The organism is Clostridium estertheticum (genome assembly GCF_011065935.2).
GTDB lineage: Bacteria > Bacillota > Clostridia > Clostridiales > Clostridiaceae > Clostridium_AD > Clostridium_AD estertheticum_A.
In genome coordinates, this window is sequence record NZ_JAAMNH020000001.1 from 1,010,071 (window position 1) to 1,125,413 (window position 115,343).

General features: G+C 31.7%; 101 protein-coding genes, 6 pseudogenes and 1 other annotated feature (1 of these 108 running past the window's edge). Of the genes and pseudogenes, 68 read left to right on the forward strand and 39 right to left on the reverse strand.

Annotated elements, in window-relative coordinates; genetic code table 11:
• The 5 genes from G9F72_RS04635 to G9F72_RS04655 all read left to right on the forward strand — a co-directional run.
• Positions 1–967 carry the end of an ABC transporter permease gene (locus G9F72_RS04635; protein WP_164959368.1) on the forward strand. 1,649 nt of this gene lie to the left of the window's left edge, so 967 of the gene's 2,616 nt are visible here — the last part of the coding sequence; its start codon lies beyond the left edge, outside the window; it ends in the stop codon at positions 965–967.
• A gap of 291 nt (positions 968–1,258) precedes the next feature.
• A complete protein-coding gene (locus G9F72_RS04640; RefSeq protein WP_164959369.1) occupies positions 1,259–3,631 on the forward strand; it encodes an ABC transporter permease in 2,373 nt (790 codons plus the stop codon).
• Positions 3,632–3,645: 14 nt separating this feature from the next.
• The gene (locus G9F72_RS04645) at positions 3,646–4,407 is read left to right on the forward strand and encodes an ABC transporter ATP-binding protein (RefSeq protein WP_164959370.1); all 762 of its coding nucleotides are present in this window, start codon (positions 3,646–3,648) and stop codon (positions 4,405–4,407) included.
• A gap of 1 nt (position 4,408) precedes the next feature.
• Positions 4,409–5,089 (forward strand): response regulator transcription factor, encoded by a 681-nt coding sequence (locus G9F72_RS04650; RefSeq protein ID WP_164959371.1) that lies wholly within the window; start codon positions 4,409–4,411, stop codon positions 5,087–5,089.
• The gene (locus G9F72_RS04655) at positions 5,076–6,347 is read left to right on the forward strand and encodes a sensor histidine kinase (RefSeq protein WP_164959372.1); all 1,272 of its coding nucleotides are present in this window, start codon (positions 5,076–5,078) and stop codon (positions 6,345–6,347) included. Before G9F72_RS04650 ends, G9F72_RS04655 begins: the two co-directional genes overlap by 14 nt.
• Here the strand turns inward: G9F72_RS04655 and G9F72_RS04660 are convergent.
• Both G9F72_RS04660 and G9F72_RS04665 read right to left on the reverse strand, forming a co-directional pair.
• On the reverse strand, positions 6,328–6,903 hold the full coding sequence (locus G9F72_RS04660) for a hypothetical protein (protein WP_164959373.1): 576 nt from the start codon (positions 6,901–6,903) through the stop codon (positions 6,328–6,330). The genes G9F72_RS04655 and G9F72_RS04660 overlap by 20 nt on opposite strands.
• Before the next feature lie 127 nt (positions 6,904–7,030).
• Positions 7,031–8,196, reverse strand: a protein-coding gene (locus G9F72_RS04665) for an IS3 family transposase (RefSeq protein WP_224676264.1) whose coding sequence is annotated in 2 segments (ribosomal slippage) — positions 7,031–7,938 and positions 7,938–8,196 — 1,167 coding nt in all. Because the reading frame shifts where the segments join, the coding sequence is not laid out codon by codon here.
• 402 nt (positions 8,197–8,598) lie between these two features.
• Between G9F72_RS04665 and G9F72_RS04670 the strand changes: the two genes are divergently transcribed.
• The 11 genes and pseudogenes from G9F72_RS04670 to G9F72_RS27515 all read left to right on the forward strand — a co-directional run bounded on the left by G9F72_RS04670 (position 8,599) and on the right by G9F72_RS27515 (position 22,707).
• Positions 8,599–9,306, forward strand: coding sequence for a DNA alkylation repair protein (locus G9F72_RS04670; RefSeq protein WP_164960221.1), 708 nt, complete (start codon positions 8,599–8,601; stop codon positions 9,304–9,306).
• 358 nt (positions 9,307–9,664) lie between these two features.
• Positions 9,665–11,902, forward strand: coding sequence for an ATP-binding cassette domain-containing protein (locus tag G9F72_RS04675; protein ID WP_224675959.1), 2,238 nt, complete (start codon positions 9,665–9,667; stop codon positions 11,900–11,902).
• 15 nt (positions 11,903–11,917) lie between these two features.
• Positions 11,918–12,112, forward strand: a pseudogene (locus G9F72_RS04680) (family 1 glycosylhydrolase); the annotation flags it as partial.
• 85 nt (positions 12,113–12,197) lie between these two features.
• On the forward strand, positions 12,198–14,735 hold the full coding sequence (locus G9F72_RS04685) for a GH39 family glycosyl hydrolase (RefSeq protein WP_164960134.1): 2,538 nt from the start codon (positions 12,198–12,200) through the stop codon (positions 14,733–14,735).
• A 319-nt stretch (positions 14,736–15,054) separates the two neighbouring features.
• On the forward strand, positions 15,055–16,818 hold the full coding sequence (locus G9F72_RS04690) for a glycoside hydrolase family 3 protein (RefSeq protein WP_164960135.1): 1,764 nt from the start codon (positions 15,055–15,057) through the stop codon (positions 16,816–16,818).
• Positions 16,809–17,468: a beta-phosphoglucomutase gene (gene pgmB / locus G9F72_RS04695; RefSeq protein ID WP_164960136.1), complete on the forward strand. Its 660-nt coding sequence runs from the start codon at positions 16,809–16,811 to the stop codon at positions 17,466–17,468. Before G9F72_RS04690 ends, pgmB begins: the two co-directional genes overlap by 10 nt.
• 46 nt (positions 17,469–17,514) lie before the next feature.
• Positions 17,515–19,740, forward strand: coding sequence for a glycoside hydrolase family 3 protein (locus G9F72_RS04700; protein ID WP_164960137.1), 2,226 nt, complete (start codon positions 17,515–17,517; stop codon positions 19,738–19,740).
• A 31-nt stretch (positions 19,741–19,771) separates the two neighbouring features.
• Positions 19,772–20,875 carry an alpha/beta hydrolase gene (locus tag G9F72_RS04705; protein WP_164960138.1) on the forward strand — a complete coding sequence of 368 codons (1,104 nt, stop codon included), beginning with the start codon at positions 19,772–19,774 and terminating at the stop codon, positions 20,873–20,875.
• Positions 20,876–20,898: 23 nt separating this feature from the next.
• Positions 20,899–21,714, forward strand: a complete 816-nt coding sequence (locus tag G9F72_RS04710; protein ID WP_164960139.1) for a phosphatase PAP2 family protein — start codon at positions 20,899–20,901, stop codon at positions 21,712–21,714.
• 103 nt (positions 21,715–21,817) lie between these two features.
• On the forward strand, positions 21,818–22,387 hold the full coding sequence (locus G9F72_RS04715; RefSeq protein WP_164960140.1) for a flavodoxin family protein: 570 nt from the start codon (positions 21,818–21,820) through the stop codon (positions 22,385–22,387).
• Positions 22,388–22,473: 86 nt separating this feature from the next.
• Positions 22,474–22,707 carry a LysR family transcriptional regulator gene (locus G9F72_RS27515; protein WP_164960141.1) on the forward strand — a complete coding sequence of 78 codons (234 nt, stop codon included), beginning with the start codon at positions 22,474–22,476 and terminating at the stop codon, positions 22,705–22,707.
• A gap of 372 nt (positions 22,708–23,079) precedes the next feature.
• Here G9F72_RS27515 and G9F72_RS04725 read toward each other — a convergent pair whose 3' ends face one another.
• The 3 genes from G9F72_RS04725 to G9F72_RS04735 all read right to left on the reverse strand — a co-directional run bounded on the left by G9F72_RS04725 (position 23,080) and on the right by G9F72_RS04735 (position 24,120).
• Positions 23,080–23,475, reverse strand: a complete 396-nt coding sequence (locus G9F72_RS04725; protein WP_164960142.1) for an HI0074 family nucleotidyltransferase substrate-binding subunit — start codon at positions 23,473–23,475, stop codon at positions 23,080–23,082.
• Complete coding sequence (locus G9F72_RS04730; protein ID WP_224675960.1) at positions 23,462–23,701, reverse strand: nucleotidyltransferase domain-containing protein; 240 nt, start codon at positions 23,699–23,701, stop codon at positions 23,462–23,464. The genes G9F72_RS04725 and G9F72_RS04730 overlap by 14 nt, the downstream gene beginning before the upstream one ends.
• 206 nt (positions 23,702–23,907) lie before the next feature.
• Complete coding sequence (locus G9F72_RS04735) at positions 23,908–24,120, reverse strand: hypothetical protein (RefSeq protein WP_224675961.1); 213 nt, start codon at positions 24,118–24,120, stop codon at positions 23,908–23,910.
• Positions 24,121–24,310: 190 nt separating this feature from the next.
• Here G9F72_RS04735 and G9F72_RS04740 point away from each other — a divergent pair, with 190 nt between their 5' ends.
• Together G9F72_RS04740 and G9F72_RS04745 are read left to right on the forward strand one after the other, a co-directional pair.
• Entirely contained in the window at positions 24,311–24,517 is a 207-nt protein-coding gene (locus G9F72_RS04740) for a hypothetical protein (protein WP_224675962.1), read from the forward strand.
• Between the two features lie 345 nt (positions 24,518–24,862).
• Entirely contained in the window at positions 24,863–26,272 is a 1,410-nt protein-coding gene (locus G9F72_RS04745) for a L,D-transpeptidase family protein (RefSeq protein WP_224675963.1), read from the forward strand.
• Between the two features lie 221 nt (positions 26,273–26,493).
• On the opposite strand, the gene G9F72_RS04750 is transcribed toward G9F72_RS04745, so the two are convergent.
• Complete coding sequence (locus tag G9F72_RS04750; protein ID WP_164960213.1) at positions 26,494–27,198, reverse strand: YjjG family noncanonical pyrimidine nucleotidase; 705 nt, start codon at positions 27,196–27,198, stop codon at positions 26,494–26,496.
• A 245-nt stretch (positions 27,199–27,443) separates the two neighbouring features.
• Between G9F72_RS04750 and G9F72_RS04755 the strand changes: the two genes are divergently transcribed.
• Both G9F72_RS04755 and G9F72_RS04760 read left to right on the forward strand, forming a co-directional pair.
• A complete protein-coding gene (locus G9F72_RS04755; protein ID WP_164960212.1) occupies positions 27,444–28,133 on the forward strand; it encodes a Crp/Fnr family transcriptional regulator in 690 nt (229 codons plus the stop codon).
• Between the two features lie 586 nt (positions 28,134–28,719).
• On the forward strand, positions 28,720–30,957 hold the full coding sequence (locus G9F72_RS04760) for an ATP-binding cassette domain-containing protein (protein ID WP_224675964.1): 2,238 nt from the start codon (positions 28,720–28,722) through the stop codon (positions 30,955–30,957).
• 179 nt (positions 30,958–31,136) lie between these two features.
• Here G9F72_RS04760 and G9F72_RS04765 read toward each other — a convergent pair whose 3' ends face one another.
• Together G9F72_RS04765 and G9F72_RS04770 are read right to left on the reverse strand one after the other, a co-directional pair.
• Positions 31,137–32,936: an ATP-binding cassette domain-containing protein gene (locus G9F72_RS04765; protein WP_164960149.1), complete on the reverse strand. Its 1,800-nt coding sequence runs from the start codon at positions 32,934–32,936 to the stop codon at positions 31,137–31,139.
• Position 32,937: 1 nt separating this feature from the next.
• Positions 32,938–34,884, reverse strand: coding sequence for an ABC transporter ATP-binding protein (locus G9F72_RS04770; protein ID WP_164960150.1), 1,947 nt, complete (start codon positions 34,882–34,884; stop codon positions 32,938–32,940).
• A gap of 385 nt (positions 34,885–35,269) precedes the next feature.
• Here G9F72_RS04770 and G9F72_RS04775 point away from each other — a divergent pair, with 385 nt between their 5' ends.
• The 8 genes from G9F72_RS04775 (at position 35,270) to G9F72_RS04805 (ending at position 42,163) form a co-directional block, all read left to right on the forward strand.
• Entirely contained in the window at positions 35,270–35,950 is a 681-nt protein-coding gene (locus G9F72_RS04775) for a response regulator transcription factor (RefSeq protein ID WP_164960151.1), read from the forward strand.
• Positions 35,950–37,083 carry a sensor histidine kinase gene (locus G9F72_RS04780; RefSeq protein WP_164960152.1) on the forward strand — a complete coding sequence of 378 codons (1,134 nt, stop codon included), beginning with the start codon at positions 35,950–35,952 and terminating at the stop codon, positions 37,081–37,083. Before G9F72_RS04775 ends, G9F72_RS04780 begins: the two co-directional genes overlap by 1 nt.
• 96 nt (positions 37,084–37,179) lie before the next feature.
• Positions 37,180–37,800 (forward strand): hypothetical protein, encoded by a 621-nt coding sequence (locus tag G9F72_RS04785; protein WP_164960153.1) that lies wholly within the window; start codon positions 37,180–37,182, stop codon positions 37,798–37,800.
• Positions 37,790–37,924 carry a CD1871A family CXXC motif-containing protein gene (locus tag G9F72_RS26905; protein WP_263486734.1) on the forward strand — a complete coding sequence of 45 codons (135 nt, stop codon included), beginning with the start codon at positions 37,790–37,792 and terminating at the stop codon, positions 37,922–37,924. The genes G9F72_RS04785 and G9F72_RS26905 overlap by 11 nt, the downstream gene beginning before the upstream one ends.
• Entirely contained in the window at positions 37,917–38,789 is an 873-nt protein-coding gene (locus G9F72_RS04790; protein WP_164960154.1) for a 4Fe-4S binding protein, read from the forward strand. Before G9F72_RS26905 ends, G9F72_RS04790 begins: the two co-directional genes overlap by 8 nt.
• The gene (locus tag G9F72_RS04795; protein WP_224675965.1) at positions 38,767–39,303 is read left to right on the forward strand and encodes a TlpA family protein disulfide reductase; all 537 of its coding nucleotides are present in this window, start codon (positions 38,767–38,769) and stop codon (positions 39,301–39,303) included. Before G9F72_RS04790 ends, G9F72_RS04795 begins: the two co-directional genes overlap by 23 nt.
• 898 nt (positions 39,304–40,201) lie before the next feature.
• Positions 40,202–40,408, forward strand: coding sequence for a hypothetical protein (locus tag G9F72_RS04800; RefSeq protein WP_224675962.1), 207 nt, complete (start codon positions 40,202–40,204; stop codon positions 40,406–40,408).
• 345 nt (positions 40,409–40,753) lie between these two features.
• Positions 40,754–42,163, forward strand: a complete 1,410-nt coding sequence (locus G9F72_RS04805; protein ID WP_224675963.1) for a L,D-transpeptidase family protein — start codon at positions 40,754–40,756, stop codon at positions 42,161–42,163.
• A gap of 280 nt (positions 42,164–42,443) precedes the next feature.
• Here the strand turns inward: G9F72_RS04805 and G9F72_RS04810 are convergent, their stop codons facing one another.
• From G9F72_RS04810 to G9F72_RS04825, 4 genes are all read right to left on the reverse strand, one after another.
• Entirely contained in the window at positions 42,444–42,746 is a 303-nt protein-coding gene (locus G9F72_RS04810; protein ID WP_224675966.1) for a DMT family transporter, read from the reverse strand.
• A gap of 216 nt (positions 42,747–42,962) precedes the next feature.
• Positions 42,963–43,235: a hypothetical protein gene (locus tag G9F72_RS04815; RefSeq protein WP_164959787.1), complete on the reverse strand. Its 273-nt coding sequence runs from the start codon at positions 43,233–43,235 to the stop codon at positions 42,963–42,965.
• Positions 43,236–43,510: 275 nt separating this feature from the next.
• A complete protein-coding gene (locus G9F72_RS04820) occupies positions 43,511–43,771 on the reverse strand; it encodes a hypothetical protein (RefSeq protein ID WP_164959788.1) in 261 nt (86 codons plus the stop codon).
• Between the two features lie 396 nt (positions 43,772–44,167).
• Positions 44,168–44,623, reverse strand: coding sequence for a spermidine/putrescine ABC transporter ATP-binding protein (locus tag G9F72_RS04825; protein WP_164959789.1), 456 nt, complete (start codon positions 44,621–44,623; stop codon positions 44,168–44,170).
• Between the two features lie 382 nt (positions 44,624–45,005).
• Between G9F72_RS04825 and G9F72_RS04830 the strand changes: the two genes are divergently transcribed.
• Complete coding sequence (locus G9F72_RS04830; RefSeq protein ID WP_164959790.1) at positions 45,006–46,130, forward strand: radical SAM protein; 1,125 nt, start codon at positions 45,006–45,008, stop codon at positions 46,128–46,130.
• Positions 46,131–46,242: 112 nt separating this feature from the next.
• Entirely contained in the window at positions 46,243–46,845 is a 603-nt protein-coding gene (locus G9F72_RS04835) for a class I SAM-dependent methyltransferase (protein ID WP_164959791.1), read from the forward strand.
• Positions 46,846–47,341: 496 nt separating this feature from the next.
• On the opposite strand, the gene G9F72_RS04840 is transcribed toward G9F72_RS04835, so the two are convergent.
• Positions 47,342–47,803: a phage tail protein gene (locus G9F72_RS04840; protein WP_164959792.1), complete on the reverse strand. Its 462-nt coding sequence runs from the start codon at positions 47,801–47,803 to the stop codon at positions 47,342–47,344.
• Positions 47,804–47,825: 22 nt separating this feature from the next.
• Positions 47,826–48,305 (reverse strand): GyrI-like domain-containing protein, encoded by a 480-nt coding sequence (locus G9F72_RS04845; RefSeq protein WP_164959793.1) that lies wholly within the window; start codon positions 48,303–48,305, stop codon positions 47,826–47,828.
• Between the two features lie 110 nt (positions 48,306–48,415).
• On the opposite strand from G9F72_RS04845, the gene G9F72_RS04850 reads away from it, so the two are divergent.
• The 4 genes and pseudogenes from G9F72_RS04850 (at position 48,416) to G9F72_RS04865 (ending at position 50,890) form a co-directional block, all read left to right on the forward strand.
• Positions 48,416–49,378, forward strand: coding sequence for a helix-turn-helix transcriptional regulator (locus tag G9F72_RS04850; RefSeq protein ID WP_164959794.1), 963 nt, complete (start codon positions 48,416–48,418; stop codon positions 49,376–49,378).
• Positions 49,379–49,577: 199 nt separating this feature from the next.
• Entirely contained in the window at positions 49,578–49,775 is a 198-nt protein-coding gene (locus G9F72_RS04855) for a hypothetical protein (protein ID WP_164959795.1), read from the forward strand.
• A pseudogene (locus G9F72_RS04860) lies at positions 49,744–49,929 on the forward strand (ATPase); the annotation flags it as partial. The gene G9F72_RS04855 and the pseudogene G9F72_RS04860, both read left to right, overlap by 32 nt.
• 64 nt (positions 49,930–49,993) lie before the next feature.
• Positions 49,994–50,890 carry a formate/nitrite transporter family protein gene (locus tag G9F72_RS04865; RefSeq protein ID WP_164959796.1) on the forward strand — a complete coding sequence of 299 codons (897 nt, stop codon included), beginning with the start codon at positions 49,994–49,996 and terminating at the stop codon, positions 50,888–50,890.
• A 64-nt stretch (positions 50,891–50,954) separates the two neighbouring features.
• Here G9F72_RS04865 and G9F72_RS04870 read toward each other — a convergent pair whose 3' ends face one another.
• A complete protein-coding gene (locus tag G9F72_RS04870) occupies positions 50,955–51,257 on the reverse strand; it encodes a hypothetical protein (RefSeq protein WP_164959797.1) in 303 nt (100 codons plus the stop codon).
• Between the two features lie 228 nt (positions 51,258–51,485).
• Complete coding sequence (locus G9F72_RS04875) at positions 51,486–51,743, reverse strand: hypothetical protein (protein ID WP_164959798.1); 258 nt, start codon at positions 51,741–51,743, stop codon at positions 51,486–51,488.
• 645 nt (positions 51,744–52,388) lie between these two features.
• Here G9F72_RS04875 and G9F72_RS04880 point away from each other — a divergent pair.
• Together G9F72_RS04880 and G9F72_RS04885 are read left to right on the forward strand one after the other, a co-directional pair.
• Positions 52,389–53,342, forward strand: a pseudogene (locus G9F72_RS04880) (IS1595 family transposase); the annotation flags it as partial.
• 219 nt (positions 53,343–53,561) lie between these two features.
• On the forward strand, positions 53,562–53,900 hold the full coding sequence (locus G9F72_RS04885) for a hypothetical protein (RefSeq protein ID WP_164959799.1): 339 nt from the start codon (positions 53,562–53,564) through the stop codon (positions 53,898–53,900).
• 192 nt (positions 53,901–54,092) lie between these two features.
• Here G9F72_RS04885 and G9F72_RS04890 read toward each other — a convergent pair whose 3' ends face one another.
• Complete coding sequence (locus G9F72_RS04890) at positions 54,093–55,562, reverse strand: methyl-accepting chemotaxis protein (RefSeq protein ID WP_164959800.1); 1,470 nt, start codon at positions 55,560–55,562, stop codon at positions 54,093–54,095.
• A 279-nt stretch (positions 55,563–55,841) separates the two neighbouring features.
• On the opposite strand from G9F72_RS04890, the gene G9F72_RS04895 reads away from it, so the two are divergent.
• Positions 55,842–56,381 (forward strand): DUF6155 family protein, encoded by a 540-nt coding sequence (locus G9F72_RS04895; protein WP_202054901.1) that lies wholly within the window; start codon positions 55,842–55,844, stop codon positions 56,379–56,381.
• Between the two features lie 1,043 nt (positions 56,382–57,424).
• On the opposite strand, the gene G9F72_RS04900 is transcribed toward G9F72_RS04895, so the two are convergent.
• The 6 genes from G9F72_RS04900 to G9F72_RS04925 form a co-directional block, all read right to left on the reverse strand.
• Positions 57,425–58,189 carry an ABC transporter permease gene (locus G9F72_RS04900; RefSeq protein WP_164959801.1) on the reverse strand — a complete coding sequence of 255 codons (765 nt, stop codon included), beginning with the start codon at positions 58,187–58,189 and terminating at the stop codon, positions 57,425–57,427.
• Positions 58,190–58,951: an ABC transporter ATP-binding protein gene (locus G9F72_RS04905; RefSeq protein ID WP_164959802.1), complete on the reverse strand. Its 762-nt coding sequence runs from the start codon at positions 58,949–58,951 to the stop codon at positions 58,190–58,192.
• A 116-nt stretch (positions 58,952–59,067) separates the two neighbouring features.
• Positions 59,068–59,256, reverse strand: a complete 189-nt coding sequence (locus tag G9F72_RS04910; protein WP_074042399.1) for a cysteine-rich KTR domain-containing protein — start codon at positions 59,254–59,256, stop codon at positions 59,068–59,070.
• Between the two features lie 144 nt (positions 59,257–59,400).
• Positions 59,401–59,751, reverse strand: a complete 351-nt coding sequence (locus G9F72_RS04915; protein WP_164959803.1) for a DUF1048 domain-containing protein — start codon at positions 59,749–59,751, stop codon at positions 59,401–59,403.
• Between the two features lie 9 nt (positions 59,752–59,760).
• Positions 59,761–60,108: a DUF1048 domain-containing protein gene (locus G9F72_RS04920; protein WP_164959804.1), complete on the reverse strand. Its 348-nt coding sequence runs from the start codon at positions 60,106–60,108 to the stop codon at positions 59,761–59,763.
• Positions 60,105–60,431 (reverse strand): PadR family transcriptional regulator, encoded by a 327-nt coding sequence (locus G9F72_RS04925; protein WP_164959805.1) that lies wholly within the window; start codon positions 60,429–60,431, stop codon positions 60,105–60,107. Before G9F72_RS04925 ends, G9F72_RS04920 begins: the two co-directional genes overlap by 4 nt.
• A 719-nt stretch (positions 60,432–61,150) precedes the next feature.
• Between G9F72_RS04925 and G9F72_RS04930 the strand changes: the two genes are divergently transcribed.
• Entirely contained in the window at positions 61,151–61,342 is a 192-nt protein-coding gene (locus G9F72_RS04930; protein WP_164959806.1) for a hypothetical protein, read from the forward strand.
• Positions 61,343–61,721: 379 nt separating this feature from the next.
• On the forward strand, positions 61,722–61,883 hold the full coding sequence (locus G9F72_RS04935) for a hypothetical protein (protein WP_164959807.1): 162 nt from the start codon (positions 61,722–61,724) through the stop codon (positions 61,881–61,883).
• 642 nt (positions 61,884–62,525) lie between these two features.
• Here the strand turns inward: G9F72_RS04935 and G9F72_RS04940 are convergent.
• A complete protein-coding gene (locus tag G9F72_RS04940) occupies positions 62,526–63,800 on the reverse strand; it encodes a M28 family peptidase (RefSeq protein ID WP_164959808.1) in 1,275 nt (424 codons plus the stop codon).
• A 274-nt stretch (positions 63,801–64,074) separates the two neighbouring features.
• Here G9F72_RS04940 and G9F72_RS04945 point away from each other — a divergent pair, with 274 nt between their 5' ends.
• The 11 genes from G9F72_RS04945 (at position 64,075) to G9F72_RS04995 (ending at position 83,522) form a co-directional block, all read left to right on the forward strand.
• Positions 64,075–65,625: a transposase gene (locus tag G9F72_RS04945; protein ID WP_164959809.1), complete on the forward strand. Its 1,551-nt coding sequence runs from the start codon at positions 64,075–64,077 to the stop codon at positions 65,623–65,625.
• 363 nt (positions 65,626–65,988) lie between these two features.
• Positions 65,989–67,026, forward strand: a complete 1,038-nt coding sequence (locus G9F72_RS27340; protein WP_164959810.1) for a 3D domain-containing protein — start codon at positions 65,989–65,991, stop codon at positions 67,024–67,026.
• 1,294 nt (positions 67,027–68,320) lie between these two features.
• Positions 68,321–69,307, forward strand: coding sequence for a glycoside hydrolase family 130 protein (locus G9F72_RS04955; RefSeq protein ID WP_164959811.1), 987 nt, complete (start codon positions 68,321–68,323; stop codon positions 69,305–69,307).
• A gap of 103 nt (positions 69,308–69,410) precedes the next feature.
• Positions 69,411–70,445, forward strand: coding sequence for a LacI family DNA-binding transcriptional regulator (locus tag G9F72_RS04960; protein WP_164959812.1), 1,035 nt, complete (start codon positions 69,411–69,413; stop codon positions 70,443–70,445).
• Between the two features lie 251 nt (positions 70,446–70,696).
• A complete protein-coding gene (locus G9F72_RS04965; RefSeq protein ID WP_164959813.1) occupies positions 70,697–71,677 on the forward strand; it encodes an ABC transporter permease in 981 nt (326 codons plus the stop codon).
• A gap of 12 nt (positions 71,678–71,689) precedes the next feature.
• Complete coding sequence (locus tag G9F72_RS04970; protein ID WP_164959814.1) at positions 71,690–72,622, forward strand: carbohydrate ABC transporter permease; 933 nt, start codon at positions 71,690–71,692, stop codon at positions 72,620–72,622.
• A gap of 77 nt (positions 72,623–72,699) precedes the next feature.
• Complete coding sequence (locus tag G9F72_RS04975; protein ID WP_164959815.1) at positions 72,700–74,151, forward strand: ABC transporter substrate-binding protein; 1,452 nt, start codon at positions 72,700–72,702, stop codon at positions 74,149–74,151.
• A gap of 287 nt (positions 74,152–74,438) precedes the next feature.
• Positions 74,439–78,209 carry an endo-beta-N-acetylglucosaminidase gene (locus tag G9F72_RS04980; RefSeq protein WP_164959816.1) on the forward strand — a complete coding sequence of 1,257 codons (3,771 nt, stop codon included), beginning with the start codon at positions 74,439–74,441 and terminating at the stop codon, positions 78,207–78,209.
• Positions 78,205–78,354, forward strand: coding sequence for a PxKF domain-containing protein (locus G9F72_RS27520; RefSeq protein ID WP_187356116.1), 150 nt, complete (start codon positions 78,205–78,207; stop codon positions 78,352–78,354). Before G9F72_RS04980 ends, G9F72_RS27520 begins: the two co-directional genes overlap by 5 nt.
• Positions 78,355–78,426: 72 nt before the next feature.
• The gene (locus G9F72_RS04990) at positions 78,427–80,826 is read left to right on the forward strand and encodes a hypothetical protein (RefSeq protein WP_164959817.1); all 2,400 of its coding nucleotides are present in this window, start codon (positions 78,427–78,429) and stop codon (positions 80,824–80,826) included.
• Between the two features lie 77 nt (positions 80,827–80,903).
• Positions 80,904–83,522 carry a glycoside hydrolase family 3 C-terminal domain-containing protein gene (locus G9F72_RS04995; RefSeq protein ID WP_164959818.1) on the forward strand — a complete coding sequence of 873 codons (2,619 nt, stop codon included), beginning with the start codon at positions 80,904–80,906 and terminating at the stop codon, positions 83,520–83,522.
• A 404-nt stretch (positions 83,523–83,926) separates the two neighbouring features.
• Here the strand turns inward: G9F72_RS04995 and G9F72_RS05000 are convergent.
• From G9F72_RS05000 to G9F72_RS05015, 4 genes and pseudogenes are all read right to left on the reverse strand, one after another.
• A pseudogene (locus G9F72_RS05000) lies at positions 83,927–84,214 on the reverse strand (VanZ family protein); the annotation flags it as partial.
• Positions 84,215–84,390: 176 nt separating this feature from the next.
• Positions 84,391–85,497 carry a sensor histidine kinase gene (locus tag G9F72_RS05005; protein ID WP_164959819.1) on the reverse strand — a complete coding sequence of 369 codons (1,107 nt, stop codon included), beginning with the start codon at positions 85,495–85,497 and terminating at the stop codon, positions 84,391–84,393.
• Positions 85,475–86,185, reverse strand: coding sequence for a response regulator transcription factor (locus tag G9F72_RS05010; RefSeq protein ID WP_164959820.1), 711 nt, complete (start codon positions 86,183–86,185; stop codon positions 85,475–85,477). Before G9F72_RS05010 ends, G9F72_RS05005 begins: the two co-directional genes overlap by 23 nt.
• A gap of 151 nt (positions 86,186–86,336) precedes the next feature.
• Positions 86,337–87,044 carry a D-alanyl-D-alanine carboxypeptidase family protein gene (locus G9F72_RS05015; protein ID WP_224675967.1) on the reverse strand — a complete coding sequence of 236 codons (708 nt, stop codon included), beginning with the start codon at positions 87,042–87,044 and terminating at the stop codon, positions 86,337–86,339.
• Between the two features lie 259 nt (positions 87,045–87,303).
• On the opposite strand from G9F72_RS05015, the gene G9F72_RS05020 reads away from it, so the two are divergent.
• The 6 genes from G9F72_RS05020 to G9F72_RS05045 all read left to right on the forward strand — a co-directional run bounded on the left by G9F72_RS05020 (position 87,304) and on the right by G9F72_RS05045 (position 96,826).
• Positions 87,304–87,444: a hypothetical protein gene (locus G9F72_RS05020; protein ID WP_224675968.1), complete on the forward strand. Its 141-nt coding sequence runs from the start codon at positions 87,304–87,306 to the stop codon at positions 87,442–87,444.
• A gap of 686 nt (positions 87,445–88,130) precedes the next feature.
• Positions 88,131–89,864: a methyl-accepting chemotaxis protein gene (locus tag G9F72_RS05025; RefSeq protein ID WP_164959821.1), complete on the forward strand. Its 1,734-nt coding sequence runs from the start codon at positions 88,131–88,133 to the stop codon at positions 89,862–89,864.
• A gap of 616 nt (positions 89,865–90,480) precedes the next feature.
• Positions 90,481–92,553 carry a leucine-rich repeat domain-containing protein gene (locus G9F72_RS05030; protein ID WP_164959822.1) on the forward strand — a complete coding sequence of 691 codons (2,073 nt, stop codon included), beginning with the start codon at positions 90,481–90,483 and terminating at the stop codon, positions 92,551–92,553.
• Positions 92,554–93,622: 1,069 nt separating this feature from the next.
• Positions 93,623–94,504 (forward strand): DUF1002 domain-containing protein, encoded by an 882-nt coding sequence (locus G9F72_RS05035; protein WP_224675969.1) that lies wholly within the window; start codon positions 93,623–93,625, stop codon positions 94,502–94,504.
• Positions 94,505–94,793: 289 nt separating this feature from the next.
• Positions 94,794–95,366: a hypothetical protein gene (locus G9F72_RS05040; protein ID WP_164959955.1), complete on the forward strand. Its 573-nt coding sequence runs from the start codon at positions 94,794–94,796 to the stop codon at positions 95,364–95,366.
• Between the two features lie 581 nt (positions 95,367–95,947).
• Positions 95,948–96,826, forward strand: a complete 879-nt coding sequence (locus G9F72_RS05045; protein WP_164959956.1) for an SPL family radical SAM protein — start codon at positions 95,948–95,950, stop codon at positions 96,824–96,826.
• A gap of 242 nt (positions 96,827–97,068) precedes the next feature.
• Here the strand turns inward: G9F72_RS05045 and G9F72_RS05050 are convergent, their stop codons facing one another.
• Genes G9F72_RS05050 through G9F72_RS05060 form a run of 3 tightly spaced genes read right to left on the reverse strand, consistent with a single transcriptional unit; the run spans position 97,069 to position 99,285 of the window.
• The gene (locus G9F72_RS05050; protein WP_164959957.1) at positions 97,069–98,550 is read right to left on the reverse strand and encodes a DUF4153 domain-containing protein; all 1,482 of its coding nucleotides are present in this window, start codon (positions 98,548–98,550) and stop codon (positions 97,069–97,071) included.
• A gap of 14 nt (positions 98,551–98,564) precedes the next feature.
• The gene (locus tag G9F72_RS05055) at positions 98,565–98,771 is read right to left on the reverse strand and encodes a helix-turn-helix domain-containing protein (protein WP_164959958.1); all 207 of its coding nucleotides are present in this window, start codon (positions 98,769–98,771) and stop codon (positions 98,565–98,567) included.
• 19 nt (positions 98,772–98,790) lie between these two features.
• Positions 98,791–99,285: a DUF2975 domain-containing protein gene (locus G9F72_RS05060; RefSeq protein WP_164959959.1), complete on the reverse strand. Its 495-nt coding sequence runs from the start codon at positions 99,283–99,285 to the stop codon at positions 98,791–98,793.
• Between the two features lie 200 nt (positions 99,286–99,485).
• Here G9F72_RS05060 and G9F72_RS05065 point away from each other — a divergent pair, with 200 nt between their 5' ends.
• The 3 genes from G9F72_RS05065 to G9F72_RS05075 all read left to right on the forward strand — a co-directional run bounded on the left by G9F72_RS05065 (position 99,486) and on the right by G9F72_RS05075 (position 100,719).
• Positions 99,486–99,689, forward strand: coding sequence for a hypothetical protein (locus G9F72_RS05065; protein ID WP_224675970.1), 204 nt, complete (start codon positions 99,486–99,488; stop codon positions 99,687–99,689).
• Between the two features lie 268 nt (positions 99,690–99,957).
• Positions 99,958–100,155 (forward strand): hypothetical protein, encoded by a 198-nt coding sequence (locus tag G9F72_RS05070; RefSeq protein ID WP_224675971.1) that lies wholly within the window; start codon positions 99,958–99,960, stop codon positions 100,153–100,155.
• A gap of 222 nt (positions 100,156–100,377) precedes the next feature.
• The gene (locus G9F72_RS05075) at positions 100,378–100,719 is read left to right on the forward strand and encodes a hypothetical protein (RefSeq protein ID WP_164959960.1); all 342 of its coding nucleotides are present in this window, start codon (positions 100,378–100,380) and stop codon (positions 100,717–100,719) included.
• Positions 100,720–101,001: 282 nt separating this feature from the next.
• Here the strand turns inward: G9F72_RS05075 and G9F72_RS05080 are convergent.
• Together G9F72_RS05080 and G9F72_RS05085 are read right to left on the reverse strand one after the other, a co-directional pair.
• Positions 101,002–101,232, reverse strand: a pseudogene (locus G9F72_RS05080) (nucleotide modification associated domain-containing protein); the annotation flags it as partial.
• Between the two features lie 324 nt (positions 101,233–101,556).
• Positions 101,557–102,153, reverse strand: coding sequence for a cysteine hydrolase family protein (locus G9F72_RS05085; RefSeq protein ID WP_164959961.1), 597 nt, complete (start codon positions 102,151–102,153; stop codon positions 101,557–101,559).
• A gap of 828 nt (positions 102,154–102,981) precedes the next feature.
• Here G9F72_RS05085 and G9F72_RS05090 point away from each other — a divergent pair.
• Both G9F72_RS05090 and G9F72_RS05095 read left to right on the forward strand, forming a co-directional pair.
• Entirely contained in the window at positions 102,982–103,263 is a 282-nt protein-coding gene (locus G9F72_RS05090) for a metal-sensing transcriptional repressor (RefSeq protein WP_164959962.1), read from the forward strand.
• A 19-nt stretch (positions 103,264–103,282) separates the two neighbouring features.
• Positions 103,283–104,335, forward strand: a complete 1,053-nt coding sequence (locus G9F72_RS05095) for a DMT family transporter (protein ID WP_164959963.1) — start codon at positions 103,283–103,285, stop codon at positions 104,333–104,335.
• 229 nt (positions 104,336–104,564) lie between these two features.
• On the opposite strand, the gene G9F72_RS05100 is transcribed toward G9F72_RS05095, so the two are convergent.
• Positions 104,565–105,539, reverse strand: a complete 975-nt coding sequence (locus G9F72_RS05100; protein ID WP_164959964.1) for a DUF1259 domain-containing protein — start codon at positions 105,537–105,539, stop codon at positions 104,565–104,567.
• A 158-nt stretch (positions 105,540–105,697) separates the two neighbouring features.
• Between G9F72_RS05100 and G9F72_RS05105 the strand changes: the two are divergent.
• Positions 105,698–106,111: pseudogene (locus tag G9F72_RS05105) on the forward strand (B12-binding domain-containing radical SAM protein); the annotation flags it as partial.
• Between the two features lie 188 nt (positions 106,112–106,299).
• Positions 106,300–107,205 carry a sensor histidine kinase gene (locus tag G9F72_RS05110; protein ID WP_164959965.1) on the forward strand — a complete coding sequence of 302 codons (906 nt, stop codon included), beginning with the start codon at positions 106,300–106,302 and terminating at the stop codon, positions 107,203–107,205.
• A gap of 823 nt (positions 107,206–108,028) precedes the next feature.
• On the opposite strand, the gene G9F72_RS05115 is transcribed toward G9F72_RS05110, so the two are convergent.
• Complete coding sequence (locus tag G9F72_RS05115) at positions 108,029–108,289, reverse strand: hypothetical protein (protein ID WP_224675972.1); 261 nt, start codon at positions 108,287–108,289, stop codon at positions 108,029–108,031.
• A gap of 13 nt (positions 108,290–108,302) precedes the next feature.
• A complete protein-coding gene (locus G9F72_RS05120) occupies positions 108,303–108,527 on the reverse strand; it encodes a hypothetical protein (protein ID WP_224675973.1) in 225 nt (74 codons plus the stop codon).
• 217 nt (positions 108,528–108,744) lie between these two features.
• Here G9F72_RS05120 and G9F72_RS05125 point away from each other — a divergent pair, with 217 nt between their 5' ends.
• From G9F72_RS05125 to G9F72_RS05140, 4 genes are all read left to right on the forward strand, one after another.
• Positions 108,745–109,593, forward strand: a complete 849-nt coding sequence (locus tag G9F72_RS05125; protein ID WP_164959987.1) for a sialate O-acetylesterase — start codon at positions 108,745–108,747, stop codon at positions 109,591–109,593.
• A 62-nt stretch (positions 109,594–109,655) separates the two neighbouring features.
• Entirely contained in the window at positions 109,656–110,156 is a 501-nt protein-coding gene (locus G9F72_RS05130; protein ID WP_164959967.1) for a PadR family transcriptional regulator, read from the forward strand.
• A 77-nt stretch (positions 110,157–110,233) separates the two neighbouring features.
• On the forward strand, positions 110,234–110,425 hold the full coding sequence (locus tag G9F72_RS05135) for a hypothetical protein (protein ID WP_164959968.1): 192 nt from the start codon (positions 110,234–110,236) through the stop codon (positions 110,423–110,425).
• Between the two features lie 62 nt (positions 110,426–110,487).
• Positions 110,488–110,742, forward strand: a complete 255-nt coding sequence (locus tag G9F72_RS05140) for a lysozyme inhibitor LprI family protein (RefSeq protein WP_164959969.1) — start codon at positions 110,488–110,490, stop codon at positions 110,740–110,742.
• 237 nt (positions 110,743–110,979) lie between these two features.
• Here the strand turns inward: G9F72_RS05140 and G9F72_RS05145 are convergent, their stop codons facing one another.
• Both G9F72_RS05145 and G9F72_RS05150 read right to left on the reverse strand, forming a co-directional pair.
• On the reverse strand, positions 110,980–111,798 hold the full coding sequence (locus G9F72_RS05145; RefSeq protein WP_164959970.1) for a GyrI-like domain-containing protein: 819 nt from the start codon (positions 111,796–111,798) through the stop codon (positions 110,980–110,982).
• A 136-nt stretch (positions 111,799–111,934) separates the two neighbouring features.
• The gene (locus tag G9F72_RS05150; RefSeq protein WP_224675974.1) at positions 111,935–112,408 is read right to left on the reverse strand and encodes a 4Fe-4S dicluster domain-containing protein; all 474 of its coding nucleotides are present in this window, start codon (positions 112,406–112,408) and stop codon (positions 111,935–111,937) included.
• Between the two features lie 297 nt (positions 112,409–112,705).
• Between G9F72_RS05150 and G9F72_RS05155 the strand changes: the two genes are divergently transcribed.
• Entirely contained in the window at positions 112,706–113,977 is a 1,272-nt protein-coding gene (locus G9F72_RS05155) for a RidA family protein (RefSeq protein ID WP_164959972.1), read from the forward strand.
• Positions 113,978–114,118: 141 nt separating this feature from the next.
• Here G9F72_RS05155 and G9F72_RS05160 read toward each other — a convergent pair whose 3' ends face one another.
• The gene (locus G9F72_RS05160) at positions 114,119–114,400 is read right to left on the reverse strand and encodes a transposase (RefSeq protein ID WP_164959988.1); all 282 of its coding nucleotides are present in this window, start codon (positions 114,398–114,400) and stop codon (positions 114,119–114,121) included.
• Positions 114,401–114,894: 494 nt separating this feature from the next.
• Positions 114,895–115,142 (forward strand) — a binding site (T-box leader).
• Positions 115,143–115,343 lie beyond the last annotated feature (201 nt).

The following is a 115,343-nucleotide window of genomic DNA, read 5'->3' on the forward strand; positions in this document are numbered from 1 at the left end:
AAAGGGTGAAGATGAGAGTATAATGAAAAATGGAGAATATCCATATTATGTTAGTGTAAATGCCCTGAATGATGAAGCTTTAAAGTCTTATGCAAAAGAAGTTGGGGGGGATTTTGACTCATTAAAAGATGAAATAAAACCTTCAGCAATTGTTATTGATACAACTAAATACAAGGATATGCAATCAAAAAAATATGTTGAGACAAAAGCAGTAAAAATAAGTAGAGGACAGAAACTAGATTTAATGTATCAAAATTGGGAATCAGAGAATGATGTACCTCTAGTTCCGGTAGAAATAACTTTAGTTACAGATAAATTGCCTGTTGGTATTTTATCAGAGGGAAAAAAACCAAGTTTTAATATAGTAGTATCTAAGGAAGTATTCGATAAAATAGTAAGTGACAACAAAAAGACGATCAAAGATTTAAGTACAAGTTTATTTATAAAAAGCAATGACCCTATGGCACTTCAGGTAGGCATTGAAACAATTAGAAACGCTGGTGAAGTAATTATAGGTTCTGTTCAAAATCTATTTATGAACAGACAAAAAGATAATCAGACAATTGTATTGATGTCAGTTTTTGCCTATGGATTTATAGCTCTAATTACAGCTATTTGTGTTGCAAACATACTTAATACAATATCCACCAGTGTTGCCCTTAGAAAAAGGGAGTTTGCAATGTTAAAGTCTATTGGAATGACACCAAAAAGCTTTAATAAAATGATAAATTATGAAAGTATATTCTATGGCATTAAAGCACTGTTATACGGTCTCCCAATAAGTATTACCATAATGTATTTGATTCACCGAACTCTTATGGAAAAATTCAGCTTTAAATTTACTCTTCCATGGATAAGTATTTTATTAGCTGTAGCTGCTGTATTTATAATAGTAGGTGTGTCAATGCTTTACTCCAGTGCAAAGGTGAAGAAAGGAAATATTATAGATGCATTGAAGAATGAATAACATCAATAGAAACTAAAAAGATAGAATGTTATTGTATCATAAGTAAATGAGATAAAAATTTAATCATAATAAATAACATTATAAAATAAAAATACACTTACAGAGCATAAATGTAAGTGTATTTCAATTTTATATATAGTAAAAAGTTTATACTAAATTCAATAAACTTTTAATGATAGAGATGATAAAGATAATCTATATTATAAATATTATTTTATTTAAGGATTATTTAATAATTGATAATTTATAATAAACTCATGGACAGTTAACAATTTATGGGAGGTAAGATTTATGTTTTTTAGAATATTGAAAAAAGATTTAAAGCGAAAGAAATCAATGAATATTATTCTTTTAATATTCATCATATTAGCAACAACATTTTTAGCAAGTAGTGTAAATAACTTAATTGCAGTATCAGAGTCTGTTGATTATTTTATGGAGAAGGCTAAAACACCGGACTACATTATTTCAGCTTATGATAGGGGAGAAAATAAAGAGTTTGATAATTGGATTAATACTTCTAAGCGTATAAAGTCCTATGACATTGATAGAAGTACAATGCTTTCTAAAGATAATATTAAAATAAAAGAAGATAAAAAGCTTCGAGATTTTCAACCTTTTGGGCAAACTTTACTTCAAGCTCAACCAAAGAAGTATGGAAAATTACTTGATGATAATGGAGAAGAAGTTATTTTAAAATCAGGGGAAATTGCTTTTTCACTACCTGATAAAAATAAAAATAATTTAGAAGTTGGAGAAAAAGTGATTATTACCATAGGAGATATTAAAAAAGAATTTTCAATAAAGCTGTTTACTAAGGATGCTATTTTTGGATCAAGCATGAATGAAATGAAAAGGCTTCTTATAAGTGATGAGGATTATGAGATTTTCAAATCATGTAAAGAAGCCGGTGTTATAAATAATTATTATATAATGTCAGATGATACAACTGCACTCGAAAAAGAATTTAAAAGGATAAATTGTAATACAATAATTAATCTTGATAAGTCATTTATTAACAGCAGTTTTATTCTCGATATGCTACCATTTGCAATTTTAATTATAGTAAGCCTTTGCCTTATCTTAATTGCATTTTTAATTTTAAGATTTACAATAATTTTTACTCTACAAGATGATTTTAAAGAGATAGGAGTTATGAAGGCCATTGGTCTTAAAGAGTTTGATATCAAAAAGGTTTATTTAATAAAATATCTTGCAATAACAATGATCGGTGTAGTAATTGGTTTTGTAGTAAGCTTTCCATTTGGTAATACATTATTAAAGCAATCCTCAGGAAATATTTTAATAAAATCTTCCACTGGAAATATCTTTGTTAATATAGCATGTTCTATTTTAGTAGTTTTAATAGTTCTTTTATTCTGCTACACATGTACAAGAAAGTTAAATAAGTTTTCAGCAATAGATGCAATTAGAAATGGAAGTACAGGTGAGAGGTTTAAAGGTAAATCAAGATTGAAACTTAAGAATTATAAAAATATTAGAGTGCCAATTTTTATTGCTTTAAATGATATTTCATGTAATCTTAAGAGGTTTGTAGTTTTGATTTTAACTTTCTGCATTGGAACAATTTTAATTATTATTCCTTTAAACACAATAAATACATTAAAAGATGCAAATATTATTAAGACATTTGGCATTGATTATAGTGATGTATTAATTGAAACTGATAAAATGGACAAATATACAAAGGGAGCTAGCAAAAAAGAATATTTAAAAGATATGGAAAAACTTACAGAATCATTTAGAAATAGTGGAGTAGATATAAAAATTTATGGAGAAGTAATGTATAGACTTAAATTTTATGCTGGCGATAAGGATAATATTCTTCCATTAATGGCATTCCAATCTCAAGAAAGTGATACTAATAATTACAATGTTTTAAAAGGTAAGATGCCTGAATTAAAAAATGAAGTAGCAATAACTGAAACTGTAGCAAAAAAATTAAATGTTTCTATTGGGGATACAATTTATGCACAAATAGGTAACGAGAAAAAGGAATTAATAGTAACTGGTTTATATGAAAGTATGACTAATATGGGTCAATCAGCAAGATTAAGTCCTAAAATGGATATGGATTTTAAATATTTAGCAATGACATTCCCTTTTCAAGGTAATTTTCAGGGAAAGGAAGAGCCGCAAGTATTAATAGATAAATTAAGGGATAAGTATCCAAGCTATTCATTTAAAAGTTCACAAGAATATGTTTCAAGATATATAGGAAGCAGCTTAGATCAACTTGATACTATGAAGAATTTAATTGTAGTAATAGTAGTATGTATTAATGCTTTAATTACAATTTTAATGATAAAAACTTTCATTAGCAAAGAAAAAGGAGAAATAGCAATGCTAAAAAGCATTGGCTTTAGAAATAGCTCAATTAGATTTTGGCAATCAGCTAGAATAAATATAGTTCTTGTAGTTGCAATTATTTTAGGAATTATATTATCTAACTTCCTTGGACCTATAACAGCAGGTCAAGTATTTGCAGTAATGGGTGTTCATAACATTGTATTTAAGGTAGAAGTATTAGAAGTAAATATGGTTTATCCGATTATACTACTTGTAGTAACTACAGCTATTGCTTACTTAAGTGCTGGTGCTGTTAAAAAGGTAGATTTAAAAGAAATTAATAATATGGAATAAGGTGGCGATTTGAGATGAATTCATTAAAAGTTATAGATTTATGTAAAACTTATATTATAAATAAAATACAAAATAATGTTTTAAGAAATGTAAACTTTCAAATTAATGAGGGTGAAATGGTTGCTATTATGGGACCTAGTGGTTCAGGTAAATCAACTCTTCTTTATGTAGCTAGCGGAATGGATAATTTAACTGCAGGAAAGGTAGATTACTTTGGAAAGGAAATTAGTACTCTTACTGCAAATGAAATGAGTGATTTAAGACTTGATGAAATGGGATTTATTTTTCAACAAATGCATATGTTAAAAAATCTTTCAATATATGATAATATTATACTACCAGCATATCAGTCAAAAAAAGGTAAAGATAAAAAAGAAATCAATAACAGAGCAAGAGAGTTAATGCATAAGCTTGGAATAAGTGAAATAGCAGAAAATGATACAAATGAAGTTTCGGGGGGGGAACTTCAAAGAGCGTGTATTTGTAGAAGCTTAATTAACTTTCCAAAGATGATTTTTGCTGATGAGCCTACAGGTGCTTTAAATCAACAAAATTCTAAGGAAGTTATGAAGGAACTTAATAAAATTAATCAGGAAGGAACAACTATTATGCTTGTTACCCATGATATAAAGGTCGCAGCTAAGTGTGATATAATAATGTATATTGAAGATGGAGCAATAAAAGGTGAAATTAATTTAGGAAAATTTACTCTGGAAAATAATTTTAAGGATAGAGAAAGGATGGTCAATAATTGGCTAATGGAGATGGGATGGTAGTATGGTAGACTTGCTTCTAGTTGAAGATAATTTAGAACTTGCGGATTTAATTTGTACTTTTTTAAAAAAGGATGGCTTTAGCATTATAAATGCGGATAGTGGAGAGAAAGCATTAGAATTTCTTGAAAAGGATGTTGCTAAGATTGTGCTTTTAGATATAATGCTTTCTGGTATAGATGGTTTTACAGTGTGCTCTAGCATCAGAAAAAATCATAATACACCAATTATAATAATGAGTGCAAAGGTTGATAAAGAGGACAAGATTAATGGTTTTACACTTGGTGCAGATGATTATATTGAAAAGCCAGTAGACGTTGATATTTTAAGTGCAAAGGTTTCAGCATTAATGAAAAGAAACTATGAGCTTAAAGCAAAACGCACGATTATAAATTCAGGTGCTATTTCAATTAATAAAGCAGCAAATGAAGTGTATCTTGATGGAAAACTGTTAAACATGACCTCAAAGGAGTTTGAATTATTACTTTTACTTGTAGAAAATCCCAGTAAAACCTTAAGAAAAGATTATATATTTAATAAAATTTGGGGAGCGGAAAGTTTTAGTGAAGATCAAACACTAACTGTTCATGTAAAGATGCTTAGGGATAAGATTGAAGATAATCCTAAAAAGCCAAAAAGGATTGTAACTCTGTGGGGAGTAGGCTATAAATATGAAGAAATTTGATAAAATAATTGCTATTGTAATTGGTGTTTATTTAGTAAGTTTACTTGGAACACTTGTCTTAATTCAAGGAATAAATAGCAAGTCAAGTAGTGAATATAAAGTAGAAATAAACAAAATATATTTGGGCTTAGTAGAGGGTGTATCCTTTACTGAGCCTGATTTAACTTCTTATAAATTTATGAAATCAGTGTCATTTTTACCTGAGCTTGCACAGACAAGCAAAGATGATATTGATAGATTTTATAAAAGTGCGAATGGAGTAGAATACGAAGTTAAACCTTGGTATGATGGAGATAAGTTATTAGGTTATTTAAGATTTAATTATGTAGTTTGGAATTCAGCTAATAGTATTTTATTAAAAGTAGAATTTATATTATTTATCTTTGGCGCAATAATAATTTCAGTTCTATTGTATGTTAGGAATTCAATTCTTAAGCCTTTTAATATTCTAAGTGAAATGCCTTACGAATTATCAAAAGGTAACCTTAAGGAAGAGCTTAAAGAAAATAAAAATAGATATTTTGGTAAGTTTGTTTGGGGAATTAATGTACTTAGAGAAAATTTAGATCATCATAAAATAAAAGAGTTTAAGCTTGAAAAGGAAAAGAAACTTTTACTACTTTCAATTTCACATGATATAAAAACACCGCTAAACACAATAAAGCTTTATGCGAAGGCTATAGAAGAAGGGGTTTATGATACTAATGAAAGAAAGGTATTAGCAGCAAAGCAAATACAAGAAAAATCATTAGAAATAGAAAACTTCGTAAAAGAAATAATAAAAACCTCAAGTGAAGATGTTCTTGAATTTGAAGTTAAAAATAGTGAATTTTATTTAAAGGAATTAATAGATAAAGTAATTGTAACCTATAAAGAAAAATGTATTTTGAAAATGATAGATTTTATTGTTGAAGACTACAGTAATAAATTAGTTAAGGGCGATTTAGATAGAGCATTTGAAGTTATAGGAAATATCATAGAAAATGCCTTTAAGTACGGTGATGAGAAGGAAATAAAAATATCTTTTTATGAAGAAGATTATTGCCAGCTTATTAAAATATTCAATAGTGGAGAAATAATAAGTCAAAACGAATTCAATCATATTTTTGATAGCTTCTATAGGGCTAGCAATGCAACAGATAAACAAGGAAATGGTTTAGGGCTTTACATCTGCAAATATATAATGGGAAAGATGGATGGAGAAATTTTTGCAGAGTGTGAAAAGGAAGGCATGAGCTTTACATTAGTATTAAGATAGACAAGCTACGGTATAAACGGAACCCGAATTCATGTCCCGGTATCCCATTATTAACATAAGTTTTGCCTTCTAATGGTTTGAATCCAGATATCTCCATGTCTGTTACAGCAGGATATGCACCATGATAATTGGGAAATGTAAAGTTAAGAGTATAACTATTTCCATAAAAAGTAGCTTTCATTCCATCTCCTGTAAAAACTGCTGTATTTGTAAGGAAAATAGCCTTTTTATTTTCTTTTTTCCCATCTACCACATTTACTTCGTAAACAGTAAAATCAAAAGAAGTATTAGTTACATTAGAAATTACGATTTCACAATAATTTTTTAAGATATTATCTCCGAAACAGTCATCATCAAAATAAGTGCCGTCATACAATTTAACTTTACTATTTACTATAGTTACCTTTTGAGAGACATTTTTTTTATCTTTTACTACGTGTTCATTTGGACTTATTTTAGTAGACTGTATAGATTTATTCGTTTTTTTATTACTATTACAACCAACCAAAATGAAAATTAAACTTAAACATAATATCAAAACTAAATTCTTTTTCATAATCAAATCCCTTTCCCTTTGATTTTAAAATTAGTAATTATAATAATATTATGACCCTTCCCCAATAAACTAGACACTCTAAACTCGTATTATCTCTTGTTTTCGTACAATAACTTAATATTTGGTTTTAAGCTACTTTAGCTTTTCGAGTAGCTTTATTATAATAGTCTTCAGGTGTCACATATCCATTTGAGGCATGGATTCGCTGCCGATTATAAAACACTTCAACATATTCAAATACGGCTGCACGGGCTTCTTCACGAGTCCTAAAGTGTGTACCATAGAGCCATTCACATTTTAATTTGCCCCAGAAAGATTCCATTGGTGCATTATCCCAACAGTTACCTTTTCGGGACATACTACATGTAAAACCATACTTTTTAATCAAATTTTGGTAGTCGTAAGAACAGTACTGTGAACCTCTATCCGAGTGTAAAATGACGTTTGAAGGCTTACCAGCACGTAGATATGCCGAATTCAATGCGTCAATAACTAATTCCTTTGTCATTCGTTCACTCATGGACAATCCAACAATTTTTTGTCCACATAAATCCAAGATTCCAGCGATATAAAGCCATCCTTCATCTGTCCACAGGTAGGTGATATCACTTACCATTTTTTCATTAGGTTTGTCCACAGAAAAGTCACGGTTGAGGATATTTTCTGCAACTGGAAGCTTATGGTTAGAATTTGTAGTGGCTATAAATTTCTTTGAAACCTTTGATTTTATGCCATTTTCACTCATGATATGTTCCACTCTTTTATGATTAATAGGACATTTACTTTTGGTGTTTAATATTCGTGTAATTTTTGTTGAACCGTAAACTTTATTGCTCTTTCCATGGATATCACTAATTTCCTTTAATAGAAGATTATTTGCTTTTGATCTCATGCTTTCTGGACGTTTCTCCCATGCATAGTAGCTGCTCCTAGAAACGGATAGGACCATGCATAGCTTCGCTAGATGGTAGTTCATGCGATTAGCCTTGATAAATAGAAATCTCTTTATTTGAGGTTTCTCGCGAAGTAGGCTGCCGCTTTTTTTAATATATCATTCTCCTCTTTGAGGTCCCTATTTTCTTTTTCAAGCTTATGAAATTTTTCATCTTCTGGGCTTAAGTGTCCACTACCTATAAATGGAGCCTTAGGAGATTTTCTATACTTATTTACCCAGCCCTGCATTGTGGTTGGCTTAACCCCTAAATCAGCAGCTACTTTTGACATCGACTCTCCTGTTTTTTCTAATCTCTTTACTGCTTCCATTTTAAATTCAGCACTATAACTTTTATTCATCAAAAATCATCCACCCTTCATTTTTAGTATAGCACGAGTTCCTCGTGTCTAACAAAGGGGGTATGGGTCATTATATCAAAATTATCTATTTTATCTATAGATTATTTGTAAAAGCTTTTTTTTATTTTTAATCCATCCGAATCAGCAAACTCATATAAAAAATTCTAATAGTTGCAATGTTTTACGGTTTCCTATTTTTATTTGGATTGTAGCTTTTGTGCCATTCCTTTACTGAAAGATTATGTTGCTCCATAATACCCCTCCTGATCCATTACAAACCTGTCAAATAATTAGTTCCTATATATTAGCTAACTCAAAAGTATTATAATAGTCATTAATAAGCGATGCCGTTGACATTATCAATTTATGAATTTTACTATAAATTTTAAGGAGATGTTACAAATGGAACTAAACGAAATTATGGATGAACTGAAGTCCCTTGGTAAAGAACGTATGAAAAAAATTTACATGAGCAATGGTGCGAAAGAGCCTGTTTTTGGCGTAACCATAAACGATATGAAGCCGATTTTCAAGAAAATAAAATACAACCAGTCTTTGGCAGAGCAGCTTTATGCAACAGGAAATTATGATGCCATGTATTTAGCCGGTATGATAGCTGAACCAAAGAAAATGGTCGAAGAAGATTTTAACAGATGGATAGATGGCGCTTATTTTTATATGATTTCGGACTTCATTGTAGCAGTAACCCTTGCCGAAACAGATATTGCCTTTTCCGTTGCCGACCGCTGGATTGATAGCGGAAAAGAATTAGAAGTGGCGGCTGGCTGGAGTTGCTACGATTGGCTACTAGGCACTCGTAAAGACAGTGAATTTGACAAGGATAAACTTTTGGCAATGCTTAATAGGGTGCGTGACACGATACACAACCAGCCAAACCGCGCTAAATATGCCATGAACAATTTTATTATGTCTGTTGGCATTTCGTATTTGCCGCTTCATGAAGAAGCAAAGAAAATTGCGGAGGAGGTAGGAAAGGTAGATGTCTTTATGGGCAAAAAACTCTGTCAGACGAATGTTGCAATAGAATATATTCAAAATAGAGTTGATAAAGGAAAACTAGGATTTAAACGTAAACATGTAAGATGTTAGGGTTAAAGAAGCTTTCAGACAATTGGCTTCAGTTAAATATTAAGTTGATTGATGGAAATGTAATAAAAGTTGCATGCAAGAATATAGAAACTATTGAAAATGGGATTGAGTGAGTAAGTTAGAGCGATACCTATAAAATAGGTTAAGTTATTACCTAAAACTTATCGAATTTTTTAAAGGATAATTAATAGCTGTGTTTATTATTATTATTAATATATTATACTAGTGTTATAAGGTTTATTCAATAAGGAGGCAGCAGCTCGACCCAAAAATGTTGCCAGGGTATAAGCAGTAAATAGTTCATTCGTAGGAAATTTTAGCAATATTATAGTTGAATGTATTTGAACAGGAGGAAAATATGGGATATGAATATATTGAAATTATAGGGGCAAGGGAAAATAACCTGAAAAATATCAATTTAAATGTACCAAAAGGGCAGATAACAATTTTTACCGGGGTATCGGGTTCTGGTAAATCATCCATCGTTTTTGATACGATTGCGCAGGAAGCTGGAAGGCAGTTAAATGAAACCTTCAGTAAATTCGTTCAAGTGTATATGCCAAAATATAGACATCCTGATGTTGATGCTATTAAAAACTTATCATTGGCGATTATTGTGCAGCAAAAGAGAATTGGCGGAAATTCCCGTTCAACATTGGGTACAATTACAGATATTGATCCATTAATACGATTATTATTTTCACGCATCGGGCAGCCTCATATAGGTCCTTCCAGTTATTTTTCTTTTAATGATCCAAATGGAATGTGTAAGACGTGCGAAGGCATTGGAAAGATAGTTACATTGGATCTTGACAAGGCTTTGGATAAAGAAAAATCATTAAACGAGGGTGCAATATTACTTCCAGGTTTTAAAGTAGGAAATTGGATTTGGAAATCGTATGCAGCAACAGGCTTTTTTGATTGTGATAAAAAAATTAAGGATTATACAAAAGAGGAATACGACAAGCTAGTATATTGCAAAGAAGAAAAAATAAAATCCCTATTAATGGAGGACATTAATACTACCTATTTAGGACTAGTTGAGCGATTTATCAGGTCAAACATTAAAACTGAATTTGAGAAATCAGAGGCATCCAAAAAGAAAGTTGCGCCTTTTACAACGGAAGGACAATGCGATGATTGTTGTGGAAAAAGATATAATGAAACGGTATTATCATCAAAGATAATGGGTTATACAATCGCAGATTTTACTTCAATGCAAATAGATTCACTTTTAGAACTGATACAAAAGATTGAGGACAAAAAAGTAAAACCTATAATTGACAACTTGTCAGAGCGATTGAGTGATTTGATTCAGATTGGGCTGGATTATGTAAGTTTGAACAGAGAAACATCCACTTTATCGGGTGGTGAGTCACAACGTGTTAAAATGGTTAAGCACCTTACCGGCAGCCTGATCAATGTTATGTATATATTTGATGAACCAAGCATAGGCTTACATGCTAGAGATGTCCATAGGTTGAATGAATTATTAGTCAAGTTAAGGGATAAAGACAATACAGTGATTGTAGTTGAGCATGACCCAGACGTTATAAAGATAGCAGATCATATTGTAGATGTTGGTCCCAAGGCAGGTATTAACGGTGGAAGGGTTATGTTTGAAGGCTCATACAATGAACTTTTGAGTTCAAATACATTAACGGGTCAATACATCGGAAGAAGCTTGCAGATTAAGAGTAAGCCAAGAATTAGTACTGATTTTTATGAAACAAAAAAGAGTAACCTACACAATTTGAAAAACGTTAGTCTAAGGATACCTAAAGGGATATTCTCGGTTGTATCAGGTGTTGCAGGCTCTGGCAAATCAACACTGGTTAACGGTGTCTTTGCGAATGAATATAAAGATGCGATTATTGTTGATCAGTCAGCAGTAAGCGCTAACCTACGTTCTAATCCAGCCACTTTCACAGGAATTATGGATGTGATTCGTAAATTATTTGCTGATGAAAACAAAGTTAGTGCGGGATTGTTTAGTTATAATTCGGAAGGTGCTTGTGAGACATGTAAAGGACGCGGTTATATCGAAACAGATCTTTCATTTATGAATTCAGTGGAAACTATTTGTGAAGAATGTGGTGGCAAAAGGTTTAAGAGAGAGGTTTTAGACTACAAGTGTAATAAAAAGTCCATAGTTGAGGTTCTTGACATGACAATAGCAGAAGCCGTAGAATTCTTTACGCAAAAAGAAATCATCAATAAGTTGAAGCATATCGCAGATGTTGGTCTTCACTATATGACATTGGGTCAGCCATTGGATACGCTGTCAGGTGGCGAATCTCAACGCTTAAAGCTTGCTAGAGAGTTGAGTAAAAAGGGTAATATTTATATAATGGATGAGCCTACAACGGGTCTCCATATGTCTGATATTACGAGTATTTTGAAAATCATTGACCGCCTAGTGGATAAGGGTAACACGGTTATTGTTGTTGAGCACAACCTTGATGTCATCCGGAACGCCGATTGGGTTGTTGATATGGGTGTTGAGGGAGGCAGTCGTGGTGGACAAATTATTTTTGAAGGGACACCAGCTGATTTGAAGAACTGTAAAGAATCCATAACTGCAAGGTACTTGTAAATGGAAATAATATATGGAGTAGACCTTATGGGATACACTCCTTGGGGATGCATTGATTTAATTAGTGCAGGTACAGGCGAAATGAAAAAACGTTATGGAGTTATTTATGTTGATAAAGATAATGATGGGAATGGAACACTTGCACGTAGCAAAAAAAAATCTTTCAACTGGTATAAACAAGTTATTAAAACAAATGGTGAAGGGTTATAATAAAACAAAAGGGGAGCATTATACTCCTCTTTTTAGAATCTAAGAAATTAGAGAGAATTACTTAGAGGAAATGGGAGGGGTATTAATGGAATATATGTATGAACATATAGATCATAAATTAAATATACCAATTAAAATATTTACGCATTTCTTAGAACAATTTCCTTATCATTGGCATGAAGAAATGGAAATGTTATTTGTGCTAAAAGGAACAGTTGAACTTTTTATTGATAAAGAAGTTAATATTTTAGAAGAGGGAGATATTTTTTTAATAAATAGAAATGAAATTCACTATGTAAAATCAACAAACCCTCTTGTAAAATCACAGATGTTGGTGTTGCAGTTTGATACTGAATACATAAATAAATATTATGCAAATTTAAGTAAACTAAAATTTAAATTAGATTCTAGACAAAATAACAAAAAAAATGAAAAGTTTTATAATAGAATTAGGTCCATCCTTGCAACTATGATGAATGTTGTTATTAATAAAGAAGAACCTTATGAGCTTTTAATTAATAGGCATTTACTAGATATTATAATTATTCTAATTAATAAATTTTCAATTAATGAAAAAGATGAATCTAAGGAGTTAAATGTAAGCGAAAATAGATTGATTGATATTATTAAATATATAAATAATAATTATAGAGACAGTGACTTTTCAATTGCCAAGATAGCTAGTGAATTTTATTTAAACCCTCAATATATATCAAGATATTTCAAAGAAAATATGGGGATTACTATAAAAACATTTCTATACAATTTAAGACTAAACAAATCCTTAAACGATTTAAAACTTAGTAAGGATCGAGTTATAGATATAGCTCATAGACATGGATTTCCTGACGAAAAATCATACTACAGAGTTTTTAAAAATATAATAGGAATTACCCCAACTAAATATAGAGAAGTTAATGGTATAGAGGAAAATAACGCAAATGTATTAAATTATTTTAATATTAATAGTAGAGAAACATTGTCTAAACTTTTTGAATATCTAATGGTAGATAATTCAGTTGTTGAAGATAGGAAAATAGAAGAGACTATTAAATTAATTAAAACAGAAGATGTTATAGGGGAACTAAATCATAGCTTTAACAAATTAATAACTTTTGGACATGCAGCCTATGGGTTAAGAAATGATTTAAAAGCACAGCTTAAAAAATTTCAAAGGGATATTGGTTTTGAATACGTAAGGTTTCATGGAATATTTTCAGATGAAATGATGTTATATAATGAAAATTCAAAAGGTGAGGTATATTATAACTTTAATCATATAGATAGTTTATTAGATAGTTTAATTGAAGAGGGCCTAAAACCATTTATAGAAATTGGATTTATGCCAAAGGAACTTGCAAATAGCAAAAATAAAATTTTCTTTTGGGACTGCTATGCAAGTGGTCCAAACAATATGGAAAAGTGGATAGATATGGTTGAAAGTTTTACAAAACATATTATTAATAGGTATGGAATTAGTAATGTTAAAGAGTGGTATTTTGAGTTTTGGAATGAGCCAAATTTAGAAAAAGTATTTTGGGATGTTAGTAGAGAAGAGTTTTTTAACTTTTTTAGACTAACCTATGAAGCTATTAAGGCTATTAATACGGATATTAAGGTTGGAGGTTTTGGAAATTTAAAGTTTGGTGAATTTAATAGTTGGATAAATGAATTTAAAACTTATTCAGAGAAACATAAATGCTTTTTAGATTTTTTCTCTTTTCATGTTTATCAATTAGAATGTAAATATATAGATGATATTGAAATCGATATGATTAATGAAGGTATAAAATATACAGAATCAGAAGATAGTGAAGTGAAGGGGAATATGAAATTAAAAGATATTCTTAATATTGGTAATGAAAATTATATGTCAGAGACTATAAGAGAAATGGTGGAAATTGGTGGTGAATTGCCTGGAAAATGTGACGAATATTGGATTACAGAATGGAATTCCACTATGGATTGCAGGGAGCTTGTGCATGATACCTGTTTTATGGCAGCTTTTATTGTGAAAACCTGTGTTGAAAGTAGTAATTTAGTTAAAGGTATGGGATTTTGGACATTTACAGATTTGTTTGAAGAGTTTAAATTAAAGCAAAACCTATTTCATGGTGGTTTTGGACTTGTAACATATAATGGATTAAAAAAGCCTAGCTATCATGCTTTTGAATTTCTAAATAAATTAGGTAATGAAATTGTATATAAGGATAATGGATTAATAGTTACAAAAAAAGATGAAGATTATCAATTATTATTTTATAACTACTGTCATTATAATGATTTATATAGTTCGTTAGATTATTCTCAAATATCAAATTTAAATAGATATGATGTTTTTAAAAATTCTGTAGAAAGAGAACATAGCTTAGATATTAAAATAAATAAAGGGAAATATCAAGTAGAAAAATTAAGTGTAAATAGAAAAGAAGGTTCATCTTTTGATGCTTGGGTTAAAATGGGTGCACCAGAAACCTTATCAGAGCGTGGATATAAATATTTAGAAAAAGCCGCGGAATGTGGATATAAAACTTGGATAGAAGAAGTAGATAAAGACATTAATATTAATACAAAACTTATGCCACATGAAATTCAACTATTTAATATTAAAAAAATATATTAAATTAATATATTTAGGTTAATCTTAATACGTGCGTCTATTTGATAGATGTTCGATTTTTTCTGTTAATTATATTGTGATTTATTACGTGATTTTGTATACGATTTCATGCATTTGCACATCAAAACGGAATCCGTTGATTATAATATGTTCCTTTGTCTTTTGGAAAGAAAATGTAAAGGAATACAAGAGGTCAGGAATTGGAAGTTATTAAGCTAAAAGTGGGAGGTTTAAGCTCCCTTATAAATATATAATTTAATTATAAGAAGTCAGAATTTAAGATTTGTAATTATAAAAAATATATTTATAAGGAGATATAAAAATGAGTGTTGACTTAACTAAGAAACCATTTAATCTAAATAAAGAGCAAATAAAATGGGTAAATGATACTAAAAATAAAATGACAATTGAAGAGAAAATAGGGCAGTTACTTTTCACTATGGCTGCAGATGATAAAAGCAAAACACTTGAAGTGATAAACGAGATACAACCAGGTGGAGTTATGCTAAGACCAATGAAAGCAAAGCAAGTAATAAAAGCACATAATAAGTTACAAGAGAATGCGAAAATCCCAATGTTTTTAGCGGCAAACCTTGAGGCAGGTCCTAATGGGCTAGCTGAAGAAGGAACAGAGATAGGTAATGAGATGTTAGTTGCTGCAACTAATAACCCTGAAAATGCTTTTAATCTTGGAGAGGCTTGTATAAAAGAGGCTAAAGCACTTGGTGGAAATATGGCATTTGCACCACTTATAGATATTAATTTTAACTTTGAAAATCCAATAGCTAATACAAGATGTTTTGGAGACAATATAGAGTTAGTATCAAAAATGGGTCAGGCTTATACAAATGGAGTTCAAAAACATGGTGGAGCAGTAACTCTTAAACATTTCCCTGGAGATGGAGTTGATGGACGTGACCAACATGTTATTAAAACTATAAATAGTTTAAGTTACCCAGATTGGAAAGCTTCTTTTGGACGTGTATATAAGGAAAATATAGATAATGGAGCAACAGGAGTAATGGTAGGTCATATTGCTTTCCCAGCATACTATGATGAAAAAAACATTGAAGGTGAAGATAGATTAACTCCAGGAAGTTTATCTAAAAATCTACTAAATGGATTATTAAGAGAAGAGCTTGGATTTAATGGACTTATTATGACAGACTCAACATTAATGACTGGATTTGGAGCTCATGGAAAAAGAGAAGATTTAGTACCAATGTGTATAGCAAGTGGAAATGACATGTTGTTATTTACAAAATCACCTTTAGAAGATTATAAATTTATGTTAAATGGTTATAAAAAAGGAATTATTACAGATGAAAGATTAGATGATGCGTTGTCACGTATCTTAGGACTTAAGGCTCATCAAAAGTTAAATACAAGTAATAATTTAGTACCAGATAGTGTTCAAAATATAGGAACAGCAGAGCACAAAAAATGGGCAAAAGATATAGCAGACCAAGGAATAACATTAGTTCAAAATAATGAAGGATTATTACCTCTTAATAAAAATAAGATAAAGAAAATTGGTATTATTCCATTAGGTTGTGATGATGATATTTTTGAAATGTTAAAAACTTCAAAATCACTTCCTTTAGTTGTTAGGTTAGCTCTTAAGCTTAAAAAACCAAGTCTTAAAAAGTATGAGAAATTTATAAATAGTATGACTAAAGAAGGATTTACATTTGAAGTAATAGATCATTCAGACATTTTACAAGGAATGAAACAAATAATGCAAACTATGGAAGACTTTAAAAAGCAATATGACTTAATTATATACTTTATTAATAAACAACCTAAATCAAATCAAACAAATTTAAGAGTTGAATATAAATCAATTGGTGGTTTTGATTCACCTTGGTTTGTAAAAGAGATACCAACTATGATGATATCTGTTGGTAATCCATATCATCAATATGATTTAGAAAATGTTGAAACTGTAATTAATGCATATACTTCTACAGAGGAAGTAATCGAGTCGTTAGTTGAGAAACTAGTTGGGAAAAGCGCGTTTAAGGGGAAAAGCCCAGTTAAACTTGAGTTTAATCCTTTTGTAGGAGACATATCAAAATGGATATAAGAGCAGTATTATTTGATTTAGATGGAGTAATAGCAGATACAGCAAAGTTTCACTTTTTAGCTTGGAAGGCAGTGGCAGAAGAACTTGGAATTATAATTGATGAAGAGTTTAATGAACAGCTTAAAGGTGTGGATAGGGTTTTATCATTTGATAGGATCCTAGCACATGGAAGTATTACAACATTAAAAGAAGAAAAAGAGTATTATAGAACAAAAAAAAATAATATGTATAGGGAACTTTTAGAAAGTCTAACTACAGATGATGTTATGCCAGGTATTAATGATTTCTTTAATGAATTAATTGATAACAATATTAAAATAGCAATAGCATCTATTTCTCAAAATGCACCACTTATTTTAGAAAAGTTAAACTTAATAGATAAAGTAGATTGTATAGCAGACCCAAAATCAGTGAAACTTTCAAAGCCAGCTCCAGATATATTTTTAAAAGCAGCAGAGCTTGCAGGGGTAGAGACTAAATATTGTGTTGGTATTGAAGATGCAAAAGCTGGCATAGAATCAATTAATAATGCAGAGATATTTTCAGTTGGAGTAGGGAAATTAAAGGGGGCAAACCTTTTACTAGGGTCAACTAGTGAACTAAATTTAGAAAGAATAAAGGAAAGCTTTTATAGATATTATTCAAAATAAAAAAGAAAAATGAATAAATATTAAGTGAATAGGAGGACCGTATGTTATGAAAAAATACACATTTGAAGAAAAAGAAAATTATATATATGTTAAAAATAATGGCGGAAAAGATATTGCATACTCAGAGGAATCTGGAATATCAATACTAGAAGTAGATGGATTTGCATTTAAAGATTTAAATAAAAATGGAGTTTTAGATCCATATAAAGATTGGCGTTTACCAATGGAAGAAAGAATAGCTGATTTATTAAACAAAATGAGTGTAGAACAAATTGCAGGGTTAATGTTATATAGTCAACATCAAGCAGTATCAACTGAAGATAGTATATTTGCAAAAATGTTTGGTGGAACTTATGATGGAAAAACTCTAGAAGAAAGTGGCATGGATATAAGTGATTTAACAGATCAGCAAAAGAAATTTTTAGAAGAAGATCATTTACGACACATTCTTTTAACAGTAGTAAATGATGCAAAAACAGCAGCAAAATGGAACAACAATGTGCAAAGTTTAGTAGAAGGATTAGAACTTGGAATACCTGTAAATAACAGCTCAGACCCAAGACACACACCAAGTGCAAACACAGAATTTAATGCAGGGGCTGGTGGAGATATTTCTAAATGGCCAGAACCATTAGGTTTAGCTGCAACTTTTGATGCTGAGATTGCAAGGCGTTTTGGTCAAGTTGCATCTAAAGAATACAGAGCCTTAGGAATTACAACAGCTCTTTCACCACAAGTTGATATTGCAACAGAACCTAGATGGATGCGCTTTAATGGAACATTTGGAGAAGATTCAACATTATCCACACATATGGCAGAAGCTTATTGTGATGGGTTCCAAACAACAGAGGAAAGTAAAGGGTGGGGAAATGAAAGTGTAAATGCAATGGTAAAACATTGGCCAGGTGGAGGTAGTGGAGAGGCAGGACGTGATGCACATTATGGCTTTGGTAAATATGCTGTTTATCCTGGAAACAATTTTGATGAACATTTAAAACCATTTACAGAAGGTGCATTTAAATTAAAAAATGGAACAAAAGAAGCATCAGCAGTAATGCCTTATTATACAATTTCTCATAATCAAGACCACAAATATAATGAAAATGTAGGAAACTCATATAACAAGTTTATTATTACAGATTTACTACGTAATAAATATAATTATGATGGTGTTGTATGTACAGATTGGATGATTACTAAAGATGCACCTGCTATAGATTCATTTTTAAGTGGTAAGTGCTGGGGAGTAGAAACCATGGGGGAAGCAGACCGTCATTATAAAATATTAATGGCAGGTGTTGATCAGTTTGGCGGAAACAATGAAATAAAACCAATTTTAGATGCTTATAATATGGGAGTTAAAGAGCATGGTGAAGAATTTATGCGTAATAGATTTGAAACATCTGCAAAAAGATTACTTAGAAATATTTTTAAAACAGGATTATTTGAAAACCCATATGTAGATCCAAAAGAGTCAGAGAAAATAGTAGGAAATGAAGAATTTATGGGAGAAGGTTACAATGCACAACTTAAATCAATAGTTATGCTTAAGAATAAAAACAATATACTGCCAATAAGTGAAAAGAAAAAAGTTTATATTCCAAAACGTAGATTAAAGGAAGGTCTGGATTGGTTTGGGAATATAATACCAGCGAGTGAAGTTTTCCCAGTAGAAAAGAATATTGTTGAAAAATATTATACAGTAGTTGAAAAACCAGAAGAAGCAGACTTTGCTATTGTGTTTATTGAGTCACCAGATAGTGTTGGATATAAAAAAGAAGAGGGATATATACCAGTAACTCTTCAATATAGACCATACACAGCAGAGTATGCAAGGGAAAAAAGTATTGCAAACGATGATGGAGAAAGTAGAAGTTATAAAAATAAATCAAACACAGCTACTAATGAAAAGGATTTAGATATTATATTAGAAACAAAAGAGGCAATGGAAGATAAGCCAGTTATTGTATCTATGAATTGTAAAAATCCTACAGTAGTAAGTGAATTTGAAAATAAAGTTGAATCAATTCTAATAAACTTTAATGTACAGACACAAGCAGTTTTAGATCTAATAAGTGGGAGACAAGGGCCAAGTGGGTTACTTCCATTTCAAATGCCAAAAGATATGAAAACAGTAGAAGAGCAAAAGGAAGATGTTGCTCACGATATGGAATGTTATGTTGATGAAGAAGGGCATATATATGATTTTGCTTATGGAATGAATTATGAAGGAATAATTGAAGATGAACGTGTAAATAAATATAAAAAATAATATAAATATAAAAAATGAGGAGTGGATAGTTATGGAAAGAAAGTATTCAAAAGAATTATTAAATAAGCTTGTAGAGCGCCAAGAAACAATTATGATAAAAGGTGTAGAGGTACTAGTTAAAAACTTGCCAGATAGTGATGAAAAAGGTGCTATGGATCCACGTCTGTATAAAGATATGAAAAATCAGCTTTTAATAATGAAATATATGCCAAAATTTTTAATGAAGATGGATATGTCAGTAAAAGGAGTTGCAAAACTTAGAAAAATGTTTAATGGGATAAAAAGTATTCCTATAGTTAAAAAGAAAATTGAAATAGAACATAGAAATGTAAAAGGGGAAGATGGAAATCAAATTCCTATAAGAATTTATAAATCAGAAACAATGAGAAAAAATGCCCAAGTTTTATATTTCATTCATGGTGGAGGATTCTTTGGAGGATCTCCTGATGTTGTAGAAGAGTTCGTTAAGCTAATAGTAGAAAATACAGATATTCTTGCAGTGTCAGTTGACTATAGACTTGCACCAGAGAACCCATATCCAGCAGGACACAAAGATTGTTACACTACTTTAAAATGGATTTATAATAATGTAGAAAATTTAGGTGGAGATAAAAATAATATTTTCGTTGCAGGAGATAGTGCAGGAGGTAACTTAACACAATATTGCACAACTAGAGATATGGAAGATAAATTAGGAATGGTAAAGGGACAACTTTTACTTTATCCAACAGTAAATATGGCTGGAATTGAAGATGAATATTTCAAATGGAGTATTGATGACTTTGAAATGGCACCTAAACATAGATCAGGTATTAAAATGATGTTAGATGTGTTCAGTTCACTGGTAGGACTTGGAGAAATATTAGGAACTACAGAGATAGATAATGATTATTTAAGTCCATATAAAAGAAATCCTAAAGGATTACCACCAACATTTATTACAGTAGGAGAGCATGATTTCCTTAAAATAGAAAGTTTAGCATATGCAGCGAAATTAGCAAATGCAGGTGTAGAAACAAAAACAGTTCTATATAAAGGTTTTGGACATGCCTATGCAGACAATGTAGGAGTATATCCACAAAGTGAAGATTGTGCCATTGAAATAGGTAAATTTATTTTAGAAATATCTAAATAAAAGGAAAAGAGAGATGAAGTAATATGCCAAATTTACAAAAAAAAGGATTTGGAATAATTGCACTACTTATGATAGTATTTACATTTACAGATTTGCAAATATCAAAGGTCATTTATAATCCAGATAGTGTATATGGATTAATATTTGAGGCTATTGGAGAATTTCCAGCAGGTATAATTGCTACTTTTTGCACCGTTAGCTTAATTGTAACTAGAAAAAAAGAAAAATCAATAAAATATAATTTAGGAACAATAGGATATGGCCTAATGTTAATTTTATTTTCATTAATGGCTACAATGTTACCAATTAAATATTTAAATGGACCTACATTTTTAGCTCCAATATTAGCAGTTATATATATAGTAATTTCTTATTTTCTAGCTAAAAAAATTAGTGTTACAAATAAAGTGGAGTTACGACAAGCTGCAATTGTAGGAGTATTAACATTCTTCTTTGTAGTAATTACATTTAATTTAGTTAAAATGGGATGGGGAAGAGAACGTTATAGACATATGGTTGCAGAAGGTTCTTTTGATGGGTTTTCACTATGGTTTATAAGACAAGGGTTTACTACAAATAATGAATTTATGTCATTCCCTTCAGGACATAGTACTAATGGAGCTATTATGATTTGGCTAACATTAATTCCAACCTTTATACCGAGATTAAAAAGTAAGCAAGTATTGATTAATAGCTGTGTTATAGTGTGGATAATTTTAGTTGCAGCTAGCCGAGTTGTTGTTGGAGCTCATTTTGCATCAGATGTAACCATGGGTGTAACAATTACTTTAATAATATTTAGCCTTTTAAAAAAGAAATATGTTAAGCGGATTTGCTAAAGAATATATGGTTTCTCAGTGGTGGCTTGTGGTAAAATGTAGATATAAAAAGAGAATAAGAACTTAAAGATTATGTCGTTATTTAAAAAAAGGGGGAATAAATTTGAAAACGGCTATTATTTTTCATAGTGTGTGTGGAAATACTTATTTGGTAGCAAAGGCTTTTTATGAAAGCTTTTTAAAAAAAGGTAAGGAAGTAGAGATTTACCGCGTATGGGATGAGAATCTAGAGGAATTATCAGAGCAATTTTCAGTAGCGAAGGAATATTTAGAAGAAATAATGAATATACCCATTGCAAAATGGGGGAATATATTAGATAAAGAACAAATTATTTTAGGATGTCCTACTTATTATGGGAATGTTTCTGCAGAAATGAAAGCGTATATGGATGCTGCATCAGAATTTTGGGCAGATGGAAAACTAATAGGTAAAAGATTAACCGTATTTACATCTGCAGGGAGCCCGGAAGGTGGAGGACATTTGTGTCTACAAGCCTTGAATACTTTTGGACAGCATATGGGCATGATTTTGCAATCAATTCCACCTAACCTAGTACCTAATGAAAATATTCCTGCATATGGAATGATTCATTATTCAGGAGCGTTAGGAGATCAAAGACCTGGTGAAAAACTATTATGTGCAGTAGATAAGTATGTAGAAAAATATTTGTAACGACCTATGGGAAGGGAAAATTTTTACCAAGGAGTAAAAATTATTAATACAGATAGTACCATAAACTTCAAGTTTATGGTACGGATATGAATTTTATAAGTGTAGAAGCTTTTTTAAGTATCGTCGAGACTAAAAGCCTATCAAAAGCCGCCGAAAAACTTTATTTATCTCAATCCACTATCAGCCACCGTCTTAAAATCCTTGAACAAGAACTTAATACGGAGCTTGTTCTACGTAATCGGGGACAAAGGGTTATAACTCTTACCCCTTCTTCCCTTTACAATAAACTTATACGAAGTGATAGCCCAATGATTAGATAACCCATAGATATCCTAAACCGAGTAGGGTGAAATCTTTGGAAATATTTGAATAACATTTTGATAACTTCAAAAAAAGCGATACATTTAATTCGCTAATTAAATAATAGAATTAAAAGCCGACTAAGGTTAATTTCTACCTAAGCCGGCTCATGAAAAGATTGTAAGTTATAAAAATTTACACCTCTGTAGTATTGGGGAAGAAAGCAGGCCAGAACCTGCTACCTTAGTGGGTAAGAAAGTGACCCACTTGCTAAATCCACCATTTTTTTACTTGCTTGATCTTAAATAAGCATTTTTATTATTTGGTAGATTATTGAATTATAAGGTTGATGGCTATGGGGGTCTTACGGGCGAAGCAAATACCACATCTACCTACATTAATAATTCTAAGTTTTTAATTAGTTCTCCAATCGCGTCAACATATTTAATAGCTATTCTCTCTGCAATTTCATTAGCTAACTTTTCATTATATATATGTGATGTAGAAATTTTATCTTCTAATAAACTAATCCATACTGATTCATCTGATATAATATTGTTTACATATGCCTTTTTAAATATTGTACGTGGAAATGAGTTTTCAAGGGTTACTCCTGCGTAATTCATAAACTCTTTGAGTGTTTTATGAGTCAGCTCATATGTAAATTCAAACCTTTGAATCAAGCTATCTCTTATTATTTCATTTTTACCGTCATATAAATCACTAACTTCTTTAAGTCTATCGTATGCCTTTTTCAAATTCATATACTTAAAATCAAGGTTTCTCATAAATAATTACCTCTTCTTTTTCAAATTGTTCTATAAAAAACTTATCTTCAATATTATTCATATGTGAAAAATCAAACTCTAATAAAGTACTAACCTTCTCCTCAATTTCATCTTTGAATTCTGCAATTGAATTATTAGAATATACGCCTAAATCAATATCACTTTTTAACGAGTTATCACCACGTGCTCGTGAACCGAAGAGTATAATTTTGTCAATATATAACAAATAATATATATTATTTGTTATACCATTTTTTCTACAAATTCTAACATAGCTTATATTATTAATTATAGCAAAAAATCATTGAATTTTAGACACCATTCGTAAATTTAAAAATGTTTTTACTATCGTAAAAGAACCACTTTTCTCTAATTATATCATAATTATAAAAGTTTAATACAATTAAAATCCCGCTAACCTCAACTTTCCTCTCAATAACTATTACCACTCATCATCATAGCCTTAGGTAAGTTTATGGGGAATTTATTAATTGCAATTAGTAAACAATAAATTCCAGTTATTGTAACGTCCCCGAGGTCGTAGTAAAAACTTGAAGTTTTTACTTTACTTGCTTTAATTTCACTAGATGAATTAATATTCATAATTAATGTACAAGCAATTGTTGCAAAGCTTTCATTTTTCATTTATTATTTTATTTAGTAATGATAATAGTTATTATCATTACTAAATAAAATGTAGAGAGAGGTAATTAAAATGGCATTTGTAAAGATGAGTGAATTAGCCTTTACGGAATTTAAAAAATTTCTTCAAGAAAACTATGTAACTTCGGATGAAATAAGAATTAATTTAACAGGTAATGGCTGAAGTGGCCCTGTGTTTAATCTTGTTCTGGATGAACAAAAAGAAGACGACAATGTTGAGAAATTTGGAGATATTAAATTAGTGGTAAAAAAGAGTGTTAATGATGAATTTGGAAGTTTAGTAATAAAATGTGGTGAGGAAAATGGTCTAGATGGTTTCTCTATCGAACTAGAAAATAAACAAGAAGGTGAATGTGCTAGTTGTAGTAGCTGTAGTTAAAAATTCAATTAAAGCCTAATATAAAAATCTATTTTAGAATTAAACCTTATCATTCTTATAAGAAATGCAGTTGGAGATTTTTCATGGGGATTTTACTGTACCAATAATTTTGAACAAGCTAAAAAATGCCACACTGGGCAACGAATATATTAAGGGGGTAGCTAGTAAAACTAATTATGTTTTTCTAGCTATTTTCGTATACGCGCGTAAGAGAATACTAATTATCAAATTGTTAATGAGGTAAATAGATGTGAAAACAGAAACATACCAGTAACTTTAGTTAATAGATGTTACTTAAAAGACTGTTTTGAGGTATAATAGATTAATAAAAGAGGGGGTGCAATTATGGAAACTGAGGTAGAAAAGTCAACAAAAAGGTCAATAAAAAAGCGTAAGAAAATTGTTTTAGGTATTATAATTTCTATTTGTACTTTACTTATAATATACTTTGGGATGGCAATATATTTTATGAATCATTTTTATTTTGGTTCTACAATAAATAGAATTAGTGTTTCAGGTAAAAGTGTAGAGGCTGTAAATGAACAAATGGCATCTGAGATTCAAAAATATCAGTTAAACATAAAAGAACGAGGCGGTATAAATGAACAAATTACAGGAGAAGAAATTGGCTTAAAGTATGATATGAATGGGGAGTTTAAGGAGTTTAAAGATAAACAGAATCCTTATAAATGGATTTCAGTAGTTTTTAATACAAAAGATTCTAAAATGATAGTAGGAGTTAAATATGATAAAGATTTATTAAAAGAACATGTGAACAAGCTTTCTTGTTTTGATAGTAGTAAGGTAATTGAACCTAAAAATGCAGGCTATAAGTATATAGATAATGGTTATGTGATTGTGGATGAAGTCATTGGAAACAAGGGCGATAAAGATATTTTATATAAGAATGCCATAGATGCAATCACTAAGGGTGAAACAACAATAGATTTGGAGTCAATTAATTACTACGTTAAGCCACAATATACTTCGAAATCTCCAAAGGTAGTTGCCACAAGGGACAAGTTAAACAAATATGTATCTTCAAAGATTACCTATATTTTTGGGGGAGATAAAGAAATTTTAGATGGTTCTACAATAAATAAGTGGGTTACAGTTGATGAGAATAGTGAAGTCACATTTAATGAAAAACAAGTTGAAATCTATATGGACGTACTTGCTAGTGAATATAATACAGTTGCAAAGACGAGAAATTTTGTTTCATCATCAGGAAAGGTAATTAATATTGGTGGCGGTAGTTATGGATTTGCTATTAATAAGGTTAAAGAAACCCAAGATTTAATTTCGATGATAATGGAAGGGAAATCTATAGAAAGAGAACCAGCATATTATCAAACCGCATTATCTCGTGGCAAGGATGATATTGGAAATACATATGTAGAAATAGATCTTTCAAGGCAACACTTATGGTTTTATAAAAACGGAGTGTTGATAACTCAAGGGGATGTTGTTACAGGTAATGATGGATCTGATAAGACTAGAACACCGGTGGGCATTTATATGATCAATTATAAAGAAAGAAATGCAACCCTTAAAGGTGAAGACTACGCTGCTCCTGTGAATTATTGGCTACCTTTTAATGGAGGAATAGGAATTCATGATGCAAGCTGGCGAGATAAGTTTGGGGGAGTGCTGTATAAGACAGGCGGATCCCATGGTTGTATAAATTCACCATACGATGTAGCAAAAACAATATTTAATAATATAGAGGCAGGTACTCCAGTTGTTTGTTATTAATGGATAAATTTATTTAATTTTAAACAATTAGAGAATAGAGTAAAACAAAACTTGAAAATTTAATGCAAACATAAAGTTTTTATTTATTCTTTCTAAATACCCCATCATCCTAACTCTTAAGCCTCGACTTTCTTCGGGTTACCCCTGGGGGTCCTAGCGAGGCCTTAGCTGAGCTTTCTTAAATAGAATAGTTGTAAAAATATAAAAGTCTTGAATTTAATTCATGACCTATATTTTTTAATTTGTAAGATACTCTTAAGCTCTATAAAATTAGAAATCTCATAAGTAGGTTTTATTCCTGTTTTATTTACAATTTTATTAGGATTAAACCAGCATGTATCTATACCAAAATTTATTCCACCTTGTATATCAGAGGATAAGCTATCTCCTACTATCAATACCTTGCTCTTGTCTGTATGCTTTATATTGTTTAAAGCGAGTTCAAATATTTTAGGATCTGGCTTCGATACCTGAACTTCCTCAGATACTACTATATCTTCAAAGTATTTTGCTATAATAGATTTTCTTATTCTATTATCCTGAACATCCTTAAGACCATTAGTAATTATAGTAAGTCTATAATCTTTATGCAGACTTTCTACAAGCGATATACTATCATCATACAAAAACGATGCATTAGATAAATGTTTCATATATGATTTTGCAAATTGAGTCTCGTCAAACCCAGCATCTAATCTATCTGATAATCTTTTAAATCTTTCTACCTTTAATATTTTCTGAGTAATAAGACCATCCTCAAACTCTTTCCATATATCCGTATTTATACTCTGGTATATTTTTAAATGATGACTTTCATCATACTCTATATCAAATTCAAGCATGGTATTTTTAAAAGCATCCCTTTCAGATTTTTTAAAATCAAATAAAGTCTCATCTGCATCAAATATTATAATCTCGTACTTCATAATAAACCCTCCATATAGTTGATTCTTCTAACTTTTGCATTAAGTATAAGTCCAATAAGAAATAGTACTCCTCCGATTATCTTGCCCTTAGAAAAAATATCCAACCATTATGGCAAGTATAATGCCATTTATAAGTGCTAAATTTTTATACATATAAATTCCTCCTGTGCTTTACAATACTATATATATAAATTACAATATTAATATGAATTAACACATGACATATGTCATGTTAAGGAGGATTTATGAAAAGAATTTTGAGCAAGGACCTCTTAGCCCATTATATTGCTAAGCATAATATAGAAAACATATTTGATAAAGAAATATTAGAATATGCACAACTCCATTTTTATGAAAAACAGGAATACATATTAGAAGCAGAGTCTAATCTTGAATATTATTATTTACTTGTAGATGGGAAAATCAAAATTTCTTATCTTTTTGAAAATGGTAAATCAATGCTTTTAAAGTTTTACAAAGACTTTAATACTATAGGAGATTTAGAACTTTTAAAAAACACACCTATACTTTGCAACATTGATTCAATAGAAGATACTTATTTAATAGCAATTCCTTCAGATATACTTAGAAAAAAATATTTTGATAATCTAAAGTTTTTACATCATTTAATTGCTTCTTTAAGCGAAAAACTTTATGCCACCATTAATAATAGTTCATACAACTTTGTATACCCTCTTATAAATAGATTATCTAGCTATTTAGTTGAGCATATAACAGAAAAAAGCTATGTAGTTTTAAAGCCATCATTCATTGAAATTGCTCAATTCTTAGGAACAACCTATAGGCACTTGAATAGAACATTTAAGGAACTTGAATCAAAATCAATTATAAAATGTGAAAATAAAATAATACATATTTTAGACGAGGATAGACTTCGAGAATTATCTAAAAACTTGTATATAAAATCTCTCTAGTAATAGGATACTTTGTTAATATAGATACATATCTACATTAACAAAGATTCATTTAATTGGTGTCAATTACTATACATTGGTATGTTTTATTTCTGCACGAAAGTTTTTGTTTACTATTAAAAGAACTAATATATATAGTAGCACAAGCTTATTTCATAGAGAAATCTATGGGGTAGGCTTTCTCTAATTGCTTCAAATCATGTAGCAAAACAAATTGTGTTTACAATTTGTTCATGACCCCCGGGGGTTTTAATGAGCGAAGTTACGTTCAAAATAAGCGATATATTTCTCCGTATATATTATATAACCTATTGCGGACCGTTCGAAAAAGTGGAATCATTTCACGATTCTCGTAATATATGCAAAAAATCGTGCTATTATTAAGTTTATGGGCGATATCTATAGGCCTTATCATAAAGTTACATTGACTATTATTATTAAAATATTATACTAGTGTTATAAGGTTTATTCAATAAGGAAGCAGCAGCTCAACCAAAAAATGTTGCCAGGGTATAAACAGTAAATAGTTCTTATGTGGGGAATTTTGGTAATATTATAGTTGAATGTATTTGAATAGGAGGAAAATATGGGATATGAATATATTGAAATTATAGGGGCAAGGGAAAATAACCTGAAAAATATCAATTTAAATGTACCAAAAGGGCAGATAACAATTTTTACCGGGGTATCGGGTTCTGGTAAATCATCCATCGTTTTTGATACGATTGCGCAGGAAGCTGGAAGGCAGTTAAATGAAACCTTCAGTAAATTCGTTCAAGTGTATATGCCAAAATATAGACATCCTGATGTTGATGCTATTAAAAACTTATCATTGGCGATTATTGTGCAGCAAAAGAGAATTGGCGGAAATTCCCGTTCAACATTGGGTACAATTACGGATATTGATCCATTAATACGATTATTATTTTCACGCATCGGGCAGCCTCATATAGGTTCTGCCAGTTATTTTTCTTTTAATGATCCAAATGGAATGTGTAAGACGTGCGAAGGCATTGGAAAGATAGTTACATTGGATCTTGACAAGGCTTTGGATAAAGAAAAATCATTAAACGAGGGTGCAATTTTACTTCCAGGTTTTAAAGTAGGAAATTGGATTTGGAAATCGTATGCAGCAACAGGCTTTTTTGATTGTGATAAAAAAATTAAGGATTATACAAAAGAGGAATACGACAAGCTCGTATTTTGCAAAGAAGAAAAAATAAAATCCCCATTAATGGAGGACATTAATACTACCTATTTAGGACTAGTTGAGCGATTTATCAGGTCAAACATTAAAACTGAATTTGAGAAATCAGAGGCATCCAAAAAGAAAATTGCACCTTTTACAACGGAAGGACAATGCGATGATTGTTGTGGAAAAAGATATAATGAAACGGTATTATCATCAAAGATAATGGGTTATACAATCGCAGATTTTACTGCAATGCAAGTAGATTCACTTTTAGAACTGGTACAAAAGATTGAGGACAAAAAAGTAAAACCTATAATTGACAACTTGTCAGAGCGATTGAATGATTTGATTCAGATTGGGCTGGATTATGTAAGTTTGAACAGAGAAACATCCACTTTATCGGGTGGTGAGTCACAACGTGTTAAAATGGTTAAGCACCTTACCGGCAGCCTGATCAATGTTATGTATATATTTGATGAACCAAGCATAGGCTTACATGCTAGAGATGTCCATAGGTTGAATGAATTATTAGTCAAGTTAAGGGATAAAGACAATACAGTGATTGTAGTTGAGCATGACCCAGACGTTATAAAGATAGCAGATCATATTGTAGATGTTGGTCCCAAGGCAGGTATTAACGGTGGAAGGGTTATGTTTGAAGGCTCATACAATGAACTTTTGAGTTCAAATACATTAACGGGTCAATACATCGGAAGAAGCTTGCAGATTAAGAGTAAGCCAAGAATTAGTACTGATTTTTATGAAACAAAAAAGAGTAACCTACACAATTTGAAAAACGTTAGTCTAAGGATACCTAAAGGGATATTCTCGGTTGTATCAGGTGTTGCAGGCTCTGGCAAATCAACACTGGTTAACGGTGTCTTTGCGAATGAATATAAAGATGCGATTATTGTTGATCAGTCAGCAGTAAGCGCTAACCTACGTTCTAATCCAGCCACTTTCACAGGAATTATGGATGTGATTCGTAAATTATTTGCTGATGAAAACAAAGTTAGTGCGGGATTGTTTAGTTATAATTCGGAAGGTGCTTGTGAGACATGTAAAGGACGCGGTTATATCGAAACAGATCTTTCATTTATGAATTCAGTGGAAACTATTTGTGAAGAATGTGGTGGCAAAAGGTTTAAGAGAGAGGTTTTAGACTACAAGTGTAATAAAAAGTCCATAGTTGAGGTTCTTGACATGACAATAGCAGAAGCCGTAGAATTCTTTACGCAAAAAGAAATCATCAATAAGTTGAAGCATATCGCAGATGTTGGTCTTCACTATATGACATTGGGTCAGCCATTGGATACGCTGTCAGGTGGCGAATCTCAACGCTTAAAGCTTGCTAGAGAGTTGAGTAAAAAGGGTAATATTTATATAATGGATGAGCCTACAACGGGTCTCCATATGTCTGATATTACGAGTATTTTGAAAATCATTGACCGCCTAGTGGATAAGGGTAACACGGTTATTGTTGTTGAGCACAACCTTGATGTCATCCGGAACGCCGATTGGGTCGTTGATATGGGTGTTGAGGGAGGCAGCCGTGGTGGACAAATTATTTTTGAAGGGACACCAGCTGACTTGAAGAACTGTAAAGAATCCATTACTGCAAGGTACTTGTAAATGGAGATAATATGTGGAGGATTAAAACAAATTTTGTTTACAAATTGTTCATGATCCTCGGGGGTGTTTCATAGCCATCAAGCTAAGGTAAATAAGCTAACTTATTTACCTTAGCTTGATGGCTATGGGGGGGGGCTTTATGAGCGAAGTGAATTTACAAGGGTTTAAAAGCAAATTGCTCATTTCCTCAATGCTGTAGCGGGTTCAGTGTTAATTAGTTTGTAGCTAACTACAATACTCACGAAAAGAACAATTGCAAAGGTCGCTATCATGGAGCCTATTGCTTGTACAAGAGTAATAACCACTGGAAAATCTACAACCCCTCGTGCCAAATAAGCTAAAGTTATCAATACTACATTTACAGCTGTTGCCATGCAAGAAAGTAGTAGATTTTCACCCAATATAATCTTTTGAATAATCTCCTTGCTAAAGCCTAAGGCTGACAAAAGGCCAACCTCTCTATATCTTGAATTCTGAAGCTTAACAAGTAAGATTGTACTTATAAACAACCCTATAGCAAAAATAAGAATTGACAATATTAAAAACAAGGTGTTTAGGCTGTTAAAGGTATCTTGTAATGCTGAAACGTCCTTTGAAGCATTTTTTGAAGCAATGCCTTTTAGCTCTAACATATTACTAACCGCAACTATATGGTCAAACTCTTTAACATCATAGCTAATGGAATAATTTTTTTGGTCACCGCTATACTTATATAGCTTTTGTTCAATGTCGGAGCTTATAAAGAAATCGTCATACCCTGCATTATAAATACCACTAATGGTAAGTGTTTCACTGAAATTGTTAAACTTAAATAAAATTGTTTTGCCAATTATGGTGTTTATATTACTTGCAAACTTTTTCGCAAGGCTTGGAGTTATAGCAATTTCCGTAAGTCCCCTGCGTGGCATAATGCCGTAAGACATACTTTCATTTGCTTTTGGCGTAGGAATTTTTTCAGTTACAGCTTCACTTTTGCCATCAAGGATAAGCGTAATATTTTTAAGAGGATATTGATAATAAATATTTTCTATCCGCTCATCCTTAGCCAGCAAATCCAATATGGTTCCATCATCACTGACTTTTATGTATCCGTTATTAAATGCAGTATTTTTTTCTTTGAAGTCTAAAATAGACTTTTTCATTATATTACCAGAGGAAAGTGACAGTATAAACGCACAAATACCAATGGAAATAGCAAGGGAAACTGCTATATATCTTTTTAGGTGCACCTTAAAATTCTTCATTGCCCTGTTCATAGCAGATACTTTAACTGCTGCTTTTGCATTTAGACTGTTTTTTTCTTCCATTACTTTATCACTAAAAGAGGTTTGTAATACTTTGATTTTTCCACTTTCTATTGTGATTATTTCGTCAGCAAAGTCGCATATTTTTTTATCGTGAGTTATGAGGACAACCAATCTTTCATCAGCAATTTTATTGATTAGCTTCATAATTTCGCTGGAAGTATCTCGATCCAACGCCCCTGTGGGTTCGTCCGCAAAAATAATTTTCGGATTGGTAATAAGTGCTCTTGCTATTGCAACACGCTGTTTTTGTCCCCCGGATAGGTTTTCGACTTTTTCATTTGCTTTTTCTAAAATACCCACCTTATCTAAAATCACTTTGGCTTTACTTATGTTTATTTCTAACCCGTCAGAATTTAGCTCACAAGCTAAAAGAATATTATCAAGGACAGTATAACCACTTAATAAGTGATAATTTTGAAAAACAAATCCTATATTATCCCTACGATAATCACATAATTTACTGATGTTCATATCACTAATAGAACTGCCACAAACATTTATTTCACCACTGTAATCAGTATCAAAGCCTGCAAGTAAGTTTAGCAATGTGCTTTTACCACAGCCGGATGCACCTAAAATGCAAGCAAGACCTTTTTGCGGAAAATTATAACTTATATCATCAAGTATTACAGTGTCTCCGTATTTTTTAGTTAAATTTTTAAGTTTTATCATCTTATCTGTCTCCTGTCTTTAGGGCGGTTACTGCATTTGTTTTTACTGCCACTATTAGCTCTGCAAGATATGACACTACCCCCATAGCAACTACAAGTAAAATCCCTGTAATGAGTAGTTTTCCGTTCAAAATATCAGCATGAAAGAATGCCGTTGTCCCCTTATTGATAAGAGGCGAAGCCACAAGGAATAGCACTGCTGCAGTGATTGCTGCAATATTAAATTCTGCAAAAGAAAACAAGTTGATATTCTTATTGTTAAACCCACTAACCTTATAAATTGCATATTCTCTTTTTCTCATAATGGCAGTAATTAATGCTACTGCAATTGCAAGGATAACTGAAAGCACCGAAATCAGAGTCGTAGCAGAGCCTGATTGAGCTGTGGTTTGTGTGTTCAATCTAACCATATCCTCAACAAGCTCAAATCTACCAAGGGGAACTATACCCTTTGCATTTAATTCGTCTTTTATGGCAATCATGTCCGCTGGTGTTTTTGCTCTTATGGAAAAGTTTATTTTATCTCCTGACATATTCCCCTGTGCTCTCATTTTATCTAGTGCAGATTTGCTAAAGAAGAAAGAGTCATCAACGGAGTATTCAGATTTTTTACCCTCATATTCGCTAATAACTGTGGTATCAACCACACCAACAATTGTTACATCTGTGGTAACTGGCATAATAATAGGCTGACCACTATCCCAGTTGTAAACCTCACCTTTAAAGCTAATTGTTTTGCCAATTGCTTGTTTATCTGTAATATTCATTTTCTCGATAAAGCTTTTTGGCACAACAACCTCATTGCCGCTACCCATGGGCATTTTGCCTGCTGTCAGCTTATTTACAACTGGTACACTATTAGAGGTTTGGATCTTATATTCTTTACCTTCTGCTGTTATTTTAATATTAGAAAACGCCTGCAAAAATACGGCATGTGAGACTCTATCGTCATTCAGAAATTTATTATACATACCACCAATATTTTGTTTCACATCAGCCTTTGGTTCATCTTTATTTCCACCGGTACCGGTACCACCGGCACTGGTAAAGCTGCCAACAATATTTATATCTAAAATTCCATCGCCATAAGTAGAGAAAAGGGTATCAAACATTTTTGTGCTGCTATCTCCAATTGTTCCACTAACACTTACAAGCAAGAGGGTTGCAGCGATTAAAAGGGAAGATGCTGTTATTATAAATTTGCCAATCTTTCTTTTAGTGTTAGTTATTGCTATAGAATAGGCATTTTTAAGGCTCAACCTGCACTTTAATGAAGCTTGCTCTTTTGTTGTCTTGATAGGCTCGCTTTGATGCTTTGTTATTAACTCACCCTTGTCAAGCTCAAAAACATTGGAGTTTGTGCCTATCAGTGAAGTGTCATGGGTTACAATAATAACAGTTTTTACTTTTGCAATTTCTCGTAGAATGTCCATTGTGACTTTTGAAGATTTCTCATCTAGTGCACTGGTAGGCTCATCTGCAATGATAACATCAGGATTTTTCACAAGCTCCCTTGCAATAGCAACACGCTGTTTTTGCCCTCCCGAAAGGTTTTTTACCTTTTGATTGATAAGCTCGCTGATTTTTAAATCCTTCATAATTTTAACTATTTCCCTTTGATTTTGCGTATCTTTAAGATACTGGGGCAGCTTGATATTTTCTAAAACAGTTAAATCCTCAATAAGATTGAAGTCCTGCCAAACAAAACCGAAAACACTGTTGTAAAAATAGCTTTTCTCACTGTTTGTAAGAGTCTTGATGTCTTTATTGTTATAAGACACCTGACCATCAAACTCCTGCTCCATACCACTTATAATTTTAAGCAAAGTGGTTTTGCCACTTCCCGATGCGCCAATAATAAAGTTTAGTCCCTTTCCAATTTCAAGGGTTACACTGTTTAGTGCATAATCATCATTATATTTTTTTGATATATTTTTTATTTCAAACATTCTAATCTCCCCTTAATTACCAATAGATTTTTTTTATGGTTATAAATCTTTACCTCACTTTTGTCTTGTTGTGACCATTGTATCCTATATGACATAAAATTCGTGTTAAGAAAAGAAAAGTTATATATTGCTAGAAATGCTATCTCTCTTCACTAACCACTTCTAAACGAATTTTAGTGAAATATCCTAAAAATCATAAACTCGCTATCGCTCAAACATATGATTTTCTTAACGGCTATTTCACTAAAATACGTTAAGAATTGGTAAGTTTGTTCAAATAGCATTTTACGCAATATATGACTTTTCCGCGTGCTGAAGGATAAAAATAATTTTCTTAACACAGATATTATGTTATTATGTTATTATTTTAATTGAGGTGATTTTAATGCGAATTTTAATAGTAGAAGATGAAATAGATTTATGTGACTCTATTGCAGAGGGTCTTAGAATAGATGGGTATGCAGTTGATACCTGTCATGATGGTGAAGCCGCTTTTGAACTTGTAACAGTTGAAAGCTATGACTTGCTTATACTTGACTTAAACTTGCCAAAAATGGACGGATTAGATGTATTAACTGAAGTTAGAAAACAAAACAAGGATATTAAGGTGTTGATTTTATCAGCAAGAGTGAGTGTGTCTGACAAGGTTTTAGGACTTGATTTAGGAGCCAATGACTATCTTGCAAAACCATTTCACTTTGAGGAATTAGAGGCAAGGATAAGGAATCTACTCCGCAGAAAATTTATTCAGGAGGATTCAATTTTAACCTTCTGCAAGCTATCCCTTGATACTGTAAAACGCAAAGCTTATACTAAGGAAAATGAACTTCTTCTCACGCGAAAAGAGTTTGCGATACTTGAGTATTTTATTTTAAACAAGGAAAGAGTCATCAGCCAGGAGGAACTTATGGCACACGTATGGGACTCAAATGCAGATAGCTTTAGTAACTCTGTCCGTGTTCACATAGCTTCCCTTAGAAAAAAGCTAAAAGCAGAATTTACCTATGATATCATACAAACAAAGATAGGCGCGGGTTATCTTATCCGTAAAAGAGGTGACATGTAATGCTGAAAAAAATGCCACTTAGATTAAGGCTTACCTTTTTAACAATATTACTTTTAACCATTTGCTGTGTAGGGCTTACTTTAATACTAAATCTATCGGCATTCAGAATGGTTGATATGATAGAAGCGACTTCTATGACACCAGCAAAATCCACTGTTGAAGAAAAAATTCCATCCCCATTAAATGACACTGCACTTTCTATTCCAACACCACCATCAACTATTTCTCAAAGTGCAAGAAAAGGGTTTCGCTTGGAAAGTATTTTTTATATGATGCTCATTATTTCATTCGGTGGTGCATTGACCTATTATATTTCCGGAAAAGCACTTAAACCTGTTAATGAATTAAGCTGTCAGATGAAAAAAAGAAATGTTCTTAATCTATCAGAGGATATTGAAATTCCAAAGGCAAAGGATGAGATTTCTGATTTAACACTGTCTTTTAATGAAATGATGCATAAGCTGAATGAAGCTTTTTTAATGCAACAGCGATTTTCTCAGAGTGCTGCACATGAACTACGTACTCCACTTGCAGTATTGCAGACAAAGGTAGAGGTATTTAAAAAGAAAAAAAGTCATACATCAGAGGAATACGAATCTCTTATTGAGGTTATTGGTAATCACACCAATCGTTTAATAGCACTTGTTAAAAATCTATTGGATATGACTAATATGGAAGATTTAGAATTAAACGAAGAGATTTCACTAAAAAATTTGGTAGATGATGTGGCAAGTGCTTTATCTTTACTTTCAAAGGATAAAAACATCCTCATTAATCTCCCTAGTGATGACCGAACCGTTTTGGGTAATTATGATTTGCTATATCGTGCCTTTTATAATCTTATTGAAAATGCTATAAAGTATAATAATGCTAATGGACAGATTGACATATCTATAATCTTTGGGGGCGAAAAAAGTGTTGTAGAAATCTCCGATACAGGTATAGGTATACCACAAGATATGCAGCAAATCATATTCGAACCCTTTTTCAGAGTTGATAAATCACGTTCCCGTCAAATGGGTGGAGCTGGACTTGGACTTTCCATCGTGAAAACCATAATTGACAAGCATAATGGTGAAATTACGGTTACAGACAATAAAAATGGAGGTAGCTGTTTTAAAATAGTATTATAAATTTTGGGGAGTGCAGGCTTAAAGTTCTGCACTCTTTTTTTCTTAACACGGATTTTATGTTGATAATGGCATAATAGGAAAAAGGAGGTTATGAATATGAAATTTAAAAAAAATGTAGCAGGTATATTATCTTTGGTACTTATATTTACTCTTGTAGGCTGTAGTCCAAAGCCATCAGAGAAAAAAATCAAGGCAGCTTTAGAAAATGGAACTATAACGGTAGCAGACGCCAAATCAAAGGGATGGATTAATGATGAATGGATTGAAAAAAACTATAAACCCATACCTTCACGCTCTAAAATTCATCTATTTGAACAATTTCAAACAACCTATCTTGATGGTACCCCTGCGCCTAAAAATGTTATATCTGGTAAAATGCATGTTGCCTTTTTCAACTCAAAATCCGATAAGGCTACTGAGCAGATTAAAATCCTTAACTCTGTTTATGACAAATTTGTAAAATATGATATTCCTATTTTAGGTGTAGTCTTGGATGAGGATTTAGATGGGGCTAAGGAACGATTAAAAGGTGTAAAATTCCCTGTTATTGTATACAATGAGGAAATGAAAAAATCCTTGAAGGAATATGCCGATATTTTAAAAACAGATTATACTTCTGTCTGGACAAAAGATGGTGGATTTTACACTGCATGGAGTTATAAAGAAGATACCGATAGTCTAAACTCATATGCAGAGGGTTTAAGTAATGAGAAATAGATATTCCATAATTATTTTGTTCATAGCACTGGGGTTTATGGGTGTAGGTACTTTTCGTGGAGAAGTACAAGTGGTGTTGATGAAAGGTATTAACCTATGTTTGGAGTGTGTTGGAATTGGCTAACAATAAAAATAGATGGAAAATACAAGCACTGGCCACTTTCCTCCCAAACGCACATATAACAGGATTCTTTACAGGAAAAATATATAAAGGTAGTCTTAAAAGCATCTGCGTACCCGGACTTAACTGCTATTCCTGTCCCGGTGCAGTAGGCTCTTGTCCCATAGGTTCTTTGCAAGCAGTGATAGGTTCATCAAAGTTTAAGTTTTCCTATTACATAGTAGGACTACTGATTTTATTTGGCGTATTGCTTGGAAGATTTGTTTGTGGCTTTCTATGCCCTTTTGGTTGGTTTCAGGAATTACTCCACAAGATACCTTCAAAAAAATTTAGTACTAAAAATTTAAAGCTACTTACATACCTTAAATATGTGGTACTGGCCTTATTTGTAATAGTATTGCCCATGACAATAGTAAACGAGGTGGGAATGGGCGACCCATGGTTTTGCAAGTGGCTATGTCCTGCCGGAATTTTAGAGGGAGCAATACCTCTTGCAATAGCAGACAGTGGAATTCGTGCAGCTCTCGGCGGGCTTTTCATATGGAAAAGCTGTATACTCATAGGAATTGTTACACTATCTGTGTTTTTCTATCGTCCCTTTTGCAAATGGATTTGTCCTCTTGGTGCGTTTTATGCCTTATTTAACAAACTATCATTTTATGGATATACCATAGACAAAAGTAAATGTACAAGCTGCGGTGCTTGTGCAAAGGTATGTAAAATGGATGTTGAGGTTTACAAAACCCCCAATCATAGTGAGTGCATAAGATGTGGTGATTGTATTAGCACCTGCTCTTATCATGCTATAGGTAAAAATATAATTTTAAAGAAAGGTAACAAGACAAATGAAATTGAAAAAACTTATTAGTATTGTATTGTTCGCTATATGTATGTTATCAATCACCGCTTGCGGTAGTAATGAAATCACCCCAACTATCAAGCCATTTCCAAAGTTCCAAGCAACAGATTTTAAGGGTAACGCCGTCACAAATGAAATATTTAAGGGTTACGATGTAACTGTTGTAAACTTCTGGACAAATGGCTGTGGCAGCTGTATCGCAGAAATGCCCGAGTTAGAGGAATATTATCAGAACTTCAAAGGAAAAAAGATCAATTTAATAGCTGTTGCTGCAAGTGCAGGCGATAGCAAGGAAGCGCTGGCCCTTTCCAAAAATATATTAAAGGGAAAAGGGGTTACCTATATGAACATTATTCCCAATATGAAAAGCCCTTTTTATAAGGATTTTATCAGCGAAATTACAGGTTACCCAACCACCTATATTGTCGACGGCAAAGGAAATATAATCGGCGCACCGCTAATTGGCGTTGTGAAAAACCAAGAGGATAAGATGATGAAAAGGATTGATGAAATTGTAAAATGATTCAAATCGCAGCCTATACACATGTATTCATCTCTAGTTGTAGCACCGTAGCCAAGGCAACGGTGTGCTTCCTTCTTTATTTGCTCTTCTGTAAATGTAGTACGTAAATCTTTAAAGGTTTCTCTTGATTTCTGTAGTAGAAATAAAAGGTTGTTACCACTTTAGATATTGGTGATTGAATGAAGCTATTCATTTATTATAGCTACAATATCTCTTATTCCATTCATCTGGTCCTACAAAGGATAGAGTTAATGCTGTCAAAATATCTAATGAATTAATGAAAAATGTTTTAAAAGAAAATTTTAAATAAATTTTTATAATCAACCTTCAGACACAATGTTTTTATAAAGCTAATGAATTAATAAAAAAATAAATAGCAGAGGGTATTATTAACGGATTTACTTTAGGGGTGAAAAAGACAAAAATACAATAGTTTTAGAGTACAAAATTACATAACTTTTTGCAGTACAAAACACACATGTAATAATTTTATTACGTGTGTAAAAGTGCTTGTAAAATTAACTGGTACAAGTAAAGAATTAAATGCAGATTATTTATTATCAACTGTACAATCAATGAATAATGACCTCGAGAATTTTAAGCGGGATGAGACTTTAGACCCCATTCGTTACTTGCTTTAATTTCACTAGATGAATTAATATTCATAATTAATGTACAAGCAATTGTTGCAAAGCTTTCATTTTTCATTTATTATTTTATTTAGTAATGATAATAGTTATTATCATTACTAAATAAAATGTAGAGAGAGGTAATTAAAATGGCATTTGTAAAGATGAGTGAATTAGCCTTTACGGAATTTAAAAAATTTCTTCAAGAAAACTATGTAACTTCGGATGAAATAAGAATTAATTTAACAGGTAATGGCTGAAGTGGCCCTGTGTTTAATCTTGTTCTGGATGAACAAAAAGAAGACGACAATGTTGAGAAATTTGGAGATATTAAATTAGTGGTAAAAAAGAGTGTTAATGATGAATTTGGAAGTTTAGTAATAAAATGTGGTGAGGAAAATGGTCTAGATGGTTTCTCTATCGAACTAGAAAATAAACAAGAAGGTGAATGTGCTAGTTGTAGTAGCTGTAGTTAAAAATTCAATTAAAGCCTAATATAAAAATCTATTTTAGAATTAAACATTATCATTCTTATAAGAAATGCAGTTGGAGATTTTTCATGGGGATTTTACTATACCAATAATTTTGAACAAGCTAAAAAATGCCACACTGGGCAACGAATATATTAAGGGGGTAGCTAGTAAAGCTAATTATGTTTTTCTAGCTATTTTCGTATACGCGCGTAAGAGAATACTAATTATCAAATTGTTAATGAAGTAAATAGATGTGAAAACAGAAACATACCAGTAACTTTAGTTAATAGATGCTACTTAAAAGACTGTTTTGAGGTATAATAGATTAATGAAAGAGGGGGTGCAATTATGGAAACTGAGGTAGAAAAGTCAACAAAAAGGTCAATAAAAAAGCGTAAGAAAATTGTTTTAGGTATTATAATTTCTATTTGTACTTTACTTATAATATACTTTGGGATGGCAATATATTTTATGAATCATTTTTATTTTGGTTCTACAATAAATAGAATTAGTGTTTCAGGTAAAAGTGTAGAGGCTGTAAATGAACAAATGGCATCTGAGATTCAAAAATATCAGTTAAACATAAAAGAACGAGGCGGTATAAATGAACAAATTACAGGAGAAGAAATTGGCTTAAAGTATGATATGAATGGGGAGTTTAAGGAGTTTAAAGATAAACAGAATCCTTATAAATGGATTTCAGTAGTTTTTAATACAAAAGATTCTAAAATGATAGTAGGAGTTAAATATGATAAAGATTTATTAAAAGAACATGTGAACAAGCTTTCTTGTTTTGATAGTAGTAAGGTAATTGAACCTAAAAATGCAGGCTATAAGTATATAGATAATGGTTATGTGATTGTGGATGAAGTCATTGGAAACAAGGGCGATAAAGATATTTTATATAAGAATGCCATAGATGCAATCACTAAGGGTGAAACAACAATAGATTTGGAGTCAATTAATTACTACGTTAAGCCACAATATACTTCGAAATCTCCAAAGGTAGTTGCCACAAGGGACAAGTTAAACAAATATGTATCTTCAAAGATTACCTATATTTTTGGGGGAGATAAAGAAATTTTAGATGGTTCTACAATAAATAAGTGGGTTACAGTTGATGAGAATAGTGAAGTCACATTTAATGAAAAACAAGTTGAAATCTATATGGACGTACTTGCTAGTGAATATAATACAGTTGCAAAGACGAGAAATTTTGTTTCATCATCAGGAAAGGTAATTAATATTGGTGGCGGTAGTTATGGATTTGCTATTAATAAGGTTAAAGAAACCCAAGATTTAATTTCGATGATAATGGAAGGGAAATCTATAGAAAGAGAACCAGCATATTATCAAACCGCATTATCTCGTGGCAAGGATGATATTGGAAATACATATGTAGAAATAGATCTTTCAAGGCAACACTTATGGTTTTATAAAAACGGAGTGTTGATAACTCAAGGGGATGTTGTTACAGGTAATGATGGATCTGATAAGACTAGAACACCGGTGGGCATTTATATGATCAATTATAAAGAAAGAAATGCAACCCTTAAAGGTGAAGACTACGCTGCTCCTGTGAATTATTGGCTACCTTTTAATGGAGGAATAGGAATTCATGATGCAAGCTGGCGAGATAAGTTTGGGGGAGTGCTGTATAAGACAGGCGGATCCCATGGGTGTATAAATTCACCATACGATGTAGCAAAAACAATATTTAATAATATAGAGGCAGGTACTCCAGTTGTTTGTTATTAATAGATAAATTTATTTAATTTTAAACAATTAGAGAATAGAGTAAAACAAAACTTGAAAATTTAATGCAAACATAAAGTTTTTATTTATTCTTTCTAAATACCCCATCATCCTAACTCCTAAGCTTCGACTTTCTTCGGGTTACCCCTGGGGGGGTGGACAAATAATATATTAAATGAGTAGCTAGTAAAACTTAGTGTTTACTAGTTATTTTTCTGTAAAAAACAATGTAAATTCTCAGGAAACAAATTGCTTACAGTTTGTTCATGACCCTCGGGGGTTATTATGAGCGAAGCGAATTTGCTATAATGGCACTCGTAAGCATTTGACCAATAAAGCGAAGTATAACTATATATACCGCAGTTATTTTTGGAATTATAATGTTAAACAAATAAGTTGTTAAAACTCCGATAAAACCTCCTAAAAAATACGGAAGGGGAACAGACGTTATAGCTGAATAAGATGGCATAGATTTCATCATTATAGCACAGATTAAAATAGAAGATATCGTAGCCATTAAATAGTTTATAATAACTCCATTTATCATACCTTCCCTTTGAGCAAGCTGGGACAGTATCAATGACACTTATATAGGGCTGTTATAATGATTAACAAACAATAATTTGCTATAGGTACGACTTAGGGTGTTAAAACATATAGATAAGATAATATTTTTTATTAAAGGTAATGTCGAAATATATTTGAAAGACGACATAAAAATACCGTATTATTCAATTGAATAATACAGTATTTTTAAGGGATTATTCGGTTTTACTAGTTGTGACACATAATTAGAATATATTTAAGTTACACTATGAATCCATGAAACTATAATCCCACTAACTATTAAGAATATTCCAACTAGAAATAACGAAATTGATTCTCGTTTTTTGTTATTAATATATGAGCAATACCCATCTAATATATTCATGATACCGAAAAATAGTAATTCAATTAAATTTATAATTTCTCCATTAATGATATCAAATAAATCTAAAAGCATTAATATAATAACTATTACTAAAATTACTTTTTGTATAACTTTTACTTTTTTTATAACTTTTACTGTTTTCAAGTTATTACCTCCCAATAAAAATAATCTTCTCAATTTTCTACAAATGTTTAAGTATCATGTATTTTTGATTGATGAGCAACATTTTACTATGTTGTCTTAACTAATGGTAATTATAGCATATTTTTATATAAATAATCACTATTTTTGTAAAACATAGCAATTATTCTTATTCTTTAATACCGTATTATTCAATTATCAAAGACCATTGTTCGCACTTTCAATTTCAATAGTTATGACGCGTTTTTCTCACACTGCGTAGTAAAAACTGGAAGTTTTTACTTTCTACATATGCCAAATATAGAAAGGTTGAGTATGCGCTGAAGCTTTTTATTGACACTTATGGTTAGTGGACCACTGGCACCATCGATAATTAAAACATTATTATTTACATCTCTTATTTTCATAAGGGTTAAGCACTTCTGCAGATATTTAATATCTTCTGAAGAAATGTCTTTAGAGATTTCAGATCTAGTAGTAGCATCATAAATATAAATTTTATTTTCTTCAATTATGGCTTTTAGTTTTTTAGGATACATTAAAGCATTGCTATGCAAGGAATATAAAGCAGAAAAAATTGACGATTATGTAGACATTATTTACGAAAACCGTTCAGTAGTATAATAAAATTTCTCTGTCTGAGTGTTTTTATTTTATTTATTTATGAAACATACACAGGAAATTATTTAAAAATCCACAAGCTTTTTTAAAATAAGCTTGTGGACTTTTATTAGTATTTATATCATAGGTGAAAATTTAACCTTCTTTATTGGAAATAAACTCTATACCAGCTATATGAATTCCATTTGCATTAAGGAAAGTAGAATATTTCAATAATAGGATTTTGAAAATCTTCTATTACTTAAATTTTGGTTTTGTTTTGTTTCAACTATTATTGGAAGTAAAATTGCAGTCTCTTGTGAAACAATAAAATATTAGCAAGTCAGATTGTAGAACTTTATGTTTTCCATGATCTCAGTAGATACTCTTTTAAATTCAGTGATGATACCAATTAGTTTGTGAAATTCACTATTATGGATTTCAGTAGCAGGTAGTGTTACTCTATCAAAATATTTAAGAGCTTCCATAAAATGTTTTGATGTGGGATACACCAGATTATTTAACCAATAACAGATACCTTGAGGAGAGTAACTTTTTGTGAAAACTAGAGCTTCCATGTACCCTTGGCATCTAAAATGAAAATATCTACCTAAACCAAAATGATCAATATATTGAAGAAAATCTGTATTTTGATTAAAGCGATCTTCAGTTAATAAGTTATTGTTTATTTTTTCCATGGCTAAAATGAGACCACTGAAATTAATTAATTCATTTAGAATTTTTGATGAGACTTCATCGTAAGAATTAATTTTGTAAAAATGTGGATACATTAAAAATCCTCCCAGAATTTATATGATACTATTATACTCAAATAACTTATTAATGTTCATAGTTATGTCAAAGGTGATAAACCTATAATGAAAATTTTTCTCTCCATGGTGAAGGAGCATGTATTATATTAATAAACCTTTATACACCTGATGCACCACCAATTATTCTTTTCATAATACGATAGAAATGATATAATTGGGTTCAACAATGACACTCTCCTTTTGGATAGTTTTGTGTTGTAAGTGAGCTCGATTATACCCCCAAATGGGGTCATTGTTTTTTATGTATAAAAAACTCTGCAACCCTTGATATATAAAGAGAAAATCTAAAAAATAGTGTAAAAAATTTTACACTAACGGATAAATTAGAGGAGGATACGTTATGAAAATTTCAAAGAAAGATGCGTTGATATGGTTTGAATTTTTTTCAATATTGCCAGAGGATGAGGAAGTTATGATAAAACAACAAGAAATCATTTACTCCACCTTTGCCCAAATTGAGGCAGCCATCGATCATAGAAATGACACGTTAATGTCGGAAATTAGAAGTTTGAAAACTTTGGAGAATAGAACTTTTTTTGTGGGAAATGAAAATAAATTTTCAAAAGGATGTCGTTCTTGTCTGCTTGGAACTGGGTTGGGTGCAATTAGGAAAACGAACAAATGTAACGTAGAGTGTAAGTTCTGTTACAATTATGGAGAACTAGATGATATTCCTCCAGTTGGCGAAGGTATTTGGGAAATTGGAGGCACAAAATTTTATGAGAAGGATATTGATTTACTTCTTTCCATCCACCAGAAACCCACTGGCGTTGCCTACGTTTATTTAGAGCCATTCATGGAAATTGAAAAATACTATTCTGTAATAAAGAAATTTAGTGATGCAGGGATTTATCAACATTTATATACAAATGGCATTTTAGCTACAGAAGATACATTGAAAGCATTAGGTGAATCCGGTCTTAACGAGATACGTTTCAATCTGGGTGCTTCTAAGTGTTCAGACAAAGTTATTGAAAATATTAAAATAGCGAAAAAATATATTAAAAACGTAGGTATTGAAACCCCAATGACTCCTGAGTTTTTCGAGTCCTTTTTTAAGAAAAAGCAAGCGATCTTAGATACAAAACTGGATTTTATAAATTGTGCAGAATTACATTTAAATGAGAATAACATAGATAATTATTATGGGGAGAGCATGTATATTACCAGACATGGCTATATATCTCCAATTTGGAGTAGGGAATTAACTCTGAAATTCATGAAAATAGCCGATGAAGAAAAGTGGGATTTAGCAGTTCATGATTGCTCAAACTTTACAAAATTTGCTAGAGATTTAAATTTGAGCAGCAAAGAGGGCAAGTGGTTTGGAGCCAGTAATTATGCCAGTGAGTTTTCTAGGATTCCATACGAAGCATTTTTACCAATACTGCGTGATGACAATTTTAAATTTTTAAGTGAAGAAGAATTGCCTGATGGCTATAAAGCAGGAGAGCTGATTTTTTAGAGTCTTTTGTGAATTATGAGTGCTGATTTGCCGCTTAGGGGATATACTGAAATCCTTGAGTAGATAATAAAGATGGCATTAGATTTTATTAAAGCAGATTGGAGAGGTAATTATGGGAAATACTGATAAGTTTGAAATGATAGCTAATATATATGACACTTCTGAAAGAATCGAAATTGCTAAGGTATCATCAGATGCCATTCGTGAATATTTGGTTGACGCCAAAAGTAAGAACGCTATTGATTTTGGGTGTGGAACTGGCCTTGTGGGAATGAGCTTGTTAAATGATTTTAATTCTATGCTTTTTCTAGATACATCGCGAAACATGATTAATCAAATAAAGCAAAAGATTTCTGATCTTAATATTCAGAATGTAGATACCTTATGCTTTGATTTTGAAAAGGAAGGTCAATCGGATTTACATGCTGACTATATTTTTATGGCTCAGGTGCTACTCCATATTAATGATGCTCCGTTAGTGCTATCAAGATTATATGATGTTCTAAATGCAGGAGGACATTTACTAATCGTAGATTTTAATAAAAATGAAGAAATAGTTTCAGATATGGTTCATAACGGATTTAATCAAGTAAAGCTAACTGACATTATGACTAAAATTGGGTACAGGGATATTAAGTCTAAAACTTTTTATACTGGAAGTAAAATATTCATGAACCATGATGCATCTTTATTTATACTTGATTCTCAAAAATAAATTCTAAGATATAAATTTTTATCTCGTCAAGGCATGTTAAAAATGTGGCTTAAAATATTTTAAAAAACAAACGAGGAAATTACAAACCCCCTTATTTTAAGGGGGTATATCTTTGCGCAAAATCAGTAATTTCGCGTACCAGTATCGTCTTTCTATCACAACACATGTTGAGTGCGTGGCAAGGATAGCAGAGATTTCTGAAAATAAATCAATTGGCTTTATTTTGCAAGGTGCTTTCCCAGGGTCAAATCAATACAAATATGTGTAAAAATACTTTGGTGCACTTTCAGAGGAACTTAATGGAACTTATTTAGGAACAGTAATAAAAGGAAATTCAGCAGGAAAATTAACAACTTTGGAAGCAGATTTAGACTGCCACCAAAGCAACCTTCCTAGGCTAAGCAACTGACACTCATAGAAGATGGCAGACTTGAAGCTTCCAAAATGTTGTTAAAAAAACAGTAACATAAAATAATATGACTTTATATTGTATACTTTAATATTCTCCTTTAATTACAAAAAACGAGCCCCGAATTGTTCCTGCAAGTTTAGACTTCTGCCTAGCAAACTTAAACTTCCCATCTAACTCCTCTGGTATCTCCATCCCCTCAGAAAGCTTTAAACCAACGGCCCGTTTCTTAGGGGCATCGACCGTATACATGACGTTGACTCCAAGACCATCCTCATAAAAGACGTAGGCAAATTTGATATTTTCTACTTGAAAACGCGATGTTTCTAACGGTTTGGCCGCAAACTCAATATCACGTTCTTTTAAAATTCGGTTCACATAATCCAGTGTCTCCTGGCTTTCGCTAGCTGGTACAACCACAAATTCATGCTTGTATTTGTTCATAAAATAACGGGCTTCATTAGCACGTAAACCAGCAAGTGATTCTACTACAGGTGAAGACTCTAAACCAACTGTAGACACATTTTTAAAATCAACGATATAGGACATTTCTATTCCTCCTTTTATCTCTTTATTTTCTAACAACAGGAATCCACATTTCACCAAAAACTAAGCTGTTTCGCTGACCCATCTCAACCGTTGTATTTGGCCCACCAACATAGGCAAAATTCTTTGCTTCTGGCAAGACTTGACCAAAGGCAAGGCCAGCAAGCTTATTTTCCAATTCATCAGCCGTCTTCCCTTCCCCTTTAACAACTAAGTATTCCCCCTTAGGAAATTGGATAACTCTGGCTTCTTCTAGTGCCGATGCCTCTGTCATGACGCCAGCATAATGCATCATCTTGTTATTCACCGCTTCGTTCACGGCAAAAATGTAGTCATTTGTGGCTATGGCTTTTAAAGTGTCAAGCCTTCCATCTTGGCTGATGGTCTGCCAAAAGTCTGACTTTTCCTTGTTTAAGCCAGCAAAGTCTGTGTAATAGCTCTTAAGCTCAGTTCCAAAACCTAATACGGTAAAGCTGGCTTTTTCTTCTAGGGTATAATCTGCCATATTCAAAACCTTCCTCTTTTTTAAATTAATCAAATGACTTGTATTCTTCACTTGATGACTATATAATAACTTTAAATCATGTCAAAAAATGATACTGTTTAGGAGGCCCTATGAAAAAGGTTGAACGGATTAATATCATCATGCGGTATATCAACAACCGCGCCCACTTTACAATTTCTGAAATCATGCGAGAATTTAACATCTCTCGTTCGACAGCTATTAGAGATATCAGGGATATTGAGGCCATGGGAATACCTCTTGTCACAGAGGTTGGAAGGGATGGGGGGTATTCTGTCATGAAGAACTCCGTCCTACCTGTTGTTCACTTTAACGACAATGAGGTCAAAGCTCTTTTTATTGCCTTTATGGCCACAAGAAATCAACAACTCCCATATCTAAAGAGTCGTCAGTCTATAGCTGAAAAATTATTAGGCCTCATATCAGAAAACCAGCAAGATGACCTGGTTCTTTTAAATCAAATCTTGATTTTTGAAGGGACCAATCCCCATAATCCTGACATACTTAATCTTTCAGACCTCCCTCATCCCATATTGGAAAAGCTCATCCAAATTCTCCTTTTGGATAGATATTTATTGATTTCCATCAAAGAAGGCGAGGTAATAAAGTCTTACTCAATTTATCTCTTGCACCTTTATCATGAAAATAGCCTTTGGCTGATTGAAGGCTTTGACTTAAAGGAAGAAAAGAAGCAGGTATTTTCTGTTGACCATCTCACCAATGTCAAACCCTACGAGGCGAAAAAGAGATTAAGTGATCAAAAGATTTTAGAAAAACTAAGTAAGCAGGAAGAATTAATCAACCTTGTCCTTGAACTTGGTCCAAAAGCGATTGCCCAGTACAAAAAATACCATCCTTTAAAAGTTTCAATTTCCTATACGAATCCTTACCTAGTTACAGCCGTTCTAAAGACTTTTATCAACGTTAATAAGTCCGAAGAATTGACAGAAATAACAAATTGGCTACTTTTCCTAGGTGGGGATATCAAGGTCAGGGAAGTGCCAGAAGAAGTCTTGGAAGGTTTAAAAGAGAGATTATGCTTATACTGCCCATAAGCAGTGTTTTGATAATTACAACAACTTCCAGTTATTGTTACCTCCCCCGAGGACGTAGTAAAAACTGGAATCTTTTACTTTCTAAAGGTTCATATTGATTAATCAGTGCTACATAAAGATAAATAATAAGGCAATAGTTTATTATTCTATCATATTGATATATAATATGATAGAATAGTTGGAATTGGAGGTATTAGGTATGAAAAATGAAAATAAAAGAATATACGATATTTTTTTGAACTACTCTTATAGCCAATTAAAGGAGTTATTTAAGATGGCAAAGAGCAAGGAAGAGCAGGATTTTTATATTATGTTATCTAATATGCTTCTTCAAAGAGAACAAGAAAAGGTAATAGTAAATAATTATGCCAACATACACAATATTTGCAGGTGCTAATGGTGCTAGTAAAACATCAATTTATAAGCCGATTTATTATAATGAAATTAAAGATGAAAAAAGAATAAATACTGACGAAATGGTAGGACGTATAGGATCGTGGAAAGATAACAATCTACAAATGAAATCTGCTAGAGAGGCAGTTAGACTAATAATGTTATAAGACATTTATGTTGAGAAATTATTGATAGCATAGAATATTTTTAAGGAGACTTGAAATGAGTACACAAAATTATTTAACACCTCCAGAAATTACTAAAGTAACAATACAAACTGGTATTAAAAAGTCAGAAATGACCATTGTGAACATGGTTATATTAGGCATTTTAGCAGGTGCATTTATTGCTTTTGCTGCTGAAGGTTCAAATATGGCGGCCTTTAACCTTTTTGCAAAGCCAGAGACCTATGGACTTGGGAAAGTACTTGCAGGTTCTATTTTCGGAACTGGACTTATGTTGGTATTAATTGCGGGAGGAGAACTTTTTACAGGTAATACAATGATACTTGCCGGTGTATTAGACAGAAAAGTGAGTATAAAAGCAATGTTAAAAAATTGGTTTTTTGTTTACATTGGAAACTTCGTAGGTTCCTTATTTATCGCATATATGATGTACAAGTCAGGACTCTTTAGCAGTGGAGCAAATATGCTAGGTGCAGTAACTATAAAGACTGCGGTTTATAAGGTTAGTCTAACATTTGTTCAAGCATTCTACCTTGGTATTATGTGCAACTGGCTTGTGTGCTTAGCCGTATGGATGGCCTATGGTTCTAAGGACCTGGGAGGAAAAATATTCGCTATATTTTTTCCTATATGGCTTTTTATCACATCGGGATTTGAGCATAGTGTAGCAAATATGTATTATATCCCTGCAGGTATCATGGCAAAGGGCAATAAGGCATTAGTAGATGCTGCTGCTGTGTTGGGTGTAACACCAGAAAAACTGAATCATTTGAACTGGGAGACATTTTTCATTAAAAATCTGATCCCAGTAACACTGGGAAACATAGTTGGCGGTGGCATTTTTGTGGCTGCTGTTTACTGGTATGTATATAGTAGAAGCAGGAAGGCTTTTGAGAAAAAAGTAAATGTTGAAGAAACTTCTAATGTTGCATAAATATATACGGATTATTGCAGACTTTAAATGAAAAAGAAGGAAATTTTTATATTTCCTTCTTTTTCTAGTTATTAAAAATACTTTCGGAGCTAATAAGTTCTTTACCATCTCTTGTTAAATTATATTTTTTCTCGCAGTATGGTCCTTTATTATTATCCACCCTATAAATTAGCAGACACGTCTCTAAGTCTTTAATAGCAGCCCTAACAAGTCTCTGATGTTTATTGGAAAACTGGGCATATATTTGTTGTATGTTAAGGGTATTGTCAGGGTATAAACAATACAAGATTGTTTTTGAATAGTATCTATGGGTTTCTTCAATAGAGTTAAAAGCTAATGGAAATAAAGTTAGTTGTTTTCCCTTCATATAAATTCCCTTTATAAATTACTCTCTAATTGAAAATATGACAATGTATAGTATAATATTCTCATTTAACGTAATTATGCAATATAGATAAATTGTTTTATTATATTAAGAAAGTTTTGCTCTAACTTTGCCAGTTTTAAGAGAAATAATTTCGTTTAATTATTCCATCATTATTAAACTCCACACCATTTTTAAAAGATTCTTCGTTTCTAAATAAAGGATACCCAATTAAGCTATGTTTAATATTAAAAGTACCTTCATACCAAAGTTCACCGGCTTCATTAAATAACCTACCAAAAACAAAATATCTTGGTCCGTAATAATTTCTGGGGCTCTTATTCTATCCATAAGGTTAAAATATTGAAAAGAGTATGGCTTATCAATTGTGGAGTCTGGAACGCACTCAAAACTACAGTATTTTTTATTATTTGAACACATATAAGGCACATTCTTTAATTTCTTATTACAATGATTACATGTATACATATTATCACCTCTTCTATTTATTTTTACGTTTCTTTGCTGCTTTAGGGGAATCAACAATTTTAGGGGAGCGGCCAATTGATTATCCTCCTCCAAATAATAAGATTTTTATGTTTTTCTTTCTTAATCATAATATACAAAGGGAATCTGCATTTCTGCAGGTCAGTTTATGTTTTCAATAAAATAATTTATATGTAACTACAAAAGCTTATTTCATAGAGAAATCTAGGGGGAGGCTTTCTCTAGTGATTACAATAATTAATTAGTATATATTCAACAATATAATATTGATTATGAATTGGAAATAGTTGTAACCTTGTAGTTTATTGCGAATAAAGGATGGAGATATATATGAGAGAAGAATTAAAGTTGATAAAACCTAATGATAGTTTTAAAAATGAATACTTAGATATGATAAAAGATTGGAAAAAAGGTGAAGAAAAAATTATTCCATGGAGTTTAAATCTTGATACAACCGACTTTCACTTAATGGTTGAAAATTTGGATGGATATAGTAAAGGAAAAGGATTAGAAGATGGTTTTGTAGAGTGTTCAACTTATTGGCTAGTAAATAAAAGTAATAAAGTTTTAGGAGCGATAGATATTAGACATAGGATTAATGAAAATTTATTATATAAAGGTGGTTACATGCCAAGTGTGGGAGCTTTAAAAACAGATATAAAAACTCTTTCTGAATTTGCATTACAAGACTTATTTGATTTCATTGGCGAAATAATGACACTTAACTCGTTAACTCGTAATCTTCCTAATGATTGTAGAGAATCCAGATTTGCCAAGGGAGAGGTCTGCCCTCATTGTAATTCAACTCATGTTGTTAAGAATGGCAAGTTAAATGGTAAACAAAGATATAAATGTAGGGGTTGTAATAAGACTTTTAATGACTTCTCAAAATCTGCTTTATCTTACACCAAATTATCTTTAGAAAAATGGATAGAGTATGCTAAATGTATGGTTATAGGATATAGTATAAGGAAAAGTGCTGAAATAGTAGAAGTAGGCGTTAAAACCTCATTTTATATGAGGCATAAAATACTTGATTGTATAGGGGAATTTATGGGTACGGGAGATGTTGATGGTGTTGTCGAAATGGATGAAACCTTTGTTGCTGAGTCGTTCAAAGGCAATCATAAGAAAAGTGGATTTTTAATGCCAAGACATTCTCGTAAAAGAGGTAAAGAAATTAAAAAACGTGGTATAAGCAATGAACAGATATGTGTAGCCACAGCAATAGATAGAAATAACAATATTATTCTTGAAATGATATGCAAGGGCAGAGTTGGCTTTAAAGACCTTGAAAGACTTTATGATGGTCACATAGACCATGATTCTATTATTTGTACAGACAGCCATAAAAGTTATATTAGGTTTGGTAGAAACCTTAATTTAGAACATAAACGTATTATGAGAAACCACTATAAAAATGGTATTTATCATATTAATCATGTAAATAGTTTGCACAGCCAGTTTAAAAAGTGGATGGATAAATTTAACGGAGTATCAACTAAATTTTTGGCAAATTATCTACATTGGTTCAAGTGGTTACAATATTTCAAAGATGATAAAGACATAATAAAAAGCAAATAGTACAACAAACTTTGTGGATACCAGAATTGCTACTTTTAAAGGTAGAGAACCTATTTTTAGATAACCAAATCCCTTATACTTGAAATTTATGTTATAATTAGTATATAAATAAACTATAATTTAGTAAACACTTGTAAAAAAGTGTGCAGTAATTGAATAGTAATAATGGTTGTTTGCATAAAGAAAAAAAATAGAACATATGATAGGAGGGTTATTGTGAATATAGCACAAGTAGTACTTATAGTAATTTCAGTAGTGATAATATTGGATAGTATAAATTTATTAACAAATACATCTAAAATATTAGTAAAATCCTCAATAAAATTAAGGACATTTTGTAATTCCAGTATAAAAGGAGCAATAGCTAAAAATTACGCCAAGACAGCTAAAATACTGGGTATACAGGGTATGATAGTGGGAATGATAATTCTAATACTTTCAATTAATATTAATAATCCTCAATTAAATAGGGGTTTAACGAGTTCATATATTGTATTTGGAATATCATTATTCAACCTATTTATATTAGGATTAGTCATCCCATCAGTTAAATAATTGTATTTTGATACTTTAATAATTAGGAAAAAGTTTATTGACTTGTCTATTTAGACAAGCCAATTTTATATTCTTTTATCCTCAATATTGTCTAACATAGCCTATATTTAAATAATAATACTTAGAATTTTTATATTAAAATACATTTTACAAATTAAGATATACCCCTAAGAACATTCTTAGGGGTATATCTCATTCTATTATCTTCTCTAAAGTAATAGCTAATTTATCTAGTTCGTTGAAATTATTAACAATACTATTTATCCTTTTATTTTGTTCTTCCACCTTGATTAAAGTTTCCTGTACGGAAGATGTATTTTCCTCCGTTGAAGCTGATATTGTTGTCATTACGCCTATAACTACTTTTGAAGCAGTGTCTAATTTATGTATCATTTCATTAATATTACCAAATTCTTCCACTGTATTTTTTGTATTTTGACTTATTTCTTCAAATACTTTTTCTACCTTAACTGTTGAAGTACCACTGCTTTCCACTGCAGTTTTAACTGAAGTGATTTGCGTAGAAACGTTATTTGTTTTATGTTGAATTTTTTCTAATATTGCTGAAATTTTACCTGTGGATGTTCTTGAATCCTCAGCTAATTTTCTTACCTCATCCGCAACAACTGTAAACCCCCTGCCATGTTCACCTGCTCTAGCCGCTTCTATTGCAGCATTAAGAGCTAAAAGGTTGGTTTGTTCTGCAATACTATTAATTGTATCTAAAATCTCACCTACAAGCTGTGTTTCATTGCTTAACTCCTCCATTAGTGAAACAGTTTGTCCTATAGTATTTCCTACATTATCAATTTCTCCTGCCAAAGTTGAAATGAAAACACTACCTTTATTTACCAATTCAACAGTTCCATTTGAGTAGTCACTAAAAATACTAGCAGCTTTGGATACCTCCATCACATTGCTATTAGTTGCGTCCATAGAAGCAGCTACTTCCTGTATACTTACAACTTCAGACTCTATACATGAGCTTATCTGCGAAAATATTGAGGTTACATCTTTAGATATATCCCCAGTTACATTTATATTGCTCTTTAATTCTGTACTAAGTTCTCTTAGTATAGTTACAGATTTTTTTACACTATCTAATATTCCTTCAATTTCTTCCGTGGCTTTATCTGCTTTTACTCTATTTTCTTTTTCTCGTTTTCTTAATTTTTCACTGAAATTACTTTGAAAAACTAAATAAGTTGTACCCAAAATTAATAATAAATTCAAGGTAGTAAGCCCTGAGATTCCATTAGTAGGAAACATCTGATTTTTGTAATTAAAATAAAAATAATTTGTGAAGATAACCCCACTTATTCCAGTTAAAATTATAGGCTTACTTTCTTGATATAATGCAACTAAAGATAAAGAATAATATATCATTAAGTATGATGTTATATCTGGATTTGTTATCATTACTAAAAAAGATACGGTTATTATTCCTACTGTCACAATGTACATAATGTTTTTTATGAATACTTTTTTTATAACTAATATTAACAATAAAACTGAAATACCCCCACCAGCAATAATTGCAATCCATAAAATAGCTGCTGTTTTATTAGTAGCAATGCATAAGATAATAAAACCCACTGCTGAAAAAGTAAATAGTTTTACTAAGAGTTTGTTTCTTTCATGTGTTATTTCTAAGTTTTCCATTTTATTTCCCCCAATTAATAGATTAAGTTACATATATATATAAAATATTACAATATATATCATAGTTTGTAAATATATATTTTTAAGTGAAAATCACAATTAAAATAGTCCTATTAAGAAGCAAAGCTAGTAAAACTAATTATGTTTACTAGCTATTTTTATTTATTGCAGTTGCCATGTGGGTGATGAGGTATTATTATTTATATATAAGAGACTACCAATGGTTAAAAAATTGCTTATATTATATAAACTGTGGGTGGCACCGAAAGGAGAGATTAAATGGGAAATCTAAAGATAACAGATTTTAAAAAGTATTTAAAGAGTAAAAGCGAAGAAGAGCTGCTACAAGAAATTCTAAATCTTGCAAAGACCTTTAAAGATGTTAAAGAATATTACAATTTAAAGATAAATCCTGAATCAGAAAAAGAAACCTTAGAAAAGTATAAAAAAATAGTAAATAATGAGTTCTTACCAGACAGGGGCTTTGGAAAAATGAGATATTCAGTAGTTAACGATGCTATAAAAGAATTTCAAAAGATTTCAAGTACACTAGAAAATATTGCTGAATTAATGTTATTTTATGCAGAGATAGGTGTCGAATTTACTAATACCTATGGAGATATAGATGAAAAATTCTATAATCATATTGCAAGGGCATATGATAATGCTCTAGAATATATTCAAAAAAATAACCTAGAGTCAATATTTAAAGAAAAGGCCTCAGAAATTCAATATGAGGCAAGTGATATTGGATGGGGATTTGGAGATTATATTAGTGAATTACATTCTAATTACTATGGTTGGGAAGAGGAAGAATAAATAAATGGTAGTATTGCAATTTTTAAATATTTTCCATTGATTATACTTTTTCCTTAAGCCTTATTGTCTGTAATGGATAAAAAATTAAATAAGTAACTACTTAACATTTATTGAGAATTAGAAACATTTCTTCATAAATATTATGCGCGTAATGACGGCGGATGTGATGAGTGTAACTCTGATATATATGAGTCTTAGTTACTTCACATTCCGTAGCAAACAACAACTTCCAGTTATTGTTATCTACCCCGAGGACGTAGTAAAAACTGGAAGCTTTTACTTTCTAATAGATCTATAGCCAAAGGGGAAGATGTGCAATTTGTTATAAATAAGGAAGTTATAGATTACCTAGGAGAGTTTAATTTATTTTATCAAACAGCCATAAGATCCATTTGGTTGAGCTTCTAATCATCTATATATTTGCACTTTTTTCGGGGTCAAAAAACGTCATTTTTGACCTCGTTTTGCCCACGAAATCGGCCTCAAACCACAACATTTTATGGTCAAACACTACTTTTTATCCTTCAAAGCATATGATATATGCCTATTTCTGCTCTATCAACTCTAGCATTTCCATTACATTTATATATAGGAATTAAGCTACATGTAAATAGTGTAATTTTTACAAATGCATGACCATCTAATAATATTACTAGCTCTGTGAACTACTATCCACCTAAGAAGTGGGAGCTTCTCGGTCAATATCATTAATGTGACAAGTTTATCCGAGCTGTTAGTAAGGTCGCACCGACCTCGCTTAATTTTTATAGGCTTTACTTTTGTACCTTGTATAGTTTACGCACTAGAGGAGTTTCGCTTGGTTTCCGCATAGTTAATTTCCTAGTGCAACCTCATATACAGTTATCAAAGTACGTTTAACACTAATATTATAGCCATTCTTATAAAAATAATACAAAATAATTATTATAAATAGTATCGAACTATTTATAATAATGTGCTATCCATCACCCACCTAAGAGGTGGGTGAATTTTGCACAAAATCAGTTAAATTTCTAAAATAAATGTACTTATATAAAGATAGGTTATAATTTTTTATACATCCTCATTGCAAAGATATAAGCAACAACTATTATTGCTATACACCAAGCAAGGGCAACCCAGATATCATTTCCTACTGGTTGGTTTGCCAATAAATTACGAATAGCTTCTACGATAGGCGTTACAGGTTGATTTTCTGCAAAAGCACGTACTGCTGAAGGCATAGTATCTGTTGGCACAAAGGCAGAACTGATAAATGGTAAGAAGATAATTGGGTAAGCGAATGCGCCTGCACCATCTGGTGTTTTAGCAGCAAGTCCTGCAATTATAGCAATCCAAGTCAAAGCAAGTGTAAAGATCCCAAGAATTCCAAATACCGCGAGCCACTCTAAGATTCCTGCGCAGGAACGGAAACCCATTAATAATGCAACAAGTATAATCACTACTACAGAAATTCCATTAGAAATTAATGAGGTTAATACATGTCCCCATAATACTGTAGAACGAGCGATAGGCATAGAGTGAAAACGTTCAAAGATACCACGTTGTTTATCTGTAAACAAACGGTACGCTACATAGGCAATCCCACTACCAATAGTCATTAACATTATACCTGGTAATAGATAATCAACATAATTTTCTGTACCTGTTGCGATTGCACCACCAAATACATAAACGAATAATAACATAATCGCAATTGGTGTGATACTAACTGTAATAATTGTATCCATACTTCTAAAAATATGACGCATAGAACGTCCAAACATAACACTCATATCTTTGAAAAAATATTTATTTGTAGATTTCATTTATTTCTCCTCCTTTTTACCAATGATTGTTAGGAATATTTCTTCTAACGTAGGTTGTTTTTCAACATATTCAACTTTTGCAGGTGGGAATAATTTTTTCAATCCTTCTAGTGTATCTAGAGCAATGATTTTTCCTCCATGAAGAATAGCGATTTTATCTGCAAGTTGTTCTGCTTCCTCTAAATATTGAGTCGTTAAGAATACTGTAGTTCCTGCAGCTGATAACTCTTTTACAATCTTCCAAACTTCTAAACGTGCTTCTGGATCAAGACCTGTCGTTGGCTCATCTAGGAAAATAATCTTTGGATTTCCCACAAGACTCATTGAGATATCAATTCTTCTTTTCATCCCTCCAGAGTAAGTACCCACTCTGCGGTCTGCAGCCTCTGACATACCAAAACGATTAATTAACTCATCTGCTACTTGATTTGGATTTTTAAGATGTCTAAGTTTTGCTATCATTTGAATATTTTCACGTCCAGTCAAAATTTCATCAATAGCAGCAAACTGGCCAGTAAGACTGATAGAACCTCTAATCTCCCCTGGATTTTTTTCAATATCAAAACCATTGATCACAACACTTCCAGCATCTGCTTTAAGTAAAGTAACCATGATTCTAATCATCGTTGTTTTTCCGGATCCATTGGAACCTAGTAATGCAAAGATACATCCCTGCTCTACTTCAAAATCTACTCCTTTGAGTACTTCTACATCTTTGAAAGATTTCTTTACCCCTTTAATTTGTATGATATTTTTTTTCATTTTCTTTTCCTCCTCTACAATATAGTAACCTTACTCAAATCTCAGTTTAATCATTTCAATGCAGCTTGAGTAGTTATCATAAAAAAAGAGCCGACAACTGTGATTTCACTCACATGTTATCGGCTCTGCGTCTTAGCGTCTGGCTCTTTAATAACTGATATATTCAGTTGTTTTACATTGATTATCGTTTCTTGTTTACACTTGGGACAAAATAGTGGGAAGTTTTCAAGCACCGTATCATCACGTATCTTGACCCTTGTTTTGTTGCCACAGACTGGGCATAATATCCACTCGTATTTACACACTCTACCATCCCTTTAGTTGATGTTTTTGTTGACCACTATCATTTTAATGATTGCAAACATTAAGCTGCTTTTCAATGTACGCAACCTTTGCGCGAGGCACAGACCTTTCACTTCAATTTCTTTTTCAATCCTGATATCTCCCTTTTACTTTGTTTTATCCGTAATCTTTTTCATGGCCTTGTTAACTTCTTGGTCAACAGATTCTTGATAGATGTCAGCGTAAGTTTTTGAATCTTTGATTAGATCGTCGCAGAAAGCCGCTACGTCACTGCCCGTCACTTCGATCACGCCTTTCCTAAAGGCCGCGCCCTCTTCAAAAAGATCGATAATCCCCGAGAGTAAACCTATCCCGTCGGTTAGCTCAACAGGGCCGACATTAAAGAGATATTTTTGAATCTCTTTATAAACAATCTGATAATCTTTCGGGAGCGCTTTGACACGCGCCACGTGCGCTCGCCACTCTTTTTTGCCTTCTATGATATCTTGTATTCTCATTTTATCCTCCTATTTACCCAATTTTTTAGCGATATTATTGTTGAGTTGCTTGCGCCACTTGTCGCGAAAAGACTTTCCCCCTTCTTCGCCGGCCAGTGCGCAGCAGAAGCCTTTGATATCGTCACCCAAAACCTCTTCTACACTCTGACCGTCCGCAGCCGTTTCTTCGAGCAGGCCAAGCACACCGTCAAGAATTGGCATGAGGTTGCGACCGGTGAAATCTGTGTGCGGCCAAAGATTAGCCTTAATTTTTTCCCATGCCGCTTGATAATCAGCCGGTAGCTTTTTGGCTCGCGATTCAAAAGTTTTCAATTCTTTAGTCATGTCGCTTCCCGTAATTTTTTCCCAAAAATTCATTTTTTCTTCTCCTTTAACTCGTTAATTTTTGATGATACGAATTCCCATCTTTCCCAGAACCTCCTCAGCTCCTCACGACCAGCGTCGTTGAGCTTGAAAAACTTTCGCGGCGGTCCCATATCTGATGGTTTTTTTTCTATGTCCACGAGTTTATTCTTCTCAAGCCGCACCAAAATGGTGTAAACTGTCCCATCCACAACGTCCGAAAATCCGAGGGCATTCAGCCTCCTAGTAATCTCGTAACCATATATTTCCTCATGGCTGATGATTTCAAGAACAGAGCCTTCCAGTACACCTTTTAGCATTTCTGTAATATTTTCCAAATGGATCACCTCTTCACTATTTAGTATTACCGATATTAAGTATCACTTACTACCACTATATAGTATCACGTAGTAGTGGCAGTGTCAATATGATATATTTATTTTTTTAAGTTTATTTTTACAACCGTTTATGCGGAAAGTCCAAATTGCTTGGTAGTAAAATTCTTAGGGAAAATAATTAGTGATAATATCACTCGTGATATTAAAGAAAGTTATTTAGTACCTAAGAACCCCATGGTTGTATAAATTCACCGTACGATATAGCAAAAACAATATTTGATAATATAGATACAGGTACTCCGGTAGTTTGTATCCGATTTATGCAATTAATAGTAAACTGGAAGTTTATGTTTGTTAATTTGGATTTGGTTATAACTTAGTTGCAGGAGCTAACATCGCAGGGTTTGTTAAAATTGCAGCAGCTATGGATCTGAAATTAAATATAATTATAAATACAGTAATTTTAAAGAATTGGTGTAGGGACTATTATAATTTGCTATAATATAAATGAGTCCATTAGCTAAAGAAATAATAGAAAAGCTAAATAAAGAAGAAGATTCTGTTGATTTACACTTTATCTTATCCTAAGCTTTACGAATTAATTTAGTGCACCTGCGCTGTTATATTCTACTCTTGATTTTTAGATAAAATAAAGGATGTGTTTACATTGAAGGAGCATCCGAAGCATTAGAACCCAAATTTAGAAAGGTGGAATTGAGATGGCAAATAAAACAAAAGTATATTATCAACATGAGGAAGAGGAAGATAATGAGCAATTCCTAAGAAACTTTGAATATAAAGGGGAAGAAATATTCGCCTGTGACACTTGTGAAACTGAAATATCAGAAGAGGAATATAAGCGTAATGACGGCAGATGTGATGAGTGTAATGCTGATATATATGAGTCTTAGTTACTTCACATTCCGTAGCAAACAACAACTTTCAGTTATTGTTACGTCACCCGAGAATTTGCCAAATTGTATAGGGGCAAAGGTGAAATCTGCCCCTATAAATTTGGGAATAAGTTTTTGATTTGTAGAAAAATAGAAAAATGAGTAGTATAATTGTAATTATATTGGTTTAATTACTGGCATTATTTTTTTTATAAAACATGTATGGATTGAAAGTAATAAATGGGGATTAGGTACTAGCTAATCACATAAATAAAATAGTAGTTCACTTTAATTAATCACTTATTATATTTATCTAATAAAAAATAACTATTTAGAAGGAAACAACTTTCAAATGCAGAATAGATATATAAAAGATTATTTAAAGGAGGTCAAATAAATGTCAAAATTAGAAATCCCAAAAGATAAAGACGAAATAAAGCGACAAATTAAAACCTTACAGGCCCAATTAGTTATAGATGATAAGAAAAGAGATAGCAAAAGTAAGCAAATACACCAAGATGAAATTAAAGCCTTTAAAAAAGCTTTAAGCGATAAATAAGAGATATTAACTAACTGAGTGATATATATCTTTAAACAATATAAATAATTTTTGAATTATATATCCTCTAAAGGGCAATATATAAATTAACAAAAATTATATATTAGTAGAGGTTTTAGTGTACGTAGATAAATCAGTACTAAAAAGTGAAAATGATATAAAAAAGAAGCTACCGATGTTCATAAGAAGTTTCATCATCACAAGGAAGAGGTTAGTACTTTAAACAGCAAAGTGGAAAATAGCGTATTAGATTTTGATAAGGAAATTGTAGAAGAAAAATACTTTAAATAACAGTAATAATATAGCAACAACTTTAGACTGGTTAAAGTTTCTTTCATTTAATATCAAGTTAATTATATTCAGTTAAAAAATTATATGCCAGGGAAAACTAATAAAAGGGAGTTCACTTATGAACTCCCTTTTATTATATTTATATATTCAATTTTTAATTAAGTAGAGCATAGTAATTTATTTCAATTTAAGTAGCCAAATCATTGTTGTATTTGAACAAAAGCCTTCCCATTATAGTAGATCAAGCTAGTAACTTCCAGTTATTGTGATGTCCCCCGAGGGCGTAGTAAAAACTGGAAATTTTTGCTTTCTACGAGCGAAGCGAATCATACTACAAGATTAACTTGTCCATTATTTAACTGCATCTTCTTTTTCAGGTTCTTTACCAAAGTATTTATCTAATTCCTTTTTCATGTTATCTGGAATCTTTCTTTCAATTGGAAATACTATTGAATTTACAATGGATTCGCTGAATTCTTTTGTTATTATGGTAGTTTTTTCTAAGGCTTCAGCACTTAAAAAATCCATAACATCGTTACGACTGTGGATGAATGCTCCACCCATAGGTGCAAAACGGCAGAATGTAAGAGATGGAATTCCTGCATCTGCAAAGGCTGTGGAATCACTTGAATATATGCTCTGTTCTACCTTAAGCGGGAAGCCTTTAATTTTAGCCATATGATCAATATAATCAATCAAGCTTTGCTGCGCGGTAACTAGGGCCTTCTCTTTTCCGATAATGGAACCTGCAACGTCTACATTAATCATTAGAAGATGTTTTTGTAGTTCTTCCTCATGAGCCTTTAAATAAGCTTTACTACCAAGAAGTCCAACCTCTTCAGAACCATACCATACAAATTTTAATGTTCTAATTGGAGGATTTTCTTTAAAATGTCTAAGAAGTTCCATTATAATAACTGAACCAGCACCATTGTCATATACACCAGTACTGAAAGGCGTACTGTCATAATGAGCACCGAAAGATATTATCTCATCAGGGTATTTTGTGCCTTCTAAGGTTACAACAACATTATGTGAAGTAAGTTCGATATCTTCAGTAATTAGTTCTACTTTCACCATAGAAGCTTTGTTTTGAACCATATGGAAGCCGTCTTTCATACGCATATTTATAGCGGGTACTTTTCCGTGTTGAGTATTCTTTTCACGCATTCTACTTACAGTAATATCAGTTTTATCTTCATCATCCATGGCAGTACCACACATGGTTATATAACCAGCGATACCAGCTTTTATAAGTTTTTTATAAAGCTTAGGATCTGGACCCATATTTATAAGTACAAATTTTCCTTTAAGGTCTATTAAATTTGCATCAAGCCCATCTTCTATATATACAAAATCTGTAGTTATTCCACCTTCAGGTGTGCTAATTGAGCTGTTATATGGTGTAATGTCATATTCTTTTTCATAAGGCTCAACTACCGTAAGTGTTGCTTTCTTAATATTAGAAGTAGGAACTTTAAAACATTCTAAGTGTCCCGTGCAGCCTATTGAAGATATTTCCTCAATTAGAAGGTTTGCAGCTTTTAATTCCTCTTCTGAACCACTGGTTCGTACAAAACCAATTTTCTTTAAAAGTTCAAATTCTCTTTGACTATTGATTGGCATAACGTTTCCCCCTTAGTGTATGTAATTATATATAGTATACCAAATTTAGGATAAAACTCAAAATGTGGAGAGCCGTACCATTAGCAAAGAATAACTTGATAGCTGGACCACGCAAACTTGTGACTTCAGTCGTGAGTTAGTGTTTCTTTTATGATAGTAAAAGCATCTTTAAAACATATAAATAGAATGTAAGTTCGCATGAATTTTGTTATAATAAATGTATGTATAGGAAATAATAATAGTATAGCAAAAGTAGAAATGGAGGTAAATATTCATGCCAAGAAAAACAACTCCTACTTATGTTTTAACTATTAAATTAGATACTAATAATAGAGATGAATCAATATTAAATAAAAGATTTGAAATATGTAGAAAACTTTACAATGCAATTTTAGGAACAGGGTTAAAGAAATTTAATGCTTTAAGCGAATTAAAGATATATAGAAAACTAAGAAAAGAATTAGCAGAGATTAATAAATTATATTTTAAAGATGAAGAAAGTAAAAAATCTAAAATATATGATAAACTAAGAAAAGAAAAATACAAAGAGATAAATGATTTATTGGTAGAATATGGGATCAATGAATATTCACTTATAAATGAAATGACACCAATGTATAAACCATTCAATAAAAATATAGATAATAAAACCGCTCAAGCATTAGCAAGTAGAGCCTTTAAGGCATTAGAAAAGTTAATATTTAAAGATGCACAAAGGATCAATTTTATTAAATATGATGAACTAAGAAGTGTTGAAGGTAAATGGAATAAAAGTGGGATAACTTATAGAGACGGGATTATTAAATGGAATGGACTTACAATTCCAATAATTATAAAATCTAATGATATTTATGCTCAAAAGGCTATTCAAGATAGAATTAAATATTGCAGAATAGTAAGAAAATTTATCCGAGGTAAATATAAGTACTATGTGCAATTCATAATGGAGGGTATACCGCCAGTAAAATATAATAAAGAAACTGGTTATATAAAAAGAAGTATCGGGATAGGGAATGTCGGAATAGATATAGGAACTCAAACAATTGCAATATCTAGCTATTATGATGTTAAATTATTAGAGTTATGTCCTGAAATTAATAACATTCAGGATATAAAAACTAAATTATCAAGAAAATTAGATAGACAAAGACGCGCAAATAACCCAAATAACTATAATAGTGATGGAACTATAAAATTTGGTATTATAAGTAATGGAAAGAAAGAGAAATTAACATGGATTAAGTCTAACAAATATATTAAAACTCAAATGGAATTAAGGGATGTTCAAAGGAAACAAACTGATGTTAGAAAACAATCCCACGAGAAATTGGCAAATTATATAATTTCATTAGGTGATAAAATATTAGTTGAAAACATGAATTTTAAGGGACTACAAAAAAGAAGTAAGAAAACCACCATTAATGCTAATACAGGTAAATTTAATAAGAAGAAAAGGTTTGGTAAATCCTTAGCGAATAAAGCACCTTCTAAATTAATAGAGATAATTAATAGAAAACTTAAATATGACGAACTGGAAATCTTAAAAATAAATACACATAAAGTTAAGGCTAGTATGTACAATCATTTTAATGATAAATACACTAAAAAAGAATTAAAAGATAGATGGGATGTATCTACTGGAATTCAAAGGGACTGTTATTCTGCATTTCTAATAATGAATGTTAGCAATGATTTAGAAAAAATTAATAGAGAATTATGTTTTGAAACTTATGATAATTTCAAGAAATTACATGATGGTGAAATTAATAGACTTAAATCCTTAAAAGAAAATGGTATTAAACTAATATCTAGTATGGGGATATAAATATAAAAAAATGGTTTTGAATCGAGCCATTATACTATCGCGAGTAGGCTAATTGTAGTCTTTGGTAGTAAAAGTCTTATTATAATTAAATGAGTCATTATATGTTGTAAGATATAGATGAAATATTATCCCTATAAATGAGAGTATTATGGAAGTTTAATAAGATAAGAACCACGTGACTTCAGTCATGTGAGATTCAGGTTGGTATTCTATGGTACAATGATATTCGGGACGGAGTTTAAGTCTTATTTTAGTTTGTCATTAAAAATAACAAATATATACTTTTTAGCATAATTCGTTATCACATAATAATATATTAAAAAATATTATTAATATTGATGGGCATTTTAAGGAGGGTCATAAATGAATAAAAAAATAATATCTGTCGTTATGATATTAATATTAACAATAACTATCAATTGCAATACTTTTGCTGCACCAAGTACTAATGAAACATCTGAATTAAAACAAGCTCAAAGTAGCAAAAAAGCTTTACAGATAAAAATAGAGAATTTCAACAATGAAATTGATGGGGTATTAAATAAAATTGACATTAACAAAACTAAAATGAATGAAATCTCTCAAGATATAAGAAAAACACAAACTGAATTGGAAATTGTAGAAAAAAACGCTATGGATCAAGAAGACTTGTTTGAAAAAAGAGCAAGAGTTATGTATATAAATGGGGTAGATAGTTATCTTGATGTACTTCTAGATTCAACTAGTTTTAGTGATCTTATATCTAGAGCAGATACACTTGAAATGATAATTAAATATGACAAAAATCTCATTGCTAAAATAGAAAAACAAAGAAATTCTATAATAAAGCATAGGGACACCTTAAATAATGAGAATGATAAATTATCAGCACTAAAAGCAAATAATGAAATTATTCTAACAAAATTAAGTAAAGACATAAAAGAGCACAAGGTGCTTCTTAGCAACGTAACTAAAAAAGAAACTAAATTAATTGCTGACAAAAAAGCAAAAGAATTAGCCGCTGCAAAAATAATAAAAGAACAAGCAGCAAACAAGAGAATTACTATGTCTAGACACTTAGACCCTAGTGAAAGTTCAACGTCTAAATCTGATGCTGTCCCTAATGATGTATCAAACTCAACGAACTACTTCATTATAGAATCAACCGCATATTCAAAGGGTGGTTTTACATCATCAGGTTCTAGAACAAACAGAGATCCAAATGGATACAGCACTATAGCTGTGGACCCTAGGGTTATACCAATGGGCTCTAAAGTTTATGTAGAAGGCTATGGATATGCTATTGCATCAGATACTGGTTCCGCTATTAAAGGTAACATCATCGATGTATTTTTTAATACAGAAGCTGAAGTACTTAATTGGGGCAGAAGAAATGTAAAAATCCGTATAATAAATGAATAAATAAGCTAAAGACAGCAGTCGGCTTACAGAGTTCTTGTTCCTCTTGCAGTAGCAGCTATATATTCATTCAGTCCGGGCATTCTATATGGAGTGGCAGTTGTGTTATGACTGGATCGCTCATTTTATTCTCGAAACTACAACCGCAATATATTAACATAGCAGGAAGGTAACTTCCAGTAACCTCCTAACACCTCGGGGGAGCTGACATAAGTTGTAAAGTAAGCCAATATGTTGATGCATGCAGTTTTTATACAAGAGTAATTGAAAAATTATAAACATATTTAATAGCAATAATTAACAAGTATATTCCATTCTACATTGGTTATCATAATAGTGTAGAGTACAAAGCAGCTGAGCCAAAGCTTATATATCCATTCACTGAATGTATATTTAAGTTAGCCAAAAATTCAATATAGTTTTTACTATAATATTAACTTATATTGAATTAGAGGACGATTTACTACGGTTGAGAAGAAAATTAATATAATCGATGTTGTATAACATTTATTATATTATGGTTTCAACCTATCGTATTAAGTAAGTGAAGATTATATCGAGTGTTGTAATGTTTATATACAGCCGTGAGGTTATATATAATCGTGTAAATATTTTATATAATCGAGCGAACCATCATCAATGGTAGGAATTTGTTTAATTAAGATCTAACGATGTTAATTATATAATAAATTATCTATGATGGTGTTAGGTGGGGTGCTTTGTACTCTCATATTAAAAAATGATAATACCTTTTAATTCTAAATGAATAAAATCCAAAGGGTAGCAATTGTGTACTCTTTTTTTATTTCTCGCTCCACTGTATCTTCAAATATAATTAATAATTAATATTGGCGTGTCTCTTTCATAATATAGCACATATAAGCAATTGAGATATTAAAGCCATGGAGCATCCTTAAGGGAGCCCATGGCTTTAAGCCTGTTTCCAAACACTTTCATTTTTTATTGTAAAACTTTACTTGTAAAATTATTAATATAATCTAAATCAAGGGTATTTGTAACCTAATATAACCACTATCGATTAAATTATAAAAAAATGGTGATTAATTAATATCATTAGAGGTTTTCTATCTTCTCAATGTTATTAATCATTGAGAAGACGGCCTTTATAGGAATTTTATTCCTTAAGCACAGTGCTTTTGTATAAATGATTAAATAAAAAGTAAGCGTTAAACTATTAAAACTAGTGTTGCAAAAAAAGTTATCTCAGGTTATAATTAACTTAAAAGGAAAACAATTACAATTTTGTGCTTTTAGTACATCGAAAGGAATGATATTTATGTCTCAAAAAACTATAGTAGGACCTTCAATTCCTAATATGCCTTGGGAAGATAGACCGGAAAATTGCAAAGAGCCTATATGGCGTTTTTCGAAAAATCCAATAATTCCAAGAAATTTGCTTCCAACCTCGAACAGTATTTTTAATAGTGCAGTAGTTCCTTATGAAGGAAAATTTGCAGGAGTTTTTAGATGTGATGATAAAAGACGTGAGATGAGAATTCATGCTGGTTTTAGTGAAGACGGACTGAGCTGGAATATTGAGCCTGAACCTATTAAATTTATTGTTGACTTAGAAGATATAGGTGAATTCGAATATGCTTACGACCCAAGAGTTTGTTTTATTGAAGATAGATATTATGTAACATGGTGCAATGGGTACCATGGTCCTACTATAGGACTTGCATATACATTTGACTTTAAGAAATTCTATCAGATGAATAATTTAACCTTGCCGTATAATAGAAATGGGGTTCTTTTTCCAAGAAAAATAAATGGAAAATATGCGATGCTTAGCAGACCGAGTGATACAGGCCATACTGCTTTTGGAGACATTTACTATAGTGAGAGTCCGGATTTAACATACTGGGGAAGGCATAAGCATGTTATGGGAACAAGAGGTTGGTGGCAGAGCACAAAAATTGGAGCTGGACCAGTGCCAATAGAAACTACTGAAGGATGGCTGATGTTTTATCATGGTGTACTTACATCATGTAATGGATATGTATATCATTTTGGAGCGGCCTTACTCGATTTAGAACAGCCATGGAAGGTTTTATATAGAACAGAACCGTATTTAATGTCTCCTCAAGCGATTTATGAACGTGTAGGAGATGTACCTAATGTAGTATTTCCATGTGCAGCTCTTGCAGACAGCGAAACAGGAAAAATTGCCGTATATTATGGTGCAGCAGATACAGTTACTGCTATTGCTTATACCCAGGTAGATGAACTTATAGAATACATAAAAAGCAATTCAAGGCTTTGATTTTAAAATAAACTTGATTAAGAGGATTAGCGATAGAGGGTTTATTATAATTTATTTTCGCTAAAACTTCTGACAGTCTAAAAAATTTGTGAGGTGATGAATATTGTCAAAAATAACTTTAGAAAACATTTCTCAAACTTTAGGTATATCAAAAAATACTGTATCCAAAGCCTTAAGGGGCGCACCTGGTGTAAGCGACGAATTAAGGCATAGGATAATCCATTTGGCCTCAGAAATCGGTTACACTAAAATAGTACAATCCCCTGGTAGTTCGCTCAATAATATTACAGTAATAGGACGAAAGTGTTTTTTAGCCGAAGTAACCTTTTGGCCTAAGGTTCTTTATGGCATTACCCATTATGCAAGTGAAAGAGATATAAAAATCAGTATCACCAATATCGATGAGACAAAAGAAGATAACCCTTCTACTCTCTCTTCCATAATCAGTCACTCAAGCGATGGCTATATAATTATTGGCACAATCAGCGACCTTTTGCTAAAAAAAATAGTTGCAACTAAAGTTCCAACAGTTGTAGTTGATCATTTGAGCAATGAAGTAGATTGCGATTATATTAATTCTTCCAATAAGAACGGAATATATAAAGCAGTAAAGCACTTGTATCAAACAAATCACAGAAATATCGGCTTTATTGGAAACTCTTACTATGCTAGTAGTTTCGAGGAACGATATAGAGCTTATTTAGAATATATGAAGGGGTTTTCACTGCCTGTTCTAAGTGAATTTGTTTGGCTTGATGCAGAATATTTTGATACACAATACTATAAAAATAAGATTGATTTATATAAAACACATAAAAGTTTCCCCACAGCATGGGTTTGTGTAAACGATAAGACCGCTCTGACATTTATGAATGCTCTTATGGCGCTTGGCATAAAGGTACCTGACGATATGAGCATTGTCGGCTTTGATGATATTCCAGGTTTTTCATATCCCGGTTTGACTACAATAGAAGTGCCTAAGCAAAGTTTAGGGGAGAAAGCCGTTGAACAAATATTATACCGTGCTCAAAATCCTGAAGCTCCCTATGTTAACATAGTTCTTATCACTCAGCTAATTCATAGAGGCACAGTAAAAAGCTTATCAACGAATGTTCCAATAGAATGCAAGCAGGAATAAATCAGATATTGATCATAAACTATTACTGTGTTAAAATCAATAAATTTCATATTAAGTTAATTCTATATCTTCTTAAATAGAGGATTAAAAAAGTTACAAAAATAATTAAATATTAAACTATACAAGGAAATGTAATGCATAATTAGTAAATTATGTTAATATAGTAAATAAAGTAACGCATTAAAAAGGTTAAATTAACCTTGACTGTATAGCCTTCAACAAAAAAAAGTTAATTGAAGGAGGGAAATAAGATGATTAAAGAAATTGTGGAAAATAAAACACAATCATTAAAAGTATTTAAAAAGAGGAAAAGATGGACGAGTGATGACACTGAATTATCTATATTAGCTATACCGACTTTTATATGGTTTGTTTTATTTAGTTATATACCAATGTTTGGAATAATAATTGCGTTCAAAAATTACAAGATTTCTCCGGGAAAGAGCTTTTTATATAGCCTCCTTCACAGCCAATGGGTTGGATTCGATAACTTTCAATTTTTCATTAAGAGTAATGCTCTAAAAATGCTTTTAAGAAATACCATTGGATATAACATCATTTTTATTGCTTTAGGTATCTTAATACCTGTGACACTGGCTATAATGATCAGCATGTTATTTAGCAAAAGGAAATCAAAGGTATATCAGACGATGATGTTCTTTCCGCACTTTATGTCATGGGTTGTTGTAAGTTATTTCGTATATGCTTTTTTAAGTATGGACAAGGGTATCCTCAATTCGATCTTGAAACATTTTGGTCAGGATCCAATTCGGTGGTATTCAGAGCCCAAGTACTGGCCCTTTATACTGGTGTTCATGAATACGTGGAAGACCATGGGATATGGTATGGTTGTATATTTAGCTTGCATAACCGGTATTGACGGATCATTATATGAAGCGGCTGTAATTGATGGTGCTTCAAAATGGCAGCAGGCGAAGTATATTACAATTCCATTTTTGAAGCAGATAGTTATTATGATGTTTATTTTAAGCGTTGGAAAGATTTTCTATTCTGATTTCGGCTTATTCTATCAGATAACCCAACAGATACCGGGCTCTTTAAATGATGTAGCATCAACTCTTGATACCTATGTTTTTAAAGCCGTGAAGTCTGCAGCACCAATCGGTATGACTTCGGCAGTATCATTTGTTCAGTCAACTGCTTGCTGCATAACAATTTTACTTGCAAACTGGATAATAGGTAAAATTGACAAAGATTATACCATTATATAGGGGGTTAGAGGAATGAAATTTGGCAGAAATAAGAAGGAAGAAGAAGGTTCAAATCGACTTAATAGAATAAAAAAAAGAACGAATGTCATTTTTAATTTCATATTTATTGTACTTTCATTGATATGTATAATACCTGTTATCTTTGTTTTTACTATTTCGATTTCATCTGAAGAGTCACTGGCCATGCATGGATACCAACTTATTCCCAAAGGTTTTGGATTAGCAGCTTATAAATTTTTATTGGGCGAGAAAGCAATGATTCTGCAGTCACTCAGCATCTCAGTCTTAGTAACGATCATAGGAACTGCACTGGGATTAGCATTAACTACGACAATGGGCTATGTACTGTCAAGGCCGAGCTACAAGCTGAAAAAATTTTTGATATGGGTTGTTTTTATACCGATGATCTTTAATGGAGGTTTAGTTGCAACTTATGTTGTAAATGTTAACATACTGGATTTAAGAGATAGCATCTGGGCTTTAATACTTCCTTTGTGTGTTTCTCCGTTTAACATTGTCATATGCAAAACCTTTTTTAAAACTACAATTCCGGATTCTATTATTGAATCAGCGAAAATTGATGGGGCTACGCAGATGCGTATTTTTTTAAGGATCGTACTTCCAATATCAAAACCAGTGATGGCAACTATTGGATTATTCCTATCTTTTGGATACTGGAATGATTGGTTTCAATCTGCACTATATATCAGCAGTAGAAACTTAATCTCACTACAAGCGTTGTTAAACAATATGCAGACAAATATACAGTATCTGGCGAATAACCCGACTGCGGGATTATCACTTCAACAGTATAAAAATTTAATGCCTACGGAATCTGTTCGAATGGCTATTGCAATACTAATAGTTGTTCCTATAGCATGTGCATATCCATTTTTTCAGAAATATTTTATTTCTGGTTTGACAATTGGGTCAGTTAAGGGTTGATTAGTTTTGAAAAATTACAACTAATTTTTCATTTCTACTATAAAAAATCTAAATAAAATTAAGGGGGAATTTAAATCATGCTTAAGACATTTAAAAAAATGCTATCTGTATTTGCTGCAATGGCGGTGACGATGTCTGTTGTAGGGGGATGTGGTAGTAAACAAGTAAACACTTCAACTCCTCCACCTACCAAGGAGAAAGAGGTTGTGACATTAAAATGGGTTCAGGTTGGAAACGGCATGCCAAAAAATTATGCTGCATGGAAGGATAACATCAATAAGTATCTTGGAGAAAAAATAGGTGTAAATATTGATGTTGAAGTGGTTTCCTGGGGAGATTGGGACAACAGAAGAAATGTTCTTGTAAATTCCGGTGAGAAGTTTGACGTTTTGTTTACAAATTCCAATAATTACTTAGGTGATATAAGTAAAGGTGCTTACTACGATATTTCAAATCTAGTAAAGACAAAGTCAGCTGACTTATACAAGTATATTCCAGAAAAGTATTGGGATGCTGTAAAAGTAGATGGAAAGATTTATTCTGTACCAACCTACAAAGACAGTTCTATGACAAATTACCTGGTATGGGATAAAAATAAGGCTGTAAAAGACAATATTGATTATCAGAATATTAATACATTACAAGGCATGGATGGAGCATTAAGAACTTTAAAAGATAAGGAAGGTAAGGCTTCACTAATTCTTAATCTTGATGGTTTATATTCCATTTATGCTCCATATGATGGTATGAGTGCCGGTTTACCAGCTCTTGGAGTAAGATATGATGATAATTCCCGCAAGGTAGTAAGTGTATTCGAGCAAAGTGATATTATGAGTCAGTTAGAGCTTATCAATAAGTGGTATAAAGACGGAATAGTAAATGCAGATGCACCTACATTAGCCGAAGTGCCAAAGTACAGACCAGCATTTATTGCACAGGGTTGGAAATCCGCAGCTGTAACAACCTGGGGACCTCAAATGGGAGTTGATGCAGATGCAGTACAAATTGGTGACACAGTTGTTTCAAATGAAACTGTAAGAGGTTCTTTAAGTGCAATCTCTGCAAGTACAAAATATCCTGAAAAATGCCTTGAATTCTTGCAGTTAGTAAACTTGGATTCTAAAGTAAGAGATGCTTTCTATTATGGTCTTGAAGGCGATAACTTCCAGTATGTAGATGGAAAGGTTAAGAAGTTAAATGAGGATTGGAGTATGGCTGGATATACACAGGGAACATTCTTTAATGTATCACAGTTAGTTGATGCTAAGCTTAATCAGTGGGATGAAGTTAAGAAATTAAATGAAACTGCAAAGTCTTCTGTATTAATAGGTTTCAACCTAAATACTTCAAAAATCGAGAACGAACTTGCTAACTGTCGTCAAGTATATAGCAAATACAAGAGTGAATTGTTAACAGGTGCAAAAGAACCAAAGGCAGAGGTTGCTGCAATGGTGAAAGAACTAAATGCAGCCGGATTCGATAAGATTGTTAAAGAGGCTCAGAGCCAGGTTGATGCATTTAACAAATAACTTGCACACAGCTTACGAATATAGAAAATACTTCGTATTTGACTCAGGAACCATTTTAAAGTGTGGTAACTTCAATATTTAAGGTTTACCCACAGATAATGAGCACCTATGAGAATCTTGAGAGTTTCATAGGTGCAATATTTAAAAGAATAGTTACCTAAAATTCAATGTGCGAATGACCTAAAATTTATCCGACAATTACAGTAATTCAAGTAATAATACTACATAAACAAATAAAAGTGTAATCGTTTTTATAAATTTTATTAATAAAAAAATGGGAGTGTGAGATGATGAAATTAAACCTCAAAAAAGGCTTATCGGTCTTTTTAGCAACAGCCATAGCAACTAGTTCGTTACTGACACTTAATATTTCTACCGTATATGCCGGTGGTGATGCCATGCCGCCGCGTCTTGGTGAACAAGGGTACAAAGGGAAAAACCAGCCAGTTTATCACGGTCATCGAAAGCAGGATATTCTGAATTGGACACCTGAAACAGACGAATATTCTGAATTTATGAGAGCGAAGGTACCGCTGCAACAACGTAATGCTGCTTTTAAACCGACACAGGCAAATCCAACATTGAATCAGGAGGTTAAGGACTTAATATTAACAAGCGATTATGGTGATGAATTTTTTAATCCGACTGGTTACAATGACCAATTTGCTCAAAATTTGTTTAATTTCTGGCAATATGTAGATTATGATGCTTCTTGGCATGGTGTAGTTACAAATCCAACTCCAGATTCTTTATATAACCCTGAAGCTAACTGGGATAAGCGTGATTATGAGTTTGGGGTATTAAATATTCCTAACCCTGCATATACAAATGCCGCTCATAAAAATGGAGTTGCTTCTCTAGGATGTATTTTCTTCCCAAGAGTAGAACATACTCCTGATTTTGTTTATAAAGATGCAGACGGAAGATTCCCAATCGCAGATAAATTGGTTGAAATTGCTAAATATTATGGCTATGATGGATACTTTGTTAATGCAGAAGAGAGTCTGACTCCTACTTGGATGCCGCTTTATGAGGACTTTATACGTGCAATGACGTCACAAGGTCTTTATGTACAAGTTTATGCTTCCAATAGGTATGGACAAAAAAATCAAGCTTCCTGGGGGACCATTGACTATGCAAATAAAGATGCAACAGTGTTTAGAAACTGGATAAAAGATCCTAATGATGCAACGATTGCCGCAAGTTCATTATACATGAATCCAGACCCAAGCAAAGCGATGGTAGATGGTTCTGTTAATTCAATGAAGGCATTAGGTTTAGACCCAAGAAGTACAGTATTCAATACTCTTGAAGCAGGCCAAACCGGATTTAGTGGAACACGTGGAGCATTATACAATACTTATGATGCGAATTTAGTTCCAAGAACAGGCATAGCTTCTCTTGGGTGCTCTACAGTTTCCGAGCATGTAGATGAACAACTTTATGGTCATTCAGGAGCAAATAGCTACTCTGAAAATAGAAGAGGGGATCCTAATTATTTCAAATATATTGTTGCAAGAGAAAGAACGTGGTGGTCAGGTGCTGCTGATGCTCCTACTTATGAAGCAGGACATGGAACTCTAGCTTCAGCTAGTATGACACGTGATCAATTGCTGCAGGCTGTTTTAAATGCTACTCCTGACCCTGTGAAAACAGCTAATGATCCAAATCGTGGAGCACCACTCCCAAACAAACCAAAATTTCCAGGTATGGCAGCATATATATCTGAAAGATCCGTAATAGACGGTTCAAACTTCTATACAAACTTTAATACCGGACATGGCATGCAGTATTTTGTTGACGGTAAGGTTTCTAATGATAACCAATGGGCTAATATTAATAATCAAGATATTCTTCCAACATGGCAGTGGCAGATTAATACAAATGGAACCAGATTAAAGTTGGATTTTGACTATGGCCAGAAATATAATGCAGGATATGTGTATAATCAACTTGGTGGATATAATGGAGGAAGTTCTCTTGCTATTTTTGGTAATTTAGATGCTGAAAACTTTATTAATTTATACAAAACGAAATTGGATATTAAAGATACTTCAAAATTAAACATTACCTTTAATAAACCGTCAGCTACCGATGTCAGCAGCGTTAAAGTCGGATTAGTTTTTGAAGATGCTCCATCAAAAGTTGAGTATATTGCGATTCCAGACAGCGCAAATAATACTGCAAATGAATGGGTTGAGAAGGCTCTTGATTTATCAATGTATGCTGGTAGAACATTAGCAGCTTTTGGTCTATCAATTACTCCAGGGAAAGAAACAATTAATAATTATCAGCTTAATATTGGTGAAATTAAAATCACTGATGGCACAGTAGTTAGACCAGCTGCTCCAACAGGCTTAAAGATTGACAAATCCTTTGATACCTCTGAAATGTATATTTCATGGGATTTGGAAGACTATAGCAAGGTACAGGAATACAATGTATATGCAAAATATGAAGACGGTAAGGAAGTATTCTTAGGCGGAGTTTATGATAATACTTATTATATTAAGTCTTTATATAATCCCCAAGGTACAGTACAAATCTTAGTTAAAGCGGTTGGTACAGATGGAAGAGAAGGCCCAGCAGCAGTTGTCCAAAAAGATTTTACAGATACAATTAAAAATATCAGAACAACGGCAAATACCGGATATTTTGACTTGACTTGGGAAAAACCAGCAATTGACTACGAAAACGTAAAAGTAGATGTAACCTTTAACTACTCACATCAAGATAAATATTCAACTACATTTGCAAAGGGAACAAATGCAGCCAAAGTTGAAGTTCCAATAGCAGACGGAAGTGGGTATACAGTCAGAATTTCATTATTAGACTCCAATGGTAACGTAATTACCTACGCAGATGCTACAGGATTATTAAAAGATTGTCATTCAAATGTTTATGAAGGCGTTGCAACAATGAATGGAACAAAAGTTAAACTCACTGCACCAACATCCTATGACTGGTGGCATTTATATGCATGGCAGAATGGAAGTCCAATTACTGTTAATGGCAAAACTTTTGGAACCAGAGGTGTTGATGATTTAACATCACTTACAGTTACGGGAAGTTCCGGCGTTATAGATGTAGTTCTAGAAGACTTTAATGGCAATAAGTCTAAGCCGATAAAAGTTCCCTTTGGAACAACCGCCACAGGTGCAGTAACAGCTCGAATGTTCCCAGACCCAGTATTATTAGCAAAGGTTATAGAACTAGCTCCAACAGTAGATAAACTAGGTAATATAAAAGCACTTGATTTAAGCGGAACAAATATTCAATCTCTAAATGGAATTGAACTTCTAAGGAATTTGGAAATACTAAACTTAAAGAATTGTTCAAGTCTTGAAGTAATATTACCTGGTACATTATCAATCAATTCAAAATTAGTAGAAATTAATTTAACTGGTTGTATGGGACTAAAAGTTGTATCACTTGCAAATACATCCTTAGAAAAAATAACTTGCGAGAATGCAGCAGAACTAACAAATATGATTTCTTTTGATATGTCAAGCGCTAGATTTGATATGTCGGAGGGCACTCCTGAACATGAATTTGCTGATGGAATCGCAAAAATCACTACCGCTGCAATGTACTACAAAATAGTAATCGGTGAGGCGGCTGGTAAATCAACTTATATAAAAGAGATTGAACTGCGTAGCAAAAAAATTATCACATACAAAGCAGGGGTACAGTATAATAACCAACGACCAGTAGCATACCAATCTGCTATGCCAGATGAAGTAACAATACTTGTTGGTGAAGGTAAATATAATCCAGTTTCACTTTTGACAAAATTTAGTACAGTTAGAGGAACAGATTTTTCTACTTTAAAAGGTGCTGGTTTTATTGATCCTCAATATAATATTGACGCTCAGTGTTCAATTCCAACAGCAGTTTTCTCAAAAATAACATCAGTTAATGACCCTGCTCAAGGAATATTCTTTAATGAAGTAGATACAAGTGTACCTGGAACCTATAATGTTGTAATAACTAATTTTAATTCACCATTAGAGCATGGTGAAATATCAAATGAATTTACGCTTATAGTGAAGGATTAAAAGACCGAAAGTAGATGAAGTTTCAACAGATACTGCCGGAAATAGTGAGCTAACTTACGATTCTACTACTGGCCAGTACACATATGTTTGGAAAACTGATAAGGAAATCATAAAAAAAGTCGGTAATCTGCCGACTTTTTTATGATAATGGTGATATGATTAATGAAAATACGAAGAATATAAAAAAATATAAATTTAATCAGGGAGGATTTTAATTATGCTAAATAGAAAATGGACCATGTATATCTTGCATCATTCACATACAGATATAGGTTATACAGATTTACAAGAAAGAATAATTTACAACCACATTGACTATATAAGAACAGCAGTAAATGCCACAAAAGAAGGGCACAAAGCCGGATCAATTGATAGAAATTTCAAGTGGAACTGTGAGACCTATTACTGTGTAGAAAGATTTTTAGAAGAAGCAACAGAAGAAGAAAAACAAGATTTATATGCAATGATTAAATCAAACAATATAGGGTTATCAGCAACCTACCTTAACTTTAACGATTTAGTGGATAAAAAGATACTTAATAAAAGAACTAAGGAAATGGTTGAACACTTTAAAACGCAAGGAATTGATGTAAAGGTGGCTATGAATGCAGATGTTAACGGTGTGTCTTTAGGAACACTTGATGTGCTTTTAGATAACGGAATAGAGTTCCTATTTACAAACATTCACACACATCACGGAATGTATCCGCTCTACCAGAATCAGAAACCTTACTATTGGGAAAACAAAGAAGGAAAAAAACTTTTAGTTTTCAGCGGAGAACACTATAATCTTGGCAATGCTATGGGTTTAATCCAAAATAAAAATATTAACTTTATGACGGAAAACTATTTCAGCGGAAATACGAAACAAAAAACTCATATTGAAACACTTAAAGATAATATAGTTAAATATTTGACAGCCTGTGAAGAAAATGGCTATAACTATAGCTTTATTCCTGCATGTGTATCAGGGGTATTCAGTGACAATGCACCACCTAACACAGATATTATAAGAACTATTACAGCCTTTAATGAGGTTTACGGTGATGAAATACGTTTAGAAATGGTAACTATACAGGAATTTTATGATAAAATTAAGGATCAGGTAAAAGAAGCACCGGTTTACAAGGGTGACCTAAATGACTGGTGGGCAAATGGTGTAGCAAGTACGCCTTATGCGGTTAAGCACTATAAAGAAGCGCAAAGAATGTATCATTTATGCGACAGATTAGATAATCAAGGCATTGCAAGTAAAAAGGAATTAACCAGAGAAGCTGAAGATAACTTGCTGCTATATGCGGAACATACCTGGGGACATTCAGCAACCATTACAAATCCTTATGATACCATGGTGCAAAACCTGGATATCAGAAAAACAAGCTACGCTTCAAAAGCACATGAAGCCTCTGCAAAAAACTTAAACCGTATATCACATAGTAGAGGAGATAAACTCAGATACTATGATTTGAACGGTAAAGTAAAGGCAATCAACGTATCAGAGAGCAAAGGCGAAAAAGTAGTAGAATTCTATATAGAAGTATGGAAATACTCAGGAGTAAAAGTAATTTGTGAAACATCAGGACAGGAAATGATTACCCAATTGTCTTCTCATCCAAGGGGTGTTCTTATCAGCTTTATAGATTCATTTGAAGCCAATGAAGAAAAAATATACAGATTTGAAGAAGTAGCGGGGAAAATTGAAGTAACCAATTCAAGAGTAGCTTATATTGGAGCGGAAAGAGTAAAAGATATAGTGAATAACTACGATCTCAAAAGTTATAAACTCCCCTACCAAATAGAGAACGCCTATTTCAAAATATCTTATGAAATTGGTAAGGGCGTTACTTCTTTTTACAATAAAGTAGATAATATTGAAATGTTAAAGCAAGGAGATGCCAGATTCTTTACTCCAATATATGAAAATACTAAAATCAGAACAGATGTCTATGAAGAAAGAAGACTTTTGGGAAGAAATATAAGAGGTCTCCATTCGAACAAAAACATCGGTGATCTGGTAGAAGTAAAAATCATAGATAATGGTGAAATTTTTACAACTGTAGAGCTTGTCTATAAATTGGAAGGTACCTTTTTCAGTTCAGTGGTTATCAAACTTTATAACACACTTCCCAAATTGGAATTCAAGTATAAAATAGCTAAGAATTTAGCTACAGATATTGAAAGCATTTATCTGCCACTAACATTAAACAATCTTGATGCAACATTATATATAGATAAGAGTGATGCGGTTATGAGACCGGGTATTGATCAAATACCAGGTACTTGTATGGAATATTATCTTTTAGATAACGGTTTGGTTTATGAAACAAAAGAAAATACTATCTTAATTCAAACAAAGGATGCACCACTTATCTATATGGGAGAATTAAAACATCACCCAATATTACTTTGTGACAATAAGGAAGAAAACAATAAAAGAGATGTGTACTCATGGATTATGAATAATACATGGGAGACAAACTTCAAAATGGACTTATCAGGTATCACAGAGTTCTGTTATACTCTAGACCTTATAAAAACAACGAATGCAGAGCAAAGCTTTAAAACAATGAAAGGCGAAGGTTATGGTGTCGTAACTTTTATGATTAATGAAGAGTAGATGAATGGTTTTACAGACATTTGCCTGAATTGAGAGCAAGTATTAAACTATTATTTTTAATCAAAAGAGGTGAAATTATGTTAAGAGAAGATTTAAAAGATTATCCTTTTATGGATAAAGCCATTAATATTGAAGACCGGGTTTTGGATTTAGTAAACAGAATGACATTAGAAGAAAAGGTTCGTCAACTTGATATTTATTCAGGAGCGGAATTTTTAGATGATTCTAAAGTACTAACTAAATTTGAGGTCGAAAAGTATAAAGAATTATATGGTGAATTAGGTATTGGTTGCCTGCAAATCAGATATTCTTCAGCTAAACTCAATAATCAAATACAAGAATACCATATTATGAATACACGCTTAGGTATTCCGATATTATTTAGTGAAGAAACACTACACGGATTGGTTTGGCCGGAAGCTACGATATTTCCTCAGCAAATTGCTCTAGCCGGTACATTTGAACCAGACCTTGCTTATAAACAAGGTAGAGCTATTGCTTCAGAGGTACGAAGCTTAGGCATACATGAAGGATGGTCACCTGTACTTGATTTAGCTAGAGACCCACGATGGGGACGAGTTGAAGAAGGTTACGGTGAAGATACTTATTTAGGTGCAAAATTTGCATATAGAATGGTAGAAGGGTTACAAGGTAACGATTTAACTCAAAATAATTCGATCGTATCAGAACCTAAGCATTTTTCAGGGTACGGTGCACCAAGCGGAGGGCTGAATTGTGGACCTGCAATGTTTGGACGACGTGATCACGCAAATTATTGCTTGCCAATATTTGAAGCAGCATTTAATGCTGGAGCTTTAAATACAATGTGCTCTTACAATACCATTGATGGTGTGGCGGTTGCCCAAGATAAAGAATTACTTACAAATGTACTACGTAATGAATTAGGAATGAAAGGTTTTGTCCGTTCTGATATGACTGCTATCCGTATGCTGCACACTTGTCATTATGTAGCTAAAAGCGACAGAGAAGCTATAAAGATGGGTATAGAAGCTGGTGTGGACATGCAGTTGTATGATTATCCTCATGAAGAATATCAAAATACCCTTATTGAATTAGCTAACTCCGGAGAAATTACGAAAGAAATTATTAATATTTCTTGCAGTAGAGTTTTAAGAGTTAAATTTATGCTGGGCTTGTTTGAAAATCCACTTACAGATGAGTCCTTAAGTGAAAGAGTTGTAAACTGTCAGGAACATAAGAATATAGCATTAGAGGTTGCAGAAAAATCAATATGTCTTCTCAAAAATCAAAACAACATATTACCACTTAAGAAATCCATTAAAAATATTGCCGTTATTGGTCCAAGTGCAGCAGTTTGCAGATTTGGTGGCTATAGTTCAGCCAGCAGTGTAGATCGTGCGGTCACATTATTTGATGGAATCAAAGCAATGGTTTCAAAGGATACTAATGTAACATATAACTCCGGTTGCAGTATATTAGATGCAGATATAAAACCTATTCCACAGAATTGGCTGCGTGATATAAGCGGCCAAAATGGTTTGACTGGTGAGTATTTTAATAATCTGGGTTTCTACGGTGAACCAGTGTGTACAAGAGTGGATAGTATGATAAACTTTAACTTTATTTATTCAAAACCAGCGCAGGGTGTAAATGCAGATAAATTTGCAGTACGTTGGAGCGGAACTTTATTAACTGACCGTAGTTTTAATGGCTGCATTGGGCTTAGTACCATGGACAGTATGAGATTATGGATAGATAACAAATTAATTGTAGATGGTTGGGAAGAATTAAATGCTAATCAAATGGTAAATTTTGATTTTATTCAAGGTAAAGAGTATAAAATTAAAATTGAATATAAGAATGACCAAAGAGGTGCTAGAGTAATTTTCGGGTATAATAATGGAAGCTTGAATATGGATGAGGCGATCCGCATAGCCAAAAATGCGGACGTAGCCATTGTAGCTGTAGGTGACAGCGAGGAAACCTGCGGAGAAAATTTTGATAGAGCTGACCTAAACCTTCCGGGTAAACAACTGGATTTAGTTAAGGCTATACATGCAACAGGCACACCTGTTATACTGGTTTTACAAAATGGTAGACCACTATCAATTACATGGGAAAATGATAATATTCCTGCTATTATAGAGGCTTGGCATGTAGGCGAAAAGGGCGGTATGGCAATTTCAAAAGTTATATTTGGTGATGTTAATCCTGCAGGTCGACTACCGATGTCCTTTCCTAAATCAGTAGGACAGATACCTGTTCACTATAATAGATGTCCGTTTAGTGCAACCAAATATGTCGAAATGGATTGGTTACCTTTATATCCTTTTGGATATGGTCTAAGTTATACAAATTTTGAATACTCAAATATAAGATTATCAAAGTCAGAAATCAGAGTAAATGAAACTGTCGATGTCATGTTTGACGTAACTAATATTGGCAACTGCAAAGGCGAAGAAGTTGCACAACTTTATATTCATGATGAATATAGTAGCGTTTTGCGTCCTTATAAGGAATTAGCAGGGTTTAAACGAATTCAATTGGATAAAGGTGAAACAAAAACTGTAATATTAACATTAGGAAACGAGCAATTACGAGTATTAAATAAAAATTTTAGATGGGTTGTTGAGGAGGGTAAATTTGAAGTCATGGTTGGCAATAATTCAGCAAACATACTGTTAACTGATGAATTCAATGTTTTACCACTATAATATTATTAAAAAGGGAGTAAGTAAAATATTTTAAGGAAAAAAACAAGGAAAGGCCGCCAGCAAATACCATGCCGGCAGGCCTTTTATTCATGCTAAAGATTTTTTATAATTGAATTGCGAAAACAAATATAGAAAAGAGCTTTAAATGGGAAACACCTCCCAAATTGACCAAGTTCATGGGTTTTATTACTCCTGCAATATTGACCTCATTAATTGTTCCAACTATTAGACTTGCATTCTTTTCTCCAATAAGCAACAGATATTGTACGCTTCACTACCAATATCTGAATGGGGTTACTTGCGACGGAATAAAAGAATATTTTGCATTAAATTTGCTGTAGATTATGCTTAATTTCTACGTTCCTCTTGTGTAGGGTATCTTCTTGAATATGCAATAAAGATATTCAGAATCTCATTCTCACCATGAATAAATAATATAATATACAAGGTAATCCGATAGCAGATAGTATTGTGATTGCAGTATGTGCTTTTTTCTCATCTCGTAATATAAACAATAAAAACTTATATCCTAAAATACCAATCAATCCACCCAAACAATTTAGAATTATATCATCAATGTCTGATGCTCCAATACCTAAAAGCCCCTGAATGATTTCAACAAACAAACTCACTATAAATATAAACAACAAATTGGTTATTACTCTTTTCTCATTTTTGAATAATGACAAATATGTACTCTCGTTTATTCATAATACCTCCATTTTTCATTTCTCCCTTGCTTATTCTCTGACGAAAGGATTTTGGGCTCCAGATGACTTTTTCCTTTTGATTCAATGTAACATTTTTTATGTTGAATATTTATTGCAATGATTATGCTATAGATTTTTTTATAAATTTTCAAACTTTATTAACTACCCAAGGGCAATTTAATTATAAAAGCAGTTCTCTCATAATTGCTTTCAACAAAAATTTCACCTTCATGAAGCTCTATTATACTTTTGGTTATAGCAAGACCTAATCCTGAACCTCCAGTATATCCTGAACGTGATTTTTCAACTCTATAGAACCTTTCAAATATAAAAGGTACATCTATACTTGGTATTGGCTCACCATAATTAATTATCTCTATAACCGCACTATTATTTTCTTTCCTAGTACATATGTCAATATACTCAGTCCCACTACCATAGTTCATACCATTAGAAATTAGATTTTCAAATGCCCTAGCCATTTTAACTGCATCAGCCATTATTAAGAGTTTATCCTCCGAAAAATATGTCCTACACTCTATATCTACTTTTTTAAACTGTAGCCTAAATTCCAATACCATTTGATTTAAAAGTTCAATTACGTTTATTAATTCTTTTTTTAATTTTAAAGTACTATTTCTCATTATAGTATACTGAAATAAGTCATTGATCAAATTATTCAATCGTTTTGATTTTTCATAGGCAATATTTACATAATATCTAAGTTCAACTTCATCTTTATATTTATCATTATCTATGAGTTCAAGATATCCTAGTATTGATGTTAATGGCGTACGTAAATCATGAGATACATTTGTTATTAATTCATACTTTGTTTGTTCTGCTCTCCGCTCTTCTTCTATTGATTTATTTAATTTTTCTATTATTTCATTCATATTTTTAGCTATTTTCCCTAGCTCTGCTTTCGATTGTTCTGGTATTTTTTTATCTAACTTGCCCTCTGCTATAGCTTCCATATGTTCATCAATTTCTACAAAGTACTTAATCTTCTTGTAAAGCAATAAATGGGAATAACTTATAAAAATTATTATCCATAGTGCAATTATTATCTTTGTAAAATCGACATATTGCCTTACCTTATAAATTGCATCTAAAGATTGTTGTAAACGGAGTAGACCAACTATTGCCAAAAAAAACTTCCACATCATATAAATTACTGCCATGGTTAATGCTGATAATATGAAAGTAATCAATATATTAAAAACTACTTTTAATTCTAATTTATATATAAGTTTTCTTTTCAATTTTATAACCTACTCCCCATATAGTATGAATAAGTTTCTCACCATCTAAAACTTCATCAAGCTTATCTCTTAATTTACTCATGTGAGTCATAACTGTATTATTAGATTGATAATATTTTTCCTTCCAAACTCTTTGAAATATTTCTTCTGCACTAAAAACTCTCCCTGGATTATCAGCTAAGACGTGTAATATTTCAAATTCTGTAGAAGTTAAAGCAATAATCTTATTATATACTTCTACCTGATGAGTGGATTTTTTAATTTTAAGTGGTCCTATAACTATAGTATCTTTATCTTTTAATTCCTCGCTATATTTATCGAATTCGTAAATTCTTCTAAATATAGACTTAACTCTAACCATAAGCTCTAAAGGATTAAATGGTTTTAACATATAATCATCAGCTCCTGACAATAACCCTTTTATTTTATCTGAATCTTGATTTTTAGCACTTAACATAATTATAGGTATATTAAGCTTCTCTCTAACTTTGTTACACACTTCTATACCATCAATTTTAGGCATCATTATATCTAGTATTATAAGATTTATATTATAATTATCTATAACTTGCAGAGCTTGTTCACCATCATATGCTTTGTAAATATCATGTCCTTCATTAATTAAATATATTTCAATTAAATTAACTATTTCTTTATCATCATCTACAACTAATATATTTTTACCCATATAATCACTCCATTTATTTGTTCAGATAGCATTTTGTGCAATATATAACTTTTAAGCGTACTGAAGGTTGAAACTTATACATTTTTAATAAGTATATAGCTTAAAAATATATTTGTCGAACATAAATATAGAAACACAAAATATGGAGGATTTAAGATTTTAAAAACTCCTCCAAAGTAATATCATTTGAGTAAATTTTCTCTGAATTCGGAGCACCTACATACCTTACATGCCAAGGTTCATAATTATAACCTGTAATATCTTCTTTTCCTATTCCATATCTTATTATAAATCCAAATTTATAAGCATTCTTTTGAAGCCATTTACCTTCTTTAGTGTTTTCAAAACCTGTACTCTTTTCAGCATTAGTTATATCCATTGCTAACCCTGATTGATGCTCACTTTTACCTGCCATTGCCACATACTTATCGGTATACTCTTTTCCGCTTGTTTTAATACTATTTTCATATAAGTCCTTTTGAGTTGCATAAGATCTATAACCAGATAATGCATAAAGTATAATTCCTTCCTCCTCACCTTTATCAAACAGTCTTTTAAGTGCATCCGCTGCGTTCCCTTTCATTTGCATTTCTTCATTTGACACGTTAGGATAAATTTTAACCTTTGCCACTTTTAAATTATGTGGAAAATAATCCTTATCCAGAGTATTTTTTCTATTCACTAACATTAACTCTCCATCATCTACATTGCTATTGTCATTAGACATATCTTTAACAGCTTCAATATAAGCGTTCCTGTCAATTACATCCCCTATAACTTTTATATGACCATATTTGCTGTTTATGTACATTAAGCATACAATACCTGAAATCAAAATCATTCCGATTTTCTTCTTCACCTTAAACTCCTCCTTATTTACTTTTAATAGATTAAATTTAATTAAATAACACATTTTTTTATTTGAAAATTTTTCAACAAAGTAAATTGCATTCCTTACTTTCTTATATTACAAAAAGGAGTTTAAGAAAATTGTAATTAAACCTTAAGATTTCTTAAGATTACAATTTAAATTTTATCCATTTTTCAAGAATAGTTATGATATTCTACTACTTAAAAACATAATTAATTCATATGAATATTTTTTCGAAAATGAGAGCATGGCGGTTTGCTATAAATTTAAGAATGATTTTATTTATAATGAAAATAGGCTTGAAGGGATAAATATAGATCTGGAAGAAGTTGCCGAAATTTTAACTGATATAAGAATACATAAACAAGATAGTAAATATTGCAAGTAAGAATATAAAGACATAATTGAAGTTGTTGGACATTCTTCTGTATATGATTATTTAATGATACGCAAGTGACCAGTTAACAATATTAAAAATATAAAAATAAAGATAAATATTATAATGCCTTTGACATAATCTCCTGGGTGTTCAGGTACAAATCCAAAGAGTTTTTTTAGCAGGCTATCCTGTGCGTCATGTACTTATTGAAAATCTTTCTCTATGTTTTCAATGTCCTCTTTAGTTGGTTCAGTGGTATATGTACCAGTATTATCCAATTAATTATCCTCCTCCGAATAATAAGATTTTTATGATCTTGTTGCTTAATCTTAATATACAAAGGGATTCTGCATTTCTGCACAAAAGGTTATGTTTGTTATTAGAAGTTATTGTAACTTCGCCGGAGGTCATAGTAGAAACTGGAAGTTTTTACTTTCTAATAAAGATGTTATCGGAATTTTTATTTGGATTAAGTTTGTCGAAAAAAAAGATATTTTGTCAAGTGATTTGTTAAAAAAAACACAAATAAATGTTGAAATATGTTTCAGATGGGGTTAAACTTATAAATTGGTGCAAACTTGTAAATGACTCAAAGAATACCATATTTGAGTTAATATAAGGTTATTATTATAGCAAACTACTTTCTATACAGGATTTTGAAGCATATATTATGAAAACAGAAGGGAAGCGTTAAAATGAATTTTTTTGTAAATTTAAGTGTAAGGAAAAAACTCGTATCAGTATTTTCAGTGATTTGTATTTTTATGGTTTTAATTGGAGTAGAGGGTATAATAAGTTCAGCAAAGATAAATGAGGGTTCTAAGTATATATATAGTACTAACTTAATAGCCATTAAGGATTTAGAAGAAATTAAAGGGAGTTTAAATTACAGTAGTGCTAATATTCTTAGAATTGTTTTTATAAGAGATAAGTCTAAATTAGATGAGCAAATAAAACTAAATAATGATTTAATAGATGGAAATAAAAAAATGCAACAGGAATATGAAAGTTTACCAGATCAATCAAATGCTGACAGTGCACAAGAAGAGACGAAAACTTATAATGATTTTAAGAATGAACTAACAAAATATACAGAGTTTAAAACTAAAATCATTGAACTTGTGAAAACTAATAACTATGAGGCAGCAGTTGAAATTTGTAACACGCAGGAAGATTCAATAATAAATCCTGTTTTTGATAAATTAGAAAAATTAATTGTTATCAATGGAAAAGATGCAGAAAGGTCAAATTCAAATAATATAGCTCAATTTAACAAGGCTAGGAATACAATTATACTTTACACAGCTATAGCATTTTTCATTATGATTTTTATGGCTTACATATTAACTAAAAATATAATGTATCCATTAAATAAAATAAAAGACTTAGCAGGACGATTGTCTCGTTATGATTTTTCAGAGGCTGTGACTATTACAAGAAAAGATGAATTTGGACAAACAGGCATTGCGTTAAATATTGCGCAGGAAAATATCAAAGAACTAATAAAAGAAATAATGAATAATTCTTCGGATATGAGTGCATCTTCTGAAGAGCTTGCAGCTACAGTTGAGGAAATAACATCTAAAATAGAAGTTATAGAGCAATCAACAATGGAAATAAATAGCTCTGTTCAAGAAACCAGTGCTACATCAGAGGAAATAACTGCATCCGTTGAGGAAGTTAACGCAAGTATGGAAGAACTATCTTCTAAGGCTATGGAGGGTAGCAGTAATGCTGCTCAAATTAAAGATAGAGCTAAAGATGTTCAGATATATACTAAAAATGCATTGGAGAAAAGTAATAGTATTTATGGAGAAAAGGAAAAGAATATATTAAAAGCTATAGAAGATGGAAAAGTTGTAGATGAAATAAAAGTAATGGCTGATGGAATTGCAGCAATTGCAGCACAAACTAATTTACTTGCCTTAAATGCAGCTATTGAAGCCGCTAGAGCCGGAGAACAGGGAAAAGGTTTTGCAGTAGTTGCAGATGAAGTAAGAAAGCTTGCAGAAAAATCCTCAGAAACTGTAAATACCATTCAAAGTACCATAGTAAAAGTTCAAGATGCGTTTAAGAATTTATCGGAAAATAGCAATGACATACTTAAATTCATTATAGAAAGCATTATGCCTGTTTTAGAAGAATATTCAAAAACAGGAAAGCGATATGGTGATGATGGAGACTTTATAAGCGCCATGTCAGAAGAAATCGCATCAATGTCGGAGGAAGTGGAAGCCACAGTAAATCAAGTTAGTACGGCAGTTCAAATTCTGGCACAAAATTCACAACAGTCTGCAGAACATACAGGAGATATTCAAATTAGTATTGATGAAACCACAAAAGCTATGGTGCAAGTAGCACAAACCTCGCAAATTCAAGCAGAGCTTGCACAAAAGCTTAATGAATTGGTACTGAAGTTTAAGATTTAAGGGAAAAGGCATCCTTTCATTATAAAAAGTATACCTTTTATACAAACTTCATTATTTGTGTTGTGTTAATATTATTTTTGGTGTTTATTTTGCTAAAGAGTATATAAATTTACTATAGAGTGCTACAAGTCAATATTGTATAAGTGTTGATATACGAAGGTTTGTAAAATACAGTTTAGTTTGAAATAAGCTATCTACCACACTACGAATCAGTTGGCCAGAGTTACTCTGATTAGGTCTTCAGGAGATACATGGATTAGTATTATATTTGTGCAAATTGGGTTATGCTTGCACCAAGCAAGAACCTTGGAAACACTAAGTTTTAAAGGCTCTTTTATTTTGAGATTTAATAGGGTTCAATTTTATTTCCATCTTATTATCTCATAATATTTGTTTTACATAAAATAATCTCAATGTATATCATTTTAATTATACTCATGCCCGTAGAAATGGTGGAATGAAACTATATTGTAAAAATAACGTATTTAACTATGAAGAATAAAAAACTATCAGCTCATATTTTAAAAAGAAATATTAACCTAAATTAAATTTGATTAGGATAGTTAATTAAATATTATAAAAAATGAAACATAAAAAATGAGGAGGACAAAAACACATGAAACAAATTAAAAAAACACTAATCATATTTATGGCGGCGGTCATTGTAATGGTTGGAATTTTAATAAGTATTACAGCAAAAGCTGCAGTTTTAACTACTCCAAAAATAAATTATATTGGAATAGAACATTCACCACTAGTGGTAGGAGACACTGAAAAATTTACAGTAACTTCAGTAAAGTATGACGGCCTAGTACAATACAGAGCATTCCTTTTCGATGGTAAAGTATGGAGTGAATTAACAAGCGGATACACAACCGCACAGGATAGTAAAACTCCAGTTGTGTTACCAGAAACACCAGTATTAAAATTAGGAAATTATAAACTTTCAGTTTGGGTAAAAAAAGCTGGAACAATAGGCCTTAACAAAAGTGGTTATGATAGTTACTATGTAGCTGCACTTAACTGCGTATCTAAAGATGATGCTAACAGAGTACATGCTAATGGAGAAGCAGATTACACTCTTACCGGAGCGAAATTAACATTTAATTCAATCAAAGATATAGGTGGAATCAAAGGACCATACCTATATAGATTACACATATTAAATACAAACACTGGAGTATGGACAACTAGAGTATCACAGTATGCTACTGCTCCATCATACACATTTACAAAGGCAGGAACTTATATGGTTGTTGTACATGCAAACACAGTTAAATCAACAACTTGGAAAAATTACTTAGCAGAAGACAAAACAGTAGCTAATCAAAAATCAACATATGGAACATATGAAGCTTGGAAAACAATAATGGTGACTGTTAATGATTCAGCAGTAGTAGATTCTATTAGTGATGGCACAGATATAACCAGTAGATTCACTGATAAAGATTTTAAAAGCTTTGTATATTCTCTTATAGGAAAAACTAGTCCGAGTCCAATACTTTATTCCGATGTGAAAAACATAAAAGTTTTAAAATTGCCTATTGACTATAATTACGATATCCCTTGGAGGGGTAACATAAGTAGTTTAAGTGGAATTCAGTATTTTACAGCACTAACTGATTTAAGTTGTGCTAGTAATCGACTGACAACTTTGGATGTAAGTAACAATACAAAATTAGCTTTGTTAGAATGTGGTAATAATCCACTAAAAGCCTTAGATTTAAGTAAGAATACAGCATTAACTGAGTTAAATTGTAATAATAATCAATTAACAACATTAGATGTAAGTAAGAACACAGCACTAACTAAGTTATATTGTTACGGTAATCAACTAACAACCTTAGATGTAAGTAAGAATACAGCATTAACTTCGTTAGGTTGTGGATCCAATGGACTAACAACCTTATATACCAATACAGCACTAACTTCGTTAGATTGTGATTATAATAAACTAACAACCTTGGATGTAAGCAAGAGTATAGCATTAACTGAGTTAAATTGTGTTAATAATCAATTAACAACATTAGATGTAAGTAAGAATACTGCACTAACTCTATTAAATTGTTCTACTAATCAACTAATAACCTTAGATACCAATACAGCATTAACTTCGTTAGATTGTAGAGCTAATCAACTAACAACCTTGGATGTAAGCAAGAGTATAGCATTAACTGAGTTACTATGTAATAGTAATCAATTAACAACGTTAGATGTAAGTAAGAACACAGCATTAACTAAGTTATGGTGTGGCTTTAATAAATTAGAAACCTTAGATGTAAGTAAGAATACAGCATTAACTTCGTTACGTTGTGAGTATAATCAATTAGAAACCTTAGATGTAAGTAAGAATACAGCATTAACTTACCTAGATTGTCGGGATAATCAATTAATAACCTTAGATACCAATACAGCATTAACTTCGTTATCTTGTTATAATAATCTACTGACAACTTTGGATGTAAGTAACAATACAGCACTAACCTCTTTAGAATGTAGGAATAATCAACTAACAACCTTAGATGTAAGCAAGATTACAGCATTAGATAATTTATCGTGTGCTCATAATCAAATAACATCTCTGTTTTCAATTAAAGATACTTGGTATACGCAAGGGTATAGACCTCAGTACACAGATTCGAGTCATACTGAGACTACTGACACTTTAATTATTACAATTAAAGATTAGAATGAAGTTATAAACTTCTTAGAAGATATATGAGTTTTGAAAATAAAAAAGGTGGCGAAATAAATTTGCCCCTTTTTTTGCCCCTTATAGTTTAAAATAAACAGGTATTACTTAAACTTAGTTAAAAAGTAAAATGGCTATTTATAAGGGTTTTAAGGTTTTTTAAACTTAATTAGAATCATTTCTTTCGAATCTGAAGGTCGTGGGTTGTACTGAACCAGTGTTTTGTTTTTATTTATTAATTTGCAATTCAAACTTGAGGTGAGGTTAATAATGCTCTATGCATATAAATTGTAGTGGATTTATTATTTTCCTTAGTGTGTATATAAGAATATTTAGTATTTCTATTTTTATTAATGCCGCTAAGAAAAATTGGGTAGAAAAGTTGGATGGGTTTTTGAAGTTTAATGATACGGACGACCTCCTGTAACTACTTTCGACTCTCTTTTCTATTGCAGCCATGGTTACACCTTGGGGGGCGATAATGAAAATTTATTAAGTCATGGGCAAACTAATTTAAATAGAGATGGAAAATATCAAGGAATAATTGTAAGTATTTAATGGAGAATGAGGTAAAGATGTTTATATAGAGCAAGTCATGGATCAAATAAAAAAACAGTAATATAAAATTGTTGCAATAGTCACTTCATAAGGTATGAGTTTTGATACTTATTAACCTTGTTTAATTTGGGGGCCGCTGGGGACTATTTGGGGACTACAGACACAAGAAAACGTTAAAAAGCACCAAAAGTTATAAAAGGTACTATGTTAACGTTGTTGATATATCAAAGGTTGTAAAGAGATAGGAAGAGTTACAAATCACTATCTAGAAGACTACGAACCAGTTGGCAGGATGCCGACCAACCTTAAAAGATTTTAACAGAATGAAGAAATTCAGTGGATATCAAATACTCGACTTTCTTCGGGTTGCCCACGTGGTCTTTGTAAAATACCAGTTTTTACTAAGAACTCGGAGGTCCTAACATAATTTTTGTGCTATAATGTAGAATAAATAATAAAATCAAATTTTTTACAATCAGTTTAAGTATGATAAAGGAGAATGAAAATTATGAAAATTAAATCATTTATATCAAAAGTACTCATTGCATCATTAGCATTAGGTGTTATTTTTACATCATATCCTGGTGTTTCAGTATTTGCAGATTCATTTAAGTCTGTTACTCTAGGTGTTGATTTAAGCGATACTCAAAAAAATGAAATGTTAAAATACTTTGAAGTAACTAAAAATGATGCCAATATATTAGAAATTACTTCAAAAGAAGAGCATACATACTTAGGAAAAATTGCATCAGAAGCTCAACTTGGTAATAAATCAATATCATGTTCTTATATTGAGCCAACAGAAAAAGGTGGATTAAAGGTAGTTACTAATAATCTTACTTGGGTTAATGATGGAATGATAAAAAATGCATTAATTACAGCTGGTATTGAAAATGCTAATGTTAAAGCATCTGCACCATTTGAAGTGTCAGGAACTGCTGCTCTTGCTGGAATATTAAAAGGCTTTGAAAGCAGTAGCGCAGGAAAAAAGATTGATGAAAATAAAAAAGAAGCTGCCAATAAAGAATTAGTTACTACTGGAGATATTGCTGAAAAAATAGGACAAAATGATGCTTCTAACTTAATGAATGATATAAAAAAAGATGTAATAAAAGAAAAACCTAAAACAGACCAAGAAATAAATAAAATAGTAGATACGGCTATTAAAGAATATAAAGGTAAATTATCAGATCAAGATGTAACTAACATAAAAGATGTAATGAGCAAAATAAATTCATTAGACCTTAACTACAATAACTTAAAAGACCAATTAAATGATGTAACTAATCAATTAAAAGATAAATTAAGTAGTACTGAAGCTAAAGGTTTCTTTGCTAAATTATCAAGAATGTTTTCTAATTTATTGGATTCAATAAAAAGTGTGTTCTGAAAATAGCAAAAAATAAGTTGTACAATTATCATCCTATTAATTTAGGGTGATTTTTTTATAAATTTAATAATTATAGAGATTTCGGCTTTTAGTATTTTTTTTTATACTTTTATAGTTTATGGTATACTTTTAAAAATTATCAATTCTAAAAGATTTAAAATCCACCAATTCTTGCTTTTTTAGGGTCTCACCATCTAAATTTGAAGAAAATGATGGAATTGAGATTGTAAATGCAATAAAAAGTTCTGTTATTAGTCCAACATATAAAGAATATAATGATAAAAAATATATGCGTAGGCCCAAAGTTTATATAACAAAAGGTGATATAGTAACTGTTCCAGAAGAATCAGAGCTAGATATAGCAGAACAGACTAAAAAAGTAATTAATCAAGGAATAGTAGAAGTAGAAACAACTCATGATGAAATTCAATGGTTATTGTTAAATTTAGGCTCGCAGATGGGTCTTGATGTATGGGTTGCAAAAAATGATAAAAATAAAAAATATAATGGTAATAAATTTCAAGACATAAAGAATATTAGAAATGATTTGCCAAGACAATTTGATGATGCAACAAATAAAACAATAGAAATGATTGATGTAATATGGCTACAAGGGGATGCCTTTATTGCTGCGTTCGAGGTTGAGCATACCACTGCTATTTATTCAGGGTTGTTGAGAATGTCAGATCTAGTGAGTATGCAGCCTAATATAAAAATTGACCTTTACATAGTTGCACCAGATGAACGAAGGTACAAGGTATTTAGTGAAATAAATAGGCCTACGTTCGCTAAATTAAAGTCACCGTTGCCTAAGATATGCAAATTTATTCCTTACTCAGAATTAAAAACTTCAAGAGTTTAAAAATGTGTTACATTGCTTAAAACCAGAATTTATTGAAGAAATAGCAGAAAGCTGCGAACAGGTTTAAATATCTCCCCCCACTAGTTTTATTATTAGTGATGATAGCACTCGCTAACTCTTTCGGAAAAGCGCCCAGGTGACGCAAATAAATTGGGGTATAAATTTTTAATTAAAAATAGAAGCTCATGGCACAGCATTTAGTAAAAAGGATAACTTTATCCTTTTTAATTTTAATAACATGTTGTATAATACATTATATGAGAACGTACGTTTGTAAGAATGCAATGTATAAATAATATCAAAGCCGATAGTCCAGTTTGCTGACATTATAAAAATATTATACACTTTACAGATGAAGATATAGAGTTTTGGTATGCAAGAGAATTGCAAAAGGATCTTGAATACACACAATAGAGAAATTTTAATCAAATTATAGATAAAGCAAAAGTTGCTTGTGATATTAGTAATAATAATGTGCTAGACCATTTTGCTGACGCCAGCAATATGGTTGAATTAGGCTCTGGTGCTCAAAATTTATATTATTATGCAACAAAAAGTATTTCAACAACAAGGAGAACATTATGCATGAAACAGAGGTAAAAGGTATTTTATCAGCTCAAAATGGAATAAATATATATCGTGGCTGTACTCATGGCTGCATTTATTGTGATTCAAGAAGCAAATGCTATCAGATGCATCATGACTTTGAGGATATAGAGGTAAAGCTTAATGCACTGAAAGTTTTAGAGGATGGCCTACGAAGAAAAAGAAAGAAATGTATGATAGGCACTGGGGCAATGAGTGATCCATACATTCACCTGGACGAAAAACTTGGGAATACTAGAAAGTGTATTGAACTTATTCATTCCTATGGATTTGGACTGGCCATACAGACCAAGTCCGCAAGAATTTTAAGGGATCTGGATTTACTCAAAAAAATTAATGAGAACACAAAGTGTGTAGTTCAGATGACCTTTACGACTTTTGATGAAGAACTGTGTAAAATTATAGAACCCAATGTAAGCACTACAAGAGAACGGTTTGAAGTGTTAAAGATAATGCGTGATAACGGAATCCCCACGGTAGCTTGGCTCAGTCCTATTTTGCCATTTATCAATGATACAGAGGAAAATATCCGGGGAATTCTGGATTATTGTATAGAAGCGAAGGTACATGGCATTATTTGTTTTGGCATGGGATTAACCTTAAGAGAAGGAAACAGGGAATATTTCTATAAAATGCTGGATGAGCATTTTCCAGGAATGAAGGATCGATATGTAGAAAAATATAACTATGCATATCAGTTACCAAGTCCTAGTAACGACAGTTTGATGAATATTTTTAAAACAACCTGTAAATCCCATGGTATATTGTGTGATGTTGATGAATGCTTCAATTATCTTCATAAATTCGAGGAAAAATTTGAGCATGAGCAGTTAATGCTGCCTGGACTAGATTAGCTAACTAATTGCATTATTTTGTTTTGATTTTCTTACCTCCACTTTGATATCTAAATCAACTACGAATTAATGCCCTCATTTCGCTTCTAGGTGAAATGAGGGCATTATTATGGAAAAATTCTCCGTTAATTTTCAAATTCTACAATTATGTTGACGACAATACAAGGTGATTAACATACTTGCTGCCTTATTCCAATATCAAATTAGATTTAAGAAGCATCATATGTAGAAAAACCAGGGCTTTAGTTCCCCTGGTTTAATAATTTTCTAGTTTTGTTTTTACTAAAATTAAATTCAGTCCATGAATTTTCTTTATCAAGCACTTCTTTTCTGTATTTCAAATTTTTATCAATAACCATTTTTATATTGCTATCGCTCTTATCCCTCAGTTCAATCAAGTAAGGAACGGCTTCAAAAGACAATGAAGTCAAATAATAAGCATCCAGCTTGCCGGTTTCATTATAGCGCTCTATATTTTTTCTGGCTATAAACCCATCCATATTAAGATAGTTTATTAGTGTATACATAATTATGGTTATCACAACTATGCTTTTTACTATAGGAATTTTTTTGCACCAAATGCCAGCACCCACAACCAGGCACAGTATGAAAAGTAGCAGCATAAATAAATGCACTGATATCCTTAAAAAAGTATATCCAAAAGCAGCCTCATACAAAGTTAGCTTAAAATTAGCAGAAAAAAGCATATTTAAGGTAAATGCTACAAGCACAGTTAAAAGAAGATTTGCTATCTTTAAAAGCCTTTTATTATCTTTTTTTATATATTTCAGGCAGCTTAGCACTATTATAAAATTGATAAAGGTAACTGCGGCCAGCTCAAAGAAGCCTTTTCTAGCATATTCTGCATAGGTAAAATTAGCAGGCAGTGCTATATTATCTCCACCATAAAGATAAGAAAATTGAATCATTGTGAAAATCAGATACAGTATATTTAAAGCAACCAATACAGTTATTATTGTAACGGTCTCCCACCGCGCATCAGGGGCTGAGAGGCTCTTCTCAATTGTTTTTTCCTCACTCTTAAAGCTCCAAATATAACCAAATAAATAGAAGGTTATAAATAAAATAATTATGGTATGTGGTACAAACTCTTCTATATTTATATTATTTAAAATCTCTGTGAGGTTAGTAAAGTAGTAGCCAAAAACCATATCTGCAGAACTTAAAAGTAATATTAAAATCACAAGCAAAGGCAAGGAAACAAGTATGCCAATCAATATATGCTTTTTTCCTTCCTCCATTTTAACAGTTCTTTCTATATTTATTGAAGCTTTAATAATTTTAAAGGGCTTGCTAATATTTTTAAATACATTTACTATGCCTTTTCTTAATATTTCAACTATAAAGCTGCCTTTATCCCATTTAAGGCTTGGCTTCACTATTAAAATTGAGCTTGCAACCATAAGAAATGAAACTGTTAAAATATTAAAAAAATAAAATATTTCCACTGTATGAACTGCAAAGCTAAAGGACAGCAAAGCAATTGGAATAAGTAAAAACCACCCAAAGCTTTTTACGAAGCTTATTCGGTCTCTTGTGGACCATAAGAAGAATCCAATACACAGCCCTATGAATATGAAGTATGATATACCAAAGGCCTTATCAATAAATAATCTATCAAATACAATCCCTATCAGCAGTGAAAATAACAGGCAGTATAGGTCTTCTTTAGTTTTAGGTTCCATAGTTTCATTAATTTCCATTTTAAACCCCCCTTTTATTCCTCTCTAAACTCTAAAATATCTCCCGGCTGACATTTAAGCTCCCTGCATATAGCCTCCAGTGTAGAAAACCTTATAGCCTTTGCCTTTCCGGTTTTTAATATGGATAAATTTGCATTGGTTATTCCAACCTTTTCAGCCAGTTCATTAAGCGAGATTTTGCGTATTGCCATCATTACGTCAAGGTTTACAATTATAGCCATAATAATCCTCCTTTAGTACCTAAACCGTGAAATCATTTTCTTCTTTTACTTCTACGGCCTGCTTGTATATTTGAGCAAGTATCAAAACAAAGCACCCTGCAAAGAAGAATATCAAGAATTCCGTATCTGTGTGTATGCCCGTTGGACCTATCTCTATTAATCTAAAGCTTTTAAACTGATTATTATAAAAGAAATTTATTAAATAGCATATAGTTATAATAAAGCAGCTTAAAGCTATATTCTTTAGACTTTTCACAATACCCATATTAAAGGGTCCTGCCTTTATAACAGACTTTAAAATCTTTCTAAGACAGTAAAGAATAAATACCAAGGAAGAAGTCCCAATAAAAAACAATATACAGTTTACTATATATTTTTTATTTGCTGCCTCAATATCCCCTGGAGTTAATGTGCTTATTATTAAACTTATAAAGGTTAATACCCCAAAAGCAATAAGCACATTTAATACAATTATCAAAAATCTTGTCATAGAATTATATTTGTTCTCTTTCATAAATCACTACCTCCATTTACAATTTTCTAATTACATCATACTACGTCCTCTCAATAATATCAATAATTATTTATTGTTTATCAATAAAATATTATTGATATAAGGAAGCCACTAAGAGGTATATTAGGTTAAGTAAAGGGCTAGACTTGTACATACCTAAGTGATATCAATTGGGTGAGAGCTACTTCAGGATGGCATCAATGCAGCCTCAAATTGAGGAAAAAGATAGATATGAAAGAAAAATTATTGCTTGGCTTGAACTTGTAGCAGCAAGCAGTAAAGAAAAGACAGCTTCTATGGCAAAATTAGATTTATCAGCAATGTATAGGGCTAAAAAAGAGTATAAAAAAGCTCAAGAATTATTAGATAAAATTCCAGAAGTAGAGGTGGATAAAAAAAATTGAACAGGCATTATTATTTGAAAGTAGCGGGAAAATTGATGAAGCTTATGGCATTTATGAAGGCAAATTAAGGGGAAATGCTCATGAAACATTTGCTGCTTTAGCTTTTATAATAACGCTGTTATATAAAGAAAAGAAATTTAGTGAAGCAGAAGAATACATAGAGCGTGCTAAAAAGGTTGCTGATGTATTTGATTTAGGAGCATACCATAAATATCAATTAGATTTATCTTTAGCAAGAGAAAAACAGGATAAAGAAAAAGCTATAGAAATGATTATAAATATGGTAAATGAAGCAAGTAGCATGGATAATTCTATGAAGTCAAAACTATATAAGCATATGAAATTTAATGTGACCAACAGTTGGGACAAAGATAAATATGAAAGATTAGTAAAAGGGGTATTTAAAAAAGATAAAACCCTTGATTTTGTCAAAAATGATTCTAGGATAAAATTGTTGTTGGAATAACACTAAAGTTGGTAAAAAGAGTTGAGTGTATCAGTTTTCATGAATGATACTTTCCATGAAATATGAAAATGTAATGTGTGTATTTAGTCTGCACATGTTTTTTAATGATTGGTATAATATTATTTACGATGTATAAATTGCTATAGATTTTACCAATACATATATTTGCAAGGTTGATTTGTTGCTTTATTATTAGAAATAAAGCAGAGAGGGGATTATCTTATGAAATTAAATATCAAAAAAAATCCACATATAATATGCTTTATACTTTTTATTACCATAAATTTTTTAATAAATTGGTTCGTTATTGACACTTCAACTTTTCCAACAATTTCTTTTGTTTTTAATGTAGGTGCATTGATATTAACATTAGCATTTATACCTAAATATAAAAACAAATATGTATTGCCAGTGTTTATATCTGTTTTCTTATTTAATATGTTTAATGTTTTTGGTTATATGCACTACTTACCATCTATAAATCCAATAGGGTCACTTATAACTGGTATTATCGTGATATTCTTTGCTTCTAAAGCGATAGATAGAACTCTAATAATTAAATAATAAAGAAAAAGGACCAGAGATTAATCTAGTCCTTTTTTACGTTCTATAAGTAGCTATAATATTGTTTGCCACTATAAATTTTCCAAGCAGTTAATAATCCAAGTTGTGATTCACTTTGATGAAAAGTTACTCCAGTGTATCCACCATTTGCATTAGCCATGTTTATATAGTAAGTATTTAAAGCTAGGAATAAATGCCGTAAAATTTATTAAATAATACGGTATTTTTAAGGGATTATTCGGTTTTATTAGTTGTGACGCATAATATGAATATTGTTCATTATTACTCTTTATCTCTATTTTCTATTTCAATAATAGTCATGATAGAGTAATTGGCTAAATCTAATAGCGTATCTATAATGCTCTCGTCTTTTACTTCAGCATCCTGCTTAATTAATTGCTTATATCTTCGCAATTTATCTTCTAATCTAATTGCAGGCATAATAAGACCATACTCTTGAAATCCCTCGCTAAAACTATCTCCATAATCTTTATTCTTTGCGGTAAACCCTTTTGCTACGCCGCTGCTGGTACAGTATTAATGACACTTATATAGGGCTGTTATAATGATTAACAAACAATAATTTGCTATAGGTACGACTTAGGGTGTTAATACATATAGATAAGATTAATATTTTTTATTAAAGGTTATGTCGAAATATTATTGAAGTGCGACGTAAAAACACCCCAAAATTCAAATATGAATAATGCGGTGTTCTAGTAAACTATTCGTTTTTTGTAGTTGAGTCGTTAAATGAAAAATCCACGAACTAGTGTTAGACCTGGATCTTCGAGCGATGATTGTACTACAATTCTTTAAATATTTTCAACTCCAATTCTATTTAAACATTTTATATACTTCTTCTACATTAACTACTTCGCTTCTTCCAAAGCTAAGTAATGCTAGTCCCATTTTCTTTCTTTCTAAATTGAAAGATGCTGTAGTTTCAATTGGCACAATGCAGTTATAATTTAAAGAAAAAGCATGGCTACAAGTTTCAAATACACAAACATCTGTTGCAGCTCCAACAATTATTAAATTTTTTATGTTTTTACCTTTCAGTATTTCATCTAAATTTGTATTGAAAAATGCATCCCATCTATTTTTTACTACCAACTCTTCCCCATCTCGAGGTGCTAAAGGGGGAATGATTTCTGCGTCTAAAGAGCCCTTAATAAAATGCTTGTACTTCCTTACTTCAAACCTTTCACTAAGCATTTTCCAGTCACTAAAGTCTTCATTATATTCGGTTTTAACATTAACAACTAGCATCCCATTTTCATTAAAGTAGTCCTTTAATTTTACCATTGGCGTTACTATATCTTCTTGCTTTGTTACATCAACATTTAGCATCTTTACCAGTGAACCATCTGGAGCCCCACCACCATATTGCATATCAATTACTATTAATGCAGTTTCCCATTTATTCAACATATTTAACCGCTCCTTTGTGTTTATTTATTATAAATTTGTTATTAGTTACTAATTTAACTTGCTTAATGGTAATTATATCATATTTATATGATGATAAATGTTTCTTTTACATATAAGTGTAAAACAACCTCATTTTCTAACACCACATTATTCAATTCTCAAAGATCATTGTTCGTGCTTTAAGTTTTATATAGTTAAGTCACCTTATTATCACACTACGTAGTAAAAGTTGCAAAACAAGTAGCAAACAATAACTTCCAGTTATTGTAACGTCCCCCGAGGTCGTAGTAAAAACTGGAAGCTTTTACTTATTGCAGTAACGGCAGACAAATACAAAGGGCGTAGGCCTATAGAGTATCCTAAGCTATGGGAAAGATATTATAAAATGATGCAAGATAGTGATATAAGTGGTGTTGATGTTATGAAAATATTAGATTTAAAGAAAACTACATTCTATAAATTAATTAATCAGTATGAAGAGGGTAAATAAGATACCTTCTTTTTTTATTATGGATTGACTATTAGGGGAAGCACCAACATTTCCGACTTAACCACTCTAAAGAATAGTGAACCGCTGTATATAATTGTATAATTTACTCGTGAGTTGTTTCGCAGTCGTAGATAATCCAGGACTATTAGATATTAATATAGCAAAACAATAGGGGGCAAATAGTAAATATGCTATTTATACCCTATTATTTTTAAATCTGTAATTAGATATTTATATAAAATGTAGTTTTAACATTTAACATTAATATTGGAATCCAAACAAAATAATGTTATAATTTTATTAACCCCCTCTGGGGGATAGCGAATGGAGGCTTAACCATGGTTGAACAACATAATCACGAACATGAAAATACTAAAGCAGTTATCAATAGGCTATCTAAAGCCATAGGACATTTAGAATCTGTTAAAAAGATGGTAGAGAATGGTAGAGATTGCAGTGAGGTTCTTATTCAAATTGCAGCAGTAAAATCTGCAGTTAATAACATTGGAAAAATTATTTTACAAGACCATATTAATACCTGTGTTGTAAATGCAGTAGAAACTGGAGATAAAAGGGTACTAGAAGATTTGAATAGTGCTATTGATAAATTTATAAAATAATATTTGAGAGGTATTCAAAATGATAATTAAACAATATAAGTCAATTTATTTTGCATTACTATCAGCAGCATTATATGCAATTAGTTTGCCTGTATCAAAACTACTGTTAAAAGAAATTCCCCCTACATTAATGGCATCATTTCTCTATCTAGGATCAGGACTGGGGATGTCCATTGTTGGATTGATTAAGAATAAGATATACAAGGAGAAAACTGAAGCAAAGCTTACTAAACAAGATATTCCATTTACAATTGGAATGATTGTATTAGATATTGCAGCACCTATATTTTTGATGTTTGGGCTTACCATGACAACTTCTGCTAATGCATCATTACTTAACAATTTTGAAATTGTTGCAACCTCTGTGATTGCTTTATTAATCTTTAAGGAGTATATCAGCAAACGACTATGGGGCGCTATTTCTTTAATTACTTTATCAATTATTATTATATCTGTAAAAGATATAAGCAGTTTTTCCTTTTCATTTGGTTCAATCCTTGTCTTGTTAGGATGTATTTGTTGGGGATTTGAAAATAACTGTACAAGAAAGTTATCTGTAAAAGATCCATTAGAAATTGTTGTCATTAAAGGATTTGGTTCTGGAATTGGGTCTTTACTAATTGCACTTACATTAGGTGAACAAACAAATAATTTCCCCTATATTTTAGCAGCCCTCCTATTAGGATTCTTTGCTTATGGATTAAGTATATTCTTTTATATCTATGCTCAAAGAGACTTAGGAGCAGCAAGAACAAGCGCCTATTACGCTATAGCACCATTTATTGGGGTGGGGTTATCATTGTTAATGTTTAGAGAAATACCAACATTCTCATTTGTTATCGCTTTAGTCATTATGATTATAGGGACGTATTTTGCCTCAACAGAAGTTCATAATCATAATCATAGGCATACAGTAATAACTCATGAGCATAGACATAGACATAATGATGATCATCATAGCCATATTCACGATAAAACTGTTATTGGAAAGCATAATCATATTCATGCTCATGAGGTATATACTCATTCACATAAACACACTCAAGATATTCATCATGGTCATGCTCATTAAATTATAATTAATTTTACTTCAGCCAATAATTTTATATAAGTTAGTCGAAGTATATGAAAAATCTTTATAATACCAAGTTTAATTAGATGTAAAAAGTTATGAGAGTAATCACAATTTTCATAAACTACGGCCTAAATGAATGTATGATTTTACTTAAAACCTGGTTGTATAAATTTTAAGCATCAGTAATAGCACTGATGCTTTTCAATGATGTTGAATTTCAAAAGAGTTATTTCGCTAAATCAAGAACAGACTTGAAAGTTTGTGCTATATATTCTGATTTGTCTACTGCCCAGAAGTGCATGAAGAATAGTCGTGGGATTTCAGTTAGCATATGATTGTGAATAGCAGTTACAGCAATATTATTCTTCTTAAGGAGGCTTGCAATTGGATTGACTTCATCTGCAAATAAAACAAAATCACCAGTGGTAGCCACTTTCTCTCCCAAAGATTGAAAGTTAATACCATGTGATATTCCCATAGCTGGTGATAATTGATGACCATCCTCTGAAATTATTGTGGCTCTTGGAAATGATAGCTGCAGCACATTACCTTTATGGGAACCTTTGTGTCCCAAAATATTTTCTATTAAACTCCAATCTATTTGAGAGGGAAGTTGTTGTTTTACTTTAAATGGAGTTGTTGTTAGAGAAAGTGCATTTCTTACACTTTGAGCAAGTTTAATTGGATTTCCTTCTCCATTAATGTGTAGATACATAATTCTTGGTGATTCATACAGTAGATGATTATGAAGCGCTGTTACTTCAATTCCATTTTCAAATAGACTGGACATGACAGGACCAACCTCGCTTTGTAGTAAAACCAAATCCCCCATCAGCATACTGTGATTTCCTAATTGATTAAATGCTACCCAGGAAGTGAGCGCAAGGCCGGGTTCTATTATAGTGTCACCTATTCTGACCATTAAGTCAAAACGTGGAAAAGTAAACTTAAAAACTCCTCCTGCGGTAGTACCTTCCTCGGAAAAGATCTTTTTTATGTTCTCTAAATCATATTCCGACCTTTGATTTCTAAAATTTAAAGCCTTATTTGATATTGGAATAGGAACTAATAGTTCTTTCCCTTCAAATATTTGATGTGGCCAAAATATATTATTGGTCATTGCAAGCATTTGAGTACAAATTCCGAAACGATGCGCTATTGTATATAGCGTATCTCCATATTGAACTTTATAAGTTATCATGAAGCTCCTCTCCTAATTAATAAATCTTCTTTATTATTCTATTCTTTACTTTATTAAATAGTTACTAAGAATCACTGGAAAACTCCCTGTCAAGTGGATGTGGATAGTAGAAATTATATGAAAATATAAAGAAGAGGATGAAATTTTTTTTATATTAAACAGTAATTGCAGGAGGTATACATATAACAGCAGATCCAGAGGGAACTGTTAATAGTTTTGATGCAATAAGTGTAGGAATGGCTGAGAAAGTTTGGACAAAAATCCTTAAGGATAAAGAAAATAATTCACTTAAAAAGATATATTATGATATGGAGAATATTACTGGAGAAGAAATAGTATCACCTGACTATGACATAATTGATAGAAGTAAATAATTATATACTAATATAATTAGTACAAGCAGGGGATGTCCTTTTCAATGTGATTTTTGCTATAATAGTTGCAAAAATGTACTTAAAACTTATATTAATAGACCTGTAGACGATGTAATTAAAGACATAAATGCAATAAATACAAGACACATAATGTTTATTGATGATAATTTTATTGGAAATCCCAATTGGACAAAAGAATTTGCACCTATAAATATATCACTAACTGTATTGTCCTAATTAAATAATATTTCTTAAAATAGTATTTAATTATATTATTACCCCTTAAAATTCCAATTATAAACGTATATTCTAATGGAATTGAATATACATTATAGTTTAATTCATTAATTCATTAATTCATTATCGCAAATGGGGGATTATGTAATATGAAAAATATATCTAGGGTAAAAGAGATAATCGTTGCTAATAAAGAGAAAGCAGGCAGGGTAGCAGATTTAATTATTGTTAATAAAGCGTTAATCATTGCTAATAAAGCGTTAATCATTGCTAATAAGGAACAAGGAGAATTTCTTGTTAATATATCTCATGAACTTAAAACACCATTAAATGTTATTTTTTCAACAGCTCAATTATTTGATATGTATTGCAAGAGTGGATCACTCGACGATAAGAAGGAGTCAATTATTAGGTATATTGAGTCTATGAAACTAAATTCATATAGATTATCAAAACTTATTAATAATATAGTTGATATATCAAAAATTGAAGCGGGATTCTTTAAATTGAACTTATCAAATAACAATATAGTCCAAGTTGTAGAAGATATAGTGATGTCTGTAACTACTTTAACTGAATGTAATGGTTTACAAATTATTTTTGATACGGATATAGAAGAAAAAATTATTGCTTGTGACACAGAAAAAATAGAGAGAATAGTATTAAATCTTATGTCAAATGCGATAAAATTTTCAGATGATGGTGATGAAATATTTGTAGATATTAAGGATAAGAGTGAATTTATTGAAATCTCAGTCAAAGATAATGGCATTGGTATTGAAGACAAGAACCTTAGTATGATATTTGATAGATTTAAGCAGGTGGATAAATCCCTATCAAGAAATACAGAAGGTACGGGTGTTGGTTTAAGTTTAGTTAAATCAATTGTAGAATTACACGGTGGTAGTATATATGTTGAAAGTGAATGTGGGAAGGGAAGTAAGTTTACTGTTAGGCTTCCTTCAAAAAAGGTACTTCATGAAAGTATACTATATAATAACGAAGTTAAGAGTCAAAATCAAAATATACGAGTGGAATTTTCAGATGTTTATTAATAACTTGCTTAAATAACTAAACCGCTAAAAACGGGGAGGGGATTATCCAAGGTAATAAGTAAAAAAGAATTTATTTTCATAGGATTAGGCAAGAGTAGACGGCAATAGAAAGATACTTCTTTATAAGACAGTTTTTTTTTACTAAAAGGAAATCGTATTTCTAAAAAGTGGGCTTCTGGTACCTCTCACATGACTATTCCATTTAATGTAAACAAAATATAACTATGATTATAACTTAATTATTTAATGTTTACATTAATGTAAAAATTGAAGTATATTTAAAAAGTAATAAAAGTAATAATTTTTATTACCTTTCAAGTAATAAAAGTATTTGAAGCTATTATAATAAAATGCCATAAAAATAGCCACTCTCTTCAAGAGAATGGCTATTAACTGTCGCATACTTTATTCGTACGCTATATTATAGTATATGAATGGAATATTAAAAATATTCCATACTCTAAAAATAATAAATAACATAAATCAGAGCTGAAACTCTTTTTTTATTCCATTATGATGCTGTTTTAATTTTGCCCCTTTTTTTGCCCCTTATAGTTTAAAATAAATAGGGATAGACAAGCATAGTTTAAAAAACAAAGTGAGTATTTAAACCGTCTTGAGGACTATTTGAAATCGCTTAAAACGTCATTTTACGAACCAGTTGGTCGCAGGTTTGGACTCCTTTCCCACGCAACATAAAAACAGTAGGTACCTCAATGGCTTGAGATATCTACTGTTTTTTTTGATACAACTGGATAAATATTAAATTGCATGTTTTAACATGATGCTTAATGATATTATGTATAAATAAAGGTGTGTAGTATCATTGAGGAAGCAAGGTTAGATTGCATTCAATAGTAATAGCTATTCTTAATACAGCAGTTATAATCATATCATTTTCAACATCATACAATCCAGCTGCTCTAGCGCGAGCAACTTTCATACTTTGATTTTCAATATAACCAAATTCATTCCTTAAATTTTCAGTATTACTGATTTCTAATATTGTTCCATCAATACTCAATAACCTATAGCCTTGGGAGGTATTATAGGGGAACGAAGGAACCCTCTTTCTATTCGACATATTTAGCTTACCCCTAGGGGTCATTGGCGGACCAACGGGCCACCTTGCTAATACGTAAAGCGTTCCCATGGCTCCCACCCTCCACATACAACACGGTGATAAAGCTTAAAATATCAATGCAGTAAGTACAACAATCCAGCTCCTCTAATTGTTCCTCAGTAAGGAAAAGAAAAGATACCTTAAAAATATCATTAAAATTTTCGCGATAAAGTTTTACAACATATTTTGCATCACGCATTGTAGCAAATTTTAGTTTGTCCTCATAATAACTAAAATCAGCGGTACTTCAGAAAAAATATAGTTGACAATTAGTCTAATTAGACTATAATATTTAAATGTTATTAGTCTAATTAGACTAATAATAAATTTAGTGGTTTTTGATATCTAGGAAAATCTACTGAAGCAATGATTTAATAATAACGCACTATTTAGAAGGTGGTCAGAAGATGAAAAAAATGGTTAAATCGTTTTTAATGTTAGGACAGTCGAATATGGCTGGACGAGGGTTTATTCATGAAGTAACGCCGATTTATAATGAAAGAATACAAATGTTGCGTAATGGTAGATGGCAAATGATGACTGAGCCCATCAATTATGACCGTCCTGTTTCAGGAATAAGTCTTGCCGGTTCTTTTGCAGATGCATGGTGTCGTCAAAATCAAGAAGATACTATTGGCTTAATTCCTTGTGCAGAAGGTGGAAGTTCACTGGATGAATGGGCTGTAGACCAAACACTTTTTAGACATGCAATAACTGAAGCTAAATTTGCTATGCAAAGAAGTGAGTTAACAGGAATTCTATGGCATCAAGGAGAAAGTGATAGTATCAATGGTAACTACAAAGTCTATTACAAAAAATTACTTTTAATTATTGAGGCTCTTAGAAAGGAGTTGAATGCTCCAGATATTCCTCTCATTATTGGCGGCTTAGGAGATTTTTTAGGCAAACAAGGATTTGGAAAAAACTGTACTGAATATAACTTTATTAATGAGGAGTTACAAAAAATTGCTTTTGAACAAGATAATTGTTACTTTGTCACAGCCTCAGGTTTAACTTCTAATCCAGATTGTATTCATATTGATGCAATTTCTCAAAGAAAATTTGGTTTACGATATTTTGAAGCCTTTTCTAATAAGCAACATGTACTGAAGCCATTAATTAATGAAAATGAGTTGATAAATCTTAATCATGCTAGAACACATACCAAAGCAGAAAAGATATACATAAAAATTATGGATTTGTCATTAGGAAAAATATCATATGATGAATTCGAATATCAATTCATACAAATCAACAATGGGTAAACTTTATAAATAAGGATAACTATTAGCATAATTTTGACGAAGAATATAAAGGAAGTGTTTTTTTGATACCATTACTAATTTTAGGTTTATTAAAACAAAACCCAGGTTCTTACGGATACGAATTATTAGCCTTAATGGAAGAGAGACACCATAAATATATAGTAAATTTCACTAAAGGGTCATTCTATTATAATCTTCAGCAATTAGAAGAAAAACAATACATTATAAAAGTTGACCAAGTAGACAATACTAGAGAGACGCATAATTATATCATAACTGAACTAGGAGATAAAGAATTTGAAAAATTGATGTTCAAGTATGGCTCTAAGACAGAGTATATAAATTTATCTTTTTATGCAGCAATGCTATTTGCTAATGAATATAACAGCGAGGAACTAATAAAACTAATAGAAATACAAATGGAACAAACTAAACAGAAAATTTTTTTATTACAACAATCTCTAGAGCATAATGAAACTATCCCTACTTATTTTAGAAAAATGTTGGAAAATTCACTTTCTCATCATTTAGTAAATCTTCATTGGTTTGAAGGACTGTTGTAAGATATAATTAACTTTAAAGGTACAATATGAGAATAATCCGAGGCACTAAAACCAAAATTTAGAAAGGTGGAATTAAGATGGCAAATAAAACAAAAGTAAATTATCAACATGAGGAAGAGGAGGATAATGAGCAATTCCTAAGAAACTTTGAATATAAAGGGGAAGAAATATTTGCCTGTGACACTTGTGAAACTGAAATATTAGAAGAGGAATATAAGCGTAATGACGGCAGATGTGATGAGTGTAATGCTGATATATATGAGCCTTAGTTACTTCATATTCCGTAGCAAACAACAACTTCTAGTTATTGTTACGTCTCCCGTGTGAGGCCTTGGCTGAGCTTTCTAAAAAGAGCGAATATATACAAAAACTTAATAATATTGAAAAAGGCTTACCAGAATTAGATGGGTCAACAATAGAAATGATACAAGCAGCATCAGTAGCTTACAAAAGGTGGGATGATGCCTTGAATGATATTTACGGATTATTAAAGAAACAATTATCTCCAAATGAAATGAGTTTATTAAGGGAAAAACAAATTAAATGGATAAAATACAGAGATGATAAAGCAAAGACTGATTCGTAAAAATTTGAAGGTGGGACAATGGAAAGTCTAGAGTACAGTATGTCATTAGAAGAAACCACAAAAAAGAGATGCTATGAGTTAGTTGAAGTTTATATGAAGTAAATTTTATTTTTAAAGATATAAATTATAAGGGATGGTTAACATACTCTAGAATAAGAGTTGTTGTCCACACCTGAATTTATTAGCGAGACTATGAGGATTTAAATCCTATGTTATTAGCAAGAATGTAACTTCTAGTTATAACAGTTTTCTAATAGGTATTTGTATTTCAGATACATATTCATTTTCAGAATCTGAAAAGTCATAATCTACTATATTTTTTTCGATAGAGTCTCCCAATATTTCGTATCCATTTTCTTCAATCCATTCAATAAGAACGGTATAGTGATTTTCGATATCTTTATAGGGTCCTAAAAAAACAACATAAGCAAACTCATTTTCTGGAATCGTTATCAAATCCAACTCTATTATATTTTCAGTTGACAAGATTTCGATAAAATATTTAAATTTGTTAAAATTTCCACTTGTCATGTTTTCTCTTGAAAGAGAAGTGTATACTTGACCTTCAATTAGCCAGGAACTGAGCTTTAAATATTTTTCGTTTTTTTTAACGGACTCTTTAAGTTCGTACTCGTTTTTACTATCTTTAATGTCTAAAAGCACTCCAATTCTTTGAGGCAAGCGCTTTATCTTTACAATATTCAGCTCATGTTTTATATTTCCAAGTAGCTCAAGTTTTGTATTTATTTTGTTTTTTAAATTGACTAACTTATTTATTTTTACATCAATTTCCTCTTCCTTATTTTTTAGTAAGGTCATTAAGTTATTTGTATTTTTATTATTCATATATTTTTTAATATCCTGTAATGAAATATCAAGATTTTTAAAAAATAGGATTCTGCTTAGTTTGAAAAAATTTCGAACACTATAGAATCTGTATTTATTTACAACATCACAATTAGGTTTTAAAAGATCGATTTTGTCATAATGCCTTAAGGTATCTGTGCTTATATTAAAAAGCTTGGCTAATTCACCAATTAAAAAAGTATCCTTCATAATTATGTCACCTCCATTCTATAAATATTAAACTATTTATCACTATTATTATAAACCACTAAGTAACATTAAAGCTATTAAAAAATATGAATGTAACATATTGACATTAGACCTGCTCTAAGGTTTATACTCTATTTTATAGAGTTTTACTAAAAAGACTTGGAGTATTGAGCTTATAAGGACAGTGATTTTTACAATGCCCACAGTCAATGCAATAATTTGTGAGTTCCATCTTTTCTTTAAAGATATCCTCTGAAAATCCTTGATAAGGAGCTCTTTTAAGAAGAAGTGACATTCGTGCAGATGTAGGGATTTCAATTCCAACAGGGCATGGAAGACAATATCCACAAGCACGACAAAAATCTCCTGAAAGTTCAGTACGATCCTTGTTAATGATAGACCACATTGTTTCATCCAATAGTGGTGGTTTTTTCTCCAAAGAAATAAATTCATCTAACCCAGTTTCTCTTTGTATTTCCCATATTGGTACAACATTATCAAATTGCCTTAGAAATGAAAAGACTGAGGCAGCATTAGTTATTAGACCACCAGAAAGAGCCTTCATTGCGATTAGTCCCACATTTCTTTTTTTACATTCTTCAATTAACAATAAATCAGTGTAAGCAGATAAAGAACTTAAGGGAAATTGTACTTATTGTTTAAGCGATTCTTACAATGAAACTAGATAGATCTTTTAGACTGATTAGACGGCCTTTTATCTATACAAATTTATATCATTTATCAAAATCAAATTTCTTAATGTATCTTTAAGTTTTTCTCGTGATTTCTCTTTATTTTTAAAATAATAATAATACCTATTGACATTAGAGGTAGTCCAAGGTTTATGATTTACTTAGATGAATTTTAATGATTCTATCAATAAATATTACAAAAGGGGAATACTATTATGAGCGACTATAACGCAGTATTAGCAAGAAATACGGAAAATGCTCCAAAAGGTATCGGTCCATATTCACAAACTGTAGCTTACTCTCATTACAATAATCTTTCAGCTCAATTACCTATCGATCCAAAATCTGGTAAATTGGTAGCTGGTGGTGTAAAAGAGCAGGCGAAGCAGTGCTTTAAAAATATCAAGGCAATTGTAGATAGCATCGACCATGTTATGAGCGATGTTGTTAGAATCACTGTATTCGTTAAGAATATCAAAGATATTGACGCTGTAGACGAAGTTTATAAAACATTCTTCCAAAGCTATCTTCCTACACGGACTATAGTCGCAGTTGCAGCTTTGCCTATGGATGCTTTGGTGCAAATTGAAGCACTTCTTTCAAACGGTGAAGGTACAATTCCAAACGCACCACAAGCAGGTGACCTCATAAAGCTTACAAATAACACGGCAAATGCGCCAACAAATCCTCTATCTACGCAAGCTGTAGCTTTTTCTCATTACAATAATCTTTCAGCTCAATTACCTATCGATCCAAAATCTGGTAGAGTGGTAGCTGGTGGTGTAAAAGAGCAGGCTGGACAGTGCTTAAAGAATATCAAGGCAATTTTAGAAAGTATCGACGTTCCTTTTGACGATATTGTTAAAATTAATATATTCCTTAAAAACCTTTCGGATATTGAAGCCGTAAACGAAGTTTATACAACATTTTTCCCAGACTCGGCTATCGCCAGGGCCGTAGCCTATGTCCCTGCACGGACAACAGTTGCAGCTTCAGCTTTACTTATGGATGCTTTGGTACAAATTGAAGCAGTGGTGTCACACGGAGATGGTACACCCCCACAAGTTGTTGAAGACAGGCATGGACTCATCATAGAAGCAAACAATACGGAAAATGCACCAAAAAGTTCTCTATATACACAAACTGTAGCTTTTTCTCATTACAATCATATTTCAGCTCAATTACCTTTAGACCCAAAAACTGGTGAAATGGTAGCTGGTGGTGTAAAAGAACAGGCTGGACAGTGCTTAAAAAATATCAAGGCAATTGTAGAAAGTGTCGATCACGTTATGGACGATGTGGTTAAAGTGAATATCTTCCTTAAAAATATCGCAGATATTGATGCTGTAGACGAAGTTTACACAACATTCTTCCCAAGCGGTGTTCCTGCACGAAGAACAGTTGGCGTATCAGCTTTACTTAAAGATGCTTTAGTCCAAATCGATGTAGTTGTATCAAACGCTGAAGGAACACCTCCAAAAGCATAACAGGCATTTGTTTGTAAATACAGGAACTATCAAAGTTATTTGTTAATGCGGACGGTGAATGCGAAATCGCATATCCTAATCATAAAAAGGGGCTGTCTCAAATGAAAATTGAGACAGCCTCTACACTTTGTTTCCCTCTTGTTAAAAATCTTCAAAATCCGTAATTTCCTTCAAAACTCCGAATACACCTTCCACTTGGATTGATCGATTCATTCGCAAGACAATTCCAAGCGGGCTGGTAATGTTCTCAAGGGACTGTTGTCTCTTTGTCGCAAAGGTTTGTGAGAATGAAATTTTCTTATTTCCTTGCGCTTTAGTGCATCGAGGTTTGTATTGGCAGTCTTCGCAATTTTCACATTCATATACTCTAACTTTCGTTTCATATCCGCTCGGAGATTTCCTTTTGGTGTGATTCAGATAAATGTTGGCGAGCCCCCATAGCCATCAAGCTAAGAAAGCTCTATAAAAATAAATCCCCCCAGTTGTAAAAATGTTATTATTAGAGAGACAGTAAAAAGACACCCTGGGGGAATTAGAAATGACAGAAGGAAAAATTTAAAACTGGATGGAGATATAAAGCTTTTTGCAAATGAACTTAAACCCTGTTTTTCAAAAGAAGAGATTGAAGAAGTCGAGAGAGACAGGTTTTGTGAAAAGAAAAGTAAAACTCGCGTATGGGAATTCGTTTGCTTATGCTACTTTATGGATGTAGAGGTTGCGAATAATACACTTGTTACCTTATGTACAAAACTTAGTGAAAAACAGGCATACTGTACACATTAAATAACAATATACACCTTATACGTCTGGCTCTACGCTGGCAAAAATCTTTTTCAAAAGTCTCACTTTATCTATTTTTATATTGATTTTAAATTTGTATTGTATTATTATGTAAAATAATTATAAAAAATAATACAAATATTGCTATGATAAGAAGAGTAATTAAATAAATTCTTTTAAAGAGAGCTTTGATAGCTGAAATGGAGTAAAGAATTATTTAGTGAAACAAGCCTTTGAGCTTCACTCCGAATCTTTTTTAAGGGAGGCAGTGACGTATGTTCACGTTACAGAACTAGAGTATAAGTGATAACGTACTTGATGAGGTTAATATGCTAACATATTAACGAACTAGGGTGGCACCGCGAAGATTGCTCTCGCCCCTAAGATTATAGAATCTTGGGGGTGAGAGCTTTTTTTGTTTGGATTTTCATTTATAATGCCTTATTGTGAGTGTGCCATGTGTTAGTTGATGCAGAAATAGGTAGATTTAAAAAGGTAATGCGACGATAAAAAAGCCGTCAATCATAATCCACCGAAAATAATTTTTTTTTAAAAGGCATATTACTGCTTTTCATCATGATATGAT

What these genes read in the sequence shown, in the direction of transcription:
- G9F72_RS04785 (WP_164960153.1), top strand. Translation starts at nt 37,180, where the DNA reads ATGAAATTTAAAAAAAATGTAGCAGGTATATTATCTTTGGTACTTATA.
- G9F72_RS04945 (WP_164959809.1), top strand. Translation starts at nt 64,075, where the DNA reads ATGCCAAGAAAAACAACTCCTACTTATGTTTTAACTATTAAATTAGAT.
- G9F72_RS04755 (WP_164960212.1), top strand. Translation starts at nt 27,444, where the DNA reads ATGAAAAGAATTTTGAGCAAGGACCTCTTAGCCCATTATATTGCTAAG.
- G9F72_RS04655 (WP_164959372.1), top strand. Translation starts at nt 5,076, where the DNA reads ATGAAGAAATTTGATAAAATAATTGCTATTGTAATTGGTGTTTATTTA.
- G9F72_RS04700 (WP_164960137.1), top strand. Translation starts at nt 17,515, where the DNA reads ATGAAAAAATACACATTTGAAGAAAAAGAAAATTATATATATGTTAAA.
- G9F72_RS04805 (WP_224675963.1), top strand. Translation starts at nt 40,754, where the DNA reads ATGGAAACTGAGGTAGAAAAGTCAACAAAAAGGTCAATAAAAAAGCGT.
- G9F72_RS04870 (WP_164959797.1), bottom strand. Translation starts at nt 51,257, where the DNA reads ATGAAGGGAAAACAACTAACTTTATTTCCATTAGCTTTTAACTCTATT.
- G9F72_RS04935 (WP_164959807.1), top strand. Translation starts at nt 61,722, where the DNA reads ATGTCAAAATTAGAAATCCCAAAAGATAAAGACGAAATAAAGCGACAA.
- G9F72_RS04830 (WP_164959790.1), top strand. Translation starts at nt 45,006, where the DNA reads ATGAAAATTTCAAAGAAAGATGCGTTGATATGGTTTGAATTTTTTTCA.
- G9F72_RS04930 (WP_164959806.1), top strand. Translation starts at nt 61,151, where the DNA reads ATGGCAAATAAAACAAAAGTATATTATCAACATGAGGAAGAGGAAGAT.
- G9F72_RS04670 (WP_164960221.1), top strand. Translation starts at nt 8,599, where the DNA reads ATGGAACTAAACGAAATTATGGATGAACTGAAGTCCCTTGGTAAAGAA.
- G9F72_RS05060 (WP_164959959.1), bottom strand. Translation starts at nt 99,285, where the DNA reads ATGAAAGAGAACAAATATAATTCTATGACAAGATTTTTGATAATTGTA.
- G9F72_RS05155 (WP_164959972.1), top strand. Translation starts at nt 112,706, where the DNA reads ATGAGCGACTATAACGCAGTATTAGCAAGAAATACGGAAAATGCTCCA.
- G9F72_RS05090 (WP_164959962.1), top strand. Translation starts at nt 102,982, where the DNA reads ATGGTTGAACAACATAATCACGAACATGAAAATACTAAAGCAGTTATC.
- G9F72_RS04735 (WP_224675961.1), bottom strand. Translation starts at nt 24,120, where the DNA reads ATGAAAAATGAAAGCTTTGCAACAATTGCTTGTACATTAATTATGAAT.
- G9F72_RS04645 (WP_164959370.1), top strand. Translation starts at nt 3,646, where the DNA reads ATGAATTCATTAAAAGTTATAGATTTATGTAAAACTTATATTATAAAT.
- G9F72_RS04890 (WP_164959800.1), bottom strand. Translation starts at nt 55,562, where the DNA reads ATGGAAAACTTAGAAATAACACATGAAAGAAACAAACTCTTAGTAAAA.
- G9F72_RS04705 (WP_164960138.1), top strand. Translation starts at nt 19,772, where the DNA reads ATGGAAAGAAAGTATTCAAAAGAATTATTAAATAAGCTTGTAGAGCGC.
- G9F72_RS05025 (WP_164959821.1), top strand. Translation starts at nt 88,131, where the DNA reads ATGAATTTTTTTGTAAATTTAAGTGTAAGGAAAAAACTCGTATCAGTA.
- G9F72_RS04920 (WP_164959804.1), bottom strand. Translation starts at nt 60,108, where the DNA reads ATGAATTTTTGGGAAAAAATTACGGGAAGCGACATGACTAAAGAATTG.
- G9F72_RS05115 (WP_224675972.1), bottom strand. Translation starts at nt 108,289, where the DNA reads ATGTCGAATAGAAAGAGGGTTCCTTCGTTCCCCTATAATACCTCCCAA.
- G9F72_RS04750 (WP_164960213.1), bottom strand. Translation starts at nt 27,198, where the DNA reads ATGAAGTACGAGATTATAATATTTGATGCAGATGAGACTTTATTTGAT.
- G9F72_RS04835 (WP_164959791.1), top strand. Translation starts at nt 46,243, where the DNA reads ATGGGAAATACTGATAAGTTTGAAATGATAGCTAATATATATGACACT.
- G9F72_RS04765 (WP_164960149.1), bottom strand. Translation starts at nt 32,936, where the DNA reads ATGATAAAACTTAAAAATTTAACTAAAAAATACGGAGACACTGTAATA.
- G9F72_RS05050 (WP_164959957.1), bottom strand. Translation starts at nt 98,550, where the DNA reads ATGGAAATTAATGAAACTATGGAACCTAAAACTAAAGAAGACCTATAC.
- G9F72_RS05135 (WP_164959968.1), top strand. Translation starts at nt 110,234, where the DNA reads ATGGCAAATAAAACAAAAGTAAATTATCAACATGAGGAAGAGGAGGAT.
- G9F72_RS05100 (WP_164959964.1), bottom strand. Translation starts at nt 105,539, where the DNA reads ATGATAACTTATAAAGTTCAATATGGAGATACGCTATATACAATAGCG.
- G9F72_RS04745 (WP_224675963.1), top strand. Translation starts at nt 24,863, where the DNA reads ATGGAAACTGAGGTAGAAAAGTCAACAAAAAGGTCAATAAAAAAGCGT.
- G9F72_RS05055 (WP_164959958.1), bottom strand. Translation starts at nt 98,771, where the DNA reads ATGGCTATAATTGTAAACCTTGACGTAATGATGGCAATACGCAAAATC.
- G9F72_RS05145 (WP_164959970.1), bottom strand. Translation starts at nt 111,798, where the DNA reads ATGAAGGATACTTTTTTAATTGGTGAATTAGCCAAGCTTTTTAATATA.
- G9F72_RS05020 (WP_224675968.1), top strand. Translation starts at nt 87,304, where the DNA reads ATGGCGGTTTGCTATAAATTTAAGAATGATTTTATTTATAATGAAAAT.
- G9F72_RS27340 (WP_164959810.1), top strand. Translation starts at nt 65,989, where the DNA reads ATGAATAAAAAAATAATATCTGTCGTTATGATATTAATATTAACAATA.
- G9F72_RS04955 (WP_164959811.1), top strand. Translation starts at nt 68,321, where the DNA reads ATGTCTCAAAAAACTATAGTAGGACCTTCAATTCCTAATATGCCTTGG.
- G9F72_RS04940 (WP_164959808.1), bottom strand. Translation starts at nt 63,800, where the DNA reads ATGCCAATCAATAGTCAAAGAGAATTTGAACTTTTAAAGAAAATTGGT.
- G9F72_RS04780 (WP_164960152.1), top strand. Translation starts at nt 35,950, where the DNA reads ATGCTGAAAAAAATGCCACTTAGATTAAGGCTTACCTTTTTAACAATA.
- G9F72_RS04795 (WP_224675965.1), top strand. Translation starts at nt 38,767, where the DNA reads ATGAAATTGAAAAAACTTATTAGTATTGTATTGTTCGCTATATGTATG.
- G9F72_RS04905 (WP_164959802.1), bottom strand. Translation starts at nt 58,951, where the DNA reads ATGAAAAAAAATATCATACAAATTAAAGGGGTAAAGAAATCTTTCAAA.
- G9F72_RS04840 (WP_164959792.1), bottom strand. Translation starts at nt 47,803, where the DNA reads ATGTCCTATATCGTTGATTTTAAAAATGTGTCTACAGTTGGTTTAGAG.
- G9F72_RS04975 (WP_164959815.1), top strand. Translation starts at nt 72,700, where the DNA reads ATGCTTAAGACATTTAAAAAAATGCTATCTGTATTTGCTGCAATGGCG.
- G9F72_RS04685 (WP_164960134.1), top strand. Translation starts at nt 12,198, where the DNA reads ATGGAATATATGTATGAACATATAGATCATAAATTAAATATACCAATT.
- G9F72_RS04770 (WP_164960150.1), bottom strand. Translation starts at nt 34,884, where the DNA reads ATGTTTGAAATAAAAAATATATCAAAAAAATATAATGATGATTATGCA.
- G9F72_RS05110 (WP_164959965.1), top strand. Translation starts at nt 106,300, where the DNA reads ATGAAAAATATATCTAGGGTAAAAGAGATAATCGTTGCTAATAAAGAG.
- G9F72_RS04710 (WP_164960139.1), top strand. Translation starts at nt 20,899, where the DNA reads ATGCCAAATTTACAAAAAAAAGGATTTGGAATAATTGCACTACTTATG.
- G9F72_RS27515 (WP_164960141.1), top strand. Translation starts at nt 22,474, where the DNA reads ATGAATTTTATAAGTGTAGAAGCTTTTTTAAGTATCGTCGAGACTAAA.
- G9F72_RS04895 (WP_202054901.1), top strand. Translation starts at nt 55,842, where the DNA reads ATGGGAAATCTAAAGATAACAGATTTTAAAAAGTATTTAAAGAGTAAA.
- G9F72_RS04640 (WP_164959369.1), top strand. Translation starts at nt 1,259, where the DNA reads ATGTTTTTTAGAATATTGAAAAAAGATTTAAAGCGAAAGAAATCAATG.
- G9F72_RS05010 (WP_164959820.1), bottom strand. Translation starts at nt 86,185, where the DNA reads ATGGGTAAAAATATATTAGTTGTAGATGATGATAAAGAAATAGTTAAT.
- G9F72_RS04995 (WP_164959818.1), top strand. Translation starts at nt 80,904, where the DNA reads ATGTTAAGAGAAGATTTAAAAGATTATCCTTTTATGGATAAAGCCATT.
- G9F72_RS04865 (WP_164959796.1), top strand. Translation starts at nt 49,994, where the DNA reads ATGAGTACACAAAATTATTTAACACCTCCAGAAATTACTAAAGTAACA.
- G9F72_RS04990 (WP_164959817.1), top strand. Translation starts at nt 78,427, where the DNA reads ATGCTAAATAGAAAATGGACCATGTATATCTTGCATCATTCACATACA.
- G9F72_RS05125 (WP_164959987.1), top strand. Translation starts at nt 108,745, where the DNA reads ATGGTTAAATCGTTTTTAATGTTAGGACAGTCGAATATGGCTGGACGA.
- G9F72_RS05085 (WP_164959961.1), bottom strand. Translation starts at nt 102,153, where the DNA reads ATGTTGAATAAATGGGAAACTGCATTAATAGTAATTGATATGCAATAT.
- G9F72_RS04650 (WP_164959371.1), top strand. Translation starts at nt 4,409, where the DNA reads ATGGTAGACTTGCTTCTAGTTGAAGATAATTTAGAACTTGCGGATTTA.
- G9F72_RS05045 (WP_164959956.1), top strand. Translation starts at nt 95,948, where the DNA reads ATGCATGAAACAGAGGTAAAAGGTATTTTATCAGCTCAAAATGGAATA.
- G9F72_RS04970 (WP_164959814.1), top strand. Translation starts at nt 71,690, where the DNA reads ATGAAATTTGGCAGAAATAAGAAGGAAGAAGAAGGTTCAAATCGACTT.
- G9F72_RS26905 (WP_263486734.1), top strand. Translation starts at nt 37,790, where the DNA reads ATGAGAAATAGATATTCCATAATTATTTTGTTCATAGCACTGGGGTTT.
- G9F72_RS04675 (WP_224675959.1), top strand. Translation starts at nt 9,665, where the DNA reads ATGGGATATGAATATATTGAAATTATAGGGGCAAGGGAAAATAACCTG.
- G9F72_RS05040 (WP_164959955.1), top strand. Translation starts at nt 94,794, where the DNA reads ATGCGTAGGCCCAAAGTTTATATAACAAAAGGTGATATAGTAACTGTT.
- G9F72_RS04980 (WP_164959816.1), top strand. Translation starts at nt 74,439, where the DNA reads ATGATGAAATTAAACCTCAAAAAAGGCTTATCGGTCTTTTTAGCAACA.
- G9F72_RS05095 (WP_164959963.1), top strand. Translation starts at nt 103,283, where the DNA reads ATGATAATTAAACAATATAAGTCAATTTATTTTGCATTACTATCAGCA.
- G9F72_RS04855 (WP_164959795.1), top strand. Translation starts at nt 49,578, where the DNA reads ATGAAAAATGAAAATAAAAGAATATACGATATTTTTTTGAACTACTCT.
- G9F72_RS04775 (WP_164960151.1), top strand. Translation starts at nt 35,270, where the DNA reads ATGCGAATTTTAATAGTAGAAGATGAAATAGATTTATGTGACTCTATT.
- G9F72_RS04690 (WP_164960135.1), top strand. Translation starts at nt 15,055, where the DNA reads ATGAGTGTTGACTTAACTAAGAAACCATTTAATCTAAATAAAGAGCAA.
- G9F72_RS04660 (WP_164959373.1), bottom strand. Translation starts at nt 6,903, where the DNA reads ATGAAAAAGAATTTAGTTTTGATATTATGTTTAAGTTTAATTTTCATT.
- G9F72_RS04900 (WP_164959801.1), bottom strand. Translation starts at nt 58,189, where the DNA reads ATGAAATCTACAAATAAATATTTTTTCAAAGATATGAGTGTTATGTTT.
- G9F72_RS05120 (WP_224675973.1), bottom strand. Translation starts at nt 108,527, where the DNA reads ATGCGTGATGCAAAATATGTTGTAAAACTTTATCGCGAAAATTTTAAT.
- G9F72_RS05065 (WP_224675970.1), top strand. Translation starts at nt 99,486, where the DNA reads ATGCAGCCTCAAATTGAGGAAAAAGATAGATATGAAAGAAAAATTATT.
- G9F72_RS05070 (WP_224675971.1), top strand. Translation starts at nt 99,958, where the DNA reads ATGATTATAAATATGGTAAATGAAGCAAGTAGCATGGATAATTCTATG.
- G9F72_RS04965 (WP_164959813.1), top strand. Translation starts at nt 70,697, where the DNA reads ATGATTAAAGAAATTGTGGAAAATAAAACACAATCATTAAAAGTATTT.
- G9F72_RS05075 (WP_164959960.1), top strand. Translation starts at nt 100,378, where the DNA reads ATGAAATTAAATATCAAAAAAAATCCACATATAATATGCTTTATACTT.
- G9F72_RS05035 (WP_224675969.1), top strand. Translation starts at nt 93,623, where the DNA reads ATGAAAATTAAATCATTTATATCAAAAGTACTCATTGCATCATTAGCA.
- G9F72_RS04845 (WP_164959793.1), bottom strand. Translation starts at nt 48,305, where the DNA reads ATGGCAGATTATACCCTAGAAGAAAAAGCCAGCTTTACCGTATTAGGT.
- pgmB (WP_164960136.1), top strand. Translation starts at nt 16,809, where the DNA reads ATGGATATAAGAGCAGTATTATTTGATTTAGATGGAGTAATAGCAGAT.
- G9F72_RS04820 (WP_164959788.1), bottom strand. Translation starts at nt 43,771, where the DNA reads ATGTATCCTAAAAAACTAAAAGCCATAATTGAAGAAAATAAAATTTAT.
- G9F72_RS04915 (WP_164959803.1), bottom strand. Translation starts at nt 59,751, where the DNA reads ATGAGAATACAAGATATCATAGAAGGCAAAAAAGAGTGGCGAGCGCAC.
- G9F72_RS04760 (WP_224675964.1), top strand. Translation starts at nt 28,720, where the DNA reads ATGGGATATGAATATATTGAAATTATAGGGGCAAGGGAAAATAACCTG.
- G9F72_RS04725 (WP_164960142.1), bottom strand. Translation starts at nt 23,475, where the DNA reads ATGAGAAACCTTGATTTTAAGTATATGAATTTGAAAAAGGCATACGAT.
- G9F72_RS04850 (WP_164959794.1), top strand. Translation starts at nt 48,416, where the DNA reads ATGAAAAAGGTTGAACGGATTAATATCATCATGCGGTATATCAACAAC.
- G9F72_RS04825 (WP_164959789.1), bottom strand. Translation starts at nt 44,623, where the DNA reads ATGTATCCACATTTTTACAAAATTAATTCTTACGATGAAGTCTCATCA.
- G9F72_RS05030 (WP_164959822.1), top strand. Translation starts at nt 90,481, where the DNA reads ATGAAACAAATTAAAAAAACACTAATCATATTTATGGCGGCGGTCATT.
- G9F72_RS04875 (WP_164959798.1), bottom strand. Translation starts at nt 51,743, where the DNA reads ATGTATACATGTAATCATTGTAATAAGAAATTAAAGAATGTGCCTTAT.